At 49.8% G+C, this 115,343-nt stretch carries 104 protein-coding genes; 71 read left to right on the top strand and 33 right to left on the bottom strand.

Going from position 1 to position 115,343, the window contains the following annotated elements; genetic code table 11:
* Nucleotides 1-215: 215 nt before the first annotated feature.
* From malT to BZG25_RS08970, 7 genes are all read left to right on the top strand, one after another.
* On the top strand, nt 216-2,924 hold the full coding sequence (gene malT / locus BZG25_RS09000) for an HTH-type transcriptional regulator MalT (RefSeq protein WP_077638908.1): 2,709 nt from the start codon (nt 216-218) through the stop codon (nt 2,922-2,924).
* 191 nt (nt 2,925-3,115) lie between these two features.
* A complete protein-coding gene (gene pulA, locus BZG25_RS08995) occupies nt 3,116-5,992 on the top strand; it encodes a pullulanase-type alpha-1,6-glucosidase (RefSeq protein WP_241828685.1) in 2,877 nt (958 codons plus the stop codon).
* Nucleotides 5,993-6,093: 101 nt separating this feature from the next.
* A complete protein-coding gene (locus BZG25_RS08990) occupies nt 6,094-7,023 on the top strand; it encodes a DUF368 domain-containing protein (RefSeq protein WP_077638926.1) in 930 nt (309 codons plus the stop codon).
* The gene (locus BZG25_RS08985) at nt 7,024-7,506 is read left to right on the top strand and encodes a hypothetical protein (protein ID WP_131826108.1); all 483 of its coding nucleotides are present in this window, start codon (nt 7,024-7,026) and stop codon (nt 7,504-7,506) included.
* A complete protein-coding gene (locus tag BZG25_RS08980) occupies nt 7,503-8,090 on the top strand; it encodes an SCO family protein (protein WP_077638905.1) in 588 nt (195 codons plus the stop codon). Before BZG25_RS08985 ends, BZG25_RS08980 begins: the two co-directional genes overlap by 4 nt.
* Nucleotides 8,091-8,092: 2 nt before the next feature.
* Complete coding sequence (locus tag BZG25_RS08975) at nt 8,093-8,569, top strand: copper chaperone PCu(A)C (protein ID WP_077638904.1); 477 nt, start codon at nt 8,093-8,095, stop codon at nt 8,567-8,569.
* A gap of 175 nt (nt 8,570-8,744) precedes the next feature.
* Nucleotides 8,745-8,990, top strand: a complete 246-nt coding sequence (locus tag BZG25_RS08970) for an Lpp/OprI family alanine-zipper lipoprotein (protein ID WP_046075907.1) — start codon at nt 8,745-8,747, stop codon at nt 8,988-8,990.
* 93 nt (nt 8,991-9,083) lie between these two features.
* On the opposite strand, the gene BZG25_RS08965 is transcribed toward BZG25_RS08970, so the two are convergent.
* Nucleotides 9,084-10,130 carry a L,D-transpeptidase family protein gene (locus tag BZG25_RS08965; RefSeq protein WP_077638925.1) on the bottom strand — a complete coding sequence of 349 codons (1,047 nt, stop codon included), beginning with the start codon at nt 10,128-10,130 and terminating at the stop codon, nt 9,084-9,086.
* 13 nt (nt 10,131-10,143) lie between these two features.
* Nucleotides 10,144-10,572, bottom strand: coding sequence for a hypothetical protein (locus BZG25_RS08960; RefSeq protein WP_077638903.1), 429 nt, complete (start codon nt 10,570-10,572; stop codon nt 10,144-10,146).
* Nucleotides 10,573-10,990: 418 nt separating this feature from the next.
* Here BZG25_RS08960 and BZG25_RS08955 point away from each other — a divergent pair, with 418 nt between their 5' ends.
* Nucleotides 10,991-11,644, top strand: coding sequence for a hypothetical protein (locus tag BZG25_RS08955; protein WP_077638902.1), 654 nt, complete (start codon nt 10,991-10,993; stop codon nt 11,642-11,644).
* Here BZG25_RS08955 and BZG25_RS08950 read toward each other — a convergent pair.
* Entirely contained in the window at nt 11,641-13,338 is a 1,698-nt protein-coding gene (locus BZG25_RS08950) for an SgrR family transcriptional regulator (RefSeq protein ID WP_077638901.1), read from the bottom strand. The two genes, BZG25_RS08955 and BZG25_RS08950, sit on opposite strands and share 4 nt — an antisense overlap.
* A gap of 208 nt (nt 13,339-13,546) precedes the next feature.
* On the opposite strand from BZG25_RS08950, the gene BZG25_RS08945 reads away from it, so the two are divergent.
* Nucleotides 13,547-14,065: a hypothetical protein gene (locus tag BZG25_RS08945; protein ID WP_077638900.1), complete on the top strand. Its 519-nt coding sequence runs from the start codon at nt 13,547-13,549 to the stop codon at nt 14,063-14,065.
* A 7-nt stretch (nt 14,066-14,072) separates the two neighbouring features.
* Here BZG25_RS08945 and BZG25_RS08940 read toward each other — a convergent pair whose 3' ends face one another.
* The 3 genes from BZG25_RS08940 to BZG25_RS08930 all read right to left on the bottom strand — a co-directional run bounded on the left by BZG25_RS08940 (nt 14,073) and on the right by BZG25_RS08930 (nt 15,995).
* On the bottom strand, nt 14,073-15,020 hold the full coding sequence (locus BZG25_RS08940; RefSeq protein WP_131826107.1) for a hypothetical protein: 948 nt from the start codon (nt 15,018-15,020) through the stop codon (nt 14,073-14,075).
* A gap of 208 nt (nt 15,021-15,228) precedes the next feature.
* Entirely contained in the window at nt 15,229-15,441 is a 213-nt protein-coding gene (locus BZG25_RS08935; protein ID WP_077579323.1) for a DUF3820 family protein, read from the bottom strand.
* A gap of 14 nt (nt 15,442-15,455) precedes the next feature.
* Nucleotides 15,456-15,995 (bottom strand): NUDIX hydrolase, encoded by a 540-nt coding sequence (locus BZG25_RS08930; RefSeq protein ID WP_077638898.1) that lies wholly within the window; start codon nt 15,993-15,995, stop codon nt 15,456-15,458.
* Nucleotides 15,996-16,167: 172 nt separating this feature from the next.
* Here BZG25_RS08930 and BZG25_RS08925 point away from each other — a divergent pair, with 172 nt between their 5' ends.
* The 3 genes from BZG25_RS08925 to BZG25_RS08915 all read left to right on the top strand — a co-directional run bounded on the left by BZG25_RS08925 (nt 16,168) and on the right by BZG25_RS08915 (nt 18,394).
* Nucleotides 16,168-17,319, top strand: coding sequence for an HD-GYP domain-containing protein (locus BZG25_RS08925; protein ID WP_077638897.1), 1,152 nt, complete (start codon nt 16,168-16,170; stop codon nt 17,317-17,319).
* Nucleotides 17,320-17,395: 76 nt separating this feature from the next.
* Nucleotides 17,396-17,827 carry a DUF3010 family protein gene (locus BZG25_RS08920; protein WP_046075914.1) on the top strand — a complete coding sequence of 144 codons (432 nt, stop codon included), beginning with the start codon at nt 17,396-17,398 and terminating at the stop codon, nt 17,825-17,827.
* 42 nt (nt 17,828-17,869) lie between these two features.
* Entirely contained in the window at nt 17,870-18,394 is a 525-nt protein-coding gene (locus BZG25_RS08915) for a methylated-DNA--[protein]-cysteine S-methyltransferase (RefSeq protein ID WP_077579320.1), read from the top strand.
* A gap of 7 nt (nt 18,395-18,401) precedes the next feature.
* On the opposite strand, the gene BZG25_RS08910 is transcribed toward BZG25_RS08915, so the two are convergent.
* Nucleotides 18,402-18,830 (bottom strand): GNAT family N-acetyltransferase, encoded by a 429-nt coding sequence (locus BZG25_RS08910; protein ID WP_077579319.1) that lies wholly within the window; start codon nt 18,828-18,830, stop codon nt 18,402-18,404.
* Between the two features lie 102 nt (nt 18,831-18,932).
* Nucleotides 18,933-19,649: a sortase-associated OmpA-like protein PdsO gene (gene pdsO, locus BZG25_RS08905; protein ID WP_241828683.1), complete on the bottom strand. Its 717-nt coding sequence runs from the start codon at nt 19,647-19,649 to the stop codon at nt 18,933-18,935.
* A 201-nt stretch (nt 19,650-19,850) separates the two neighbouring features.
* On the opposite strand from pdsO, the gene pdsR reads away from it, so the two are divergent.
* The 4 genes from pdsR to BZG25_RS08885 all read left to right on the top strand — a co-directional run bounded on the left by pdsR (nt 19,851) and on the right by BZG25_RS08885 (nt 23,849).
* On the top strand, nt 19,851-20,549 hold the full coding sequence (gene pdsR / locus BZG25_RS08900) for a proteobacterial dedicated sortase system response regulator (protein WP_077607234.1): 699 nt from the start codon (nt 19,851-19,853) through the stop codon (nt 20,547-20,549).
* Complete coding sequence (gene pdsS, locus BZG25_RS08895; protein ID WP_077638896.1) at nt 20,546-22,771, top strand: proteobacterial dedicated sortase system histidine kinase; 2,226 nt, start codon at nt 20,546-20,548, stop codon at nt 22,769-22,771. The genes pdsR and pdsS overlap by 4 nt, the downstream gene beginning before the upstream one ends.
* Nucleotides 22,772-22,882: 111 nt before the next feature.
* A complete protein-coding gene (locus BZG25_RS08890; protein WP_077638895.1) occupies nt 22,883-23,551 on the top strand; it encodes a glutathione S-transferase family protein in 669 nt (222 codons plus the stop codon).
* Nucleotides 23,552-23,642: 91 nt separating this feature from the next.
* Nucleotides 23,643-23,849, top strand: coding sequence for a DUF1289 domain-containing protein (locus tag BZG25_RS08885; protein WP_077638894.1), 207 nt, complete (start codon nt 23,643-23,645; stop codon nt 23,847-23,849).
* Here BZG25_RS08885 and BZG25_RS08880 read toward each other — a convergent pair.
* A complete protein-coding gene (locus BZG25_RS08880; RefSeq protein WP_241828681.1) occupies nt 23,817-24,149 on the bottom strand; it encodes an XRE family transcriptional regulator in 333 nt (110 codons plus the stop codon). The genes BZG25_RS08885 and BZG25_RS08880 overlap by 33 nt on opposite strands.
* 194 nt (nt 24,150-24,343) lie before the next feature.
* Here BZG25_RS08880 and BZG25_RS08875 point away from each other — a divergent pair, with 194 nt between their 5' ends.
* The 3 genes from BZG25_RS08875 (at nt 24,344) to BZG25_RS08865 (ending at nt 28,758) form a co-directional block, all read left to right on the top strand.
* The gene (locus tag BZG25_RS08875; RefSeq protein ID WP_077638893.1) at nt 24,344-24,577 is read left to right on the top strand and encodes a DUF3283 family protein; all 234 of its coding nucleotides are present in this window, start codon (nt 24,344-24,346) and stop codon (nt 24,575-24,577) included.
* A gap of 504 nt (nt 24,578-25,081) precedes the next feature.
* Nucleotides 25,082-26,992: a methyl-accepting chemotaxis protein gene (locus BZG25_RS08870; RefSeq protein ID WP_077638892.1), complete on the top strand. Its 1,911-nt coding sequence runs from the start codon at nt 25,082-25,084 to the stop codon at nt 26,990-26,992.
* 98 nt (nt 26,993-27,090) lie between these two features.
* Nucleotides 27,091-28,758 (top strand): pyridoxal-dependent decarboxylase, encoded by a 1,668-nt coding sequence (locus BZG25_RS08865; protein ID WP_077638891.1) that lies wholly within the window; start codon nt 27,091-27,093, stop codon nt 28,756-28,758.
* Here the strand turns inward: BZG25_RS08865 and BZG25_RS08860 are convergent, their stop codons facing one another.
* Complete coding sequence (locus BZG25_RS08860; protein ID WP_077638890.1) at nt 28,759-30,219, bottom strand: TrkH family potassium uptake protein; 1,461 nt, start codon at nt 30,217-30,219, stop codon at nt 28,759-28,761.
* A 235-nt stretch (nt 30,220-30,454) separates the two neighbouring features.
* Nucleotides 30,455-32,257, bottom strand: coding sequence for a DEAD/DEAH box helicase (locus BZG25_RS08855; RefSeq protein WP_077638889.1), 1,803 nt, complete (start codon nt 32,255-32,257; stop codon nt 30,455-30,457).
* A 351-nt stretch (nt 32,258-32,608) separates the two neighbouring features.
* On the opposite strand from BZG25_RS08855, the gene BZG25_RS08850 reads away from it, so the two are divergent.
* The 3 genes from BZG25_RS08850 to BZG25_RS08840 all read left to right on the top strand — a co-directional run bounded on the left by BZG25_RS08850 (nt 32,609) and on the right by BZG25_RS08840 (nt 36,516).
* Nucleotides 32,609-34,591, top strand: coding sequence for an exoribonuclease II (locus BZG25_RS08850; protein ID WP_077638888.1), 1,983 nt, complete (start codon nt 32,609-32,611; stop codon nt 34,589-34,591).
* A gap of 216 nt (nt 34,592-34,807) precedes the next feature.
* Entirely contained in the window at nt 34,808-36,037 is a 1,230-nt protein-coding gene (locus BZG25_RS08845; protein ID WP_046075926.1) for a diguanylate cyclase, read from the top strand.
* Nucleotides 36,034-36,516, top strand: coding sequence for a C40 family peptidase (locus BZG25_RS08840; RefSeq protein WP_077579311.1), 483 nt, complete (start codon nt 36,034-36,036; stop codon nt 36,514-36,516). Before BZG25_RS08845 ends, BZG25_RS08840 begins: the two co-directional genes overlap by 4 nt.
* Here the strand turns inward: BZG25_RS08840 and BZG25_RS08835 are convergent.
* Entirely contained in the window at nt 36,507-37,103 is a 597-nt protein-coding gene (locus BZG25_RS08835; protein WP_077638887.1) for a DNA-3-methyladenine glycosylase I, read from the bottom strand. The genes BZG25_RS08840 and BZG25_RS08835 overlap by 10 nt on opposite strands.
* Before the next feature lie 194 nt (nt 37,104-37,297).
* Here BZG25_RS08835 and folM point away from each other — a divergent pair, with 194 nt between their 5' ends.
* From folM to BZG25_RS08770, 13 genes are all read left to right on the top strand, one after another.
* Nucleotides 37,298-37,996, top strand: coding sequence for a dihydromonapterin reductase (gene folM, locus BZG25_RS08830; protein WP_046075929.1), 699 nt, complete (start codon nt 37,298-37,300; stop codon nt 37,994-37,996).
* 21 nt (nt 37,997-38,017) lie between these two features.
* Entirely contained in the window at nt 38,018-38,383 is a 366-nt protein-coding gene (gene folX, locus BZG25_RS08825; RefSeq protein ID WP_046075930.1) for a dihydroneopterin triphosphate 2'-epimerase, read from the top strand.
* A gap of 111 nt (nt 38,384-38,494) precedes the next feature.
* Nucleotides 38,495-39,034 (top strand): cytochrome b, encoded by a 540-nt coding sequence (locus BZG25_RS08820; protein ID WP_046075931.1) that lies wholly within the window; start codon nt 38,495-38,497, stop codon nt 39,032-39,034.
* Complete coding sequence (locus tag BZG25_RS08815; RefSeq protein ID WP_046075932.1) at nt 39,031-39,600, top strand: YceI family protein; 570 nt, start codon at nt 39,031-39,033, stop codon at nt 39,598-39,600. The genes BZG25_RS08820 and BZG25_RS08815 overlap by 4 nt, the downstream gene beginning before the upstream one ends.
* Nucleotides 39,601-39,701: 101 nt before the next feature.
* Nucleotides 39,702-40,409: an HAD family phosphatase gene (locus BZG25_RS08810; RefSeq protein ID WP_158010254.1), complete on the top strand. Its 708-nt coding sequence runs from the start codon at nt 39,702-39,704 to the stop codon at nt 40,407-40,409.
* 172 nt (nt 40,410-40,581) lie between these two features.
* Nucleotides 40,582-41,484, top strand: coding sequence for a metal ABC transporter substrate-binding protein (locus BZG25_RS08805; RefSeq protein WP_077638885.1), 903 nt, complete (start codon nt 40,582-40,584; stop codon nt 41,482-41,484).
* Nucleotides 41,471-42,352 (top strand): ATP-binding cassette domain-containing protein, encoded by an 882-nt coding sequence (locus tag BZG25_RS08800; RefSeq protein WP_077638884.1) that lies wholly within the window; start codon nt 41,471-41,473, stop codon nt 42,350-42,352. Before BZG25_RS08805 ends, BZG25_RS08800 begins: the two co-directional genes overlap by 14 nt.
* Nucleotides 42,349-43,194, top strand: coding sequence for a metal ABC transporter permease (locus BZG25_RS08795; RefSeq protein ID WP_077638883.1), 846 nt, complete (start codon nt 42,349-42,351; stop codon nt 43,192-43,194). The genes BZG25_RS08800 and BZG25_RS08795 overlap by 4 nt, the downstream gene beginning before the upstream one ends.
* Entirely contained in the window at nt 43,191-44,072 is an 882-nt protein-coding gene (locus BZG25_RS08790) for a metal ABC transporter permease (protein WP_077638882.1), read from the top strand. The genes BZG25_RS08795 and BZG25_RS08790 overlap by 4 nt, the downstream gene beginning before the upstream one ends.
* 243 nt (nt 44,073-44,315) lie before the next feature.
* Complete coding sequence (locus tag BZG25_RS08785) at nt 44,316-44,717, top strand: hypothetical protein (protein ID WP_131826106.1); 402 nt, start codon at nt 44,316-44,318, stop codon at nt 44,715-44,717.
* Nucleotides 44,718-44,826: 109 nt separating this feature from the next.
* Nucleotides 44,827-45,387 (top strand): hypothetical protein, encoded by a 561-nt coding sequence (locus BZG25_RS08780; RefSeq protein WP_077638880.1) that lies wholly within the window; start codon nt 44,827-44,829, stop codon nt 45,385-45,387.
* A gap of 219 nt (nt 45,388-45,606) precedes the next feature.
* On the top strand, nt 45,607-51,513 hold the full coding sequence (locus tag BZG25_RS08775) for a DUF4011 domain-containing protein (protein ID WP_108744020.1): 5,907 nt from the start codon (nt 45,607-45,609) through the stop codon (nt 51,511-51,513).
* Between the two features lie 15 nt (nt 51,514-51,528).
* Complete coding sequence (locus BZG25_RS08770) at nt 51,529-51,783, top strand: JAB domain-containing protein (RefSeq protein ID WP_077638878.1); 255 nt, start codon at nt 51,529-51,531, stop codon at nt 51,781-51,783.
* Here the strand turns inward: BZG25_RS08770 and BZG25_RS08765 are convergent.
* From BZG25_RS08765 to BZG25_RS08755, 3 genes are all read right to left on the bottom strand, one after another.
* Complete coding sequence (locus BZG25_RS08765; protein ID WP_077638877.1) at nt 51,727-52,626, bottom strand: LysR family transcriptional regulator; 900 nt, start codon at nt 52,624-52,626, stop codon at nt 51,727-51,729. The two genes, BZG25_RS08770 and BZG25_RS08765, sit on opposite strands and share 57 nt — an antisense overlap.
* 98 nt (nt 52,627-52,724) lie before the next feature.
* Complete coding sequence (locus BZG25_RS08760) at nt 52,725-53,972, bottom strand: type II toxin-antitoxin system HipA family toxin (RefSeq protein ID WP_077638876.1); 1,248 nt, start codon at nt 53,970-53,972, stop codon at nt 52,725-52,727.
* A gap of 12 nt (nt 53,973-53,984) precedes the next feature.
* Nucleotides 53,985-54,248: a helix-turn-helix domain-containing protein gene (locus tag BZG25_RS08755; RefSeq protein ID WP_051503382.1), complete on the bottom strand. Its 264-nt coding sequence runs from the start codon at nt 54,246-54,248 to the stop codon at nt 53,985-53,987.
* A 416-nt stretch (nt 54,249-54,664) separates the two neighbouring features.
* Between BZG25_RS08755 and BZG25_RS08750 the strand changes: the two genes are divergently transcribed.
* From BZG25_RS08750 to pcp, 4 genes are all read left to right on the top strand, one after another.
* Nucleotides 54,665-55,096, top strand: a complete 432-nt coding sequence (locus BZG25_RS08750) for a CidA/LrgA family protein (RefSeq protein ID WP_077638875.1) — start codon at nt 54,665-54,667, stop codon at nt 55,094-55,096.
* Nucleotides 55,097-55,102: 6 nt separating this feature from the next.
* Nucleotides 55,103-55,810 carry an LrgB family protein gene (locus BZG25_RS08745; protein WP_077579365.1) on the top strand — a complete coding sequence of 236 codons (708 nt, stop codon included), beginning with the start codon at nt 55,103-55,105 and terminating at the stop codon, nt 55,808-55,810.
* A 120-nt stretch (nt 55,811-55,930) separates the two neighbouring features.
* On the top strand, nt 55,931-57,070 hold the full coding sequence (gene msrB, locus BZG25_RS08740) for a peptide-methionine (R)-S-oxide reductase MsrB (protein WP_077638874.1): 1,140 nt from the start codon (nt 55,931-55,933) through the stop codon (nt 57,068-57,070).
* A gap of 74 nt (nt 57,071-57,144) precedes the next feature.
* The gene (gene pcp, locus BZG25_RS08735; protein ID WP_077638873.1) at nt 57,145-57,789 is read left to right on the top strand and encodes a pyroglutamyl-peptidase I; all 645 of its coding nucleotides are present in this window, start codon (nt 57,145-57,147) and stop codon (nt 57,787-57,789) included.
* A 79-nt stretch (nt 57,790-57,868) separates the two neighbouring features.
* On the opposite strand, the gene BZG25_RS08730 is transcribed toward pcp, so the two are convergent.
* The 3 genes from BZG25_RS08730 to BZG25_RS08720 all read right to left on the bottom strand — a co-directional run bounded on the left by BZG25_RS08730 (nt 57,869) and on the right by BZG25_RS08720 (nt 59,819).
* Nucleotides 57,869-58,600, bottom strand: a complete 732-nt coding sequence (locus BZG25_RS08730) for a glutamine amidotransferase-related protein (protein ID WP_077638872.1) — start codon at nt 58,598-58,600, stop codon at nt 57,869-57,871.
* A 65-nt stretch (nt 58,601-58,665) separates the two neighbouring features.
* Nucleotides 58,666-59,397, bottom strand: a complete 732-nt coding sequence (locus tag BZG25_RS08725) for a lipoyl protein ligase domain-containing protein (protein ID WP_077638871.1) — start codon at nt 59,395-59,397, stop codon at nt 58,666-58,668.
* Between the two features lie 38 nt (nt 59,398-59,435).
* Entirely contained in the window at nt 59,436-59,819 is a 384-nt protein-coding gene (locus tag BZG25_RS08720) for a cytochrome b562 (protein WP_077638870.1), read from the bottom strand.
* A gap of 165 nt (nt 59,820-59,984) precedes the next feature.
* Here BZG25_RS08720 and BZG25_RS08715 point away from each other — a divergent pair, with 165 nt between their 5' ends.
* Nucleotides 59,985-60,752, top strand: coding sequence for a siderophore-interacting protein (locus BZG25_RS08715; RefSeq protein ID WP_077579364.1), 768 nt, complete (start codon nt 59,985-59,987; stop codon nt 60,750-60,752).
* 107 nt (nt 60,753-60,859) lie between these two features.
* On the opposite strand, the gene BZG25_RS08710 is transcribed toward BZG25_RS08715, so the two are convergent.
* From BZG25_RS08710 to ppiC, 6 genes are all read right to left on the bottom strand, one after another.
* The gene (locus tag BZG25_RS08710) at nt 60,860-63,019 is read right to left on the bottom strand and encodes a S9 family peptidase (RefSeq protein WP_077638869.1); all 2,160 of its coding nucleotides are present in this window, start codon (nt 63,017-63,019) and stop codon (nt 60,860-60,862) included.
* Nucleotides 63,020-63,223: 204 nt separating this feature from the next.
* Entirely contained in the window at nt 63,224-63,982 is a 759-nt protein-coding gene (locus tag BZG25_RS08705; RefSeq protein ID WP_077638868.1) for a DUF3307 domain-containing protein, read from the bottom strand.
* Nucleotides 63,979-64,626 carry a hypothetical protein gene (locus BZG25_RS08700; RefSeq protein ID WP_077638867.1) on the bottom strand — a complete coding sequence of 216 codons (648 nt, stop codon included), beginning with the start codon at nt 64,624-64,626 and terminating at the stop codon, nt 63,979-63,981. Before BZG25_RS08700 ends, BZG25_RS08705 begins: the two co-directional genes overlap by 4 nt.
* Nucleotides 64,627-64,737: 111 nt before the next feature.
* Nucleotides 64,738-66,087 (bottom strand): alpha-amylase family protein, encoded by a 1,350-nt coding sequence (locus tag BZG25_RS08695; RefSeq protein WP_077638866.1) that lies wholly within the window; start codon nt 66,085-66,087, stop codon nt 64,738-64,740.
* Between the two features lie 222 nt (nt 66,088-66,309).
* Nucleotides 66,310-67,473 (bottom strand): GGDEF domain-containing protein, encoded by a 1,164-nt coding sequence (locus tag BZG25_RS08690; RefSeq protein ID WP_077638865.1) that lies wholly within the window; start codon nt 67,471-67,473, stop codon nt 66,310-66,312.
* Between the two features lie 157 nt (nt 67,474-67,630).
* Complete coding sequence (gene ppiC / locus BZG25_RS08685; RefSeq protein ID WP_046075958.1) at nt 67,631-67,912, bottom strand: peptidylprolyl isomerase PpiC; 282 nt, start codon at nt 67,910-67,912, stop codon at nt 67,631-67,633.
* A gap of 596 nt (nt 67,913-68,508) precedes the next feature.
* Here ppiC and dctP point away from each other — a divergent pair.
* From dctP to BZG25_RS08665, 4 genes are read left to right on the top strand one after another with little or no spacing between them, the layout of a single operon-like run.
* Entirely contained in the window at nt 68,509-69,534 is a 1,026-nt protein-coding gene (gene dctP, locus BZG25_RS08680; protein WP_197075773.1) for a TRAP transporter substrate-binding protein DctP, read from the top strand.
* A 56-nt stretch (nt 69,535-69,590) separates the two neighbouring features.
* Complete coding sequence (locus tag BZG25_RS08675; protein WP_046075960.1) at nt 69,591-70,166, top strand: TRAP transporter small permease; 576 nt, start codon at nt 69,591-69,593, stop codon at nt 70,164-70,166.
* Between the two features lie 16 nt (nt 70,167-70,182).
* The gene (locus tag BZG25_RS08670; protein WP_077638864.1) at nt 70,183-71,466 is read left to right on the top strand and encodes a TRAP transporter large permease; all 1,284 of its coding nucleotides are present in this window, start codon (nt 70,183-70,185) and stop codon (nt 71,464-71,466) included.
* Nucleotides 71,467-71,487: 21 nt separating this feature from the next.
* Entirely contained in the window at nt 71,488-71,928 is a 441-nt protein-coding gene (locus BZG25_RS08665; RefSeq protein ID WP_046075962.1) for a universal stress protein, read from the top strand.
* Nucleotides 71,929-72,032: 104 nt separating this feature from the next.
* Here BZG25_RS08665 and nhaD read toward each other — a convergent pair whose 3' ends face one another.
* Nucleotides 72,033-73,463, bottom strand: a complete 1,431-nt coding sequence (gene nhaD, locus BZG25_RS08660) for a sodium:proton antiporter NhaD (protein ID WP_077638863.1) — start codon at nt 73,461-73,463, stop codon at nt 72,033-72,035.
* Between the two features lie 506 nt (nt 73,464-73,969).
* Here nhaD and BZG25_RS08655 point away from each other — a divergent pair.
* The 4 genes from BZG25_RS08655 to BZG25_RS08640 all read left to right on the top strand — a co-directional run bounded on the left by BZG25_RS08655 (nt 73,970) and on the right by BZG25_RS08640 (nt 77,704).
* Complete coding sequence (locus BZG25_RS08655; protein WP_046075964.1) at nt 73,970-74,938, top strand: ABC transporter substrate binding protein; 969 nt, start codon at nt 73,970-73,972, stop codon at nt 74,936-74,938.
* Between the two features lie 24 nt (nt 74,939-74,962).
* Nucleotides 74,963-75,874, top strand: coding sequence for an ABC transporter permease (locus BZG25_RS08650; RefSeq protein ID WP_046075965.1), 912 nt, complete (start codon nt 74,963-74,965; stop codon nt 75,872-75,874).
* Complete coding sequence (locus BZG25_RS08645; protein ID WP_077638862.1) at nt 75,871-76,665, top strand: ABC transporter ATP-binding protein; 795 nt, start codon at nt 75,871-75,873, stop codon at nt 76,663-76,665. The genes BZG25_RS08650 and BZG25_RS08645 overlap by 4 nt, the downstream gene beginning before the upstream one ends.
* 136 nt (nt 76,666-76,801) lie before the next feature.
* Nucleotides 76,802-77,704 (top strand): EamA family transporter, encoded by a 903-nt coding sequence (locus BZG25_RS08640; protein WP_077579283.1) that lies wholly within the window; start codon nt 76,802-76,804, stop codon nt 77,702-77,704.
* Here BZG25_RS08640 and viaA read toward each other — a convergent pair.
* From viaA to BZG25_RS08625, 3 genes are all read right to left on the bottom strand, one after another.
* The gene (gene viaA / locus BZG25_RS08635) at nt 77,688-79,166 is read right to left on the bottom strand and encodes an ATPase RavA stimulator ViaA (protein WP_077607050.1); all 1,479 of its coding nucleotides are present in this window, start codon (nt 79,164-79,166) and stop codon (nt 77,688-77,690) included. The genes BZG25_RS08640 and viaA overlap by 17 nt on opposite strands.
* Entirely contained in the window at nt 79,153-80,820 is a 1,668-nt protein-coding gene (locus tag BZG25_RS08630; RefSeq protein ID WP_046075969.1) for an AAA family ATPase, read from the bottom strand. Before BZG25_RS08630 ends, viaA begins: the two co-directional genes overlap by 14 nt.
* A 249-nt stretch (nt 80,821-81,069) precedes the next feature.
* Entirely contained in the window at nt 81,070-81,900 is an 831-nt protein-coding gene (locus BZG25_RS08625) for a rhodanese-like domain-containing protein (RefSeq protein ID WP_077638861.1), read from the bottom strand.
* Between the two features lie 138 nt (nt 81,901-82,038).
* Between BZG25_RS08625 and BZG25_RS08620 the strand changes: the two genes are divergently transcribed.
* Complete coding sequence (locus BZG25_RS08620; protein ID WP_052708152.1) at nt 82,039-83,022, top strand: lipid A deacylase LpxR family protein; 984 nt, start codon at nt 82,039-82,041, stop codon at nt 83,020-83,022.
* Nucleotides 83,023-83,045: 23 nt separating this feature from the next.
* On the opposite strand, the gene BZG25_RS08615 is transcribed toward BZG25_RS08620, so the two are convergent.
* Complete coding sequence (locus BZG25_RS08615; RefSeq protein WP_046075971.1) at nt 83,046-83,915, bottom strand: DMT family transporter; 870 nt, start codon at nt 83,913-83,915, stop codon at nt 83,046-83,048.
* A gap of 159 nt (nt 83,916-84,074) precedes the next feature.
* On the opposite strand from BZG25_RS08615, the gene BZG25_RS08610 reads away from it, so the two are divergent.
* The 5 genes from BZG25_RS08610 (at nt 84,075) to BZG25_RS08590 (ending at nt 89,810) form a co-directional block, all read left to right on the top strand.
* Complete coding sequence (locus tag BZG25_RS08610; protein WP_077638860.1) at nt 84,075-84,614, top strand: isochorismatase family protein; 540 nt, start codon at nt 84,075-84,077, stop codon at nt 84,612-84,614.
* A gap of 168 nt (nt 84,615-84,782) precedes the next feature.
* The gene (locus BZG25_RS08605; RefSeq protein WP_077579279.1) at nt 84,783-85,778 is read left to right on the top strand and encodes an ABC transporter substrate-binding protein; all 996 of its coding nucleotides are present in this window, start codon (nt 84,783-84,785) and stop codon (nt 85,776-85,778) included.
* A gap of 67 nt (nt 85,779-85,845) precedes the next feature.
* The gene (locus BZG25_RS08600) at nt 85,846-86,742 is read left to right on the top strand and encodes a proline/glycine betaine ABC transporter permease (protein ID WP_046075974.1); all 897 of its coding nucleotides are present in this window, start codon (nt 85,846-85,848) and stop codon (nt 86,740-86,742) included.
* Nucleotides 86,735-87,973 carry a glycine betaine/L-proline ABC transporter ATP-binding protein gene (locus BZG25_RS08595; RefSeq protein ID WP_077638859.1) on the top strand — a complete coding sequence of 413 codons (1,239 nt, stop codon included), beginning with the start codon at nt 86,735-86,737 and terminating at the stop codon, nt 87,971-87,973. Before BZG25_RS08600 ends, BZG25_RS08595 begins: the two co-directional genes overlap by 8 nt.
* A 238-nt stretch (nt 87,974-88,211) precedes the next feature.
* Complete coding sequence (locus tag BZG25_RS08590) at nt 88,212-89,810, top strand: methyl-accepting chemotaxis protein (RefSeq protein ID WP_077579276.1); 1,599 nt, start codon at nt 88,212-88,214, stop codon at nt 89,808-89,810.
* Between the two features lie 68 nt (nt 89,811-89,878).
* Here the strand turns inward: BZG25_RS08590 and metC are convergent, their stop codons facing one another.
* On the bottom strand, nt 89,879-91,072 hold the full coding sequence (metC, locus tag BZG25_RS08585; RefSeq protein WP_077638858.1) for a cystathionine beta-lyase: 1,194 nt from the start codon (nt 91,070-91,072) through the stop codon (nt 89,879-89,881).
* Nucleotides 91,073-91,335: 263 nt separating this feature from the next.
* Between metC and BZG25_RS16055 the strand changes: the two genes are divergently transcribed.
* The gene (locus tag BZG25_RS16055) at nt 91,336-91,509 is read left to right on the top strand and encodes a hypothetical protein (protein WP_167369758.1); all 174 of its coding nucleotides are present in this window, start codon (nt 91,336-91,338) and stop codon (nt 91,507-91,509) included.
* 313 nt (nt 91,510-91,822) lie between these two features.
* On the opposite strand, the gene BZG25_RS08580 is transcribed toward BZG25_RS16055, so the two are convergent.
* Both BZG25_RS08580 and BZG25_RS08575 read right to left on the bottom strand, forming a co-directional pair.
* Nucleotides 91,823-92,293, bottom strand: a complete 471-nt coding sequence (locus BZG25_RS08580; protein WP_369795717.1) for an NfeD family protein — start codon at nt 92,291-92,293, stop codon at nt 91,823-91,825.
* Between the two features lie 15 nt (nt 92,294-92,308).
* Nucleotides 92,309-93,259: a slipin family protein gene (locus tag BZG25_RS08575; RefSeq protein ID WP_046075979.1), complete on the bottom strand. Its 951-nt coding sequence runs from the start codon at nt 93,257-93,259 to the stop codon at nt 92,309-92,311.
* 581 nt (nt 93,260-93,840) lie between these two features.
* On the opposite strand from BZG25_RS08575, the gene BZG25_RS08570 reads away from it, so the two are divergent.
* The 11 genes from BZG25_RS08570 to BZG25_RS08515 all read left to right on the top strand — a co-directional run bounded on the left by BZG25_RS08570 (nt 93,841) and on the right by BZG25_RS08515 (nt 106,322).
* On the top strand, nt 93,841-94,047 hold the full coding sequence (locus BZG25_RS08570; protein ID WP_025744354.1) for a cold-shock protein: 207 nt from the start codon (nt 93,841-93,843) through the stop codon (nt 94,045-94,047).
* 185 nt (nt 94,048-94,232) lie between these two features.
* Nucleotides 94,233-95,228 (top strand): bacteriohemerythrin, encoded by a 996-nt coding sequence (locus tag BZG25_RS08565; RefSeq protein WP_046075980.1) that lies wholly within the window; start codon nt 94,233-94,235, stop codon nt 95,226-95,228.
* Nucleotides 95,229-95,507: 279 nt separating this feature from the next.
* The gene (gene ectA / locus BZG25_RS08555) at nt 95,508-96,065 is read left to right on the top strand and encodes a diaminobutyrate acetyltransferase (RefSeq protein WP_046075982.1); all 558 of its coding nucleotides are present in this window, start codon (nt 95,508-95,510) and stop codon (nt 96,063-96,065) included.
* Between the two features lie 11 nt (nt 96,066-96,076).
* Complete coding sequence (gene ectB, locus BZG25_RS08550; RefSeq protein WP_077638856.1) at nt 96,077-97,354, top strand: diaminobutyrate--2-oxoglutarate transaminase; 1,278 nt, start codon at nt 96,077-96,079, stop codon at nt 97,352-97,354.
* A gap of 50 nt (nt 97,355-97,404) precedes the next feature.
* The gene (locus BZG25_RS08545; protein WP_046075984.1) at nt 97,405-97,794 is read left to right on the top strand and encodes an ectoine synthase; all 390 of its coding nucleotides are present in this window, start codon (nt 97,405-97,407) and stop codon (nt 97,792-97,794) included.
* Between the two features lie 77 nt (nt 97,795-97,871).
* The gene (locus BZG25_RS08540) at nt 97,872-99,299 is read left to right on the top strand and encodes an aspartate kinase (protein ID WP_046075985.1); all 1,428 of its coding nucleotides are present in this window, start codon (nt 97,872-97,874) and stop codon (nt 99,297-99,299) included.
* Between the two features lie 179 nt (nt 99,300-99,478).
* The gene (locus BZG25_RS08535) at nt 99,479-100,111 is read left to right on the top strand and encodes a LysE family translocator (protein ID WP_077638855.1); all 633 of its coding nucleotides are present in this window, start codon (nt 99,479-99,481) and stop codon (nt 100,109-100,111) included.
* 158 nt (nt 100,112-100,269) lie between these two features.
* The gene (locus tag BZG25_RS08530; protein ID WP_077638854.1) at nt 100,270-101,532 is read left to right on the top strand and encodes a diguanylate cyclase; all 1,263 of its coding nucleotides are present in this window, start codon (nt 100,270-100,272) and stop codon (nt 101,530-101,532) included.
* Nucleotides 101,533-101,564: 32 nt separating this feature from the next.
* Entirely contained in the window at nt 101,565-103,094 is a 1,530-nt protein-coding gene (locus BZG25_RS08525; RefSeq protein WP_077638853.1) for a bifunctional GNAT family N-acetyltransferase/carbon-nitrogen hydrolase family protein, read from the top strand.
* A 145-nt stretch (nt 103,095-103,239) separates the two neighbouring features.
* Nucleotides 103,240-105,468, top strand: coding sequence for a methyl-accepting chemotaxis protein (locus BZG25_RS08520; RefSeq protein WP_077638852.1), 2,229 nt, complete (start codon nt 103,240-103,242; stop codon nt 105,466-105,468).
* 134 nt (nt 105,469-105,602) lie between these two features.
* A complete protein-coding gene (locus BZG25_RS08515) occupies nt 105,603-106,322 on the top strand; it encodes a YebC/PmpR family DNA-binding transcriptional regulator (RefSeq protein ID WP_046075989.1) in 720 nt (239 codons plus the stop codon).
* Between the two features lie 34 nt (nt 106,323-106,356).
* Here the strand turns inward: BZG25_RS08515 and BZG25_RS08510 are convergent, their stop codons facing one another.
* Complete coding sequence (locus tag BZG25_RS08510; RefSeq protein WP_052708154.1) at nt 106,357-106,992, bottom strand: TetR/AcrR family transcriptional regulator; 636 nt, start codon at nt 106,990-106,992, stop codon at nt 106,357-106,359.
* Between the two features lie 188 nt (nt 106,993-107,180).
* Between BZG25_RS08510 and BZG25_RS08505 the strand changes: the two genes are divergently transcribed.
* The 5 genes from BZG25_RS08505 to BZG25_RS08485 form a co-directional block, all read left to right on the top strand.
* Nucleotides 107,181-107,918 carry a transporter substrate-binding domain-containing protein gene (locus tag BZG25_RS08505; protein WP_131825380.1) on the top strand — a complete coding sequence of 246 codons (738 nt, stop codon included), beginning with the start codon at nt 107,181-107,183 and terminating at the stop codon, nt 107,916-107,918.
* 97 nt (nt 107,919-108,015) lie between these two features.
* A complete protein-coding gene (locus BZG25_RS08500) occupies nt 108,016-108,516 on the top strand; it encodes a hypothetical protein (RefSeq protein WP_046075991.1) in 501 nt (166 codons plus the stop codon).
* Nucleotides 108,517-108,635: 119 nt separating this feature from the next.
* A complete protein-coding gene (locus BZG25_RS08495) occupies nt 108,636-109,487 on the top strand; it encodes a lipase family protein (RefSeq protein WP_077638851.1) in 852 nt (283 codons plus the stop codon).
* Between the two features lie 187 nt (nt 109,488-109,674).
* The gene (locus BZG25_RS08490) at nt 109,675-111,546 is read left to right on the top strand and encodes a PhoX family phosphatase (RefSeq protein WP_371326852.1); all 1,872 of its coding nucleotides are present in this window, start codon (nt 109,675-109,677) and stop codon (nt 111,544-111,546) included.
* A 254-nt stretch (nt 111,547-111,800) separates the two neighbouring features.
* On the top strand, nt 111,801-115,343 hold a 3,543-nt coding region (locus BZG25_RS08485), incomplete at its 3' end, for an S-layer family protein (protein WP_198535212.1).

The raw sequence follows: 115,343 nt of genomic DNA, 5'->3' as shown, positions 1-115,343 counted from the left end.
GATGGATGTGTATCTCAATCATTAAAAAGGCCACCAATATGACGTTTAAGTGATATAAATCACAATTAAAAGGCGTAGCTGCACTAAATTGGGGCATCCGTTAAGAGATCAGGGATAGATCATAGTTTGTGCGTTTGAAGTTACATACACTGCAATCAGGATAGAGGTGCGCACCAAAAAGGTCGCACCGCATTTGCAGTGAAGGACAGTGTCTTATGTGGATCCCATCAAAGCTGACTCGGCCTGGACGGCTTTATAACGCGATATTACGCCCGCGTGTGCTCGATATTTTACAACAAGCCCCTCACTATAAGCTGGTGCTGTTTCGCTCTCCGGCCGGATATGGCAAAACCACCATGGCTGCACAATGGCTCGCGGATCAATCCAATGTCGGCTGGTTTAGCATTGATGATAGTGATAACGACAGCTTTCGCTACATTAACTACTTACTGCAAGCGCTGCACCACGCTACCCAAGAGGGCTGCGCCAACACGATAAAGCTGGCGGAAAAACGCCAATTCTCATCACTTCGTGCGCTCTTGTCTGATGTCTTTGCTGAACTGGCAGGGTTTCATGCCACTAGCTATTTGGTGTTGGATGACTATCAGCTCATTGATAACGAGGAGATTCATGAGGCGATGCGCTTTTTCATTAAGCACATGCCAGATAATCTCACTTTGGTGGTCACCTCACGCGCCAACCCTCCACTGGGCACCGCGAATTTGCGCGTACGCGACTTGATGATTGAGATCGGCAACGAGCTTCTCGCGTTCGATAACGAAGAAACGACGCGCTTTTTTAATCAACGTGTCGACGATGGCGTGGATGAATCCACGGCGAACGCATTATGCAACTACGTTGAAGGTTGGCCGTCAGCCTTGCAGCTCATTGCGATTCAAGCGCAGCACCAAAAGCGTACCCTGATGCAAAGCGCCGCGTCTTACGCTGGTTTTAACCATGCCCACCTTTGGGAATATTTGGCCGAAGAAGTGTTTGATTTGCTTGATGCTGAAACACGTCAGTTTCTCATGAAAGTCTCCGTACTAGAGATGTTTAATGACGAGTTGGTTTTCGCACTCACTGAACGCGAAGATGCATTGAATATGCTCGAGTCACTGAATCGCTATGGTTTGTTTATCTATGCGCTGGAGGGGGATAACAATTGGTTCCGGTTTCACCATTTATTCGCGGAGTTTTTGGCCCACGAGCGCCAAGCCAGGATCCCCCACCAGCAACAGCCCTTGCATAGACAAGCCGCACTGGCATGGTTGAAGTTACAATCTCCCCATCAAGCGTTGCGTCATGCACGCTACGCCAAAGACGATGCATTGTTGGCCGATATACTCAATCAGCACGGCTGGCGTATGTTTAATCGTGGTGAATTGTCGACACTAGAAGCCGCGATTATCAAGCTCAGTGATGAGCTTTTATACCAATACCCCAATTTGAGCTTACTGCGTGCTTGGTTAGCGCAAAGTCAGCACAGGTATCATGAAGTTGGCGAACTTTTAGCCAGTGCAGAAAAAGCCTATCAAACCCGACAAATCCCACTTGATATCGATTACCAAGGCAATGCCAATGCGTTGCTCGCCCAAGTGGCCATTAACGCGAATAATCCTGAGCAGGCGATGCAGCTGGCAGAAAAAGCGCTCGAGCAACTCGATAGCGCCAATTACCGAGGACGTATTGTCGCGACTTCCGTGGTTGGCGAGGTAAATCATGTGCTCGGCGAACTGGATCGCGCTTTATCCATGATGCAACAAACGGAAAAGTTAGCGCGCCAGCATCAGGTATATCACCAAGCGCTGTGGGCCATTTTACAGCAAAGTGAAATTCTCCTGGCACAAGGCTATGTGCAAGCCGCGTTTGAGTTGCTCGACAGCGCCGATCAGCTCATTGAAGATCAGCAATTGCACCAAGTTCCTTTACATGAATTTGCTCTACGGCTTCGCGCCCAAATACTCTGGTGTTGGAACCGTCTGGATGAAGCTGAAGCCTGTGCGTATAAGGGGCTACAGGTTTTGGAAAACCAACCGCCAAGCAAGCATTTGCATAGTTACTCTATGCTCGCGCGCGTGGCTGTTAGTCGCGGTGAGTTAGATAAAGCGGCCAAAAGCATTGAGCGCATAGAGCACCTTCTTCGAGAATCAGTTTATCATGTTGATTGGACCGCTAACGCGTCACTCTCGCTATTGCTCTATTGGCACGCCAAAAACGAACTGACCAATATGGATGAGTGGTTACATCAAGCCGTTCGCCCCGCGACCGCCTGCAACCACTTTAGCCAGCTTCAGTGGCGAAACATTGCCCGTGCGCATCTGCATTTGGGTCAGTATGACCAAGCACGTCAAGCGATTGATTTTCTGCGCCGCGAAGCGAACAGAGCCAATTTGGTGACCGATAAAAACCGCAATTTGATTGTTGAAGCCGTCCTTGCCAGCAAAGAACAAGAGACAGAATACGCCAAAAGCCTCTTGCAAGATGCGCTGATCCTCACCAATCAAACCGGCATGATGGGTAACTTTTTGATTGAGGGCGAGGCGCTCTCCCCGCTCCTGCATGCGTTAATTGAACAACACGCACTCGGCGCCCTCGAACGCCACCGCGCGCAACAACTCCTCAAGGAAATTGCGAGCCATCAACGCTCTCGTTCAACGCACTTTGATGAAGCCTTTGTCGAAAAGTTGGTCAACCACCCTAACGTGCCAGAGCTCGTGCGAACCAGCTCATTGACACAACGCGAGTGGCAAGTGCTCGGCTTAATTTATTCAGGCTTCAGTAACGAGCAAATCGCCCATGAATTGGATGTCGCGGGAACAACGATCAAAACCCATATTCGTAATTTATATCAAAAGCTCAATATCGCTAACCGCAAAGAAGCGGTCGTCACCGCCGAAAACCTTTTACAACTTATGGGGAATTAGTCAACCCTGTCTACGCCCTCAGGCTTTTCTTGGGGGCGTAGAGGCCTCGCGCTCTCCCCCTACCTTTCGTGATACTTTGCTGAATTTCATCATCTTTTCTGTAATGACACGCTGAATTTTAACCCGATCACGCATGGTAGATGCCCTCCTTGAGTAAGCTGCGCTCAGTATTGATAAATGAGGAAAGATCAATGAAGCGCACTCACTTTTTGCAACCACTCGGCACACCGGTCGCCGTTGCAGCTACCATAGCGTTAGCGGGTTGCAAAATCGAAAACGACCCCAATTTGCCCCCTAGAGACGCGGGCACCAGCGATGCCAGTGTGCTATTTGCTGACGCCGATACCCTGCTCACCCATCAAACTAACGCCACCTCGCTCACCTTGTATTACTCCGCTGATGGCACGATGCGCTATAACCCGGACACGCAGCAAGTGGAAAACGCCACTGCGAGTGTCGAATCCACCCTTACCACGAGCGATAATTGGCAGACATCGTTTCCCCATTTGCAAGGTAACGTCAAAGGGTTCTATTTTGACTTTGTTAGCGCCAACATTGCCCTGAAGCAATGGCTTAAAGGACAGCTTCTCGCCATCGCCAAAGACGGTGATACCGTACTAACCGCAACCGATGTGCAGCCGGCGCGGGCGCTTGATGCCTTGTATGCCGAACACGCCGAAAAACTTACCCTTGGTGCCATCCCTGACGCGGGACACACTGAATTTCGTATATGGGCTCCCACCGCACAGCAAGTCTCGCTAGTGCCCTATCAATCGACGAGCGAACAAAACGCGCCAAAGCAGCGCCAAACGCCAATTAAAATGGACTTCGACACCAACTCAGGAAGCTGGCATGTTGCCACCACGGCGCTGAATCATGGCGACTATTACCGCTATCAACTATCGGTTTATCACCCCACCACGCATCGTATCGAGCGTCTCGAAGTCACTGACCCTTACTCACATAGCTTATCGACCAACTCCAGCTATTCGCAGGTGGTGGATCTAAATGCGCCCGCGCTTAAACCCAGTGGCTGGGATACGCTGAGTGCACCTCACTCGCAGCAAAACCCTGCCAACAGTGTGATTTATGAGGCGCACGTGCGTGATTTTTCCGCACTCGATCAATCCACACCAGACAATCTACGCGGTAAGTATCTGGCTTTTACCCAAAATAGCACCGCCCCGGTCAATCACTTAAAAGCGCTTTCTCAATCCGGCGTCACCCACTTACACCTGCTCCCCGTGTTTGATATTGCCTCCATCAACGAAGACACGGCGCAACGTATCGATTTAACCGACCGTTTCTCCACGCTATGTGACAAAGCACCTTCGCTGAAAGAGACGCCAAGGCTGGCGAGTGAGTGCGACAACAACCAAACCATCCAAGCGGCCTTGACGGATTTAGCCACCCAAGACAGTGCGGATACCCCCTATGTGCAAACCGTGATGGCGGCGATGCGTCAGTACGACAGCTTTAACTGGGGTTACGATCCTTTCCATTACACCGTGCCCGAAGGCAGTTATGCGACCGAGCCTGAAGGCACCGCGCGTATCCTCGAGTTTCGTAAAATGATCATGGCAATTAAACAGAATATCGGCATGAATGTGGTAATGGACGTGGTCTACAACCACACCCACCAAGCAGGCTTAGGGCCCTATTCTGTGCTGGATAAAGTCGTGCCTTGGTATTATCAGCGCCTTAACCCCGTCACTGGAGACGTTGAACAATCCACTTGCTGCTCAAACACCGCGCCTGAGCATCGCATGTTTGCCAAACTGATCGATGACTCGATTGCCACCTGGGTGAAAGACTACAAAATAGATGCCTTCCGTTGGGATTTGATGGGTCATCATCCGCTGGCCCAGATCGAGCACACACTTGCCGTTGCCCGCGCCATCAACCCAGATGTGTATTTCTATGGTGAAGGTTGGAACTTCGGTGAAGTCGCCAACGATCGCCAGTTTGTCCAAGCCACCCAAGCAAACCTTGCAGGCACTGGCATTGGCTCGTTTTCTGACCGACTTCGGGATGCGGTTCGTGGCGGCGGTCCATTCGATGGTGGCGAGTCTCTACGCAAAAACCAAGGCTTTGGCAATGGTCAGTGGGTCGCGCCCAATGATTTACAACAGCAAATCAGCGGGGAAAGAGCCAGTGCCCTGCATAATGCCGATCTAGTTCGTTTGGGCATGGCGGGTAACTTAAAAGATTTTCAGTTACAGATTGCCAATGGGGATACGGTCCGAGGCGACCAGGTCGATTACAACGGTCAACCGGCTGGTTACGCGCAAGATGCATGGGAAGTTCAAAACTATGTCTCCAAACACGACAACCAAACCCTGTGGGATAACAATCAATACAAATTCCCTTATGCCATGCCGCTCGCAACACGCGTTCGCGCCCAAGCCGTGTCACTCTCAACGGCACTGCTGGGACAAGGGATGCCTTTTATTCACATGGGCAGCGAACTGCTTCGTTCAAAATCCATGCAGCGTGACTCCTACGACTCAGGCGATTGGTATAACCGCGTCGACTTTACCCAACAAACCACGCAGTGGGATCAAGGGCTGCCGCGTGAAGATAAAGACGGCGACAACTGGCCAACGATTAAAACCGTGATTGCCAACCACAACAGCGAGGCCAAACCAACACCGCAGGCAATCAGCAACATGGACAGTTACTTTAATGAGCTGGTGGCGCTGCGCACTTCATCTGGGCTATTCCACTTAGGCCAAGGCAGTGTGATCAACCAACGTGTCAGCTTTCACAACACGGGCGCCTCACAAATCCCCGGGCTGATTGTGATACAGCTTGATAACAGTGGCAGTCTGCACGACAGCTCGATTGATGCGACGCGTGACGGGATTATCGTCGCGATCAATGCCTCGGGCACGACGGTCAATGACTTTGCCAACATCGACGCCACCGGCTATCAACTTCACAGCTTGCAAGCTAATGCGGGCAACCGCTCGATAGCGTATAACCAACGGGCGGCTCAAGTAACCAACGGCAAACTCACCGTACCCGCTTGGTCCGTCGCCGTATTCGAGAAACCTCATCAACCTTAACTATTATATGGGGGAGTGCAGCTCCCCCTTATAATTCCCCCTACCCCACAGGATGAATGTCGGTATAATGCGCGTCTCAGCTTTTATCGATGAATGGCATTATGATCAAGAACCTGGTCTCAACTTACCTCAAAGGCATGGCGATGGGCGCTGCGGATGTGGTTCCTGGTGTCTCTGGCGGCACCATCGCATTTATTACTGGCATTTACACGCAGCTATTGGAGAGTATTCGGCGTATCACGCCGCGCCTTTTTGCACTATGGCGCAAGGAAGGCTTCAAGGCGGTCTGGCAACATGTTAACGGTACCTTTCTTTGTGTACTCTTAGCTGGCATTCTGACCAGCATTGCTGGTTTGGCAAAAGGGATCAGTTGGACCCTCACCCATCATCCGATCCCGCTCTGGTCGTTTTTCTTCGGCTTGATCATCGCCTCAGCGTTGCATATTGCCAAACAGTTGCCCGCCCCCAAGGTTCGGCCTAAAACGGTTCTCGCCGTACTATTAGGGATTGGGTTTGCCTACTGGATTACCATTGCTAACCCGCTGCAGCTCACCGCGGGTCCGCTCACCGTCTTTCTCGCCGGTGCCATCGCGATTTGCGCCATGATTTTGCCGGGGATCTCTGGCAGTTTTATCCTACTATTGCTGGGAATGTACAGCCCCATTCTGGATGCGGTTCACCAAGCGCAATTCGGCTTATTAGGATTGTTCGCTGTCGGCGCAGTAACGGGCTTACTGACGTTTTCTCACCTATTGTCCTGGCTGCTGCGCCGCTATTATGCACTGACGCTCGCGTTTCTCACCGGTCTGATGTTGGGCACATTGGGCAAAATTTGGCCTTGGAAACACACACTCACATGGCGTACAAATTCATCCGGTGAACAAGTCCCCCTCGTGCAAGATAACCTTTTACCCGGCGCCTACGAGGCAATCGTGGGACACTCGGCACAAGTTGGCTTGGCTATCGTTGCCATGATAGGTGGCTTTGTGCTGGTATTATTGCTGGAGCGTTTCTCGCCTGAGCAGGAATAGATGATGAATGAACCCTCCTCACGGCTCGCCGTGAGTCACCCCTTAATAATCACCGCCAGTATTGCGATGCTGGCAGTGATGGCTTTTTTTATCCCCTCGTGGCTGTCTGGCTTTTTCTCGACCGCCTCGAGTACAACTATCGCACCAGCCGCCTACTGCTCACTCAATCAGCAAACGTGCCAATACCAAGGTTATCAAGCGACCTTAGCTGACCCGCTTGTGCATCCATTACATGCCAATACCCTCACTGTGACCGCCCCCCAAGCGCTAAACACGGATACATTGCTCGTTAAGCTCAAAGGCGTCGAAATGAACATGGGTGAATATCGGCTGGTGCTTAAACAAACCGATAAACTGACTTATCAAGGGCAACTGATGCTGCCCGTTTGCACCGAAGACAGCATGACATGGGCAGGAACCATTACCCTAAATGCTGACGCAAACACGCTGTTCCCCATTAAAGTACGCATGGAGCGACTATGAGTAAGAAAGCTTGGCTTGTCGCCATTATTGCCGTTTGTTTTGGCTTAGGTGCCCGCGCGCTATTTGATAACTATCAAACGTCACAAAAGCAGGCTCAAGCAGGGGCATTACAATCACAAGGGCAACCGTTTAGTCTTTACAATACCGATGACCCACGTCCGCGCATTGTTTATTTCGGCTATACCCATTGTCCTGATGTTTGTCCCACTTCGCTCGCCGTGTTATCTGCCGCGTTAAAATCGCTCCCTGAGTCGACACGAAACGCGGTGGCGCCAATCTTTATCACCCTCGACCCAAAGCGTGATACAAGCGAAAAAGCGGCGGAGTACGCGCATTTTTTCCATCCGGCCATCACCGGTGTCAGTGGTTCTGAGGCGCAAATTGCGCAGCTGGCAAAACGCTACGGTGTGTTGTATCGCATCACCGAGCTGGAAGACTCCGCCATGGACTATGCCGTTGACCATAGCTCCTTTTTTTATTTTCTTTCACCGAACGGTGAACTCGTAGAGAAAGTCCCTCACACCTTAAACCCTGAAATGCTGATCGCAGCGATTGAACGGGTGACTGATCAAAATAAGGAATAACAATGACATCATTCAAATCTTTTGTTGCCGCTATCGCCTTTATGGTTGCACCATTCGTGCATGCCCATGGTGAGTTTTTTATTCATGATGCCTATGCGCGTGCCACTGCACCAGGCGCACCAAATAGCGCCGCTTTCATGGTTCTCGATAATCAAAGCAAGGTGCTAAAACGGGTAGTGAGTGCGAGCACGCCGGCAGCGAAACGGGTAGAGTTGCATGAGCATGCTATGGTGGATGGCATGATGGAAATGCGACAAATTGCGCAAATCCTGGTGCCTGAAGGCGAGCAAGTGACACTAAAGCCAGGTGGCCTACATGTAATGTTGTTTGATCTGGCTCAGCCACTCAAAGTAGGCGAGCACATTTCATTGACATTAAACACCGCGGACGGTCATTCACTCACCAAGCAGATCCCAGTGAAATCGGTCATGGCGGGCATGAAACATCACAACAAAGAGATGCACGCAAACCACGAATAAGCACAATATCGGATACCTCTTACCTCGCTAAGTGTTAACTCGGTCAAGCTCTGCTATTTAAGTAAAGGATTATCCAGCAAAAATGCGTTTAAGCGTCTAAGGTTGACAATAGTCGCGTGGATGCGTGACCCTAATGACGCGATTGCTATGACAAACAACAATAGCGAGGTTATTTATGAAAATCCGTCCAATGGCGCTAGCTGCCGTCGCATCGAGCATGCTGCTCGTCGGTTGTACCAGCAACACAGCGTTACAGCAAAGCGTTGATGATTTATCAGCGAAAGTCGATGCATTATCGAATGATGTATCTATGATGAAAAGCGACGTGAGCGATACCAAAGATACCTCTCAAATGGCATATGACGAAGCAAAACGTGCCAATAAGCGCATTGATAATATGGCGCAGTCTTACACGAAATAGCGTATCGATTTAAACACCGATTACTCGCTGAACAAACAATGAATAACGGCGCGCGATGCGCCGTTTTTTTATGCTGTGATCTTATCCGGACTTTTACCGCTCAGATCGCGTCATTTGCTTGGCATCTACCTCCACACGCTCTAGACGCTGCCAGGCTTTCAACTGTGCTGGGGTCAGTGTAGCGATCTCTGTCGGCACGCCTTCTTGGACAGATAACGCTGCCCGGTAGCGCCGAGGTGACAATTCCAGCCGCGCTAAAATCGCTAACACCTGAGGATCAGGCTCAACCGACAAACGCGCTTTGGTCTCTTTTTCATTTTTTGACAAAGGACGATGCGCCTCTACCATCACTCGCCCATCAGGCTCAACGCTTAGCTTCGCGGGTTGATTGATAATTCTAACCGGGGTGTGGACATCCACTTGCTCAAACAGCCATGCCACATCGTCAGGTCGAAGCCGGATACAGCCAGCACTGACTCGCAGCCCAATACCAAACGACTTGTTAGTGCCATGAATCAAATACTCACCGTTACCGAAGCCCAACCTTAGCGCATGCTCACCTAAGGGATTGTTTGGCCCTGCTGGCACCACATCAGGCAAAATGATGCCGCGCTGTTTTTTATATTCCTCACGAATGCTCTGCGGTGGCGTCCACGTCGGATGTTCGCGCTTTTGGCTAATATAGGTGTTCATTGTGGGGGTTTCGCGACCCACTCTACCGATCCCGATGGGAAATACATGAACATCACGTTGCGCGTCCGCCTTTTCTCCCGTTACCTTAGCCCTAGCCTCTGGTTCAGGAAAATAATACAGGCGTAATTCAGCAAGGTTGATCACTATCCCCAAGTGAGGTGGTGAGGGCAACAAGAGCTGGTTGGGTAAGCGCACCAGAGAGCCAGGCTCAGGCAAGTAGGGATCAATCCCTGGGTTGAGCGCTAAAAGCGCTAGAAACCCCATATCATAGTGTTTAGCAATGGCTTCTAAGTGCTCGCCCTCTTTGACGATGTGCGCCTCTGGATAGCCAACAAGTCGACTGCCGTCGGTGGGTAACGGATACGGGGTGGCAAATGCTGTCGGCACAGCTAACACCCAAAGTACCACACAGGCTAATAATCTCTGTATGGCACCTTTGCCTACCATCGGCCAAGAGAGGTTAGAAATAAACTCGTGCTCCAGCAGCGCCTTCAAACTCAATATCGCCTTCCTCCTCCCAATACCAAGTGGTGCCCGCTTCTGCAAATAGTTCCACATCACCCGTACCCACCGGAAGAGTAACACCGAGCCCGGCACGTGGTCCCCACTGATGCGTTGAATCATCTACCCACTGACCTCCGGCATAGACATACATAGGCGCATATTCCATTCGCCCGAGCCATTCACCCAAATTCCAAGTCCCATCGACGGCCACTCCCACCTTATCGATGCCAGCTTGAATTTTAAATTGGTTTTGCTTCAAGGTCACACCAGACATTGGCGAACCAAGGAAAACCCCCGCAGCAAGGCCATCAGCCGCGTAAGAAGAAACGGGAAATGAGGCAACAGCCAAACAGACTGCCGCACGAAGCCAAAGGTTAAAATTCATGGTATTCCGTTGTATTACTGTGATAAGCACATGGATTAAAGCAATTTTAGTGCCAAGGTTATAAAACCATAAAACAGGACTAGGTTTCCCTCTGAGCTAGGCAGGCAAAGCAAGAATAGGGTGATCACTCGCGTTCCGATGTGAACGCATCACCAAGCACCCACAGAAAGAGGCAATAATCTGCCAATACGGAAAGGTAAAAAGCGTACAAACCATGCCGCTTTAATCGGTCACAACATGACAACGATCGCCGCTCGCCCCGCCCATCGATGAGAAAGTGCGCACAAAGTAGCGTTTCTCCCTGATTTATTGGGCGATTTAAGTGATATACTGCATACTTTAGTCTGTGCGCCTTTATGAGTATGCGTGACAAGGCAGCATCCGCTTTCAAGACGTTTTTGGTAGGAGTAACGGGTTTTTGTTAGATGATCTGGTCTCGCTGGCACTGCGCCAGTTTCAGCAAGATTGTGTCAAATTGTGCGAGCATCACTATCCCACAGTCCACAATCGGGGAATGCGTGATCCCCACATGGGCAAAGCACTCGCACGTCGACTCATGCGGGTTCTCGAAGCGCATGATAAACCCGCAACGTTTAATTTGCTCGACGATACCCGACCACATAGCCAAACCGTCTATCAGCTACAACTTGACGGCAGCGCGATATACATACTGGCCCACCGCCTACTCAGTGGTAATAACGCCTGTCGTGATGCCTTGGTGCGTGACGTTGCTTGGCTACTGAATCATGGCATCACAAACCCTGCCGAGCCTGGGCGTGTCATTGTGGTCAGTGACCACTGGATTGATCGCACCAACGCCAGTAAGGCTGTTCCTTCTTGGTGGTTGGGACACCAACCTATCCACGCAGACGCCTATCGCGCGCAAGGAATACGCTTGACCAGCGCAACGTCGAGCCTGGCTGAGACCATCGCGCCCTTGGGTTTAACCGAGGGGCGATATCGTATCTTTCACCCTTTGTTTCGCAAAAAAGATGGCTTACCCCTGCACAAATACCTTTTGCTCACCGCCACCTTTCCGCTCGGTGTTGAAGAGGATAATCGCAGTCTTTAATGTGGTTTGTGCCACACGGCTTTGAAATCAAACCAACCCACCGCATTCGATGCCACATCTTGGAGATCTGGCGTCGCCATGACACCCATCCAAATATGAAACAAGGGCACCATTTGATGCTCAACCAGGCGACGGGCTAAGTGCTCAGCACAGCTATCGTCTTGCGTCTCTCGCCAGCGCTGAGTATGACGTTCAATGGTCTCGAGCATGGTATCTGTGCAGGCACTCAATACCAGATCATGCGTCCCTAGCCAGTTAAATAACCCCGCCTGCCCGCGTTCACCAAAGCTCATCGCCCCTAACCAGATGTCGATTTTGCGTCCATATTGACCACTAAAGTAGTCGGCGGATGACAATGCCAAGGTTTTCACTTGAATACCATCCTCAAGTAAGTGCGCGTGTATTGCCTTGGCGATAAGCGGGTATAAAGGATGATCGGATAAATACGCCACGGTCAGTGACGTTGGTGACGGAGCAACTGGCGACATGGACGAAAGACCATGATGCATCCAACCTGGCATCAGTCCATACGCATTGAACAATCGGTACTCACCCATGCCACAATGCGCCAAACGTGGCAGTAATTGCAGCGATGACAGCTTTGCATGCAGGTATTCACGCCATGCGGGTTGCTTCGCTAATCCATCGCGACAATTCAACAACAGGTAACCAGCCCCCTGATCCATTTCTAACTTTTGACTCAGCGTGGTTTGATGGCTTGCTAATCTCTCCGGCGTCAGTGAGGTGCTGGGAGTGAGATAGCACATTGCGGCCTCATCAAACACCATAATCTGAATTTCATCGGTCAGGGCACGATAACCAAAATAATCATCAAATGCCTCGAGCACTAAGCGGTGTGGCTGTTTCTCTACCACGCGATAAGGACCTGTCCCAATAGGTTGATAACCAAGGGATTGACTTGGATGGCGCTCAGCAGGACGAATGAACGCTTCTGGCAAGGTAAGCGCATGATCAAACCTTGAGTCGGGAGACGAAAGATGTACATCAATCATTCGCGGGCCCGGCGAGTCAACACGCGAAAGATGAGCAAAAAAACGCCGCGTAGAAAGCGCCGATAGGCTCGCTATCACATCCTGCTCGCGCATTGGCTGACCATCATGGAAGCGGACACCAGGACGAAGGTAAAATCGCCAATGTGTCGGCGACAACGCTTCCCAATGATGGGCTAAATCCGGTGTCACAATACGTTCACTACCACGATAGCGCACCAAACCATTAAAAATTTGACCGACCAAGTGCTGCTCTGAGCGACGCAAAGGTTCGCGCGGATCCAGCGTCTCAAGCTGACGGTAATAGGGCAGGCGAACAATTTGCCGCCCATTTTGCGTACTCGGTCCCATTTGTTTTTGAATTAAGGCGGCGAGCTTGGTGGAGTCATGATCAAGGCACGCCAAGGCTTGATCCATTTTGCCCTGCGCCAACCAATGTGCTGCCTGCTCTTCTCGCAGTGCCATTTCACTTCGTAAAAACGCTAAACGAGAGAGCTTGCCCCGCCCCACGGAAGGCTGCCACGTTAACCATCCTTGCTCTTCTAACTTACTGAGCACCATTCGCGCATTACGCCGCGTACAGACCAAAATATCCGCCACAGCTTGTAGCGTTGTATCGGTGTTTTCGCCATTGAAATGATGATAAAGGCGGGAGAACTGAGCACGAAGTCGCTGACCTGACATAAAAGAGGAACCCAACAATCACAAAAACCAGTGGAAGTATTTCCTATTTTACGCAGAACAAGGCATAGCGTCTGCTCATATCTTGATCACACGCACTCAGGCTGTGATCTCTGGCAGGCAATAATCACCGGCTTTCACGAGCAGACGTTTGTTATTCCGTCTGACTCAGTTATGATGCCTCTCTTTGTCGATAATGAGTAGGGTGTTTATGATCGCGTCGGCTATTATTTCCCATTTTGATATCAAACAACGCTGGATGGCTTGCCACGTAAAAAAAGCGCAATTCCCAACCAAGGAAAGCCTTGCGGGTTTTGATATCTATCATGCCGCTGCTCATCCCCCACACCCTTTTGACAAACCTGACGCACCAACTCATCAGCCACTCACTCTCTATTGGGTCGACAATCACCCACTGATGATTCAGTATGCCAAGCTTCAGGCGCAACAGTGGCCAGAGTCAGATCGTGCCAATATGCTCGCTTACTTTGCCCAGCTTGCGCTTGAAGATGGTGTTGAAATCGCTGACGCCACGGTGTCGCTCTGTATCGGCACCCAAAACGGGGAAACCTGCGCCGCCGCCATGCGGGTCGATACGGTGTTAGACGGTCAAGCAGTCAGTGGTATTTATGATGTCGTCACCCCTGATGAGAACGCACAAGCACAACTTCTCTATGCGCTCACTCAGGAGGAGAACGGCGATGACAGGCTGTGGGTCATCGCCCGCTAGTGAATGATTAAACGCACGATAAACAGGCTTTGGGAACCTCACCACTGGCAATAAAGTGCAAGAAAGCGGCTTTATCGAGCACAACAGCCCCCTCCGACTCTGCTTTTTCCATCATGGCGTTGCTGGCAAAATCACCGAAACATAATACATCAACGGCTTCACTCGCGTGATCGTTCACTGTCATCCCATTTTGTAACGTCATCTCAGACAGTGCGCTTTCTTCTTCGTTAGGAAAACCCAGAAAGCTCACTTTAAACCAACCATGTTTGGGGACAGGGAGCTTGACACCCTCTTGAATATCGTGAGTTTGAGTCGACATTTCTTCTCGGATATCGTGTGTTTGAGTCGGCATTTCTTCACGGCTATCGTCAAATAACTCAGTGTTTGGGATAACCTCATCACTCCACTCTACCGCCGCCGTATCAGACGATGTCTCTGCCACAGTCCAAGTCATATTGCGAAACTCAGGCATTCCCCGGCAAAAGCGCAACGTGTTATCTCTGGCTAATACTGGCATCTCCGCAGGAAAAGTAAGATGCATTGAACCATCGGCATTGACACTGACTTCAATATCCTTGCCCATCCAACCAGGCAAGCCATTGGTCGCCTCAGGTTGCGTATTACTTGCACCATGAGTCGTCTCTTTAACAGTTTGTTTGAGTTGTTGAATCGCGGCTTTCCATCCCCACTTATGAGCTTGTCGTCCCATATAAACCCCAAAACCGACCGCACACATTGCAACCGTCGTTAGTAAGGTCATCAATATTTCTTGAGCTTCATTTGGGCCAAAAACATACAAGACCGAAATGAGCAACATATAGCCAAAGCCAAGGATCCGGCTCAGTTGGCTATACTTTCTGTCAAGTAATTGCCAAACAAATAAGAAAGGGAACATGAGGATCCCTGCAATCAGAAGCCCGCTAGGTGCGGTGTTAGAATGTATGTTAATACTCATGGTGGGCGTCTCTGCGATAAATAATAATGTTGGTATGCTAAGCGCGCGAAACACGATACGGATTCACGCTCAAGGCGCGCGTAAAAATACGCTATTGCCCAGAAAAATGCGACAAATATGTCTCAGATTGTCGACCAGAGTCCAGAGATGACCCACTCACACGGCGCACGAGGTATCTGTAACTCGCTGCACACTAGCCATCCAATAATTAGTTCTTGAGAGGGCGAACCACTTCCTCAAGCCCTTCCACTTTCAGTGCCAGGCACAGCTTCATCAACTCCCCTAATTCGCCTTTCGGAAACTCGGCTTTGTTTTGGAACCACAACAGATATTCCTCTGGCAGATCAATCAACACGCGCCCAGCGTATTTGCCGAATGGCATGGGCATTGTGGCTAATTTCATAAGCTGTTGTTTATCCATCAATGCATCCCGTTTTAGGCTGTCGCATGTCGCTGTTCAAGACGTTGACTTGCAATCATTTCAAGCAACATGGTTTCACGTATCAACGATTGCCCGGCTTTGGCACTGTTCGCCATCACTGCTTTGTTATGCGCAATCGCATGATTAAGGCTCACCCACACAGGTCGCATACCATTATTGATTTCATAATGCTCAAAGGTCGGAGTACCGAGATCTCGATCAACGCGGCAGTAGAAGCAGTATGACAACATATGCATCACATCCGCACCATCTCGGTACCAAGGGCGGTACTCTTCAAAACAGCCAAATGGAGTGATATCACGGATCTGTCGTGCGCCCGTCTCTTCTTGCAGCTCACGGATCATGGCTTGCTCTGGGGTTTCGCCCGCATCCACACCGCCACCGGGGAGCGAATAATCATCATAACGTGCGGTATACATCAGCAAAATCTCATCGCCATCTAAGGCAATCGCGCGTGCTGCGTCGCGCTTAATGACGGATTTATTTTGCAGCGGCAGCACCCGCTCATCCGTATATTTGGCTATGATTTCCATTACTACTCAGATAGTCAAAAAACAAGCGCGGGAGTATAGCACAACCAAACAAGAGAGCAGAAAGGCGCTAACGGGTGCACAAAAATGAAATATGTCTCGCACCCGATACCTTAAGCCGCCCAAAAATCATTAGTATTGTTAGTGATAAACACACAAGGTAGGACTGGGTACGATGCTGCAGAAAATTAGTATCCACAAGCTGACAATCGGGATGTACGTGGAACAAATAGAAACTGCCCAGTCACCCACCCGGATGACCAAACCTGGCTATGTTCGCCGTCCCGAGACAATCCAAAAACTAAAACAATGTGGTGTTAACTATGTTTGGGTAGATGCTGATCAGATCCTAGATATCAATGAAATCCAGTACAAAGGCGCACTCTATCAAGGTAAGTATGCGTCAACCGGCGCGGATATCGACAAAGCACGCGCGCTCATCGATTCGTCGAAGCAACAACTGAGTCGCTTGTTAAATGACATTTATGCCAATAAAGCCATTGATGTCGCGCCCCTTGAGGCATTGGGCAGTGACATTGTCGACAACATTTTTGAACGTCAGCACGCCATTGCTTGGATCAGTGGCATTCGTGATAAAAGTGCTTACCTGATGGAGCATTCTCTCAACGTGGCCTTTTTGTTGGTGAGTTTTGGCAGGCATCTAGGGTTTGATCACGCGACCTTGCAAGAGCTCGCCGTCGGTGGGCTGGTGCATGATATTGGTAAAGTGCTAGTTGCCGACGAAGTGCTCAATAAACCGGGAAAACTGACCGCTGAAGAGTTCGACCACATGAAACTCCACCAAGTATTTTCTCAGCCGGTACTGGATAGTATCCCTGACTTATCACAAATTGCTCGCGATGTGAGTTTAATGCATCACGAAAAACTGGATGGCACTGGTTACCCAAACGGGCTAAAAGGCGAAGCGTTACATACCATTGGCCGCATGAGTGGCATTGTCGATATTTACGATGCACTGACCGCGGATCGTTGTTACAAACGAGCGATGTCACCGTCTGAAGCCTTTAAGATCATGATGGGACTCACGCCGTTTCATTTGGATCCCAATTTATTGCGCGCCTTTATTCAGTGTATTGGCTTTTACCCCGTTGGCTCCCTCGTTGAGTTAGCGGATGGACGCGTTGGCTTGGTATGGCAAGAAAACCTCGACGACTTGACTCGCCCTGTGGTCAAGTTGTTTTATTCAGTCCGCAGTCACCGGTTTCGTGAAGTGGAGTATATTGATCTCGCTAAGCGCCATGATTTGCGTATCGCCCGCGCCACCAGCGAGACAGCCCTTGATATCAATGTCGATGCATTTCGTTAATCCTGTGACGAGGCGAGGGCTTTTGCGTATACTGCCCTCCCTCAGTGACAATGCCTTTTAAGAAAGAGAGAGAAAAATGAGAGTTTGCGCGGTTGATTTAAAAGCTAACGAAGCGAATGTTGTGTTACTCGACAGTGACAACGATTTGTTTTCGGTACCTGAGTGTCGAGCCAAGAAAATCACGCTGCCCTCGCCAGAAGCGCAAGAGAGCATTCAACATTTCCATCGTACCATGAGCAAGCTCATCGAAGATTATCAGGTGGATAAAATCATTATTCGCGAACGCCAAACCAAAGGGAAGTTCGCGGGTAGTAGTGCCGGCTTTAAAATGGAGGCCGCCCTACAACTGATCGAGGGTGTTGACGCCGAAGTCTTCTCCTCCAGCGTGATGAAACAAACGCTAAAACGTCATCCCATCGATGTAAACTTAAAAGAGCTAGGCTTGAAGCAATTTCAGGAAAATGCCTTTCTAACCGCGTGCGCCTATTGTAATAAAGACAAAAAATAACAGTAATAAAGACAAAAAAAACGCGTCGAACACGGAGGTACCATGAGCAAGAAAATCTACTCTTCCCCGCTAGGGCCATTAACACTGCAGGCCAATAGCCAGGGATTAACGGCTCTGTATCTCCCTAACCGCGCACCTAATCACCTTGTTCAAGACAGTTCGCAAGACAGCGTCGCCATTCTCGATCTTGCCTGCCATCAACTGGATGAGTACTTTGCAGGTACGCGACAGACATTCTCGGTGCCACTTGCACCGCAGGGAACGGCCTTTCAACAGCGCGTTTGGCAGGCGCTTCAATCCATTCCCTTTGGTGAAACGGCCAGTTACCAAGCCATCTCTCATCTTATCGGTAACCCAAAAGCCAACCAAGCCGTGGGCAGTGCGAATGGCAAGAATCCGATTTCGATTATTGTCCCCTGTCACCGGATTATTGGCCGTCAAGGTCAGTTGGTCGGCTATGGGGGTGGTTTAACCGCCAAACGCACCTTGTTGATTTGGGAGGCCACAGGTAAGTGGCCCGATTACGTCTCCAATGCGCTGACCAGCACAGATCCAGCGCTGCCTTAGTCTCCACTCAGGCGGCAAGCGGTTTGGTCAGCCGTTCCGGGGTCAGATGAAAACCACAATGGATATAAAAGCTTTGTGCGTCATCTTTTTGGTAGCTTGGGACCACTTCAATGTGATCACATCCTTTTGCTATCAGCGCCTGCTCGGCAGCATTAAGCAGTTGGCGTCCCAACGTCATATCGCGGAATGGCTCGTCGACAATAATGGTACTAATACGACCCACGTGGCCTGACAAACCTAATTGTGGGATCACTTGACAGACCACCACACCCGCCACCAAACCGCAAAGCTCGGCCACGCTCACTGACACCAAGTCCTGATTAAGTAGATGCTTGATGTGCCGGTGCATCTGACGTTTGTCTATCTCATCTGACTGGCAATGGGCGCAGAGTTGGCTAATGGTTTCTATATCTTTATCAGTGGCTTGTCTTATCATTGTCGCCTTCCTTGTTTGGGTTTCCCCACCCGCAGACCGCCGTTCAATCTGCCGGTGAGGTTTTATGAGTTATCACGTCGCAACACTCGCACGTATTAGTGACTAACGCTGGGCGGTTTGCGTCCCCGACATACGGCTTACTGTTACGCGGCGGTCAAAGAAAAAGCCCTCATTCCCCGCTTGGCTATCCAATGGCTGACTGTCTCCATACGCCACCGTGTTGAGCTGACGCGGATCGACGCCCACGGACACAAGGTAATCTTTTACGGCCTGCACACGACGTTCCGATAGCGCTTGGTTATAGCCTTGACGTCCTCTTGGATCGGCATAGCCTGCGAGTTGCCATTGAGCGTTTGGCATTTGTTGAATAAATCCTGCGAGCTCATCAAGCTGGATCATAAAGTGCGGCTCAATATCAGCCGAGCTCGTGCGAAATTGAATATTCATCGCCAGCGTAAGGTCTTCCACCTGATTCTGCGCACTGCGTAACCGCGCAAGTTCAAGCTGCGCTTCATTATATTTTTGGCTGATGCGACTCAATGATTGATTCTCATCCCGGATAGTTTGAATCGTTTCATCCTGCTCGGTGGCCAAATTTTCATAGCTGGCATTTTGCCCCATCACGGTACCAATAATGGCCCCTGCCACCGCGCCGACAGGGCCCGCCACCACCGCTCCCGCGATAGCGCCGCTTCCCATCCCGATCAACTCGGGTTGTTTATTACGTTCAACCTTACTGGCGGCCATCCCTTGTGGCGTGGCAACGGCGAACATTGAAACGGCAAATACAGAGTGAATCAGTTGTTTTTTAATATCCATCTTATCCTCGCTTACGATGAATCGTGCTGTTTGATATGGCGTTATTACAGCAAGCACTTAAGGCATTTTGCGGGAGTAAAAATGGCAATCTGGCGATCAATAATGGCAAAAAAATGGCAATTTACGTTTCATACGCGAACAGGGTTTTCTCTGCACACAGTTTGGGTATAGTCATCACAACGTAAGTAAGAAGACAGAGTTATGAAACACATCGCGATAGTGGAAGATGAAGCGGCGATCCGAGAAAACTACGCCGATGTTATCCGCCGCCAGGGTTACCAAGTCCATACCTACCAAGACCGGCCCAGCGCGCAAGCGGCCTTTGAGCGGCAATTGCCCGATCTAGCAATCATTGATATTGGCTTAGGCAGTGAAATCGATGGTGGTTTTGCTCTTTGCCAATCCCTCCGCGCCGTGTCGGCGACGGTGCCAATTATATTCCTCACCGCCCGCGACAGTGATATTGATACCGTGGTTGGTTTGCGGATGGGCGCGGATGACTATCTCACTAAAGATGTTTCCCTCCCACACCTCATGGCACGTATCGCCGCATTATTCCGGCGCTCTGATCTTTTGGCACAAACCCCCTCAAAAGAAGATAAGCGTCTCCAATGTGGTCCTCTTTACCTCGATCTTGATCGTATGCAGGTCTATTGGCATGATCAACTGATTGATCTCACCGTGACCGAATTTTGGATGGTGCACGCCCTCGTCAAACGACCCGGGCATGTTAAAAGTCGTCAAGCACTCATGGATGAAGCACATGCTGTGGTGGATGACAGCACCATTACCTCACACATTAAACGAATTCGTAAGAAATTCATGGTCGTTGATGAACAGTTTGATTGCATCAGTACCGTTTATGGCATGGGCTACCGTTGGGATGAGGCACCCGAATGATCGCGAAGTTACACTTGCTTGCCCAACAATTATGGCAACACATCGCGGGTATCCGTACCAAGATTGTGGTGCTATCGAGCTTTTTGCTCCTATTGCCCTACCTGGGTTATCAATATGTGTGGGAGATGGAAAACGTCTTACGACAGGGACAAGAGCAGACTTTGATGGGTACCGCGCGCGCTTTCGCCATGGGGATGAACGACAGGCCCAGCTTGTTTTCCTATCGAGACATCCCCTCTCAACTCAACCCAGGAAAAGATCTGCACGCGTTTCGCCTCAATCATCCAATCACCTTGGACGGTGACTTAGGCGACTGGCAGCGCGACCGCCACCATCAACGCCACTATCAGCGTGATGGGCTTATTTTTAACCAAGGTCCCTACCACAGCGACCAATTGGCATTATCTGTGCTCACTGGGAGTAATGGAGATGCCGTATACTTTGGCATCACAGTGACCGATGCCAGTCCTACCCCAGCACAGCGTACCGGCGATATCACCAGCCAAGATCACATGATCTTGGCGCTCACTTCCCGCCAAGGTGCCTTTTATCGTGTTGCGCTCAGCCAAGACAGTAACAGCAATAATGCTCACATCCGTCACCTGACCAGTGGACTACCCACGTTAGCTGACAAGACCTCGACAGAAGGCCCGGCTCAGCCCCTACCTATTGCTGCAAAATGGCAACAGACAGACAAAGGTTACAGCATTGAGGTGAAACTCCCGGCAAATTGGGTCGGCCAGCAGCTGGCTCTCGCCTACTATGATCGCGGCAATGGTTTCGAGCGGCCACTCAACGCTATTATTGGCAGTGCTTCAACGCGCGCTCCCACCTCATTAGGCAGCTTTATGATGCCCTCTGCGGCTATCCAATCTCTGATTGAGCGAATGAATAACGACGCCTCGCGGGTTTGGGTAGTCGACAAACACAGTCGCGTGCTCGCCAAAGACGGCGATATTCAAACCTCCAATGGCGTTTGGCAGCCTCAGTCACCCTCAGACCAAACAGAGGGGTTGATCCCCTGGATAACCGACACACTACTGCGCCCCTGGTATGACCGCTTGCTCGTGACGCCACCCGATCACTTTGTCGACGCCATGCAACAAGCATCCATCTACCAAGGGGTGCAAGCACAGCAAGCATTACAAGGGCGGCCTTACGCAGGCTGGCGCAGCTCAGACGACAATCAAGCAATGATTTTATCGGCCGCTTATCCCATCTGGCTTAACGACCGTGTCGCCGGTGCAGTGATCGTCGAAGAGACGACCAATGGCATTCGCAGCTTACGTAATGAAGCGTTAGAAACCCTGTTTTCAGTCATGCTGGCGGTTATATGTACCGGCGTGCTTTTACTGCTCTTGTTTGGATCGCATATCGCTAAGCGTTTACGTCGCCTCCAGCACGAGGCCGATCATGCAATCGATAGCCAAGGCCGGGTCACCGGGCATATCACCACCACACATAGCCATGATGAAATTGGTCGACTGTCACGCACCATGGCCGATATGGTCAGCCGAATTGCCGGGTATAATCACTACTTGGAGGCCATGAGCTCACGGTTATCCCACGAGCTACGCACACCGATTGCCGTGGTGCGCTCCTCGCTTGAGAACATGGCCTACACCCAGGAAACCCCCGAGCAACTGACCTATATTAACCGCGCGCAAGACGGTGTTCACCGCTTAGCGGGCATTTTATCGACGTTAACCGAGGCCACACGCCTAGAACAGAGCTTTGATAACGCCGATAAAGAGATGGTGGATCTCAATGCCCTACTTGAAGGCTGTACCCAAGGCTACCAATTCGCTTATCCAGATAAGGCCTTTACCTTAAGCCTTCCCCACCACACGGTAAACGTGTTAGGTGTCCCTGATTATCTGGCACAGTTACTCGATAAGCTTATCGCCAATGCGGTGGAGTTTGACAACGGCGCCGCCCCCATCGCCTTATCGCTGTCACAAAATGCGCATCAGGTCGCGATGACCGTCAGCAATAGCGGCCCATTGCTTCCCGAGCATATGCGCGAGCAATTGTTTAACTCTATGGTCAGTGTCCGCCCTGAAGGTCACGGCGCGGATAAACCGCACCTTGGCTTAGGGCTGTATATCGCACGGTTGATCGCTGACTTTCATCAAGCCGATCTTGTCGCTGACAACCGGCCACAACAAGATGGAGTGACACTGTCACTTATTTGGCCCAATACACAGTTAATGACACACTGATTGATCTCAACCCTATTGGCCCCAATACTGACTAATAGTGCCCGACACTGATAAGGGCCCGCACTTTTCATGGGGTCACACATAACGTGACGCCCCGAGCAAGGAGCCAATATGATTGAATTTTATTCTGCCGCGACACCCAACGGCCAAAAAGTTGCGATTGCACTAGAAGAGATGGGGCTGGATTATCAACTACACAGCGTTGATTTGATGGCAAATGAGCAAAAACAGCCTGACTTCTTAGCCATCAACCCCAACGGTCGCATTCCCGCGATTGTCGATAAAGCCAATGGCGACTTTCCGGTGTTTGAGTCCGGGGCGATTTTACTCTATCTCGCAGAAAAAACGGGGCAATTCTTACCCAGCGAGCCCAAGGCACGCTCACAAGCCATTCAGTGGCTGATGTTTCAAATGGGGGGCGTAGGGCCAATGATGGGGCAAGCCAATGTCTTCTATCGTTATTTTCCTGAAAAAATCCCCGCCGCCATTGAGCGCTATCAAAAAGAAGGCCGCCGCCTGCTTGAAGTGGTGGATAAGCAACTGCAACAGCATCCTTACTTGGCAGGGGATAGCTATACCATTGCCGATATGGCGACCTGGCCATGGGCAAGGATTCACGAATGGAGTGGCGTTGATGTCAGCGGATTAGACGCACTCAGCGCGTGGCTCGATAAACTTGCTGCGCGCCCTGCTTGTCAAAAAGCCTTACTCACCCCCGCGCCCAAAGAGGCAACGGACGACGAACGTGCCGAACAAGTACGTGGCATGGTGACGCGATAGCAAAATCGCTATACTAAATCGTGATCTTAGGTACCAGACAGGCAGCGTATCCCGCGGCCTGTCTGTCATTTATTTGTGTTGAGGAGCTCGCGTGTTAACACCTTGCATTGGTCATTGTCGACGTGAAGACGATATTTGCGTCGGCTGCAAACGTACACTTGATGAAATTGTCCGCTGGGGAAAAATGACCGACGATGAGCGCGAATCCATTATGGCGCAACTCCCCAAACGGCCCGAGCCTACCTCTGCCGTTCCCTCTTATCGGTCACGAAACTCGTTCAAGCGCCGCACTGGCTGAAGGCGCAAGCGGCTTACGATACTCAATGATCACCGTGCTTCCTTCATAATGCACGGCTTCAATCGCCCCATCGACAATCACTTTACTGGTGACGAGCACGTCTTGATCAACCTGTTCACGATTGCGCAAGCTCGGTATGACCTTGTTCGGCTCCACCCCCATTGCTTGGCAAAACGCAAACACAAACCGACTATCGAGCACGGCGTCACCATGAATGCACCGAGAGAAGCTAAGGTGACTGATCTCAAGCTTTTTTGCCATTTCTATCTGGGTAATCCGAGCTTTAGCTTTATAAGACATCCATGTTTCGTACAAAGCCTGTCTGTCTTGGTCATTAAAGGTCATCACGGTTTCCACTGGCTATCATTTAAAAGCATCCAGCCTAGCAATCCTGTTACCTATAATGTCAGCACGGGGTAAACGGCGAGTAAATCTTGCTGGAATCGTGCGGCTCGGTTAGGATCCGAGAGCCCTGATCAGATAAGAGATGTGCTATGGACGTCAACTTGGCGAATCTACCTGCCGACGAGAAACAAAAAATTGAACTCGATAAACAAGCTGCCTACGCCGTATGGAAGGTAGTCAATAACCAAGCCCCACAAAGCCTTTACCAGCAAGAAGCCAGCGCCTTAGTCGGCTGGCAACGCGAGGTGTATCTCGCCAGTGTAGAAAAATACCGTGCGCAACCTGACGCTTTTATCATCCCTGAGGCCCCTCCCTCCGAATAAGGTTTCACCAGCACCCTCACACTGGTGCTGGAACCTGTCAGTCAGCGTACGCCACACGGTTTTTATCGCCGAGCGCATCGCGCCATCCCTTCAGGCGTCTCAACGCCTTGCCACTGTTTGGTTTTATCTCACTTGCTGCGGATAAATGCTTAAAATAAGGCGCTTAGGTCAGTAAGCATCTTACACGCGCGTTTAAAATCCGAACGCCTGTCTTTTTTTTCTAACAATACCTTCATTAAAAGCGCGCTAAAATGTCATACATTTTTCACCCCCTCACCTAGCAAAAAATGAACACTCGCCCTATTGTTATTCTTATCAAGAATTCTTTCTTATTTGGCAGATAGACGCCATATAAACTAATTTCTAATAAACGTTGGCTGGGTGACTCCTTGGTGGGCAACACAAAAATCCGCACAAAAAAGCGGACATAACACGCTCATCAAGCACAGGAAGCACCCTTACTTTTTAGACAGGCAAACTCGCGCTCAGTAAGGGGTAATCGCTATGACCTTAGGGTTTAAATCTCGCATTATTTGGGGGGTAGGACTGCTCGTCACACTCTCACTCGTGATCCTCGGCTCAATTAACGCACTGTCGCTGCGTGACAGAATGGTTGAAGCCTTGGTCACCCAAACTCAAAATAAACTCGATCATCATGTCATCGAGTTAGAGCAGCTGGTGCAGTCTCAGCTCACTGCGGTAGAGCAAGGTGCCGGCCACTTCTCAACCGATCTCACCGGTCAGGAGAATGTGGCGCAAGTGCGAATGCTGGCAGATACCGCCGGTATTGCTAATGTCATCATGACCTATGAAAGCGGCGATTCGTACATGTCAAACCACAATGGCAATGGCGTGACCACCAGCGAATATAACTTCCGCAATCGAGATTGGTATCGCACGGTTAAATCCGACCAGGCCATTCACTTGACGAACATTTACACGGACAAGGTCACCGGTGGAAAAGTGATCAGTGCCGTTGCGCCTGTGTTTGAAAACGGCCAGTTTATCGGGGCACTCCTCGGTGATATTCCGTTAGAAGATGTCATCACTCAAGTCAGTGACATGCGCTTTGCAGGGGGCGCGGCTACACTAGCGGATCAAAACGCGGTGTTTTTCGCGAGTGATGATCCTAATGATATCGGCAAGACCCCCTCGCAGGTAAGCGCGAACTTTGCACAGATGGAAAGCATGTTCCGCAGTAGCGAGCAAGGTCATCTTACTTTCCCCTATTTAGGCATTCAATTTGATGGCTATTTCCAACGGGTCAACTTAACCGAAGACAGGTATTGGACCCTGATGGTCTTTGTTGACCAAAAAACCGCCCTGGCCGGGGTTCGCGATGCACAAATCGATTCTGTCGGAACAGGCGTGATACTGCTCATCGTCAGTCTTGGCGCGATTTATGCGATTATTCAATTTTCATATCGCCCCTTACTCAAACTCAAAGAAGCGGTGCTGGATCTGTCGCGTGGCGAAGGGGATCTCACCGCTCGTCTCGATGTGAACGGCAATGATGATTTGGCGCAAATCAGTGACGGCTTCAACCGCTTTGTCGAAAATCTACAAAGCATGATGTTGAGCGTCGCCGAGTCCAGCCAAGCCATTTCAGCCAATATTAGCCAGCTTTCGCAAACCACCAGCGAAAATGAGTCCGTATTGGATGCTCACTCAGCTGAAACCGAGCAAGTGGTTACTGCCATCACTCAAATGAGTGAAAGCGCGAGAAACATTGCAGAAAATGTTTCCCAATCGAACAGTATCACTGCCTCGGCAAGTAAGGAGGCAAGTCAATCACTTAAAGTGGTCGACAATGCGGTGATCACGGTCAGTGCCTTAGTGGATGAGGTGGAAGAAATGTCGGGGCGGATCACTAGCATGAACAAAGATGCGAATCGAATTAGTGACGTGCTGACAGTAATTGGCGAAATTTCTGAACAAACTAATTTGCTGGCATTGAATGCCGCCATTGAAGCAGCGCGCGCTGGCGAACAAGGACGAGGCTTTGCGGTCGTCGCCGATGAAGTGCGTGCGTTAGCCGCTCGCACACAAAGCAGCACCACGGAAATTTCCGAAATGCTTACCGCGTTACTCGATGGCACTTCGAGTGTGGTCGAGGCCATGGAGAAGACCAAAGAGCAGTGTCAGACCACCGCAGACAAAACCTCGGAAGTGTCTAACAGCTTGACCATCATGAGTTCGTCTGTCACCGAAATCGACGATGTGAGCACCCAAATTGCGACAGCGACTGAACAGCAAAGCTCTGTCGCTGAAGAGCTCAGTAAAAACATGCTGTCGATTCGCGATATGGTGAATAAGCTGGTAGACAGTGGCAATCAAACCACGGCGGCCACTCAATCCCTCACCCATTCAAATGAGGAGCTGGATCGCATGGTGCATAACTTTAAATTGCAGTAAATCGCCAAGGCCAGACCGCGACGCGAGTGAGTATGGCTGACGTTCACTGAATCAGGTAGCGAGACGCTGCCTGATCCCCATTGGGGAGGATTGTTTTTATGTCTTGTTCCTTACCAACACACGCCTTAACCGCGACGTTTACACAACAATACCAAACCATTCGTCAGCACTTTTTCAATCGAGACCCTGATCGTTGGCCCGTCTATCGGACGCCAGAACTGGCTCATTGGTTGGAGAACGGCATGCATCCTGCGGTGGCCGACGCTGCGCATCCATTTAGTCAACAAACGCATGTTCCCGAACGAAGTGATATTAGCGCCAAGACACTGCCTAACCTAGCACTGCAAGCCGCCACCTACTCCAAAGATTGGACATCGCCCCGTGCCGTGGAAAACGTGATCACGGCGCCGTGTGACCCCGCGATACATGGGGCATTACTGGCGACGATGGCTAATCCCAACTTGGTGTATAGCGAATACGCGGGGATGTCAGTTGAACTAGAAAAAACACTCGTACGTCAAGTCGCAAACTTGATTGGCTATGATCCTGACCAGGCAACCGGGATCTTTACCCAAGGCGGGACGTTCGGCAACTTATACGGCTATTTAATGGGGCTAAGAAAGCAGTTCCCGCTATCAGGCCAGCGGGGGTTCCAAGGACAAGACTTCCGCATGATTAACTCGCTGGCTGGCCATTATTCCAATATGACCAACCTCGGCTTACTGGGCACAGATATCCCCAACCAAGTCCTGCGTATTAAAGTGGATGCCAACAACCGGCTTGACTTGGATGACTTTGCCTATTCGCTCAATCATTGTTTAGCAGAAAAGATGCCGGTGCCCACCATCTTGCTGACCTTTGGTACCACAGACACGTTCGCCATTGACGACATTGAACGCGTCTATCAAATCACAACACGCGCCTGTGAGCGTTTCAACACGTCGGTTAGGCCACACATTCACGTCGATGCGGCCGTGGGCTGGCCATTAGTGATGTTCAACGACTATGATTTTGCCGCCAACCCGATAGGGATCAACGTGGCGACACGGAATAAACTGCAAGCATTAATACCCCGTATTCGCGGGCTACGCTTTGCCGACTCCATCACTATCGATTTTCAAAAGTGGGGGTTTGTACCCTATACCGCCAGCTTGGTGATGTTCAAACAGAAAACGGACATGGAACATCTTAAGCAAGATCCGCATTACTTTTCTTATTTTGAAACCAGCAAAACGCAGCAAACGCATTTGCAGTCAACAATAGAGTGCTCGCGTGGTGCAGCAGGCGCCTATGGGAGTTATTGCGCCCTCAATATGTTGGGCAAACGTGGTTATCAGACCATGATTGCGCACAGCCTGCAAAATGCCGAGTATTTAAAAGCCCACCTAGGCGCCCTCCCCCATTGCAAGATCGTTGCTGGTGATAACCTGGGCCCTACGGTGGCATTTCGCCTCTATCAACCTTCCCCTACACTGGATGTAAATGTCATGTTCCAGCAAGAACAAACCTTGCATCAAGTCGGGGCGCGCATTGACAGCATTACCCAACATAGCCTGTTTCACCGTCAGCACTTTCTCGAGCGGCAAGGTAAAACGCTGCAAACCAACTGGGTCGAGTCCATTGCACACACGGAGTTTGACCCCAATGGCCAATGCCTATTTATTCCTGGTGAAAAAGCGGTATTTTTAAACCCTTACACGCGCTACACACACATTGATGAGTTTGTGGCTTCACTATGCCCCGAGCACGCAGAGCAATTGGTTTAGTTACCAACGCCAAAAGTGCGGCATAAACAACGCCAGCACGGTGAAGTACTCCAAACGACCGAGGATCATGGCAATGTTTAGGATCCAGATCCCTGTGTCTGTCACAGGCTGGAAGTTACTCCCGACTTCACCAAACCCTGGCCCAAGCACATTGATACAAGCGACTACGGCGGTAAATGCGGACCAGAAATCAAGCCCTGTCATCATCATCAATAGGGTAAACACACCTGTGGTCAGCGCTGCTAGCGACATAAACGCCATTACCGCTTGGGTCACATCGTTCGAGACCACCTTATCTTGATAACGGATGGGGATGATCGCGGAGGGGTGTACCAATTGATGCAATTGGCGACGAATGATTTTAAAGGTAACAATATCGCGAATAATTTTATTGCCGCCCGCCGTTGAGCCTGAGCACCCGCCAAGATAGGCACAAAACACCAGGAATAAGGCGGTTGCCGCTGGCCACGAGCTTAGATCCGCTGCCCCAAACCCTGTACTGGTAATGAATGAAACCACATGAAACGCTGCAAAGCTCAGTGACATCCAGAGCGATTCGTAACGGGCTTCACCATAAAGGTAAAAGCCCAGTACCAGAGATAAGCAGGCCACTACAATCAAAAACACGCGTGACTCTTCATCATCGATATACAGCTTTAAACCGCGCCAACCGATACGGAAAATGCGAAAATGTAAACCAAAGTTGATCGCCCCCAACAGCATAAAAACATTAGAAATCATTAAGATAAGGTGGCTTTGAAAGTGCCACATGCTGGCATCGTGGGTGGAGAATCCTCCCGTTGAGACGGTAGAAAAGCTATGTGCGATCGCATCGTACGCGCTCATCCCGGCCATATAATAGGCCAGCGCACATGCGATGGTGATCACCACATATACCCCCCACAAATAGTGGGCTGTTTTTGAAATGCGGGGGGAGAGTTTTTCGTCTTTGATTGGTCCAGGTGTTTCCGCTTTTAATAGCCGCATGCCACCCACATTGAGCATCGGCAATACCGCAACCACGAAGATCACCACGCCAAGGCCCCCCATCCATTGTAAAAACTGGCGGTAGAGCAAGAACGAAGCAGGCATAGTGTCCAGGCCACTCAAAATGGTGGCACCCGCCGTACTCAAGGCACTGATCGACTCAAAGGTGGCATCGGTAAAATTGACCCCAGTGACCAGCTCGATCGGAATACCGCCAAGCAACCCCACCAGTATCCAGGTCAGCGTCGAAAATAGTAGAGCATCGCGAAAAGTGACCTGATTGAGTTTGCTTTGCCGAAAAAGCCACGAGATGACCAATGATGAAATCATCATTAGCAAGGAAGGGTAAAAGAAATCGGTTGAGACACCATCGCGGAAAATAAAAAGCGATAAGAGTCCAAAAACAAATTGGACAACACCCATCCATAAAATAGGCATGCCCAGAAGACGCAGGGTATTTTTAAAGTTAATCATGACAGAGGCAACTCATCATTAACACGCTCGTGGTTTATCGATCCATCGCCACCACGCGTAGCGACAAACAGTGGCGTGACGCTTATCACCTCACCGCTTAACTATATCGGTCTTGTTCCAGAATGTCATGGTGGATTAAAGACCTCATATCTACGTCGTTAATACCCTGCATACAAGGCATTACATCGCAGACACGTTATAAAAAAGCCGGGCATCACTGCCCGGCTTCCTACTTTTACTGTGCTTGACGACGTTCGCCGCGCGCAGAGCCACCACGACGCTCGTTGCCGCGGTCACGATTGAAACGACGTTCGCCACGGCCACGTTCATTGCGGCCACGACCACCGCCATTGCGGTCACCACCGCGACGCTCGCGCATGATTTGACCTTCAACACGCTGTGCATTGGTCTCTTTTTGACGAATACGCAGTTTTTGCAATTGTGCAAACACGTCTTTCGGCATGGTTTTAGGCAGCTGTACAAACGTGTGTGCCGGTGCCAGTTTAATCGCGCCAATGTTTTGCTTGTTTAAGCCAAGCTCATTGGCAATTGCGCCGACGATATCTTTAACTTGTACACCTTGCTCACGACCCACGTCCAACTGATAAGTATCCCAATCAGCCGGATTAGTATCACGACGGTCAGTACCATTTTGACGATCGTCACGACGACGTTCACGGCGTTGTTTCTCACGCTCCATCGCTGCAATCATCGGGTCTGGGCCTTTGTAGAACAATGGACGCTTGCCTTGCTGGCGTTGCAGCAACATCGCCGCCAAAGTGGTTGCATCCACGTCAATATCGTTTTGCAGTTGCTCAATCAGCTCAACGAAAGGTGCCATGGCATCGCCATCTTTCTTCTCAGCCAACTCGCCCGCTAGCTGAGCGACACGCGCTTCCGCCACTTTATCGCGGTTTGGAAGCTGAATTTCTTCCATTTTGGTCTGCGTGACACGCTCAACCGTGCGTAGCATGCGCATTTGGTTAGGACGCACCAACAGAATCGCTTTACCGGCACGGCCTGCACGCCCCGTACGACCAATACGGTGAATGTACGATTCGGCATCAAACGGAATGTCGTAGTTAAACACATGAGTGATACGCGGCACATCAAGGCCACGTGCCACGACGTCGGTCGCGACCAAAATATCAATCACACCACGCTTTAAGTGATCAACCGTGCGCTCACGCAGTGACTGTGGGATGTCCCCATGCAATGCCGCGGCTTTAAAACCACGCGCTGATAACCAGTCGGCAAGGCGCTCAGTATCTTGACGGGTACGCACAAACACGATTGAAGCGTCGGTATCTTGCGTTTCTAGCAGACGGCTCATGGCTTCGTCTTTTTCAACGCCTTTAACCACCCAGAACTGCTGCTCAACTTTTTCAACGGTGCGATTACTTCCCGCCACATCAACACGCGCCGGTTCACGCAAGAAGCGGTCAACAATTTGTTTAACGATAGGAGGCATGGTTGCCGAGAACAGGATACGCTGTGCACTCTCAGGCGCTTGCTCCATGATCCAGGTAACATCGTCCACAAAGCCCATTTTGAGCATTTCATCCGCTTCGTCGAGGATAAAGGTATGCACTTCGTCAAGCTTCAAGCGATCGCGGTTGATCAAATCTTTCACACGCCCTGGTGTGCCCACCACGATGTGCGCGCCGCTTTTTAGCGCTTTCATTTGGTCAACAATCGATGCACCACCATAGATCTCAAGCACTTTGAGGCCTTTGATGTTCTGTGCCAGCGTCTTCATTTCCGCCGCGACTTGGATAGCAAGCTCACGCGTCGGAGCCATAATAATAGCTTGTGGTTTACGCTGGCTTAGATCGACTTTGTTCAGTAGTGGCAGCGAAAATGCAGCGGTTTTACCTGTACCGGTTTGTGCTTTACCAAGTGCGTCACGGCCTTCAAGAAGGACAGGGATGGAAGCGGCTTGAATTGGTGTCGGTGTTTCAAAGCCCATTGAGTCAAGCGCAGACAAAAGGGTGTCGGCCAGATCTAACTGGCGAAATTTGGTTACAGATTCTTGCATTGGGATCCCAATCTATAGAGTGTAGCGAAACGGGGCCCCTCAAGCGTTCTGCTCAACCATGCAACACTGTCTTTCATGCAGTGACAGTCACCAGCGCCATGGGCCTCGGTCATTAAGGATGTGCATTCTGCGCTATTTACACCAAAAAAGCCAGAAAAAGTTGAACAAGTTCACAAAATTTGCGGCGTGTGGGCAGGTTTATAGCAATTTGTTCACAGAGGCATCGAAATCCGTAGGTATTCCCCGCACTTTCCATGCATTTAAGTCAGGTCACAGGATTTTAGTGCCACGGGTTGGTTTTGAAACAGTGAATCCGTATAGTGTGGCGATCCGTTTATCGAGACCCGAGTTATGTTTCAAGACAATCCCCTGCTAGCACAGCTAAAGCAACAGATCCAAGAAACCTTGCCCAAAAAAGAAGGCCAGGTAAAAGCCACCGAAAAAGGCTTCGGCTTCCTCGAAGTTGATGACAAAACCAGCCTTTTCATTCCGCCTCCTTATATGAAGAAAGTGCTTCACGGTGATCGAGTAGAAGCCTTTGTTCGCACCGAGAAAGACCGCGAAGTGGCTGAGCCGGATACGCTGGTAGAAGCCAGCTTAGATCGCTTTATTGGCCGTGTGCAGTGGATCCGTAATCGCTTAAACGTCGTCCCCGATCACCCGCAAATGAAAGATGCTCTGCGCGCTAAAACGCAGCGTGGCTTGTCGCAAGACAACCTGAAAGAAGGTGACTGGGTCGTGGCGTCCCTCATCCGCCACCCACTGAAAGGCGATGACAACTTTATGTGCCAGGTCAGTGAAAAAATCACCGATGCGGACGATAAAATTGCCCCTTGGTGGGTCACGCTGGCCAAACACAACTTGCCCAACCAAGAACCAGCGCCAAAAGATGCGTGGCCATTGTTGGAGCAAGGGCTAGAGCGTCGCGACCTGACTGATTTACCGTTTGTGACCATCGACAGCGAATCCACCAAAGACATGGATGATGCTCTGTATGTAAAAGCTAACCCGCAAGGTGGCTTCACCATGACAGTGGCTATCGCCGATCCAACAGCATACATCGATGCCGATGAGGCGCTTGATCAAGTCGCTCGTGACCGTGGGTTCACTATTTACTTGCCTGGGCGCAACATCCCAATGCTGCCTCGTGATCTCAGTGATGACTTATGTTCACTGCGTGCAAACGAAAAGCGCCCAGCACTATGCTGCACCTTTAATATAGATGCTGATGGCACCATTGCCGACGATGCTGAATTCTTCTCCGCTTGGATCCAATCACACGGTCAGCTTGCTTACGATAAAGTCTCTGATTACATCGAACTCGGTGAACAAGCGCAGTGGCAGCCAGAGAGCAGCGACATTGCGGATCAAATCCATCAATTACATCAATTTGCGCTAGCCCGTATTCAGTGGCGTGAGACGCATGCCGTCACCTTCCCCGACCGTCCTGACTACCGCTTTGAACTCAGCGAAGATAACGATGTGATTGCTATCCACACCGATCAGCGTCGTATCGCTAACCGTATCGTGGAAGAGTCAATGATCAGCGCCAACATCTGCGCGGGTCGAAAGCTTCGTGACGCATTCGGGTTTGGTATCTTTAACACACACGCCGGCTTTAACAGTGAAAAACTCGACGACGTGGTCGAGCTAGTAAAAGCGCATGACGGCGAGGCGGACAGCGAAAGCCTAGCCACCGTCGAAGGCTTCAGTGCGCTCCGTCGCTGGCTAAACAGCCTAGATACCACCTATCTCGATAATCGCTTACGCCGTTTCCAAGCATACAGCGAGATTGGCCATGAGCCAGCGCCACACTACGCGATGGGCCTAGATGTCTACGCCACGTGGACATCACCTATCCGTAAATACGGCGATATGATTAACCACCGTTTGCTCAAAGCGATTATTCGCGGCGAAACAGAGGCCAATGCCCCTGCCGATACCGTGGGTGAAGAGCTTGCCGGCCACCGTAAACATCACCGTATGGCTGAGCGTGATGTCGCTGACTGGCTATACACCCGCTTGCTCAAGCCAGAAGTTGAAGCGCAAACCCGCTATACCGCTGAGATTTTTGACATCAACCGGGCCGGAATGCGTGTACGCTTGCTGGAAAACGGCGCGCCTGCCTTTATTCCATCATCGCTGATCATCGATAACAAAAGCCGGATTGCCTGCGATAAAGAAACAGGCACAGTCACTATCGACGGTAACGTTGAGTTCAAGCTCGGTGATAGCCTAGAAGTGGTGATTGCCGATATTAAAGAGACAACGCGCTCGATTGTGGCCAAGCCGACCCAGGTATTTACCCTGCCTGAGGGGTCACAGAGCGAATAAACGTGTTCTCGCTCTAACCACGCACATCATGCGAAACGTCAGCAGAAAGCCAAGCCATCGCTTGGCTTTCTTTTTGCCCCCAAAATGATAATCTAATCATTAAATTAAAGAGACTCGCTAGACCATTGCTGTTATCACATTCTGAGCGTCAGGCCATCCCCTAACAAGCGATCCGTGGTAAGTTAATGGTGTTACCTCAACCCAATAAGAGGTTTCATGGGATTTTTGCGTTCATCCGTGGTCCGTATGGGGACGCCCATTGTTTTACTGCTGCTGCTTGCCGTGAGCTATCAACCCTTGATTGCTGCGCTAGCCCCCTATTACAACTTAATTTACGCAGCGCCGTATTTTCTGTTATTCACCGCACTACTTTTAAGCCACTTATTCAAAAGCGCCCGTGTCGGTATGATGGTCGTGATCTTATTGGTGGGATACACAGTGATCCTTACGCGGCTGCAATCGCCACTCAATCACGGCACAACCTACATGGAGTACTTGCTGCTCACCGTCGCCCTTCCGATTAACTTGCTGTATATGATCATCGTGCGCGATCAAAAACTCACCTCTCGGTTTGGTCTGTTCTTTTTCCTCGCGATTGGTATGGAAATTGGTTGGTGCGGCCTTTTGGTGCAGCAATTCGGTGAACTCTCCACCTATCTCCATCAGCATCCGGTATTAGTCAGAGTGACCGCCGTTAGTCCCATGCCGCTGCTGCTGATCGTGTTGCTCTCGATTTTGGTCTGTGTCAGCACCATTCGACTGTTGCGCAAAAATAGCATTGAAGATCATGCCGCCTTCGTCAGTGTATTATGCGGTGTCACGACCTTGGTGTTTTTTAATGTGCCTTTCATCTCTTCGCTGATATTTTCATTGGCCGGCGTGTTATTGATTGCCAACCAAGTCTCGCTAAGCCACCAACTGGCATTCATTGATGGGCTTACCGAAATTGCGGGGCGTCGCGCACTTGAAGACGAGCTCAAACACCTAGGCAGACAATACACGCTCGCCATGCTGGATGTGGATCACTTTAAGCAATTCAATGATAAATACGGTCACGAAACCGGCGATGATGTTCTTAAGCTCGTTGCCAAACATATGGCACATTGTGAAGGAGGCGCCAGTGCCTTTCGCTACGGCGGTGAAGAATTCACCCTGCTATTCAAAGGAAAAACCACCGAGCACTGCTTGCCGTTTCTCGACGCCCTACGTGAGGACATCGCCAACTACCCTTTGATACTGCGTGATGAATCTCGTCCTCATGATGACAAGCAAGGCCGACAAAAGCGTGGACGCGCAAGCGAACAAAAGCCCGTTAATATTACTGTCAGTATTGGCTTTGCCGATGCCTCACAAGCCGACACGCCCGATGAGGTATTGCAGTTAGCGGATAAAGCCTTGTACAAAGCCAAAGAAGCAGGGCGCAACTGCATTAAGGGCAGCGTATGAAACATGTTTTAGTGATACCTTTTTTAGCCTTGATGTTAGCAGGCTGTGTCACGCAGCGTGACGCGGCAACAACATCTGATATGCCTAGTTCGGACAGGACGATTAGCGATCAAGCGCTAGACCAAGCACTTACCCAACTTTATCGTCAGTGGCAAGGCACCCCCTATCGGTGGGGAGGCACCACGCGGCAAGGTATTGATTGTTCCGCTTACACCCAACACGTGTATCAATCAGCGCTCGCTACCCCACTACCGCGCACCACCCACGGCCAAGCAAAAACCGGCTATGCCATTGATTATCAATCCGCACGCCAAGGGGATCTGGTGTTTTTTCATATTCGCCCCGGCCTTCGTCATGTGGGCATCTTTCTGGGTGGACAGCGTTTTATGCATGCTTCCGCCTCAAAGGGCGTGACAGTGTCACGGCTAGATAACCCTTATTGGCAAGCGCGCTTCTGGCAATTCCGTCGTTATTTCTGAGGCGAGGCTTTTACCGAGTCAGCCAGTTCGCAACAGGGTTGATACCGCGGACACGTGACGACATGATCATTGACCATGCCGAGCGCTTGCATCAGCGAATAACAAATCGTCTCACCCACAAATTTAAAGCCGCGCTTTTTCAAAAAACGGCTCATGGCGCGGGACTCGTCCGTCGCGGTAGCGACATCGGCATCCGATTGGTGATGGTTTACAATGGGCACGCCGCCGGTAAACTGCCAAAGGGCTTTAGCCAATGAACCGTACTCCTCCACCAGCGTCACCGCCGCCTTGGCATTGGTAAATACAGAGGCCACCTTCAAACGATTACGGACAATTTCATGGTTGGCCATGATCTCAGCGATATTCGGTTCGGCCACGTTCGCGAGTTGGTAAAAGTCGAAATCGAAGAAAGCCGCGCGATAAGCCGCACGCTTTTGTAAGATGAGGCGCCAACTCAACCCAGCTTGAGCGCCCTCTAAACAAATGAATTCAAAAATCAGCTGATCATCAAATGTCGGCACACCCCACTCGCTATCGTGGTATGCCCGCTCAGCTTCACTGTGTTGTGCCCATTGGCAAATGTCCATCTTTTCCCTCACCCTTGTCATACAATCGTTGCGCAGCCGTTTTGTTGCTTGTGGCACGAAATCAGCGGCTTAACCTTGCAAAAGCTATCGTTTCGCTGAATATCACGCTATCTTTGATCGCGATAAGTTCATGAAACGTAATAAAACCGTTACTCCCTGTTGTTGATGACATCCATAAACAGAAAGGAAAACGCGTGACAAAAAAGCATCTCTTGATCACTGGCGCCGGGCAGCGTATCGGCTACGCACTTGCCTGTCACTTTCTTCACCAAGGTCATCAGGTGACCCTATCTTATCGCACCGAACGGCCTCAAGTGGCTGACTTACGTGCACGCGGCGCACACTGTCTCCAAGCCGACTTTTCCTCTGATGAGGGCGTTTACGCATTTATCGAGTCGCTCGATGCGATGCATCCGACCTTCGATACCGTAATACACAACGCATCGTCGTGGGACAGTGAAACGCAAAGCCAAGATATTGCCACGTTATTCGATAATATGATGCAAATTCACGCCAAAACGCCTTACCTCATTAACATGGCCGCGTCACGCTGGATGCAGCAGGGCGATATTATTCACCTTACCGACTATGTCGCGCAAAAGGGCAGCGCTAAGCATACCGCCTACGCAACCAGCAAAGCGGCGCTAGAAAACCTGACGCTCTCCTTCGCGCAAAAGCTTGCGCCACATATTAAGGTGAACAGCATTTCACCTGCGCTAATCATGTTCAACGAAGGCGATGATGACGCCTATCGTGACAAAGCTCGCCGTAAATCGATTTTAGGCACTGTACCGGGTGAACAAGAGGTAGTGAATGCCTGCGAATTTATTCTCGCCAGTCAACATATGACCGGCCAATCTATCAAGCTGGATGGCGGACGCCATCTCATTTAATTTTGTGACCAGGGAAAGATTATGAACGACGCTGTCATTAAAGTAACCAACCTGCGCCTGCGTACTTACATTGGTTTTAATCCCGACGAGCAAGAGAAAAAACAAGATGTAGTGATCAATGTTGAGATCCACTATCCCGGCCACAAAGCCTGTGAAGAAGACAACGTAGATGATGCACTCAACTATAAAGTGATCACGAAAGCGATTATCGATTACGTCGAAAATGGCCGTTTTTTATTGCTGGAGAAGCTTGTGGCAGGCGTGCTAGACATTGCACGTGACCATCACTGGGTGCGCTATGCGCAAGTCACCATTGATAAGCCTCACGCACTTCGCTTCGCTGATTCCGTCTCTCTGAGCTTGAGCTGGACCGCCGACGAGTCCTAACCCAGTCAAGAGTTCGTTAGAATTATTCGAACATCTTGTTCAAGGGGAAACGGTTCTGAATTACCATTCACCCTATATACTGTGTTGGCATAGTGAAAAGGAGCAGCAACGATGACAACGAAAACGGGCTACGATCTGATAATGCGTACGCTACACTGGCTATCAACCATTGTGATCATTGGTCTTTTCGCTGTTGGGCTTTGGATGGTCGATCTCAGTTATTACAGCAGCTGGTATCAGACGGCGCCGCATTGGCACAAATCCATTGGGTTATTGCTCGCCCTTGCCACCTTGTTTAGGCTCGTGTGGAAAGCGACACACACCATGCCTGCTGTCGAGGGCAAAGCGTGGGAGCGTAAAGCGGCAACGGCTGGGCATCATACAATCTATCTGTTGCTAATCACTTTGTTTGTCTCCGGTTATCTGATCTCAACATCAGATGGGCGAGGGATAGATGTCTTCACTTGGTTTACCGTGCCAAGCGCCGGTGAGCTTTTCCCCAACCAGTCAGATATTGCTGGGGATGTACACTACTACGTTGCCATTACCTTGATTGTATTGGCCGCTGGCCATGCAGTCATGGCACTTAAACACCACTTTATTGATAAAGACAATACGTTACGGAAGATGATCGGAGGAAACTCGAAATGAAAAAACTCATGTTAGCCATGGGAATGAGCGCCGCGACACTCTTATCTGGGCCTGCACTCGCAGACACTTATATGATTGACACCAAGGGCGCACACGCCTCGGTCAACTTCAAAGTGCCACACCTAGGTTACAGCTTTATCAAAGGTCGCTTTAATCAGTTCGACGGCCAGTTTGAATTCGACCCAGACAACATTGGCGCATCCAGTGTCTCTGTCACTATTGATACAACCAGTGTCGATTCTAACCACGCCGAGCGTGATAAGCACATTCGTAGCGGTGACTTCCTGGATGTGGGCGAATATGGCCAAGCATCCTTTGAAAGCACCAAGGTAACCGACAACGGTGACGGCTCGATGACCATCGCAGGCGATCTGACCTTGCATGGCCAAACCAAGCCGATTGAAATCGACGCAGAACTGGTTGGCCACGGTGAAGATCCATGGGGCAACTACCGCGCAGGCTTTATGGGTAACACCCGTCTTGAGCTCGAAGACTTCGGTATTCCTACCATGGGCCCTGCCACCTACGTTGATATGGAGCTTCACGTAGAAGGTATCCGTCAGTAATCGGCCTTCAGTCGATATCATGATTAAGCCTCGTATCGTCCGAGGCTTTTTTGTCGCAAACTGAAACCCAATCGTCATAGTTGTTGTCTAGGATGGACGGCATGAAAAACAATCAGCAATTGGCTATGACTGCACCTATCAACATCGCATTTTTTGATCTCGACGAAACCCTGATCGCCACCGATACCAAACAAGCGTGGCTGGATTATTTATACCAACAAGGGCACGCGTCGAGTGATCGAGTCGCTCAAGAGCAGCAAGCCTATATCGACTTTAAAAAGGGTCGAATTAACCTTGAACAATATATGCACGTTCAGCTTACCCCACTCAAAGGCCGCTCAACCCAAACGGTCGATGATTGGGCCACGGACTTTATCGATAGGTTCGTCGCCCCAGTGGTGGTTCCGCAAGCGTTAGAACGCATTGAATGGCATCGCAACCGTGGCGACCACTGCGTGCTGGTTTCTAATACCGCCGCACATTTAGCAAGACCGATTGGCGCATTACTCAAACTCGACACTGTGATCGCAATTGAGCTCGAAACCATTAACGGTGTTTATACGGGCAGTATTTCTCATTGTGTACGTGATTTTCGTGGTAAGCATGACTATATGCAGGCATGGCTCTCTGACCGCCACGACACCGTAGGTCACACCTACGGCTACAGTGATTCGCACTGGGATGTGCCGCTTCTCGAACAAGTTGATAATGCGTTTGCAGTGAACCCCGATCCACACTTAAGTCTGCACGCACAAAAGAAAGATTGGACCATCATGGAGTGGGCGAGACACGATACCATTCGCGATTAATCTGTCATGCACCTTACGTGCAAATACACAAATGCAATCTCTCACGGGCGCTATCGGCGTCCTTTTTGACAATACCTACTTGAGAATGATTATCATAACCGTTATCTTTAACTTATGATCGGCTGGCGGCACCGCGCCGTAGTCACACGCATCGTTAAAGAGATAAAGGCTTATGAAGAAGAACATCATCGTTATCGTCGCGCTCTTGCTCTCTCCACTGGCGCACGCCGACCAATTAAAACACGCGGACAAGTTAAAAGTGGTGACCAGCTTTACCATTCTCGCTGATATGGCCGCTAACGTAGCGGGTGAGCATGCCGAGGTGGTGTCACTTACTAAACCCGGTGCTGAGATCCACAACTACCAGCCCACCCCGGGGGATATTCTGCGTGCGCAAGGTGCGGATGTGGTGATGTGGAACGGATTAGGCTTAGAGCGTTGGTTCGAACGTTTTTTCCAGCACATCGATAAAGTGCCGAATGTGATCTTATCTGAGGGCGTGGAGCCGATTGTGATTGCCTCGGGCCCGTATCGCGGCAAACCCAATCCGCACGCGTGGATGTCGCCCTCTGATGCAATGCGATACGTTGATAATATCGAGCAAGCCCTGATTAAGTACGATCCCGCCAATCAAACGCACTACCAAGCCAATGCCAAAGCCTACAAGGCACAAATTCAAGCCGTGTTCGCGCGTGCGCAAGACGCACTATCCGCTGTCCCCGAATCCCAGCGTTGGCTAGTAAGCAGCGAAGGCGCTTTCTCTTATCTGGCGCGTGATTTAAACCTCAACGAAGCCTATTTATGGCCGATTAACGCTGAGCGTCAGGGCACACCGCAACAAGTGCGCGCGCTGATTGATACCGTACGAGAACACCAAGTGCGTGCTGTCTTCTCTGAAAGTACCGTGTCCGATGCGCCCGCTAAACAAGTCGCCGCGGAAACCGACGCGCACTATGGCGGCATTTTATATGTCGATTCGCTCAGTCAAGCTGACGGACCCGTGCCTGACTATCTATCCTTACTGACAGTTACCACAGAAACCGTCTTAGCAGGGTTGCGCCATGACGCACTATGATTTAACCGACGACACGCCCAGTGTGTTAGATGTCAACGAGGTACGTGTCGTCTATCGAAACGGCCTGTGTGCGCTTGAGCACGCCAGTTTCTCGCTGCCAGCGCAAACCATCACTGCCTTGGTGGGTGCTAATGGCAGCGGCAAATCCACCTTATTTAAAGCCATCATGGGGTTTGTGAATCCCGGCAGTGGCAGCATTGCGGTCAACGGTACTCCCATTAAGCAAGCGCAAAAAGCAGGCTTGGTCGCTTATGTCCCTCAATCCGAAGAGATCGACTGGTCGTTCCCGGTGTTAGTGGAAGATGTAGTAATGATGGGTCGCTACGGCAAGATGTCATTTATGCGCCGCCCCAAAGCGGCGGATCATCAAGCGGTGGATGAGGCCTTGGCCCGGGTTGATATGAGTGCATTTCGCCAGCGCCAAATTGGCGAACTGTCCGGCGGACAGAAAAAACGTGTTTTTCTCGCCCGCGCCTTGGCTCAGCACAGCCCGCTGATTTTACTGGATGAGCCCTTTACTGGCGTAGATGTTACCAGTGAAGAGTCAATTATGCGTTTGCTGCTCGAGCTCAAAGACGAAGGCAAAACCATTTTAATTGCCACCCATAACCTTGGCACCGTGCCCGACTTTTGCGATCGCACCGTGTTGGTCAATCGCGCGGTGGTGGCAGGCGGACGCACCGAACATGTGTTTACCACCGAGAACCTCAGTGCCATTTTTGGCGGCAAACTGCGCCAGTATGTGATGCCCAGCGATCAGCTCCACCAAGACGCCGATCCGCGCGAGCTATCGGTGATTTCCGACGACGAGCGGCCCTTGGTGGTATACGGCAAGCGCGAACAAAGCGCGCAGGAGCAGCGCGAATGAGCTTACTCGATCCCCTCACCTATCAATACATGCAAAAAGCATTGCTGGTCACCACCTTGATTGGCGGCGTGTGCGGCTTGCTCTCCGCCTTTTTGATGCTCAAAGGCTGGTCGCTGATGGGCGATGCCCTCTCCCATGCGATTGTACCGGGCGTTGCCGGCGCTTACATGCTAGGCCTGCCCTTTTCGCTCGGCGCCTTTGTTGCCGGCGGCATGGCCGCGAGCGTGATGCTGTTTTTGCACCAACGCAGTCACATCAAACAAGATGCGATCATCGGTTTGATCTTCTCAAGCTTTTTCGCCTTCGGGCTCTTTCTGGTCTCGATTTCGCCCGTCGCGGTCGATATTCAACAAATTATGCTGGGTAATTTGCTCGCCATTGCCCCACTCGATGCGGTGCAAATGCTGATCATTGCCTTGGTGAGCCTCACCGTACTGGCGGTGAAATGGCGTGATTTTATGCTGACCTTTTTCGATGAAAGCCACGCCCGCTGCATTGGTTTACCTGTAGTGGGACTCAAAGTGCTGTTTTTTGCGCTGCTCAGCGCCTGCACCATGGCGGCACTTAAAAGTGTCGGTGCCTTTTTGGTGATTTGCTTGGTGATCGCCCCCGGCGCCACCGCCTATTTATTGAGTGATCGCTTTGGGCCCGTGTTGGTGCTAAGCGGTATCATCGGCACATTCACCTCACTGTTTGGGGTGTACATCAGCTATTTCGCCAACCTTAACGCCGGCGCACTGATTGTGCTGGCCCAAGTGGGACTCTTCCTAGCCGCCTTTGTGTTTGGCCCTAAACACGGTTTACTCGCGCGGCGCGCCAAACGTCAGGAGGCACTGCAATGAATCCGTATCAACTGACCTTTATGCAAGATGCACTGCTCATGGCGATTCTGGTGGCACTGCCCTGCGCGCTGCTTTCTTGCTATTTAGTATTAAAAGGCTGGTCGTTAATTGGCGATGCGGTGGCTCACGCGGTGCTGCCGGGGTTGGTGTTGGCAAACTTGTTTGGCCTGCCGCTGATTGTTGGCGCCTTTGCCGCCGGCTCCGCATGCGCCACCAGTGTGCATTGGCTCAAACAAAATAGCCGTGTGAAAGAAGACACCTTGCTGGGGATTGTGTTTTCTGGCTTTTTCGCGCTGGGGCTGATTTTGCAAGGCCAGTTCCCGTCTGATTTGCACCTTGACCATATTCTGTTTGGTAACCTGTTGGGAATTAACCACCAACAGCTGCTTACCGCCGCCATTACCGGCTTAGTCGTGCTCGCGCTCGTGCTGCTTAAAGGGCGAGATTTAATGCTGCTATCGTTCGACCCCGCGCAAGCCAGCGTGCTCGGGCTCCCCGTACAAAAGCTTCACTGGCTCCTGCTCTCAGTGATGATTGCCACCATTGTGGCGGGGTTACATGCCGTGGGGATCATCTTAGTGGTGGCGATGTTGATTGCACCAGGCGTCACCGCCTTTATGCTCAGCAAACAATTTAGCCGCATGCTATGGATTGCCTGTGCCATCGCTTTAGTCACCGCCGTGGGCGGCGTCACTCTGTCGTTTTACCTCGACAGCGCACCCGGCCCAACCATTGTACTGCTGCTCACCGGCTGCTTTGTGGTGACCTTTGCGTGGCAGCAATATCAAATCCACCGCAACCAACAACGCCCACAGCCGACGCAGCAAGCAACAAAAGCAACGCGCCCATCCACCACCCATTCAGCGCAATCGCACTGATCGGCACCGACGGACACAGCGGCATCCCAGAATCAGCAGTGCGCGAGACAGAGCTCGCTCCTATCGCGCACTCCGCCCCAACCAAACCGATTCGCCTTGTATTCTAACCAACTTCTTGTACCCACCTCACAAAACATGGCTTACCTAACACTTTGGACAATAGCGTACGAAAACCAAAACAGGCCTTGATACACTAATCCCAAATCTACCAACTCAATGGCGTGTTAGGTGCCGGCATCAGCAATGAGCGAAGTGGAAAAGTTTCATGAGTTAGCTAAAGACGCGGGAAATCGTCTGCGAGCACATACACTTTCGGTTTCATCCGGTGCCACCGGTGTGTTTTTCTTTGCTCTCACTAGTACTCAGGCAGATTCGCTCTCTCACTTAGAAAAGTGGATGCTTGCAACCGCGTTGGTAGGTTTCGTCCTAACTGTAGCTATTTGCCTTTATGAGTTGAGAGTTGATGCGCAGCGTTTCTTTGCCTTAGCTACAGAGCTTGAAAAACCCCAAGCTGAGAGATCGTGGAATAATAACGAGAACTATAAACGAAAGCGCTACTGGCTTGTTCATCCCTCATATATAACTTTGACAATATCAATTATTGTGACGTGTGCTTACCTAATACTAAGTATTGTTAGCAATTAACAAACAAAGGCAATGGGATATGATTTCTTTGTTGTGCTCAGAAACTGAAAATATGTTCCTGTTTGTGGGTGTTAAATTTCGCCAGCTAGCCCTAAGGAGATTTTAAGTTATGGAGTTTGAGGACATACTCCTACTAGCTACCCTGGTCGTTGCAGCTTATATCTGGATAATTACCCAAATTAAGAAGAAGAAAAAGGGACGGGTTTACGCTGAAAAGAATGCGGAATTACAGGAAAAGCGCTTGCGGGAGATGCAGAAGCCGCTCCCGAAACACATGCAAAGAGCATTGTCTCGGTTTAAAGCTGAATACCAGGAGAACCCTGGGGCGTTTGAATCGATGCATGAATTTTCACCACTTGCTTGTTTTGGGTACAAAGTAGGCAAAACGAATGGGCTGCCTGAGCGTCTACGGCGCGAGATCATCTACTTTACTTGGTACGCAGAGATCCCGTCAATTGTGCCTCTCCAATATGCCCTAGAGTGGGGGGAGCCTGGTACCAGTAAAAGGTTTTCTAAGATTCAAAGCCATTTGTCTATGCTTGCAAATCAGAGACGCTCGCGAAGAGGTTATGAGGTTGCCGTCTCTCACTGGGACTCGGATGTAAATTGGTTTCGTGAAAATCACTCAGACTTGGCTTATGAGTATAGTCAGTTCGGATTCAAAAGTTAGCAAGGTGGTCAGCTGGACAGCCAATTAGCTATGCTCTATTGTCGCTCTCCACTACTGGCATTGACAGCAGGCAAATACGTATAGAACGATGATTTAGCCATTACGATAAATGATTCGAAGTAATATAATGAATGCCTAATGGACAACACAATCATAGCACATGCATACCATGCATAAACAAACCCAGCGTGTATATTCAAATTCGCAGCCGGAGGACACGTGACTTTATCCATCCATGCCGAGGTAGCTCCAACGTTTTCTTTGGCAGCACAACAGAATGCATATCCATTGCTAAAACGGGTATTAGTTACCTGCCCAGAAGATGCTGGAAATACTGTTGCGAAGCACGTCAGGGAGATTCGCGTTAAGCTGATATGTGAGCCGCAATTTGTTGAACCTGAGGAATGGTTAATTGATCGTCTTGAATCGGGTCAATCGATTAAGCTCCAAGATCGGCCGTTAAAACCCCATTACGACAAGCTTGCGGGGCTCACTGAAGAAGTGGTTGTCCGATTGATGTTCTCAGTTTCATATGTCGACGCTGCGGGCACTACTCAGGAGCTCTGTACTAATCATCAAGTTAATGTCCTACCTGCTGATTACTGGGGCGGAGAGTCTAGACAGGCCGAGCTATTGGCCGCTTTTGTGCAACCAAATATATATACCGTCGAGTCAATCACCAGCTGTGTTGCACAAAGTTTAAGAAGTACTGGGCGGAATAGTGCGATAGATGGCTATCAGTCAAATACGCGAGAGCGCCCGTTCCTTTTTGGTTCAGCTCTCTGGTCGACTCTATTCAATGAAAGGCTAATGTACCTGTCACCTCCAAATGGATGGGCAAAGTTGGGGCAACGAATCCGCCCTGCTGCAGATATTCTCGAACACAAAACGGCCGCATGTCTCGATACCTCAGTGCTTTTTGCCAGTTGCTTGGAAAATATGGGGCTAAACCCTGTGATAGCACTCACCAAAAGCCATGCTTTCGCTGGCTTTTGGTTAATAGACGAATGCTTCCCAATTCTTACGAACGATGACCCTATCGATCTACGAAAACGCATGGATACCTCAGATATTGTGATGTTTGAGACCACGCTAATCACAAACGATACTCCGGTTACCTTCAAGCAGGCTATTGAACGTGCGAAGACGTTACTCGAAGAAGATCACGAGTCTGAGTTCGTGATGCTGATCGACATAAAGCAGGCACGGGCGAGACGGGTTAAGCCAATCGGAGTGGTTGAGGAAAAAACAAATGCGGATACACGATTGGGTGAAAACGGCCATTCCTCTACGACACTAGGTATAGATGCAGCGCCTGCTCTACCACCTGTCCGGACTGATGAGCGCGTGATTGAGGATGCACCGCACACCCGTGTCGATACGTGGCAACGTAAGCTGTTGGATCTTACCAAGCGAAACCCACTTCTTAACGTCAAAAGCTCTGCATTAAAGCTCTTTTGCCCTGACCTGGCGAGCCTTGAAGACATGCTAGCCGCTGACCAGATCTTTAGCTTTATTTCAGCCGAGGAGACTCCTTTGGTTGATAAAGCACGAAGTGCTGAGGTATTTCGCCTGAGTACAGGAGCCGACCTTCACCGCGAATTTGCACTTCAACAGCTGAACAACAAAAAGCTAATCATCAATGACACAGTTAAACGCAAAGACGCAAAACTAGTTGATTTACTCCGCAAAGCTAAAAACGATCTCGAAGAAGGCGGCAGCAATACCCTTTTTCTTGCAATCGGCATGCTGCGCTGGAAAGAGGTTCCTGAAAGCGACAAATCGTTCCGTGCTCCATTGATCTTGTTGCCAGTTAAGCTGGAGCGTCGTAGCGCCCAAGCTCCCGTAAAAATGCGTCAATTACCGGACGAGGAGCCTATATTTAACCTCACGCTCATCGAGATGCTGCAGATAGATTACGACATTAATCTTGATCGTCTGCGCCATGAACTCCCTGAAGATGAATCTGGGGTAGACGTTGAAGAGGTTTGGAACATTGTTCGCGCTGCAATCAAAGAGCAGCCTGGATTCATTGTGGTCGAGGAAATTGTTCTCGGCTCTTTCTCGTTTGCAAAATATTTGATGTGGAAGGATCTCAAAGAGCGAACTGAGCTCCTGAAGCAAAGCCCCTTTGTAAAACATTTAGTTGACAACCCGGCTGATGCTTACCAGCAACAAGGAGCCTTCATCAAGCTTGATCAAGTAGATGAAAAGATTAGACCTGAATCCTTCTACGCTCCTTTTAATTGTGACGCATCTCAAATGGTCGCTGTAGATGCTTCCACATATCCACAGGACTTCGTATTGGAGGGACCACCCGGAACTGGTAAATCGGAGACGATAGCGAATCTCATTTGTCACAATATTGCTGTAGGGCGGAAGGTACTTTTCGTCGCCGAGAAAATGGCAGCACTGCAAGTTGTATATCGTAGGATGGAGAAAGCTGGACTCGCACACTTGTGCCTGGAACTACACTCCAATAAAGCAAACAAAAAATCTGTTTTGGATCAGTTGGGGGCAGCTTGGTCTCATCGTGAATCTGCAGTTCAGACCGACTGGATAAGCAAAGCACAGAAGCTCGAAGAGGTTCGTGAGGGTCTAAACAAATACGTAGCTGAACTCCATCGTCAGCATGCACTTGGCCTTTCCGCACGTGATGCCATGGCGCGCGCTATTCGTTTTGAGCACGAGCATCCGTTGAGACTCGCTTGGAGCGACGAGTTATCACAAGCGCCTGTTAAAACTGAAGCGGATCTTGAGCCCTATTTAAAAACCGCGAGCGAGTTGGGGATTGCTTTTGGGGAAATTGAAGACCTTGATCCGAATATCTTCGCCTCAATATCTCACGTAGAGTTTTCTAATCAGTGGCAAGCCGAAGTAATTTCTCTTGCGAAACGGATAGAGATTGCAGCCGAGCGATCACGTTCAAGTGCCGATACGTTGCTCTCGGCAATCGGTTTACAAACCGATTCTCTCTCGACGCGTACTGTCTCTCAGTTATCGAGCCTCAGTGCACTTTGCGACTTGGTGATGACGGGAGAAGTCGATTTCGCACTTCAGAATGGCGGCCCAGCACGTATAAAAGCATTGAGTGACAGTGTTGCATTGCACCGTCAATTACATGAGAAGGTTGCGTCGTTCGGGTATAACCTCAAATGGCAAATGCTCGAAGAGTGTGATTGGGAACAATGGATTAGTCGTCGAAATGAGGCTACTGGTTTTTTTGGGTTCATTAAACGTTTTAGCCTGCGCAAAACCATCAGATCCGCCGGGCTGGACAAAGTTGATGACCTATCGGTACTTGAGTCTGGGATCGAGGCCAGGGAAATACTCAAGAAATTAAAGTCCGTTTCGTCTAATATCGGCAGCACATCTGCTTGGCCGGGAATCGATGCCGATGCGAATAAACTGACCAACACACTCGACAAGGGCGAAACAGCGCTCACTCTCTTTAGAAGGCTTGTTGGCGCCTTTTCTGACCCTATCGATGCGGCTAGTGTACTCAGGAAACAGCTGGTGGATGGGCGAGATTTCTTATCAGAGAGTTCTAAGATCGTAACCGCGTCACGTAGTTTGGATGAAGACAGCCAGGCGCTAGCGTCGTTGATCAGCGACGCAGAAAAGTTAAATGTCACCGTCAATACCGATCATGAGCTCATCAAGCTTGGTGCCGACTTCCGGTCAATTAGAGAGCAAGGTCAGCGCTTGAATCGCTGGTGTCGATGGTTGGCCATGAAGAGAAAAGCATCGCTTTATGAACTCGAACCGCTGTCGACTGCGCTCGAAAATCGAGTAATTTTACCGAAAGACTGCGAAAACAATGCCATGACTGCCTTGTGTGTCTGGTTGGCACCCAAGCTTATTGATCAAAGCCCATACCTCGTTCAGTTCGCGGGAGCGTCTCATGAGTCGACGATTGAGCGATTCAGGGAGCTTGATGCCGATGTATCTAAAACAACCGCTGAATTCATTTTCGCAAAAACAGCCGGCAATGTACCTGATCGCAATGCATCAAACACACCTCCCGAGTACGGTGTGTTGGCGCGGGAGCTTACGAAAAAATCGCGGCACAAGCCTGTCAGAGCTCTAGTCAACGAAATGGGTAGTACCCTAACTGACTTGGTGCCTTGCTTTATGATGTCGCCACTATCAGTGGCTCAATTCTTACCCGCTGATTTTGCACTCTTTGATCTAGTCGTATTCGATGAAGCATCTCAAATCACGACATGGGACGCTGTAGGTGCAATTGCCCGTGGAAAGAATGTGGTGGTTGTAGGAGACCCTAAGCAGATGCCTCCTAGCAATACATTCGGGCGCAAGGAAGAAGAGGACTCCGACGAAGGCGACCTGGAATCCATATTGGACCAAGCTCTTGCGGCACGTTTACCCCATATCCGTTTAACAGGCCACTACCGCAGCCGTCATGAGACGTTAATTGCGTTTTCGAACTCTCACTATTATGAGAATCAACTAACCACTTTTCCCTCAGCAGAAACGAAACAAAGTGCTGTGTGTCTGCATCGTGTAAACGGTGTCTACGCTAAAGGACGTGGACAAACCAACTCAATTGAGGCACAGGCGATCGTGAGGGAGGTTGTGCGTCGTTTAGAACGTATGCTTAACGACGAACAGCCTACAAAATCGATGGGTATCGTCACAATTAACTCTCAGCAGCAGCGACTAATCGAGGATCTCCTAGACGAAGCGCGACGCGGAAACCCGAGCTTGGAGTGCTTCTTTACGGCGACTGATTCGTTTGATCCAGTTTTTGTGAAGAACCTCGAATCCGTGCAAGGTGACGAGCGAGATATCATTGTTCTTTCATTGACTTATGGACCAACGGAGCCGGGTGGCCGCACCATGAGCATGAACTTCGGGCCACTCAATAAACAAGGTGGTGAACGTCGCTTGAACGTCGCAATAACGCGAGCTACAACCGAAGTATTGGTCTTCTCAAGTTTCGATTCGTCCATGGTGGATTTATCGAGAACACAGGCGACGGCGGTTGAACACCTCAAAAACTATCTGGAGTTCGCAGAACGTGGTCCCGTCGCGCTAGCCGAATTTAGCTTCGCAAACTATGGGGTTGATCAGTTCGACTCCGATTTTGAGCAGGCAGTGGCCATACATCTCCGTGCGAATGGTTGGAAAGTTCAGACCCAAGTCGGCGTATCAAAATTTCGTGTCGACCTTGGAATCATCCACCCAGATAAACCAGGCGAGTATCTTGCTGGTATTGAGTGTGATGGTGCGACCTATCATAGCTCACCATCTGCCAGAGACCGCGATCGTGTTCGTCAGATAATTCTTGAGAACTTGGGTTGGCGGATCCTCCGATTATGGTCAACGAATTACTTCCAGGACCCGGAATATGTAATGAAAAAGCTTCATGAAAATCTTGAAGCTCTCCTAATAGCAGATCGAGAGCAAGATCAAACATCGGCCGAAGGAGATACTAGCGACTCAGAGGTGTTAGAGGCAGACACTTTGGTCAATGAATCCAAAACCGAGACAGAATCAGAGCAGGTTGAAACTCACACAGTGGCGGGAATCACACCTTCTTTTCCAGTCGAACGAGATCAAGAAGCGGCAGGAGATCGTGGTAATGAATACGCGGAGGCCCTGCCACAGCTCGAGGATGCCTTGGCTGACCTACCCTGTTATGACAAAGATCGTTATTTTCAGGCAGAGCATCGAATGAATCTAAGTCATCTAGCTAAATCGATATTGGAACGAAAAAATGGCATTACATTACATGAGCTGACGCTCGACATCGCGCATAAACATGGGCTGAATCGAAGTTCCCGCAAACAAAGGCAGCACCTACGTGATGTCATCAAAGATTGGGCAGGTTTCTGGCGCGAAGGAGAAGAACGCACAACAGTATGGCTTTCTCCAAATGACGTTAGCGATGAGATTCCATGGCGAGGATTGTTCGCGTTCGGCGTGGAACGTGATTGGAAGGAACTCTGTTATCAAGAGCAATTAGGTGTTGCTCGCGCAGCACTAACCGCCCAGCCTAACGATCCTATCGATTGGTTGTTCCGCGAGTTTCAGATAGCTCGCCGTCACAGTTCAACAGCGACAATATTCCAGAAATGGGTAGATAGAATTGAATCTGGCTGATGGCCTTGTAAGCGTATAGACTGGCTTATTCAGTTCGATATCTTGTCCTTTGGCACCATTGGCGCTGCGCCTAACTATCCACGTGAAGTAGCGAAGGCGGCACTGAGTGCCAATGCAGCAGCCGTTATCTTTGTGAACAACCACCGTTCGAGGATTGCCAAGACATCACAGGCAAATCGCCATATCACTAACAAGTTTATCAAAGCACTGAGTCTATCGATGCACCTCTGTCGACTGACACAACTGCATCCAAGCCTCGGCGGTGCGTGAGACATAACGCTCGCCGTGCCAGACTAACCCCAGTTGCCATTCAATCGCTGGGCTTATCGGTTTCACTAGCAATAACTCACTGTCTTCCAAGCTGGCGTTGAGGCGCTGGCATAAGGGCGCGGGTAAAAACGCCACCCCAGCACCACTTTTCACCAAGGCGGCTAAAAAATCCCACTGACTGCTACGCGCGGCAATGGTGGGCTGATAACCATGCTCTTCACAGCGGGCAATAATCCGATCGCTTAGAGTAAATTCAGCGCTATACAGATAAAACGGCTCGTCTTTAACAGCCTGCCATGTCAGGCTTTTTTGCGCACGCCACGCGGCTTGGTTAGGCAGCACTGCATAAATGGGGTGAGTTTGTAAGGGTAAGCTTTGCAAGCACTCGGGCTGGGTGTCGGTGAGCATGGTGATTGCCACATCAATCTCGCCATTGATCAGCGCTTGTTCGGTGCGCCGCCCACCGTATTCGACAATACTGAGCGCCACGTTTGGGTAGCGTTGTCGGTACTCACGCAACACGTTGGCATACAGCGGCCCTATCATCGGCGGCATCCCCAATCTAAGCTGGCCGCGCGCCAGTTGGTTGAGATCGTCGAGCTCGGTATTTAGCTGCTCGAACTCGGCAATAATACTCTGCGCGCGCTGATACATCACCTCACCAGCATCGGTTAACCAAAACCGCCTTCCCTCTCGGTGCAACAACGGCTGACCCACATCTTGCTCAAGGTTACGCACCATTTTACTGATTGTCGGTTGCGTCACATGCAACGACGCCGATGCGGCAGTAAAGCTCTGCTTTTCCACCAAGGCAATAAAATAGCGCAACGCACGAATATCCATAAACGGCCCTTAAAAGCTAATCGTTAATCATGCCATTTTGGCATAGTTGATGGCGAAAAAAGCAGAGGAACTGGCACTTGTTACCATGCGTCACTAGGTTACACTTTCGGTAGCATGAAGCAGTCTCTCATTAAGTCTCGCTCACCGCGTTTGATACCCGCTTCTTTTGCCAAGCTCTCCCACTTTGACACGGCTTGGGCGACTTGATGATAAATCTTGTCAGCTGTTTTCACATCGAGTTGAAAGTACTCTGCCACCTCAAACGCTAGGTCAATATCTAAAGCGTTACCTTTGTCGTCAATATTTAAGTGCAGACCGTGGGCATGTTGTGTTGAATTGATGTCGTAGGCGGGTGACAGTCGCCAACCTGTCGTGTCAAAAATAAAGCCATGATTACGTAGGTGATCGTCACTATTGGCAACCATGATATTAAACAGCATACGTCTCCAAAGCTGTGCCAAGTCCGCCCGCGTATTAGAACCATTCTGGATAAGAAATTCCGCTAACTCTAAGTAGCTCGCTCCATCATCATTGCCATCGAAATATTCAAGCTGTGTCATTGCTGACGTAAATTGCAGTCTCCTGCCGTCATCGGTACGATCAAATCGCTTAGTCAGGAAAATATGGTGGTCTGAACCAATGGCCTGCACTTTACATTCAGCCATATTGATCCCAGAGTCCAAGGCCATTTGGTACACCAAGTATTCCCACAGGCCAATATCATAATCGTCATACCGACTTGGAAACTTTGCCAGCCATAAAGTACCATCGACATCTCTTACAGAAGCTTTCGGCCTAGCTCCGCCCAACGATGACCCTGGTGAGATAAGCATATTCAACCATTTGAGGTAGTCAGGATTATCAAAGTCGGGTTTGTCCTCGATGCCTTGCGCTGCACATTCTAGCTCCGCGAGTGAAGTCATAGCTGGAGCCGCCAGATCGTCATTGTCGTCAAGAAAATTGCCACCATGCTCGGTGCAAAACCTTAAAGCGCCCATTCTAAAAGAGTCATGAACACCGAGGAGATAGTCGGTTTCGTACAATGTGTTCGCTCTACGTCCCTCAATGCGGGCTATAACAGCCTCTCGACGTTGCATCAGCAAGCGCCCCCATCGATCAGGGCAAGAATCCAAGAATATCTTGAAGTTTTTGTCATCTTCAGCGTGCTGCTCGCCACTATATAAATGAAGGCAAGGGTCGATTTGAGAAGCATACTTAGATTTAAGCCAGGTCTTGTCATAGCAAAAGCTGAAATGCTCTTTACCACGGATTCGCGATGCTCTCAGTGTCCCAATAAACAAGGGCGGCTCAGTTTCAATCCAATCAGCGTAGACAAAGATTTCCATTCGTTTGATGCCCTATCGTCTCGTTTTCAACAACTCGATATCTTGCAGTTTCCTACCAAGTTCATCATCGAGCGCGACTTTACCTAGATCGTCTAACAAACCTAGTACGGCGAGCACATTAACATAATGGCCTAACGACACTGTCGGATCGCCTTTTGTGATTTTTCGTAGCGTTGGTTTCGAGATCCCTGTGCGCTGATGCATTCTATCTTGACTGATCCCTCGACGTTTCATCGCCAATAAGATGTTTTCACCCAATTGATGCAATATTTTCATCTGCCGCGGGAACACGGTGGCACCGCGCTTGGGCGGCGATTCCTTATCACACTTCACCATAATGAAATTAAAACTAGATAAAAACTCAGTATATGAAATCATAGTTTCACATTAAAAAGAAATCAAAGACAATCTGCTAAGACTCGATTTTGTCAAAGACAACATGACGGACTGCCCATAAAAATGAAACTATAAATTATTTTTAAGGAGTTATATGAAAACATAGTTTCACTTTTATTGCCAGGCATGTATGACGAAAAACTGATTCCTCACGGGACTGGGTCGTCGCTAACGCAGATTTATCGCTCAACAAATCATGCCATTTTGGCATAGTTTAAATAAAAAAAAGTCACTTTATTCACTCTCTGCCAAGACGTAAACTATGAGCCATCTCACAGATTCTTGGCATGCTTTCGATGCAATTGATTAAAAACGCCTTACTTACCTTACTGCAAGTCTTTGTCTTAGCAGGCATTTGGTTTTTATCTGATTGGTTGGTCACGACCTTTGCTATTCCACTACCGGCCAACCTCACCGGTATGTTGCTGTTGTTAGGTGCATTAATGTTGAAAATTGTCCGTGCCGATTGGTTACGTCGCGGTGCAGCGTGGCTGTTAGCGGAGATGTTGCTGTTTTTTGTGCCGGCGGTAGTGGCGGTGGTCAACTACCAAGATTTATTGCTGCAAGAAGGCGGTAAGATCATGGTTGTACTGATTTTAAGTACCGCGATGGTGATTGCGTCAACCGCTTGGGTGGTCGATAAGGTGTATCGTTTTGAGGTTAAAATGGCGCGCCGCCGCATTAACCACCACCACACACACCACCCTGATCTAAAACCGGAGTGCTAAGCCATGATGTCTTTACCTGCTTGGCTTCACGCCTCGTTATTAAGCGTTACCTGCTTTTTAATGACCCTTGGCTTTTATTACATGAGCAAATGGCTGTATCGCCGTCATCCTTCAATTCTGGTAATGCCATTGCTGCTCGCGCCCTTGCTGATTGTGGCAGTGGTGGTTGGGTTTAATATCCCGTATCAAGACTACATGGCGCAATCGTACTGGCTGCTGTGGCTGCTGGGCCCGGCGACTGTAGCGTTTGCGATCCCCGTGTATGATAACCGCGCGCTCATCCGCCGCCATTGGTTGTCGCTATCGATAGGCGTCACAGTGTCTGTGCTGGTCGCCATTACCAGTACCGTGGTGCTAGCGCGGGTGTTTGAACTGTCTGAGCTGCTACAACGCAGTTTGGCGATGCGTTCAATCACCACACCGTTTGCTGTCGAAGCCACCAAAGCGATTGGCGGGCAAAGCGATCTCACCGCGCTGTTTGTGGTTCTCACTGGGGTGATAGGCATGGCGATTGGTGAAAGTATTCTGACCGTGATTGCGATTCGCTCGCGCTTAGGACGCGGCGCAAGTTTGGGGGCGTCGGCACACGGAGCGGGCACCGCTAAAGCCTATCAGATCGGCCATGCCGAAGGGGTGGTGTCGAGTGTGGTGATGATGATTGCCGGCATGGTCACTGTGTTGCTTGCGCCTATATTGGGTCAGCTGCTTTGGTAGGTGATCGCTAAGGGCTTTTCTGCGCTACGTTATCTGTAACAACAGAAAAGTGGGAGAGGATGAAAGTTTCTGCTTGGCGCGCAGGTCTTTATCCTCACCAATCCTAATAACGAGGCGATCATGAAACAGCACAAATCAATGTGGCGCGCTATCGCGTTCACAGCGTTCAGTTTGCTATCGATAGCAAGTTATGCGGCGGTAAAAGACACTGCCACCACGTCACAAGGCTACCAAAAGGCGACTCTTGCCGGCGGCTGCTTTTGGTGTACGGAAGCTGATCTTGAAAAACTCGACGGCGTGATTGATGTGGTATCTGGCTACTCAGGCGGTGAGCTTGAAAATCCCACCTACAAAGAGGTTTCGTCCGGCACCAGTGGCCACATTGAGGTGATTGATGTCACCTATGATCCAAAAGTCGTGGATTACGAACAGGTGCTCGATCAGTTTTTCCGTCATATCGACCCCACCGATGACCAAGGCTCGTTCGTTGACCGTGGCCCGCAATATCGTCCCGCGATCTTTTATCGCTCTGAAACACAAAAGCAAATTGCCGCGGATTTTATGGCGGAAATTGAAGCGTTAGGCGTGTTCAAAAAGCCGCTGAAAACCGAGCTGATCCCGTTCGAGAAATTCTGGCCAGCAGAAAGCTATCATCAGGATTACTACAGAAACCACAGTGTGCGTTACAGCTACTACCGCTATGCATCAGGGCGCGACCAGTATCTGGACGAGATTTTTGGTGACGATCGCAAAGACAATCCCGTCACCTTGCGAGAAATGATTGATGCGCAAAAAGCGAAAGAGATGACAGCAACGAACACCCGATACTCGCGCCCCTCGGATGAAAAAATTCGCGCGATGTTGTCAGATATTGAATACGAAGTCACGCAAGAAGACGGTACCGAACCCGCGTTCCGCAACCCGTATTGGGACAACAAGCAAGCCGGAATTTATGTAGATATTGTTTCGGGTGAGCCGCTGTTTTCCTCTACCCATAAATACAAATCCGGGACCGGCTGGCCGAGCTTCACACAGCCCATCAATGAGCAGTATGTGGTTACCAAGCCGGATAACTCCCTGTTCTACACGCGCACCGAGGTCCGTAGCAAGGTTGCCGATTCGCACCTTGGCCATGTGTTTGAAGATGGCCCCGCCCCCACCGGCTTGCGCTATTGCATGAACTCAGCCGCGATGCGCTTTGTGCCGGTCGATAAAATGGCCGAGGCGGGTTATGAGGATTATCTTTATCTGTTTGAATAACGCAACCAGTGCGTGATTGGCTTGTAAACCTGCGGTAGAGTAAAGCTCTACCGCTTTTTTACGCGAGGCATTGGATGCACACGATATTGATCACTGGATTTGAACCGTTCGGCGGCGAGAGTGACAACCCGTCTTGGCAAGTGGCAAAAGCATTAGAAGGCTGGCAGCCTAATGAGGAGTGCATCGTTAAAGCCGTGCGGCTGCCCTGCACCTTTGACGACAGCTTATCGACGTTACACAGCGCGTTGGAATCGCTCAGTCCGGTGATGGTGATTGCTCTTGGCCAAGCCGGTGGTCGCGCTGAGATAAGCTTGGAGAAGGTAGCGATCAATTATCAGGACGCGCCTATTCCCGACAACGCTGGTAAGCAGCCACATGGCACGCCGGTGGTGTCATCTGGGCCCAATGCCTATTTCTCTACCTTGCCGCTCAACCGTTTAGTGAACGCGTTAAACGAAGCGCATCACCCTGCCAGTATTTCTTATACCGCAGGCACCTTTGTGTGTAATCACGTGTTTTATGGCTTGATGCATGCGCTGGCTCATCATACTGAGGTACGCGCCGGCTTTATCCATATTCCCTACAGCCCAGCACAAGCGTGTAAGCATAGCGCCCCGAGCATGCCAGTGGGTGATGTGGTGGCGGCGATGAAGATAGCCATTGAGTTGAGTTTATTGGATGACGATGTCACCACCGTATGTGAAGGCATGTTGCACTAACGCAAGATAGATGGCGCTCGGACGATAGCGCCTCGAAGACGGAGCACAGTTGCGATTACCGTGCTCCTAACCCAGTCGCTTAAAACAGCCATTCAGTGACGAGATCGTTGTCGGTTAGCACGCTATCGAGAAAGGCAAACAAGTGCGCATTCATCGTTGCCGTATCAAAGGCGCGAATGGAGGCAGGGTCTTGAATAAAGCGCTTGTTAGCGGCCTCGCTCTCTGGATAGGCGGCGTGCAGTAAGCCTTCAACCGCCAGCGGCGTCAATTCAAGATGGCATTGAAAGCCATACACCCGTGGTCCGTACTTCACGATCTGGCGCGGACAGCCTTCGCTGCTCGCCAGTACACGACTATTTGGTGTCAGCCCCGGCATATCATTGTGCCAATGGCCCACAATTTCTTGCGGCGCGAAGTGTGGAATGTGCTCGTCGATATGGCCATCTTCGCTTAACTGGATGGGGAAGTAGCCAATCTCGGGCTCAGGACTTTTCTGATACGGTGCGCCCAAGGCTTCACCAATCAGTTGCGCGCCGAGACAAATCCCTAATACCGCACTGCCTTGCTCGATACACTGCTTAATCAGCGCTTGCTCGCGCTGGCTATCAAAGTGCGGGCATTCAGATTGTGGCGTATCTGGACTTTGCGGCCCGCCGAGGACCACCAGCAGATCAATGCCTTCACCACTTTCTGGCAACGGCTCGCCCCGATACAAATGACTGGTGGTCACATGATAGGCACGCTCGTCACACCAATCTAAAATGGCACCTGGGCCTTCAAACGCCTCGTGAATAACAAGATGGACGCGCATTCCTCACTCCTTGGGATTTGTTTTACGCACGATTGCGGCTAAGCATACTATATTGAGCGTCGGCCTCAAGCCTTGCCAACCTCGAGTGGCGGGCGCGCCACAAACGCTTGAGTCAGCAACTGAAATAGCTGTTCGGTTGTCGGCAATTCATCTAGGTGCGCAGCTAATGGGGTATGTACCTCGGCCTCAATGCGATCGGCGTGACCACAAAGCTGATTACACAGCGATACAGGGGCAACAATATGTTGGCAATCCGCATCAATCAGCAAACACGCTTGCGCCAGCATCACCGTTTGTTTAGCATCGCCCGCGCCTAAACGCAGGATACGCTGGGCAGTTCCCACCACTTTTTTGCCAGAAATATTGAGGTTGTAGTCACCATCACAATACGAACCGGGCGTGTCGCCCACCGTCGTTGCAATGCCTAACTGATGGAAAAAAGACTGTAAAATGGTGCAAAAATACTGGTAAGCCGTCTGGATATGATAAGGCGTGTTAGCCGGCCACACCGTCAGATAAGACACGTTAATCACCCCTGGCAGTTGCGGCACCGGCGCCCCGCCTGTTTGGCGGTTATGTACTTGCCAACCTAACGCTGATAACGCGCGGCGTAATTCAGGGGTTTGTGGCCATTTTTGGCCCGCCGGCAGTACCAAGGTTTGCGCATCTGGCTGCCAAAGCAGTAATGCCTCGTTGAGTTCGCCCTGCTCTATCCGGCGGATCAGCACCTGCTCTTTCTCAAATGCAGACGCCACCGACAGCGAGGGATAACGCAAAATCGTTTTTTGAGTCGCCATCGTGCACTCGCTATCGTTATATTCCTATTATTCGGCTATTAACCGAACAAACGCTGCCAAATGCTTGGGTTGCGTTTGTCGTGGTACTCTTCACGCAAGGCATCGATTTGGCGCATCCCTTGTTTTGCTTGGTCGAGATCGCCTTCACTCAGTGCCGTATCAATCTTATCCAAGGTCACCGCCAATTTATCGAACCCTTCCATAAAGATATCCGCTTTTTCCGGTGGGTAGCTACCTGCTTTGGCTTTCGCGACCAAGGTTTCTAGTTTCGCAACCGGCGCTTGCATGGCTTCGATACTTTGTGCGCTCGCCGCCTCTTTAAAGGTCATTTTCATTTCTTTCATGATCGGCTTGAGCTCAGAGGCTGAGACGTTCAACGACAGCAGCACCGCCACCGCACCCGTGAGTATGACTTTCTTCATTTTTGCTCCATCTAATTGTTTTTTAGTAATAATATTGTGCCGTCATCTTACCCATTTCTCACGGTCTTGCCCAGCGAAGAAGCGTAAACCAATGTAAAGCACTTACACATTCCATATCCTGATGGTATGATAGTTGTAAATGATAATGATTTTAAGTTAGATAATATGAAACAGCCAAACTATCACCTCACTCACGTTATCGATACCCAAACCGTCACACCTAATATGCAACGCTTGACCTTACAAAGCGACGCCTTCGCGGGCTTCCCAGCGGAGTGTGAAGGCGGCTATATCAAGCTGCTGTTTGATAAAGCGGGAAGCACAGATCTGAGCGGATTAGCAGAAGGCGAGCGCCCTGTGATGCGCACTTATACCATTCGCCGCTTTATGCCTAGCCAGCAGCAAATTGAAGTGGATATGGTTCGCCATCAAATCGAGCAAGCCGACTGTGGCTTTGCCGCGCGCTGGGCACTGAATGCCCAAGTGGGTGATACCATTAACATTGCCGGCCCTGGGACGATTGCGCCGATTAATCAAGATGCGGATTGGTTCTTTATGGTTGCCGATATGACCGCGTTGCCCGCGCTATCAGCCAAGATCAAAACCTTGCCTCGCGATGCCAAAGGCTATGCGGTGGTTCAGCTCGATGCCGAGGAAGATGCCCAACCACTCGACGCTCCCGCTGGCATGGAGATTATTTGGCTAACCACACCGACATTGGCCGAAACGGTAAAAGCACAGCCTTGGTTAGCAGGGCAAGTGTCCGTGTGGTGTGCCTGTGAATTTGAAAGTATGCGCGCGCTGCGCCAATATTTCCGAAATGACCATGACGTCGAGCGTGAGTTTATCTACATCAGCAGCTATTGGAAAAATGGCGTGACCGAAGAAGGCCACAAAGTGATCAAGCGCGAAGATGCGGAGAACAATCAGTAAACCTGATCACTTTTTACCTGCAGTGAGCGTGCTTATCGCGTCTCATCCCGCATAAAAAAAGCGCCGATAGAGGCGCTTTTTTCGATCTTCAACGTTTAGTCGTCAACTTAGTTACCCTGCTTGTCGAGCAAGTCGAAGAAGAAAGCATATTCCAATGCATCTTCTTTGATGCGCTTAAAGCGCCCCGATGCGCCGCCGTGGCCGGCTTCCATGTCGGTTTTAAACACTAGCGTATGGTTGTCAGTTTTAAACTCACGTAGTTTCGCGACCCATTTCATTGGTTCAAAGTACTGCACTTGTGAGTCATGCAGGCCTGTGGTGACCAACAAGTTGGGATAATCTTGCGCGGTGACGTTGTCATATGGTGAATAGCTGAGCATGTACTCATAGTAGGTTCTGTCATTCGGGTTGCCCCACTCGTCATACTCGTTGGTGGTCAGTGGAATCGACTCATCCAACATGGTGGTGACGATATCCACGAACGGCACATGCGCGGCCACTCCTAGATACAACTCTGGTGCTTGGTTGATGATCGCTCCCATTAACAAGCCACCTGCTGAGCCGCCGACGGCAAACACCTTGTCTTTATCGCCATAGCCTTGCGCAGTCAGCGCTTTGGTCACATCAATAAAGTCGTTAAAGGTATTCTTTTTGGTAAGCTTTTTACCATCGTCATACCAAGGACGCCCTAGCATTTCAGAGCCACGAATATGGGCAATAGCAAAGACAAAACCGCGATCTAGCAGGCTTAAACGCGTGGTAGAGAACATGGGCTCCATAGTAGCGCCGTATGAACCGTAGCCGTATTGATAGAGCGGATTAGTGCCGTCTTTTTTGAAACGGTCTTTACGGTACACCAAAGACACAGGCACTTGCGCGCCATCGCGTGCGGTGATCATCACCCGCTCGGATTGGTAGTTGTCTGGGTTGAAATCGCCCAGCACTTGGTTTTGTTTGAGCATTTCACGCTCGCCCGACGCCAAGTCAAACTCGTAATACGTGCCCGGTGTGGTTAAGCTGGTGTAATACACACGCACCGCAGAATTGTCCATTTCCGCATTGCCGGTCAGGTAAGACGCATAGGCCGAGTCATTAAACGTAAGCTGATATTCCTCCCCAGTGGTAAGGTTTCGCACCGTGGTACGCGGCAAGCCATTTTCGCGCTGCTCGTAGACCAAGTGGTTATCAAATAGCGTAAAATCAACCAACTGCACCTTATCGTTTGGTGCGATTACATCTTGCCATTGGCTGCGATCGTCACGCTCACTTTGGTGTACCTTCATCAAGCGGAAGTTGACTGCTTGGTAGTTGGTATAGATGTAATACCACTCGCCACGCTTCGCTACTTCATATTCGATGCCAGTTTCTCGCGGATAAAACACTTCGGCGGTGGCATTTGGATCATTGGCATCCACGAGCGATACGCCGCTGGTTTCAGTGCTAGCGTGCCAAATAAAGATTTGCTCACCGTCTTTGCTTTTGCTCAATCCGGTGTAGTAGCTGGTATCCGTTTCTTCGTAAATTAACGCATCAGCGGATTGCGGGGTGCCTAAACGGTGGCGATACACCTGATACCCCAGCAAGGTTTGCGGATCTTTTTTGATGTAGTAGAAGGCTTGGTTGTCGTTCTGCCACACAATACTGCTCGAGGCGCCTTCAATCTTATCATCGAGATACTCACCGGTGGTGAGGTCTTTGACTTGAATGGTATAAACGCGGCGGCTAAGGGTATCTTCCCCATAGGCCAATAAGTTTTCGTTTGGGCTGACGCTCAGTTGGCCAATGCTGTAAAACTCATGCCCTTTCGCGAGCGCATTGACATCCAAAATTACCGTTTTGTCGGTGCCGGCAAAGTCTTTCGCACGCACGTAAGTGCGATATTCATTATCGCCTTCCACTTCGCTGGAATAGAAATAACTGCCTTTTTTGACCGGGACCGAGGCATCGTCTTTGACGATACGCCCCTTGATTTCATCGAATAGTTTGGCCTGCATTGGCTCAGTGTGCGCGAGCACCTGATCGGCATAGGCGTTTTCTTGATTAAGATGGGCGATCACGTCAGGATCTTGGCGTGCATCATCACGCATCCAATAGTAGTTATCCACGCGCGTGTCGCCGTGAATCGTCATTTCATGAGGGATTTTTTTCGCGACAGGCGCACTCAGTTCGCCTGGGCTGGAAGCTTTCACGTGTGACTCTCCTTGAAAACTGCACCCTGAGAGCAAAGATACCGCCAGTGCTCCGGTGAGTAAAATGTGTCGGGACATACTTTTCCTTCAGGTTTATTTAGCCATAACAGTAATTTAACAAACAAGCATCCTATTACTGACCTGAGGGTATTAAGCAAGTTCCAATAAACAATATTCTTTTTATCGTTCGCCAAACGATTGACTGACGCATCGTTTCTTAATACCAGTCCGTATTATAAGCCTAAAACAGCTAATTCTTATCTTTTAGCCATAAAAGGCTAATTATAGCAAAGTGAGGCTTTGTGTGATCACAACGCCCACTAATGTCGTGATCACTACCGACAATAACGAACCAATTAAAACGTATTCGGTTAGGCTGCGATCGGCAGAACGCGTCAGCTCACCAAAGCGGAAAATCGACTTGGCTGCCAGCACAAAACCGACAGCGGTATAGCTGCCAAGCAAGGTAAAAGTCAGGATCAGAATACGCTCTAAATAGCCAATCAACGCCCCCGCAGCCACGAGGCCATGATAATTGTGTTGATGATCAGAGGGTGAGTCCAACGTGACCGTAAAGCGCCGTAACACGTGACCAATCAATACTGATGTCGGCTTTAAGATCAATAAATAGCCTGTGCCAATTACGACGATCTGGCTAAACAGAGGCATCTCGGTCAGTCCAACCCAAGGTGGCTGCGCCACAAAACTCAGGGCAATTAGCCCTAGTACCAAAAGCTGTATGCCTTGGCTCACCGTGAAACGGGCCAGTGATGACTGCGCGACGAGTTGGCCATCAAACACTGCCACCACACACTTGGTGATCATGCCAACCACCAATACACCCAATAGCGGCGAAACGTGCTGGGTCCAAAACACCGCAGGCACCAGTAAACATAAACCGTAGAGGAGCGGTGCAACCACCCAATCCAGTATTCGTGCGCGTGGTGTCGATTTCGCCCACCAATTCGCAGGCTGTAGATAGAAGTCATAAATAAGGTGGGTCAGTAACAAGGGAACCAGCAAAGAAAGGAAGGCCATCATACTTGCGCCTCCACAGCTTGCTGAAACTCGGCCAACAATGCCTCGATAAGCCCCCAGCCCACCGCTTTAAGGGACTTACTCACGGTTGCATTCGCGACCCCAAGTGCGGCCGCTAACTCGCCATACGCGAGTGGCTGATCGCGCGTTAATAAAGGCAGCATCATTTCGCATTGACGAGACGTCGCATCGCTAAGCTGCCGGTCAAGATAACGGATCAGCAGCGCAAACTTTTCTTCAAGATCGGCATTGTCGCAGAAAAAGGCCAGCCGCTGGTTTTTCATTGCTTTTAAGCCACGACCAGATAGCACAAACGCTTGTCCCATTGACTCTGACACCGCCTCACGCAAATCCGCTTGCTCGGCAATCGCAAAGCTGATGCGACAATCAAACGGTTTTCCCAGTGCTTTGATGGCGACACGATACATCACGACATAGTGAAGCGCGCTCGCCACATCATGGATCACAGATTGAAACTCATCACCGCGTATAATGCTGTGCTGATTGGCGCAATGCGCTTGTGAAATATGGGCTTGTATGGTTTTGATTTGCGCCAGTACTCGCTCATACTCATCTCGATTTAAGGCGGTTGAATCCACCAGATCGCCACTGATCACCGCAATGGGTGCCTTGCTTTCTGTCGCCATTATTCATCCTTGTTAACCAACCCCGCCAAATTTAGCCTTTTTTGGCAAAAAATACAAATTTACCCATAAATGGCAAAAAAATAAGCGAGGCGGCATCATGCGACCTCGTCGTTATGCCGGCACGAGCATCATCGCCGACTGGGCTGCAACATCAATTCGCTGCCCACTCGAGGCCGTGATACCCGTGAGCATATCGCGCCAATCATTTTCCAGCGTCACTGAGAGTGATTGCGGCTCCAGGGATTTATTTAACACCAATATGCCTGCCTCTCCCCGTTGAATCACCAACCAGTCATCGGTCGCCTCCAAGACACGCATGGGCTCACCATGGGTCAAATTATGGAAGGCGATCATTTGCACCATCTTTGGATCGTGCCACGCGTTTAACCACCGTGGTTGGCCGTTCACTCCTTTGATGCCACTGGTATCAAGATCGGTATAAATCAGGGGCACGCCACCATCACGCCCCAAGATATACGCGTAAGCAAGCCACTCGCTCGCTTCGTCCATCACCAAATCCAAGAAAACATCATTGTTGGGAATGTCATGGGTAATGGCAAAAGTGATTGCACGCCCTTTCGATAAGGCTTGCCCGAAGCAATAAGGGTCAATCAATGATTTAAGGCTGCCCTGGTTGGAAAAAACATGGTAGAGCGTTGAGAAAAGCGGAAAATCGTAAGCGCCCAAACACGTCTGTTGTAAATAGGGAGCAAGAAACAATTCATACTCTGCTTTGCTCGCGCCACCGTCGGTGATGATTTCTCCAAAAATATGCGCATCATGGGTGATGTCATCGGTCCATACGCGCTTGAGGTGCTCTAGTGTCATGTGCTTAGCCGCATCAATCCGAAACCCTTTTACGCCAATGGCTTTTAACGCCTTAAGATAGGCGCGTTGCTGCGCTATCACATGATCACATACACGCAGTGTTGGCAATCCCGGATCGCTCGCCCCGCCGCTAATACGCCCGTTTTGTACTTGCCACCGATCTTTCCAATCTTGTATCCCAAATGCGTCGACGAAGTCATGCTCAGTAAAGAGTGGCTCGGATAAATCACCAAACAAGGTCAGTGTGCGATAGTGGTCTTCGTGCGCGTGATAGGCCGCCCTCACCGCTTGGCTGGGATAATTTAAGTCGCTGCGAACATGCGCTTCATTGGCCATATGATTGAAGACCACATCGACGTAAGTAAGCACACCAACACGGTTTAACGCTTCAACCATTACTTTAAAGTCCGTGGTGTTACCGAGTGCATTTTCAATCACACGATAGTCTTGAGGTTGATATCTCAGCCACCAGCGTTCGTCTTGCGCACTTTTCATCGGGGGAGACACGAGCACCGAGCCATACCCTAGCGCCCTGATCTCCGCGGCACGTTGGGCAACGTCCGCATACTTCCAATCAAAAGCATGTAAGATAACGTTGGCTCCTGATGATTGGGGATCTTGCAAGCCGTTCATGTCTTTCTCCTCATCGCGTTCGCGCATCGAGTGTGTTGCCGTTATGGGGCCTATTCAATAAGTCAAAATTATAAGCGCTATACGCATACCGCCCTCCTCCTTTGGCCACTTGTATGAGGATGATAAGCAAGGCGTAGTCAGTGTTTCGCGGAGGATTAAGAAACCCTCGTTGGCCTATATAACGGATGCCAAAACAGTGAGGGACGAAATAGGTTTGGCTCTTCAAGCTGGTTCGTAACCAGCTTTGCTCAAGGAATGGCGTGTAGGGGGGTACTCTTTAAATGTGTTTTTCCCTTCATGCTTGGCACAATAAAGGGCATCATCCGCTTGCGCCAACAAGCAATCAATATCGAGCACCTCGGTGGTGGTCGTCACTCCAATGCTGGCAGACAAGCTCATTTCAAGCGTTGAGCCACTGTTCTGAATAGCATTCAGCAACTCTGCAGACAACTGTTGCGCATTAGCACTGTCACAGTAAGGCAGCACGACTGCGAACTCCTCTCCCCCCAAACGTCCAACAACACCTTGGTCATCAATAACTTGTTCGAAAACGCTAGCACAATGGATCAGTACTTTATCGCCAACCGAGTGGCCGAATGAGTCGTTGATGGCTTTAAAATCATCCAAGTCAATCATCAACACACTGATTGGAAAAGCGGCGGTATCAACACGTCGTTTCGCTCTTGCCAAAAAGGCGCGGCGATTAAACAGCCCCGTTAAGCTATCTCGAGTCGCTTCGCGGTGGAGTTTCTCGTGCACGCGCTCCAGCTTATAAAGAAAGATAATCAGGGTATTGATCACGCTATAGGCGATGCCCGACAAAATCAGCCCTGCTTGTAACAGCGAGGTGCCCAGCAGTTGCGTAAATAGATCAGGATAGAGATGTGCAAATGTCGCCCTGCCTACATAGGCAACACTGAATCCACCCATCACCATGATGAGCCAATGCTTTAAACGCTGGCCCCCTGTGTTCGTACTACTCGCGATAGTTTGTGTCATCAGCCCTAACTGCAAACTGACGATCAAGCTCGCGTAAACCACACGACTCCCGATGTCATCAAGGTATGACGACATCGATACAACAGACAGAATAACAGGTAGCACCAACTGCCAACGCGGTACGTCGCGCGCAAAAATTTGCCCCAACGCCCAGTGGCTGAACGAAAATGCCACCATCACACAGGCATTGTAAAAAACGATCCCTAAATAAGGGTGAAGGTGAGGACGGGCAAACAAGAATAGGTTGCTAAAGCCATGAATAAAAAGCGAGAGTGCCCATCCGTTAATCCCTGGTTCTTTGCGGTTTTGTACTAATAGAAAACCCGCTAGCAGCCATTGGATTGCAGTCAGAGTAATGAGCAGTGTCGGTGCATCGAGTTTAAACATCAGAGATACGTTAATTAGGGCGTGCTTTAACTTTACCACTTAATCCGTGGCCGTTTACCGCCAATCAATGTGCGCGGCTTCAATTTCTGGCGGTTAATCTTTATGACAGTTTCAGCGTCCTCGCGCCGATGCTATCCATAGATCGTGAGCGATAGGATTAGTTGCGATACAAGACCTTGATAATGTGCCAGCCGAATTTGGTTTTTATCGGCCCAAGCGGGCGCAATAACTCACCACTGAATACGGCTTTATCGAAAGGGGGTGCCATGTCACCGCGACGAAATTCGCCTAAATCCCCGCCTCGCTTACCCGAGGGGCATTGCGAGTACTTCTTCGCGAGCGTTTGGAAGTTTGCACCTTTTTTAAGCTGATCAAGCAAAGAGGTTGCTTGCGACTTATCGTTCACCAGTATGTGAAGGGCTGCTGCTTTCTTGGCCATCGGGATGCCTCATGAAATTAAAGCCGCTCAGTATACCGGATTTCTTTAACTGAATAACAAGAATGGTGCGTCGACCAGCGACCAGCGCCGAAGCGCGCGAAGGGAGTCTAAGCAATGATGTCGGCGAGTATGACGATTAGCGCGAAAAATAAGCACAGATTCCTTAGAGGTGGAAGCATAAACTAGAAAAAAGCGTCTTCCCCCAGCCTTTTTAATGCCAGCTCTATTGAGTTTGCTCATGCTCAATCACGTTTGATTTCTATCCGTCGCTATTGCAACAACCCCCCTAAAACGCTGATTTGATCGCATTTTGATGCAAAAGAACACGTTATGGAGTACCGCGTTTATCGTCATAAAAAGTATCAAAAAGAGATCTAAATCACACTGCTGGCACGTTGATATTCATCTGACTTTAATATTTACACCTCTGATGGTTAAGCTGTCTGTATTATCTGCTATTTGTTTAGAAACATCGGCAGATGCTTTTACGGGTATAGGAGAGACAGGCACTTGCTGCCACCTCACTCGATGAGAAACCGATCTCAATCACACTCTCGTTAACCACGAGTGAAAGCTAATCCACATATCGGAGGGACATGATGTCCATTTACAGCCACCTTAAGCAATTGACTGCAATTTCATGCGTTGCCGCCGCGTTAGGCTTCTCAGCCATGGCCAATGCCGACACTTGGCGTTATGCCCACGAGGAGTACGAAGGTGACGTGCAAGACGTCTATGCACATAAGTTCAAAGAATATATTGAGGAGAACTCTGAGCACACACTGCAAATTTATCGTTTCGGTGAACTCGGTGAATCCGACGACATCATGGAACAAACGCAGGCAGGTATCCTTCAGTTTGTAAACCAATCACCTGGCTTTACCGGTTCGTTGATCCCAGAAGCACAAATCTTTTTTATCCCTTACCTGATGCCGACGGATATGGAAACCGTGATTGAATTCTTTCGTCAGAGTAAAGCGGTGAATGAAGACTTCCCCGAGCTGTATGAAGAGCAAGGCCTTGAGCTGCTCAAAATGTATCCTGAAGGCGAAATGGTGATGACGGCGGACGAGCCTGTGACTGAGCCTGCCGATCTTCAAGGTAAGAAAATTCGCGTCATGACTAACCCACTGCTTTCATCAACGTATGAAGCCTTTGGTGCGACGCCAACGCCATTGCCATGGGGTGAAGTATACGGCGCACTTCAAACCAATATGATTCAAGGTCAAGAAAACCCGATTTTCTGGATTGAGTCAGGCGGTTTGTACGAAGTGTCACCTAACCTGATCTTTACGCACCACGGCTGGTTTACCACCGCCTCAATGGCAAATAAAGACTTCTTTGACGGCTTGTCATCCGACGAGCAAGCGATGATCCGCGATGCCGCTGACTATGCGTTTAACGAAACGGTTGAACACATCCGCGGCTTGGCTGAAAAATCGCTCGAGAAAATCAAATCATCGAGTGATGAAGTCACTGTGACACGCCTGACTGATGAGCAAATTGAGAAGTTTAAAGCACGTGCGCCACAGGTAGAGGAAACCTTCTACGAAATGACCGGTGAAAGCGGTAAAGCACTTCTTAACCAGTTTAAGAAAGACTTGGACGCTGTTACTAACTAGTCGCTAATCACTCAGGCACCGTGTCATGCGGTGCCTGTTTACCCGAGGAATACGTAATGACCGATTCCGACTCTCTCACGTACCACTCCGAGCTTCCCGGCCTCCTTGGCAAACTGGATACCCTGATTTGTAAAATCGAGTCCTTTATGTTGGCCGCAGGTGTGCTTCTAATGGCCCTTAATACCTGTGTCAATGTCATTGCTCGCTTTGGCTTTGGGCAGGGCTTGTTTTTTTCTGGCGAAATCAATCGCATTTTAATTGTTTTAATCACCTTTGCAGGGATTGGCTACGCGGCGCGTCATGGTCGCCACATCCGTATGTCTGCCCTGTATGACACCCTGCCTTTCAAAGGTAGAAAAATTTTAATGACAAGCATTGCGCTGATCACAGGCCTTATCATGCTGGTGTTGGCGTATTTTTCTTATCAATATATTGTCTCCGTTTATGACCGCGGTCGTATCTTGCCAGCACTTGGCTTCGAGATTTGGTGGATTTATATCTGGGTACCACTCGGCTTTATCGTCACCGGCATTCAGTACTGGTTGACTGTCTATAAAAATCTCACCTCGCCCGATGTTTACCTCTCCGCTGGCGTCCTCGATGGTTACGCTGAGACAGAAAGTGAAGTTTAAATAGGCACCTACCACTATGGCCATGACGTTAATGCTCATCATGATTGTCTTGCTCGTGCTTGGCTTTCCAATGATGGTCCCTTTGATTGCTGCCGCGCTAACCGGTTTTTACATGATGTTTGGCGGCGTTGATCAAATGGATACTTTTATTCAGCAAGTGCTGGGAGGGATCCGTCCTGCCTCACTGATTGCTGTTCCTATGTTTATTCTCGCCGCCGATATTATGACGCGGGGGCAATCTGCTAACCGCTTGATTGATATGGTCATGACCTTTATTGGTCATATCCGCGGTGGGTTGGCGATCAGTACCGCCACCTCTTGTACTCTGTTTGGTGCCGTGTCTGGCTCAACGCAGGCAACCGTCGTTGCGGTTGGCTCGGCATTGCGTCCAAAGCTGCTTCGCGCAGGCTACAGCGACTCTTTTTCGCTCGCGTTGATCATCAACTCCAGTGATATCGCCTTTTTGATCCCACCCAGCATCGGGATGATCATTTACGGGGTGATCTCAGAAACCTCCATTGCCGAGCTATTTATTGCCGGGATTGGTCCTGGGTTAATGATTCTGACCTTTTTCTCGCTCTACTGCTTGTATTACGCCACTGTCCACAAAGTGCCGACAGAGCCTAAAGCGAGCTGGAGTGAACGGATTACCGCTACACGAAAAGCGTTATGGCCACTGATGTTCCCACTGATTATCGTGGGCGGGATTTATGGCGGCGTCTTTAGTCCCACAGAAGCGGCCGCGGTGTGTGTGCTTTATGCGATGATCTTGGAATTTGGTGTCTTTCGTTCACTAAGCAGCAAAGATGTGTTCACGATCGCGCGTTCAACCGGCTTAATTACCGCTGTGGTCTTTATTCTTGTCGGTGTCGGGAATGGCTTCTCTTGGATCATTTCTTTTGCGCAAATTCCGCAAACCATTCTCGAGGCAGTGGGGATAAGTGAAATGGGCCCGATGGGCGTATTGGCCTCCATTTCAATTGCCTTTTTTGTCGCCTGTATGTTCGTTGACCCGATTGTGGTTATCTTGGTGCTCACGCCTATATTTGCACCTGCGATAGAAGCCACTAGTCTTGATCCTGTACACGTCGGGATTGTGATCACCTTGCAAGTGGCGATCGGCTCAGCAACGCCTCCGTTTGGCTGTGATATTTTCACCGCTATTGCGATTTTCAAAAAACCCTATTGGGAAGTTATCCGTGGAACGGGGCCATTTATTGCAATGCTGCTTCTGTCAGCGGCGTTACTGGTGATGTTCCCTCAGATTGCGTTATTCCTGCGTGATATTGCGTTTGGGTAACTAAACAACAGGAGTGATTGGATGTTTAAACGAATACTGGTTGCCGTCGATGGCTCATATTCTGCGTTAAATGCGTTAGATAAAGCGATTGAGTTGCAACAACTCACCCATGCTGAGCTCTACTTATTGTGTGTGTTTAAACATCACAGTTTGTTTGAGGCATCACTATCGATGGTTCGCCCCGATCGGTTGCAGATCCCAGACCAGACCCTGAGCGAATACGCCCGCAACATTGTTGAGCAAGCCAAACAACATGCAGTCGAAAACGGTGGCGAGAGTGTGCGCGGATTTGTCAAAGGCGGGCGCCCTTCCAAAACCATCATCAAGTTTGCGAAAAGCAAAGAGGTGGATTTGATTGTGATGGGCGCGCATGGCACCCACTCAGACAAAGACGGTATGTTTCTCGGCAGTGTCTCCCATCGTGTGGCAGGGCGGGCACATTGTCCCACTATGGTGGTTTAATCACCCGTGATGGCGTTTTCCGCGTTGTAACGCACTCTCATCACAACAAGAAAAAGGCCAGTATCGAAAGATGCTGGCCTTTTTTATCACTGTTTGCAGCGCTTTTATTGTAGGTGGAAATAATGACTATTTAGTACCAGATGAACACCGATAGAGGCAAGGTAACCGAGCATGATCACCGGTGCCCATTTTAGGTGGCCAAAAAAGGTGTATTTGCCGTGAGCTTGTCCCATCAAGGCCACCCCGGCCGCTGAGCCTAACGACAACAAGCTCCCACCAACACCCGCCGTTAACGTCACCAATAGCCAGTTACCGTGGGACATCTCAGGGCTCATGGTTAATACCGCAAACATGACCGGAATGTTATCCACCACCGCAGATAAAATCCCAACCAGTGTATTCGCCCAAATAGGATTCCACTCGAGATACATAACATTCGAGACGAGCGATAAATAACCAATCAAGCTAAGGCCGCCAACACACATCACGACCCCATAGAAGAAAAGCAAGGTGTCCCACTCGGCATGGGAAATGCGGCGGAAGACATCAAAAGGCACCACTGACCCCAGTCGACGTAATGCCGCTTCGTCATTCTTCGCCTCAGCGATAGCACGTTTACGCGCTAACGAGCGCGGCAGTGTGCGGCGCAGATAAAAACCAAAGAACTGCAGGTAAGCCAAACCCATCATCATCCCCATCACCGGCGGGAAATGGATAAAGCCATGGAAAGCAACCGCCGTGGCGATAGTGAGCAAGAACAAGACCATGATGCGGCGAGCGCCGCGTTTGAGCTCGACATGCTCTTGCATCACATCCGGTTGTGTACGTGGGATAAATAGCGACATGATAAAGGCGGGGATCATGTAATTGACCACAGACGGAATAAACAAGGCCCCAAATTCGGCAAAGGTCACTTTACCCGCCTGCCACACCATCAAGGTGGTGATGTCGCCAAAGGGACTAAATGCACCGCCGGCGTTTGCCGCCACAACAATGTTGATACAAGCCAGATTAATAAACCGAGGGTTATCACCGCCAATTTTTAGCACAATGGTACACATTAACAGCGCAGTGGTAAGGTTATCCGCCACTGGCGAGATAAAGAAAGATAGGATCCCAGTAATCCAAAACAGGCTTCTCAAATCGTAGCCTTTACTCAAAATCCACGCTTTCAAGCCATCGAATAAACGCCGTTCTTCCATCGCCGAGATATAGGTCATGGCCACCAACAAGAACAGCAATAGCTCGGCGTACTCCAACAGATTGTGCTCCAGCGCGGCATGCGCCGGTGCCATATTGCCCCATTGAGAGTAAGCAAAACCAATGAGCAGCCAAATCAAGCCAGCCGCCAGCAAAACAGGCTTCGATTTTCGCAAGTGAAGCTTTTCTTCTAGCATCACTAAGCTGTAAGCAACCGCAAAGATTGCCAAAGACGCATAGCCCACCCAAGACTGAGTTAAATCCAGTCCTTCTCCTGTCGTAGCGGCAAAAGCCGTTGGCGATACCATTGCCAACGCCGCAACCAAACGCTTCATCCTTGAGCCTCCAAATTTTGTTTCCTTACTTCTGATATGACAATTACGTCGTGTTAATCAGCCTGTTTCCGACTGTTTATTGACCGACCACCCGCCATAGAGACAAATCGCGTCGCCTCGGCGTGGTGACACATTTCTCACCATTAAAAGACAGTTTAAAAAGCGTGCTCTGTGGCAATCGTGCAATGTATCAATTGTTTATTTTGCACGGATAGGTCACCGCAGAACAAAAGCGAACATAATATTAACAAATATGGCGTTAACGTCTATTACTAAGCACGTTTCAACCGTAAAAAAGAGGTGACATGGGTTACTGTCAAGATTAATAATATCAACTTACTAGTTGGTAATCGCTGTCATAGTCAGCAAAAATCGACTAGATTTAAATAAAAAGTGAATGATTTTAGTCATCCTCATTGAAAAAACCAAAAAATAACACTTACACAACATCGCAAACGCATCATTGCTATCTTGCTGGGATGCATAGTTCGAAGAAGGGAGTCACTATGAAAGCACCTAAACTCGCGGCCATCGTCTGCGCGGCTGCGCTGTCAGTGGGAACGACCACCTCCGCCCTGGCTGAAACGGCGCGTGTCGCCGTCTCTCAGATTGTGGAGCACCCGGCACTTGACGCCGCCCGCAATGGTCTATTGGATGGGCTAATTGCCAAGGGTTATACCCAGGGCGAGAATCTCGATTTTAAATATCAAACTGCACAAGGTAACCCCGCTATTGCGGTACAAATCGCTCGCCAGTATGTCGGCGAACAACCGGATGTACTTGTCGGGATTGCGACGCCCTCTGCACAAGCACTCGCGGCCGCTACCCGTGATGTGCCAGTGATTTTCACCGCCGTAACCGACCCTGTCGGCGCTAAGCTGGTCAAAAACATGGATGCCCCGAGCGGCAATGTGACAGGCCTGTCTGATCTTTCCCCTGTGGCCCAACACGTCGCACTGGCCAAAGAACTTTTACCCAACCTTTCCTCTATTGGCGTGGTGTACAACCCGGGCGAAGCAAACGCAGTAACCTTAGTCGAACTTCTCAAAGAAGCGGCGCAACAGCATGGGATTAAAGTGGTCGAAGGGACAGCACTAAAAAGTGCCGACGTCCAGTCTGCCGCACAAGTCGTTGCGACACAGTCTGATGTGATTTATGCCCCAACAGACAATACAGTCGCCAGTGCCATTGACGGCTTAGTGGCAGCGGCCAATTCAGCCGGCAAACCCGTCATCGGCGGCTCCACCTCTTATACCCCTAATGGTGCCGTGGTGGCATTAGGCTTTGATTACTACTCGGTTGGCGTACAAACCGCAGATTATGTTGCCGCAGTGCTGGAAGGCAAACCGATTTCATCATTGCCAGCTAAAGTGGCGGAAGGGTCAGACCTTGCTGTCAATCGCGCAGCGGCTAAGAAACTCGGCCTCGAGGTGCCTGCGTCTATCTTAGATCGCGCCTCACGCATCGTAGACTAGTTTGTATCAGTCTTGGAGTAGTAAATGACTGCAATTGCGTTCTTCGGCACCTTAGAGGTTGGGCTGATCTATGGCTTGGTCGCTCTCGGGGTCTATCTGACATTCCGTGTTTTGGATTTTCCTGATCTGACCGTTGACGGCAGCTTCCCAATGGGTGCTGCCGTCGCAGCAACCATGATCGTCGCTGGCTATAACCCATGGCTAGCGACGGCAGTGGCTATTTTGGCCGGGGGGATCACTGGGCTCGTCACCGCTTTTTTGACCGTAAAATGCGGCATCCTCAATTTACTCTCGAGTATTTTGACCATGATTGCCGCTTTCTCTATCAACATCCGTATCATGGGGCGCCCCAATATCGCTTTGCTCGGGGAAGAAACCATCCTCACCCCGTTCGAATCACTCGGGATTGCCCCAGCCTATCTTCGCCCCTTAGTGGTGGGCGTATTAGTGATTATTAGTGGCCTCCTCGTCATCCGCTTATTGGCCAGTGACTTCGGTCTTGGGCTACGTGCCACCGGGGTCAACGCACGGATGGTGAAAGCCCAAGGTGGGAGTACCGCGATGTATACCTACTTTGGTCTTGCGCTATCCAACGCCTTTGTCGGCTTTGCGGGGGCACTATTTGCGCAAACCAATAGCTTTGCGGATGTAACCTCTGGCGTCGGCACCATTGTGGTGGGGCTCGCCGCGGTGATATTGGGACAAACGCTCATCCCTGGGCGTAAAGTCTGGGTAGCCGTTATCGCGGTGATTTTAGGCTCTATCCTCTATCGTCTCGCCGTCGCATTCGCGCTGTCGAGTGGCATGTTTGGCTTGCAAGCCTCTGATCTCAACTTGGTGACCGCGGTACTGGTTGCCGTTGCGCTCATTGCGCCTAAAATGCGCCAGCAATATCAAAAGTCAAAACGTGCGAAACAGGCGGAGGTGTCAGGATGATCTCGCTTAACAACATTCAAGTCACCTTTAATCCTGGGACCGTGCTGGAGAACCGCGCGTTACGAGGCGTTAATCTCACGATTCCTGAAAAAGAGTTCGTCACCATCATTGGCTCCAATGGCGCGGGGAAGTCGACCTTGTTGGGTGCAGTGACAGGTGAAACCCCGATGATTGGTGGTCAGGTCATGATTGACGACATCGATGTGACGAAAAAAGCCGTTCACCAACGAGCCACCCTCGCCGCTCGGGTGTTTCAAGATCCACTCGCGGGTACGTGTGCCTCGTTAACCATTGAGGAAAACTTAGCCCTAGCCTATCGGCGTGGAAAAGGCCGGGGCTGGACACGTGCGCTTGGCAGTAAACGGCGTCAATTATTCCAAGAGCGCATTGCGATTTTGGGGTTAGGGTTAGAAGATAGGCTCGGTGACAGCATCGGCCTGCTTTCAGGAGGCCAACGCCAGGCGGTAAGTTTGGTCATGGCAACACTGTCAGACAGTAAGCTCTTACTGCTTGATGAACACACCGCAGCGCTGGATCCACGTATGGCCGCATTCGTGATTGATTTGACCAAAACCATCGTCAATGAGTTTAACCTCACGGCGATGATGGTCACTCACTCAATGAAAGATGCCTTGGCCTGTGGCGATCGCACCGTGATGTTACACCAAGGCAATATTGTTCTCGATGTGCACGGTGATGAACGCAAAAATATGGATGTCCCGCATCTGCTGGAAATGTTCAATAAAGTCCGTGGCGAAACCCTTGCCGACGACAGTTTGCTGCTCAGCTGACTCAGCCTTTCACATCAAGGAAAACAGACGGCGCTTATTTTCGAATAAGCGCCCAATTTTCTATTCTTATTGCCAGATTTTTCGTGATAGCCAGTATTCCATGCTAGGGTAGCGGTATCTTAGTAAGGGACTGACTATGAACATCCAAAGCGTTCTGCTCGCTTTATTGGTCGTACTGATCTGGGGCGTCAACTTTTCCGTCATTAAAGTTGGGCTGGAAACCTTGCCACCCATTTTGTTCTCAGGGTTACGGTTTTTTATCGTCGCCTTGCCGGCGGTATTTTTTATTCCGCGTCCTAAGGTAAAACTGTGGCAACTATTCGCCGTGGGACTGAGCCTAGGCGTCATTAAATTTAGTTTGCTGTTTATTGCCATGCAAGACGATGCATCAGCCGGCATCGCTTCCCTACTTTTACAGTCACAGGTCATTTTTACTATCGGGCTAAGCGCTCTGGTGCTTAAAGAGCATGTTACCGTGCCGCAACGCATCGGACTTATCGTGGCTTTTTCCGGGTTTGGGCTATTTTTTGTTGCCTCTACGGGAAGCGCGACACTCACGGGCGTGGCGATGATTGTTGCCGCTGGCTTTTTCTGGGCAGTCGCCAACATGGTGATGAAACAAATGCCAGGCGTTAACCTGATGCATTTTATGGTTTGGGTGAGCTTAATCCCACCGCTACCACTGTTTGCCCTCTCGTATTGGTTTGAGACCCACCAGCCTATTGCCTTGTTGCAAGCCACACCGTTATCAGGTTGGGTCTCTGTTGCCTACGTGGGTTACTTGTCGACGTTAGTTGCATTCGCTATCTGGGGGTGGTTGCTCAACCAGCACACCTCAGCCTCGGTCACCCCGTTTGCGCTATTGATCCCAATTGTCGGTATGGCGGCAGCGTCAATCGGGTTGGGAGAAACCTTATCGATGATTGAGTGGGTTGGCGCGGCCTTGATTGTCTCTGGCTTGAGCCTGTCTGTGTTGGGTCGGCGCATTGGTCGCTGGTTGGGACTAAAAGCGCGTGCCAGACCTACTTCTGCGCTGTAAATGATTTGCCCGGCCACCACTGACTCAGCAGCCTGCCACCGAGTGACGGCTGATACCGCCAACAGTGATCAAACATGGCCATTAGGCTGGGGTTGCCATATTTGGACAAGCTAACGGCATGAAAGCGATTGTGGTTGGCTTTCAGTGCCTCAACCTTGTTGATCATCGCATCCGATTGCTTAGGCGCGATAAAGTCTGACACGACCACCAGATCGGCGTTTTGATAGCGATCGCTTTCCATCAGGTTGAGCGCTTTATCAATGACTGGCGTCATATCTGTGCCGCCATGAAAACGGTAGGAGAGAAAGCTCATCGCCTCTTGCAAACCGCGCTCACCGGTTAACTCGTAGCTAATATGGTCCGTGGAAAAGAGCATCACGTAACAGTCTCGGTGCTCAGTGGCGGCAATCCGCATCAACACATACGCGAGGGCTTTAGCACACTGCTCTGGAAAACCGCTCATGGAGCCAGAGGCATCCACCGCAATGATAAACGGCCCTTTCTTTTTTTCAGGCATAGATTGACTAGGCGCGTGCGTCTCCACTTTTTTACGACGGTAGGCCTTACCAGAAAACTGATAATTGAGGAGCTGTTTGTCTACCAGTTGCTTGTAAAACACCACTTCAAGCGCCGGATCCGCGAGCAACACGGCTTCATTGGGCAACAAGCGATCAACCCGATCACTTTGGCAAATCCCCGTGATATCGTCCGGCACATCCACCTGACGCTCTGGTTTGGTTTTCAGTGTTTCAGTGGGCTGTTGGCTTGGCCCAGAAAGATTCACCTGATTGGCCATGCGCCCGAGTTGTTCCGCGATTGCCTGAAGCTCTGGATTTTTCTCTAGAAAAGCAATAAACCGTTTAAGCAAGGTGACGTCTTGCTGAGAAAGAGAGCTCGCCGCCATATCCCACAGCCGCCCCACTTTGCTGATATCGCCCGACTGGTCAACACCATCCATTTGCTGATAGGTTGAAATCCGGCGGTACAAATCTTCCAAGAGCTTTTGTTTTTGCGCCTCAACACTGTCGGACTGATTTTTTTGTATTTCGGCTTTTAAATGCGCGTGCCATTTATTGCAAAAGTACGACTGAAACATGGGATCGGCGTGCTGAGCTTGATGGGCGGCGAGCTTTTCCGCCTGCGGATAGAACGAAGAAACCGATTTTAATTGGCTCAGTAAAGTATCAATCTCTTTTTCAAACGCGCGCGCGGTTTTTTCGGTGGCCTGCTCGTAGTATTGAATTTCTTGCTTCAAGGAAGCTGACAGCCCTTGCTGCACCAGCTTGCGTTTCGTTTGCCCTCGCCAGCGCTGAAGCTGTTTTTTTACGGCTCGCTTAATCGCTGGGCTTCGTTCCGTCAACACGAGTAACTGGGGGTGAGACATCAACTCTGTCATCGCCGCATCCAGTAACCCAGACTCCGCGAGCATCAACCCCATGTTCAAGCTCTCAGCACTCAGCATGGCTTGCTCCTGAGAAGAACTCACCTAAGCGCGCTAAACGATTAACTTGACGCTCTAGGTTATCAATCTGCGTTTTTACCTCATGTTCCACATCCACCAAACTCGCTGATGCGATTTCCAGCAGATCCGGTTGCGCAAATAAATGCGGTAATCCGGCATTGAGTTGACTGCGCGCGCGACGAATTAAAAACTGCGCGTGCTGCAATTGTTCAAGCGCATGATCGGTTTGTTGCTTCCAATCTGCTAGCTGCGATTCGCTCGGATCGTTAACCCCCACCAAAGCCATAGGTACAGGTCGATTAGCGATATCTTTAATGACCAAGGCGTGCTGCGCATCCCACTCTAACGTGAGCCGGCACAGATGATTGTTTTTATTCACATAGCCATACAAGTCTGTGCTGCCTGTTTTCAACTTTTTCTCAATGTCGGCCGCATCGAGATACACCCAGCGACTGTCACCTTTTTCTTGCTCTGAAACCGATGGGTTGGCCCGAAGTAGGACAAAACGAACCAAATCTCGACTTTGGTTGACCGTGAAGCGAGGCGACTGACTCACGTCAATCATTGCTTTGCGCGTGAGTCCAGCGGTGGCCGTATCTTGTCGATAGGTCAGCGCCTCAGCCGTATCTTGTTCAATCTCTTCTAATGCCACTTTGACGTCATCGATCAAGGCGAGTACTTCTTGTTGATCGAACAGCACTTCTTTGGCAAATGCCTGCATTACCGTTTGCACCACATCGCGCGATTCTGGGCTATGCCATAGGCAGTCTTCCAGTAACAATAAGTCCAGTGGCGCGACTTCGTCACGACCATTGAAAAAAGCGGCCGCTTTTAGCAAACGCACTGCCTTTTTCCACCGGCGATCCGACACGTAAAGCTCACTTGGGTCGAATTGTGATTGCTCACTGCCGGCATTTTCTACCCGTTGTTTTAGGGTGTAGAGTTTTTCGAATATCGCATCAGGCAGATCCAGTGTGGGAATAATGGTCTGCCAATGCTGATATTCTTGATGGCTAATTTTCAACTTATCGGCCACCGTTGCCTCATCCTGGCTGGGCTCGGTAAGCATCAGTTTGAAGTTTTTCTTCTCTTGGATCCGATTGACGAACACTCGTAGCAACATGCGATCGTACAAGGCATCGAGCCCACTGTCCGGCTCGGGTAATTCGTTGGACGCTGTCACCAATAAACGCATAGGAACAGGATAAACATGCTCGCCATTTTTAAAGGTGCGTTCGTTGACCACGGTCAGCAAGGTATTGAGGATAGCCGGCCCTGCTTTCCATATTTCGTCCAAGAAGACAACGTCGGCGTTAGGCAAATAGCCATCGGTCAAGCGTACATATTTGCCCTCATCTTTCAGCGCCTGAATCGAGAGCGGGCCAAATACTTCTTCCGGCGTGGAAAACCGGGTCATCAAATACTCAAAAAACTGGCTGTTATCAAACGCCTCGATCAATCGTTTAGCGATATAACTTTTCGCAATCCCGGGTGGGCCAAGTAAGAAGATACTTTCACCGGCAAGCGCGGCCAACAGACACATCTTGATGGTATGTTCGCGCTCGTACACCCCACTGGAAAGCGCATTGATGAGGCTGGCTATACGCTCAGGTAGCAAAGCACGTTGACTGACGGTGGCAAGATTTTGAGACAAGTGATACTCCGATTTTTATCGCTATACAGGGTATTTTTGTGCTTGATAACCACGAAGCGCTTGTTGATTAATCATGGCAAGCCAAGCGCTATTTGCCATTAACCAGCTGACCAACTGCACAAAAAACACGCTATTATGTAAACCAATATTAATTAATGTATCGATATATCATTAGCGCACTTGTCAGATAGTGACATAGATCACTCTCAAGTCAATCTTGCGACACCCCCTCTTGTCATTGCTTGATAATTAACCTGCTTTCACTACGGGCCAGTGTGAGTGGCCACCCCACTCAGTCCATGACCCATCGTAAACCGCCACAGGGTAGGCGAAGTAGTGCTCAGCCACAGCGGCCAAAATGCACGCGGTAACCCCCGAGCCACAACTTACTACGTTAACCCGCGTATCACTTAAGTGGGGTAACACGGTCGATCGCGCTTCACGCTCACTGATCACAAAGCCTCGTGGGTCGGTCAACGTGGCAAAGGGAAGATTCGTGGCGCCAGGCATATGACCACTACGAATCCCCTCTCTCGGTTCAGGGGCGTCGCCATAAAAGCGTGTTTCAGGACGAACATCAATCACATTCATCACGGCGAGTTTGTCTGCCAAGGTGGCACCATCCATGTAGCGGTACGGTTTAAACTGCGTCTGATAGGTCGCTTCGACACGTGGCTGCGGCGGGGTATTATCAATCAGCCCTTCTGAGGCCATCCATGCAGGTAACCCACCATCCAGGATAAACACATTTTGATGCCCCATCACTTTACACATCCACCAAGCACGCGCCGCTGAAAACAATCCTTGGGTGTCATACACTACTAAGGTATCTTGCGACGCAATGCCTAATGCGCCCATATGCTGGGCGAAGCACTCTTCATCAGGCAACATATGGGGTAGGCTAGACGTGGGGTCTTTGATACGACTGTCGAAGTCAAAAAAAACGGCCCCCGGAATCCGACGTTGTTGCCACTCTTGAACGCTATCCCTCGACACATCAGGCATAAACCAACTGGCGTCGACAGGGATCACGGTATCGAGGCGCTGAGCCAGCCATTCGGCGGTTACAAACACTGACATTTTGACGGTTCCTTTTCATCGTTGATTGACGGCTTACCACTCTTTCACAAGATATTGACCTTTCTCATCTGGTGTCAGCCTGCGTTTTTACTCATACTGAGAGCCTCGCATTGAAGATGCAACTAAATGAGGATGTGAATGACACCGTCTCGCGTGATCAGTGGCACTATTTTACTGTTTCCCACTTTGCTACTCGCGCCTAGCACGGCCTTGGCGGCTGGCTTTGGGTTAACGATTGAAAACGACAGCCCATTAGGGGTCGACAACCAATACACCAGTGGTGTTTATGCGCATTGGCATGCGGATTGGTCAGATGATCTCACTCGTGCGTCTGTCACGCCTATTCGTTGGTTTGCCGAGCAACTTCCGCTCAACGAGTCGGCAAGGCAAGGCTGGAGTGTGGATATTGGGCAAATGATGTGGACGCCCAATGATATTACCTATACCACACCTCAACCCGAGGAACGCCCTTATGCAGGGTTGATATTTATCGAGCCCGGTATCTACCAGCAGACGCCAGAACGGGTCGATAAGTGGTCATTGATGCTTGGTATGGTTGGTCCCGCGTCACAAACGGAAGAAGGGCAGTCTTATGTGCATGATGTCATTGACTCTCCCGATCCTAAAGGCTGGGACTATCAAGTGGAAAATACCCCAGTGGCACAGCTTGCCTATGAGCGGCACCAGCTTTTACACCGTAGCGAGCATCAAGAATGGGGAGTGACTGGACGTGCGGATATTGGCAACTTCCGTAGTGAGCTGTCAGCAGGCCTTAGCTACCGAGTGGGGCTGGATCTCGCCAACACGTATGGAGGAATCAGTTATGAGCCCGGCCGGCACCTCGATAGCCGCTTATTTGAGGCCAGTGAACAAGGTGCCTTCTTGTATACGGCTATCCAAGGTCGCTACCGTGCCAATGACATCACCATCAATGGCGATAAGCCGCCAGAAAATGCAGACATCGATATGACGCATTGGCAAGCCAGTGCCGCAGCTGGGGTAGCGTTTTATCAACCTCGCTGGGGCACGGATATCAGTGTCGTACTGCATACCAAAGATTATGAACAAGCGATCGATAACACCTACAGTTACGTGTCTTGGACCGTGCACTATCGCTATTAGCGATAGTGTCATTCCCTTTTCCATTATCTTGAGGGAGCCGCCGCCGTTTTCGCACTGCGCGGTAGCGCCAATTTATCGGAGAATTTCATCCACAACAAAGACGCGAGAATCATCGCAATACCCAACCATTGCAGCGGTTGTAGCGTCTCATCAATCCAAAGTACCCCCAGGGTCACGGCCGTAAGCGGATTGAGGAACATGATGATCGACTGACGATTGGGCCCCAGCACGGTAATTGAGCGAATGTAAGCCCAATAGCCAACGGCGGTATTCAGTACGATTATCCACGCTAGACCTGGTAAAGCGTCAAGTGTTGGCGCTTGCGGCGGCCCAGCCAAGCCCCATGCAAACGGCACGAGCATCACACCACCAAGAACCAACTGCCATGCGGTCAAACCAAAAATATCTTTCGCTTCCCATCGCTTCATCCACAATGTTGACTGCGCGACAAAGAAGGTTGCTAATAGCATTGCGCCCGCTCCCACCCAATCGATGTCTGTGGATGGATTCAGCAACAATCCCACTCCCAATAGCCCGAGTAGTGCCAAGCTAAGCAGCTTAGGCTCTGGCCGTTTTCCTTCGGTTAACCACTGCAACAGCATCAGAACGAGCGGTAAGGTGGCTCCTAACGTCCCCGCCACCGCGCCCGGTAGTCGATATGCCGCGATAAATAGCAGTAAAAAGAAAGCAGCAATATTGAAAAAGCTCACTGCGAGCATTCTCGGCAAACTCAAGGGTAAACCACGGCGACTGATCAACAGCATTAAGATCCCTGCAGGCAGCGCCCGCCAGACCGCCATCCAGTAAGGGGAAAGATCCCCCAAGTACAATGCAACCGCCGAATAAGTACTTCCCCAAAAAATGGGGGCGAGAATCGCGATGAAATAATGCATAACCTGTCTCCATTTATCTTTATGTGAAGATAGATTAGCCGACACATTGATCAACATCAAGTATCTTTATTGAAAGATAAATAGTTGAGGGCGAACTTCGCCAGCGCAATGAAGTGGAGCTGCTATGCTTATTTATTGGTAAAACAGGGGGATACTAGAATGATTAATACCGAAAATGCCGTCGTTTTGTTGATTGATATACAAGGTAAGCTGGCGCAAAAAGTGGTGGGTAGCGAGGAATTACACCAAAAAGTGGCCCAATTAGTGCGCGGTTGCGAACACTTCGATGTGCCTGTCGTTTGGGTAGAACAACTGCCTGAAAAGCTTGGTGCAACAACGTCGGCGCTCGCCGACCTGATGCCAAACAACACGCCCATTGCCAAACACACCTTTAGTGCCTTTGCCGAGCCTCGTGTAGCGCAGACATTGCGTTCACTGAACCGTAAACAGGTAATTCTTTGCGGCATTGAAACACATATTTGTGTGTATCAAACCGCCTGTGATCTGCTTCGCCATCACTACCATGTGCATCTTGTCACGGACGGGATGTCATCCTGTCACCCTGCACACCATCAAAGTGGCATCGCAATGATGCAGCAGCATGGTGCTTGGATCACCGTGGTCGAAGCCTTGTTGTTTGAGTGGCAACAACACGCAGGGGGGCCGGACTTTAAAGCGTTTTTGTCACTCATCAAGTAAGCACTCAGTAGATCTCTAATGATTGATATCACGTAGTGGTGGTCACAATGAGCAAATTTCGGATTTGCAAAACGGTAAAGTGAGACTTATGCCTCATTTTGCCTCCTAACAATTTAATTAGTGGTCTAATATTATTTGGGACGCATGTTTGAAAAGGAAAGGAAGCATATGTACAAACGACTACTCTCAGCCGCTATCCTGTCGCTATCGGCATTACCGGCCAGCGCAGACGACCACCACTGTGGCAAAGTCACTATCGCCGATATGAATTGGAACTCTGCTAGCCTGATTGCCAACATCGATCAGTTTATTTTAGAGCATGGCTACGGCTGCGATGCCGAGCTTGTCCCTGGTGATACCATGCCAACGGGCACCTCGATGATTGAAAAAGGTGAACCCGACATTGCCCCTGAGTTTTGGAGTAACTCGATGCGTGAAGGCCTGCAGCGCGGTATCGACGAGGGTCGAGTTCGCTACGCCGGTAGTGCATTTGTTGAAGGCGGCGAAGAAGGATTTTGGGTTCCACGCTACATGGTCGAAAAACATCCTGAATTGAAGACCATTTCAGGGATCAAAGCGAACGCTGATTTGTTTCCCCATCCAGAAGATGCCTCCAAATCCGCTTTTTATGGCTGCCCCGCGGGCTGGAACTGCCAAATTACCTCAGAAAACCAGTTTGAAGCTTTAGAGTTGGCTGACAGCGGCTTCGAAATTGTCGATCCGGGCTCTGGTGCAGGCCTTGCAGGTTCAATCGCCAAAGCCTACGAACGAGAAGAAGCGTGGTTTGGCTATTATTGGGCACCCACTGCTGTGTTGGGCAAATATGACATGGTAAAAGTGGACTTTGAGACAGGAACAGACGTACAGCACTACAAGGACTGTATTACCTCGAACGATTGTATGAACCCGCAAGCAACCATGTATCCGGCGGCTGACGTTGATACCGTGGTAACAGAACGCTTTGCCACTCGCGCCCCCGAAGCGCTGACTTACTTGAAAGAGCGTGGTTTCACCAACGATCAAATGAATGGCTTACTCGCCTGGATGGAAGAAAACCAGGCCGATGGGGAATACGCGATGACCAACTTCCTCATCAATCATGAAGATATTTGGACCCAGTGGGTACCCAGTGACGTCGCTGAAAAAGTAAAAGACGCCCTGTAACGTTGAAACAGCCAGCGCAGAGCTGCCGCTGCGCTGGCTCTCCTTAAGCAGTATAGGAACAATAACAATGGCTGATTCATGGCTAACGGAAGTGCCAGAAATGAGCAGGCGTGATCTGCTCGCTATTCGACAAACACTCGACGGCGCGTATCGCGACTTCTCCCGCGAATATGGTGAAGGTATTGAAGCCTTCTTTGACCCCCTCCTCCACTTTCTCGTTTGGTTCGAAGACTTACTCCTCGCCACACCTTGGTGGCTGGTGATTGCCGTACTTGCCGGTATTGCATACCTCGCCAGTCGCTCTTGGAAGCTCCCCACGGCTGTGGTTGTTTCCTTCACCCTGATTGCCTATTTGGGTATGTGGGAAGATACCATGAGCACCATGAGTATCATTTTGGTGTGTACACTGGTCGCTATTGGCGTGGGTGTGCCGATAGGCATTGCCATGTCCAAGTCCAATCGTACCCAAGCCGTGGTCACGCCGTTACTGGATATTATGCAAACCATGCCCGCCTTCGTGTATCTCATCCCAGTGGTGATGTTGCTGGGTATTGGCAAGATTCCCGGGGTGATCGCGGTGGTTATCTATGCGATTCCTCCGGTGATTCGTTTGACAAACCTGGGGATCCGGTTAGTAGACAAAGATGTGTTAGAGGCAGCTACAGCCTACGGCGCCAATGGTTTTCAGCGTTTATTCCAGATCCAGCTCCCCCTAGCAATGCCAACCATTATGGCAGGCATTAACCAAACCATTATGATGGCACTGGCGATGGTGGTCATTGCCTCGATGATTGGTGTTTCGGGCCTTGGACAGCCTGTACTTAAATCGATTACTAACCAATACTTTACCTTGGGCCTTCTCAATGGTCTCGCCATTGTGGTGATTGCGATTATTTTCGATCGTGTGTCTCAAAGCTACGCCAAACGTTCCCAGCAGCATCTCAAAGGAGGCGATCATGACTAAGCCAGTCCAGGACACCTTAATTGAGATCCAAGGCCTATATAAAGTGTTTGGCGACCACCCGCAAAAGGTAATGCCTGCGGTCAAAGCAGGAAAAAGTAAAGATGCCTTATTACAAGAAACAGGGCATACCATTGGACTCAGTGATATTAATCTATCCATTCGCCGCGGTGAGGTCTTTGTGATCATGGGCCTGTCGGGCTCTGGAAAATCGACCTTAATTCGTCATTTCAATCGCTTGATTGATCCCACCGAGGGTGAAATCCGCGTCGAAGGCACCGATATCATGAAGCACTCGCAAAAAGAGTTGCAGGCGTTTCGACGCCATAAGATGTCCATGGTGTTTCAACGTTTTGGCCTACTCCCGCACCGTACAGTGAGAGAAAATGTTGGGTTTGGTTTGCGAATCCAAGGAGAGGGAAAAGCGCAACGCGATCAAAAAGCGGAACAATGGTTGTCCACTGTGGGTCTTGACGGCTACGCCGATCAATATCCGGCGCAACTATCTGGTGGACAACAACAACGTGTCGGCCTTGCACGCGCCCTCTGCACGGATGCAGAAATTTTACTGATGGACGAAGCATTTTCTGCCCTTGACCCCCTCATTCGCAGCGAGATGCAAGACCAGCTGATTGAATTACAGGAAAAATTACACAAAACCATCATTTTTATCACTCACGATCTGGACGAGGCATTGAGGCTAGGTGACCGTATTGCCATTTTACGTGATGGTAAGCTCGTACAAGTCGGAGAGCCTGTCGATATATTGCTCCAACCGGCCGATGACTATGTCGAGGCTTTCGTGAAAGACGTTAACCGTGCTCGCGCATTAACGGTCGAAACCGTGATGCAGCCACAAATCTGTCGTATCAGTGCCAACACGATTGGCGATGCGATTCAGCAGATGCGTCAGCAAAAGGCCAACTATGGCTATTACATCACAGAAGAAGGCTATCAAGGCACCCTGAGTCAAAAAAACCTCAGTGACAAAGATCCAAGCGGTGATATCGAGGCAAGTCTTCTCGAAGACGTGCCTGCCATTGAGCAAGACTCGTTATTGGAAACCGTCATCCCAGATACGTTGGAGTCAAAATGGCCGCTACCCGTCTTTGATAATCAAGGCGAGCTAATTGGGCACCTCTCACGGCAAACAGTGGCCAGTATTCTCAGTGAAAGTGGCCACAAACACGCAGGCGCACCTGACGACAAAGACTCAACGAAAAAAGCCAGTTAGCCAATAACGCACTCTCGCTGACTGTGAACGCGTCCCGCTCAGGCGGGGCGCTTTTTTGTTGTCGCACTTTTCTGCACCATTTTTCAGCCTCGTCACTGACGCTATCCGCGTCATGTTCATAAAAATGAACAGTGATTTCACTCGCAAATCACATTACTGAGACACCTGTCATTCTACTGAAACAGTGGCTCCTTAAGCTGCGGCGCATATTTAGATTAGGCAGTTGACAGGAAGTACCATGAGCGTAAGACAGCGGTTATTGATCGCCTTCACCCTCTTTATCGCCTCGACCATCGGACTCGGTAGTCTCGCACTTTGGATATCGGCTCGCTCCGCGGATGCCTCAGCCGAATATGTAAATCATCAACTTCCCGAAGTATGGGCGCTTTTAGCTCTTGAGCGTGATCACCGCGACCTCGTCAATCTGTCGCAAAAAATCAAAGCACAAGTCTTATTCTGGAACGAGATCACCCCTGAGTTTGAAAAGCTTCAACAACGCTATCAACAGAGCTGGCAAGCGTTGTCACAGTATCCGTCTTTGTCGGACTGGCGTGCCGAACAGCTAGAAGGTAAAAAGAAGTTCGACCAATACCTCACCAAGCTTGCTAAAACGGTCGACAGTAAAAGCTTTTACGATGCCGGGCGTCTCGTGGACTTTGATCTCTACCCTGCCGTTGACCCCATGTTAGCGGCCATCAACGAAAAGCTGACCGAGCGTCAAGATAACGCGAAAAACTCTGCCGGCGCGCTTATTACCTTTTTGCACCAGCAATCGAACATCGTCTATGTCGGTTGTGGGATCACACTATTGCTGGCCTTAGTGCTGATGACTTGGCTACGAAAAACCGTGGTGGTGCGCCTGGATCATATTGCCACATCCCTGACGGATATCGATAAGCGCTCCGATCTCTCCGTGCGTTTATTCGATAAGTATCAGGATGAAGTCAGTGCCGTCGCTCGGGCATCTAATAACCTGCTCGATAAGTTCAGTCACTTTGTCACCGATATACAATCGCGGACATCAGCGCTTGATCAACAGTCAGATACCTTAGACCAACAAAGCACGCAAGTGGCGACGATTAACGAGCAAACACGGCAAAACGTTAACGATGTCGCGCAATCCCTGACCGTTATGGAAAGCGCAACCACAGAAATCGCCAACGCCATTCATGATACCCGTGAGTACATCGGCAAAGTCTCTCAGGACAATGATGAAATTCAAACGCAAATGAGTGCGACAGAAGCCTCAATTGCCCATAGCGTCAAGGTGGTGGAAAACGTGTCGAGTACCATGGCAACCTTGAAACAAACCAGTAACCAAATTGCCGGCGTCATGGATGTGATTGAGGGCATTGCAGAGCAAACTAATTTGCTGGCCCTCAATGCCGCGATTGAAGCGGCACGCGCTGGTGAGCATGGGCGAGGCTTTGCCGTCGTCGCTGATGAAGTGAGAAGTTTGTCTCAACGCACAGCACAATCAACTGGCGATATTCGAAACTGGATCAATGACTTACTCGGCCAAGTTGATACCGCCAATAATCTACTAACGGAAACACAGTCAGCCAGTGCCGACAATCAGCAAGCCAGTGTCCGACTGCAGGGCTATTTAGGCGAGATGCATACCACTTTCCAAGGGCTTGAACAACTCAGCGCGGAAGTTGAAGCAGCCCTGGGCTCTCAGCATAAAGAAATTGCTCACCTCACCCAGCAGCGTCGCGCGCTCAAACAAGGTAGCCAATCACTCACCGAGGCAATCGATACCACCAGTAATGTCAGTGGTCAGTTAAGCCACCAATCCAGCGCGTTGACGCAATTAACTGACCAATTTCAAACCTAATAGCTTGATGTGATAAGGGCGCTTCTCGGCGTATCGAGGACGCCCCTTTTTCACAGGAGCTATGTGGCTTAGACATTATTAATGCGTGCGAAACCGGCCGCCAGATCGGCAATCAGATCGTCAACGTCCTCTAATCCAATATGTAGCCTGACGAGTGTGCCGGAAAAATCCACCTTACCCACAGGCCGGATGCGATTGAGTTGCTCTGGCTGATTGGCCAACAACAACGACTCAAAGCCGCCCCATGAGTAAGCCATACTGAAATGCTGCAAATGATCACAGAAAGCGTCCAATTGCGCATCAGACAAACGCTGATCAAACACAAACGAAAAGAGCCCATTGCTGCCTGTAAAATCTCGCGCGAAATAGCGGTGCCCAGGACAATCTGCAAATGCAGGATGGAGCACACTGGCTACTTCGGTTTGCTCGTTCAGCCAATTGGCTACCTGTAACGCATTATCCTGATGCTGGGCAAGGCGTACATCCAAGGTTCTCAATCCGCGAGCGGCTTGGTAAGCGGTATCAGGATCGACCGTTTGTCCCATTAAATAGGCGCGCTCGCGCAAGGTCGGCCAGCAGCGCGCATTGGCAACAGCGGTACCTATCATATTATCCGAATGACCAATAATATACTTGGTCCCAGATTGGATCGAAATATCCACGCCTTGCGTTAACGGTTGATACAAGCGACCTGCTGCCCACGTGTTATCCATCATGATAATCGCATCTGGCGCTCTTTCTCTTACCGCTTGAACGATTGCCGGCGTATCGTGCACTTCCATGGTGTAAGAACCTGGTGACTCTAGAAACACAACGCGTGTATTTGGCGTAATACGTTGACCAATCTCCGCGCCCTCGAGAGGATCAAAATACTCGGCCGACACCTGCATATCGGCGAGAATTTTCTGACAAAAATCTTGAGTCGGCTCATACGCTGATCCTGAGACCAAAATGTGGTCACCTGCTTTTACAAACGCGAGAATACTGTTTGCGATGGCCGCCGCACCACAGGGAAAGAGTGCACACCCCGTTCCTTGCTCAAGCTCGGTCATGGCATCTTGAAGCGCAAAATGGGTAGTGGTTCCGCGTCTGCCATAGAACAAGGTTTGCTGGTGACGGTTGGCAATCGCGTGCTTTTTCTCGGCTAACGTATCAAAAACAATTGAAGAGGCGCGCTGTACGACTGGGTTGACCCCACCAAGGGTATAGGCTTTACGGCGTCCGGCATGTATTAGCTGCGTACGACTGTGTTTCTTTTCCATCGTTCACTTCACTCATCCTAGATTGACTGACTAATAGCCTACGGATTTACATAAAGGCAGTAAAGACATTTAGATGGCCAAATAAAATTTTATGACATCGATTTGGCTATATGTCATAGCGCTCAGCACTAACTCGTTCAGCCTATTGATACCCGTGTTGACTATTGTTTACAGTACTAAGTAGATCACAATTTCACCATTCTCTCCTAGCACTACCATAAAAACGTATATACATTGTATATCTAAAAGATAGGCGCATTAGCATGGCGAAAAAAGAAAAAACAAAGAAAGATAGCCAGTTACTGATAAGAATCAATAGTGAGCAACGGGATGCATTCTTAGAGGCCTGTGACGAACTGGATACGTCCGCAGCACGGGAAATACGCCGATTTATTAAACAGTTTTTAAAAGACCACGAAACGAATAAATCATCGTGATCACACTTGGGGTGGACATGCCGGCCCCGTCCACAGCATTGAAGCTGTATTGCAGTGGCAAACGCTTCGGCAAATCATCATTAAGGAGAGAAACCATGGCAAAAGCGTCAAAAAAAGATTTGAAAAAATCGATTAAGAAAGCAAAAGCGAAAGTTGCAAAACAGGAAACCAAGCTGAAGAAGCTCAAAAAGCAACTAAAAAAAGCCTAAATCACAGGCTGATACGCAATAAAAAAGCTCGGCATTGCGACCGAGCTTTTTATTTTTCATGCCATCAACGTCTATTTGTCATGACGAGATACTGAGAGTGTCTCTTACTCCGGCAATATGGGCTCGACCGTAAATCGTCCAACATCAACACCCACGACCTTGACCTGTTCGCCAGCCAGCAATGTACAATCACCGGCGGCCGAGCTGAGTCGCAGTTGCCAAGTGACACCTGAGTATTTAATCGTCGAAGGCTGCTCTCGGCTCAACGGCTCACTGAGCGTCAATATCAACCCGATAAAATCACTATGACGATTATCCGGACGTCGTCCGCCGCGTTGTAGCTGTTTAAGTGGGCGCCACAGCATGGCAGTTAACAAGCCTGCACCGATCCCAGTACTGCTAAATAACGCCGTAACGGTTTCTGGCACAACACCGACCATCGCCAACAGTCCCACTAAAATGGCAGCAACACCGGTTGCTAATAAAACAATGGTCGATAAGCCAAGCAGCCACACTTCGACGGCTAACAGTAACAAGCCCACAATCACGGTTAATTCTGCGAGGTAGATACTCACACTAAACATCCTGTTTTACGCTTTGCTCTTATTGAGTGTATCAATAATTGTCATCGCTTCTGCAACCACATTCGCTGCACCCGTTCCAGAATCAGGTAACAGTACGACTGAGGACTCTTTGGCAATCGCCTGTTTCGCCTTGATCGCTTTTTCTGCCAGCTCCAACTGGATGGCTTTTTGGCCTTCCTCTGTTATTGCTCGTGTCCCTACGATTTCAAGTGCTTCGGCTTGCGCCTCGGCAACCGCGATAATGGCTTGCGCCTCACCTTCCGCTTGCAAGATTTGCTCAGATTTCTCTGCTTCCGCCGCTAAGACTCGGGCCTGCTTTTGACCTTCAGCAACGTTGATATCCGATTGGCGCGCCCCTTCTGACTCAAGAATAACCGCACGCTTCTCTCGTTCAGCCTTCATTTGACGTTCCATGGCATCGAGAACAGAGCGAGGTGGATCGATATCCTTGATTTCGTAACGCAGCACCTGAACGCCCCATGGCTGAGCGGCCTCATTGATGGCAGAGACAATCGCGGTGTTTAAGCTTTCGCGCTCTTCAAACGTTTTATCCAGCTCCATTTTACCCACTTCACTACGCATGGTAGTTTGCGCAAGCTGAGTCACGGAGTACACATAATCATCGACGCCATAGCACGCTTTATACGGATCCAATACCTTGATGTACAAGACACCGTCGACAACGAGCGAAATGTTATCTCGCGTGATCGCGGATTGACTGGGTACATCATATGCTTGTTCTTTTAATGTTCTGGTATAACCAATACGATCGATAAATGGCACGATGAAATTGAGACCCGCTTCCATCGTCTTGTAATACTTACCAAATCGCTCTACAACATAAGCCGTGTTTTGTGGCACAAACTTAATCGCACCGCGTAGTACCACGATCACTAAGACCGCCAGCACTACCCAGACGCCAATAAAACTCGACGTTTCTAAAAAAATCGTATCCATGGAGAAGCCCTATCACTGCGGGTCACAATCATGACTCGCATAAACAAACACAAACGCGCGCACACAAGTGTTTACGGCGTTACTCATCGCGTTTTATGATACGTTATTGTCAGCATAAAAAGACATCATCCAACGGTTAATTTGACACTCCTCGCAATCTAGATCGCTTTTCTATGAGGCTCTTTGCGTCGATACAACACAGTTATCAGGCCATGCTCTCATTTTCACAACAAGCTCACACAAAGTTGCCTCTTTCATCCGCAAAATAGATTTACCTCACTCTCTTTTGGGTGTATTCTCGATAATGTTCAACCGTGTTGGTTGACGAACTATTGGTCGTAGACACACCATGTTGCAACCAATGGTAAACTGACGCGCAAATAACGCGTGGTCCTGTTGAAGCTGCTTGGCAGCTTTGATAATCGGAAATTTATGCAGCAATTGAATATAGATACATCGAAACACCCTACCGCTAGGCTGGAAAGTTAGTTGTCCTGAAGATATTCGCTACATTTGCCCATAGAGTCGATTAACGGCACTCGCGTCACTGCAACACCTAGTTAATATATTCAGGAGACACCATGTCCAAAGCTAATGGTTCCGTTAAGTGGTTTAACGAAGAGAAAGGTTTCGGTTTTATCCAGCAAGAGAACGGTCCAGACGTATTCGTTCACTTCCGTGCTATCGTTGGTGAAGGCTTCCGCACACTAGCAGAAGGCCAACAGGTTGAGTTCGATATCGAGCAAGGTCAGAAAGGCCCACAGGCTGCGAACGTCGTTCGTCTGTAAGCCAAACCAAATTTAAGAGAAAGGCGCCCAGTTGGGCGCCTTTTTTGTCGCTATCATTTGTGCTTTAGTCTACCCCATCATTTTTTAAACGAAACCTCATCAAGGTCGCATTCCTTTCACACTCGCTATAGACGCTCTTGCCACCATCCACTAGGCTGAAAACATAGACATTGTCAGGAGGACGTATGCTATCTCCGTGTTTAATTGTTGACGATCATGAAATGATTCGTGACACCATTGGATTGATGGCCCAAGCACTTGGTATTAAGTCGGTGATCACGGCCGCAGATGGTGCCGAAGCGATATCAAAGGCGTACCATGAAGAGCCCAATCTGATCATTACCGACTTACAAATGGATCCCATTGACGGGTTGGAAATGTTACGCCTCATGCGAAGCGGCCGCTATCATTTGCGTCATGACACGCCCATTATCATTTTAACCGCTAACGCATCTCAGGCAGTGATCAGCGAGTGCATTCGCTATGACGTCGATGCTTTTATGGTTAAACCGGTGAAAAAACAAGATCTAGAAAACCGTGTCAAGCAGCTCTCTAAACAGACCAAAGCTAAAAAGCCCCCCAAATTTTACTTTGAGATGTATCAGTCAGACCCCGCCAAATCAACGGATTTTGAGCATAACGGGGCCATCGTCTTTACCGAAGAAGAGCAGCAGAAAATAGAAGGCATCAACGAGCCACAAGGCGAAGCGCAACCTGGCCTGACGTCAAAAGAGCCATCCATGCCCTCACCCAAGGGAGAGTCGAAAGATCGAAAATTCATTCGATGGCAAGAAAAGTATACAGTGGGGGATCCATCATTGGATGAGAGTAACAAGCAACTGCTCTCTATCATCAACGATACGTATGAGGCCATTGCCTATCACCATGAGGACGAGACTAAGACGGATTTTGAGGCCCTCGCGCAACGCTTTCGTGACTATATCGACACTCACTTTCAGCTAGAGGAAGATATTCTCGAAGCACGCGCCTACCCCAAATACAAAGAGCATGCTGCGATTCATCAACGCCTCGCCCGGCAAGCGCAATATGTGCTGCTACAGTGCCAAGCCGACCCAGAGCTATACCGCTCTGAATTCTTTAAGTTTTTGCGTTATTGGTGGATTCACCATGTCGTTCGTGAAGATACTCAGTATCGCGATTTTTTACTGCAAGGTCCTTAATACGTGAGAGTGTACCTACATTGTCTTCCAAGACGGCCTTTCTAGGGCCGTCAGGCATACCTTCAGCCCATCCCCTCGATGTGGGAACCTGCCCACACCTTTAGGCCAGTAAATGTTACTCCTCAAAACACTTACTTTCACAAAAAATTTAACAATAAATAAATTCATATATTTCATAAACTTAATTATATATAACAAGTCCAACAGTAAAATCTGGGGTTGATAAACCAAATTCATCGCCTATTATATAAAACGAATTCGTTAGAGCACAAAACAATTATGTGGCGATCAAAAACGACAGACACGGCAGTACTTGAATCCAAGGTACGTGACCGTAAACAGACCCAGACCAACACGAAGTTTGTGTTTCGTAAGCCAGCCATCAAGGATGGCGGCAACATCTATCGATTAATCACGCAGTGCCCACCGTTGGATGTGAACTCCGCTTATTGCAACTTCCTACAGGCGACACACTTTAAAGAGACCTGTGTCGTTGCAGAGCGAGAGGGTGATGTACAAGGCTTTATCTCGGGCTACATTCGCCCTGAGCAGCCAGACACCTTTTTTGTCTGGCAAGTTGCAGTGTCACCCAAAGCACGTGGTGAAGGGCTTGCCCTCTCGATGATCGAAGCGCTGATGGCACGTAAAGTCTCAAGCAATATTCGCTTCATTGAAACCACAATCACAGAAGACAACGCCGGATCTTGGGCGCTGTTTAAAAAGGTAGACCGCCTCTACGGTACAGGTGGTCAGCGCTCCGTGTTCCTCGACGAACAGGAGCATTTCAACGGTGAACATGACACCGAATACCTTTTCCGAATTCCACTCAAAAAATAACAGGATGAGTTATGGATATCTTTAAATCGCAGGAGTCAAATGTTCAATGTTACGCCAACAACTTCCCCGTTGTGTTTGAAAGCGCTAAGGGTTGCTGGATCACGGGCGTAGACGGCAAGCGCTACCTCGATTTTCTTGCTGGCGCCGGCTCGCTCAACTACGGGCATAACAACCCAACGTTGAAAAAAGCACTGATCGAGTACATCGAGAAAGATGGCATTACACACGGCCTGGATATGTACACAGGTGCAAAAGCACGCTTTCTCGAAGTATTTAAAGAGCACATCTTGGCACCGCGTGAGTTGGACTATAAGTTCCAATTCACTGGCCCAACAGGCACCAACGCAGTTGAAGCGGCAATGAAGCTTGCTCGTAAAGTAACAGGCCGCGCAAATATTGTGTCTTTCACCAACGGCTTCCACGGCTGTACATATGGTGCATTGGCAGTGACGGGTAATCATCATCACCGCGGTGGTGGCGGCATCCCTGTCAACAACGCTGTGACACGTCTTCCGTATGATGGCTATGCAGACGTTGATGGTTTAACTTTGTTCGAAACCATGCTGAATGACGCATCAAGTGGTCTAACAGGCGGTGATAAACCTGCTGCCGTGCTTCTTGAAGTCGTCCAAGGCGAAGGTGGCCTAAACGCAGCCTCTAATGAGTGGTTGCAGCGCCTGCAAGACATTTGTAAGGCACACGATATCTTGATGATCGTAGATGACATCCAGGCTGGTTGTGGCCGTACGGGTACGTTCTTCAGCTTTGAGCCGTCAGGCATTAAGCCCGATATTGTGACGCTGTCCAAATCAATTGGTGGTTATGGCCTGCCAATGGCTGTGGTCCTACTAAAACCTGAGCTGGATCAATGGGCACCGGGTGAGCACAACGGTACATTCCGTGGTAACAACCACGCGTTTGTGACTGCCGCGGAAGCGATTGACACATACTGGCGTGATGATCAATTCCAAACGCATATTCAAGAACGTGCCGATCAATTGAACAAAGTGTTGCAAGAGATGCTTAACAAGCACGGTGATCTTTTTGAGACCATCAAAGGCCGCGGTTTGATGCAAGGCATTGCGTGCCAAAATGGTGATATTTCAGATGAGATCTCCAGCCTGTGTTTTGACAATGGCATGATTATCGAGACCGCGGGTCCAGATGATGAAGTCATCAAATTCTTCTCGCCACTGACAGTCAGTGAAGCAGAGATGGAAAAAGGCCTGCAGATCTTCGTTAAGTCTGTTGAGCAGTATAAAAAACAGAAGATCAAGAAAGCATCGTAATCGCGAAGACGGCGATCCCCGCTTAACGAAGAGACGTTGAAGGAATAAACATGATTGTTCGTACATTAGAAGAATGCCAGAAAACTGAACGCCGTGTGGTGGCTGAAAACTGGGAAAGCGTACGCATGCTGCTACGCGATGATAATATGGGATTTTCTTTCCATATTACCACCATCTATGCCAACACTGACACGCACATTCACTACCAGAACCACTTAGAGTCTGTGTATTGTATGTCGGGTGAAGGTGAAATTGAAACCACGGATGACGGCAAGGTTTATCCTATTAAACCTGGCACACTGTATATCCTAGACAAACATGACGAACACCAGCTTCGTGCTAACAAAGGTGTTGATATGGTCATGGCCTGTGTGTTCAACCCACCTATTACTGGGCAGGAAACGCACGATGAGAACGGTGTTTATCCATTAGTCGATTAACCGTCATGGGGCAGCCGGATGCTGCCCCTGTAAACCCAATCGACTCCCTAATTCATAAAAGCCCACAAGGAGCTCACATGAATCATACCGTTGAAAAGATCGGCGGTACGTCGATGTCAGCCTACGACGCTGTCATGGATAATATCTTTTTGTACCCGTCAAACCCGTACAACCGCATTTTTGTCGTTTCTGCTTACGCTGGCATCACGGATGCATTGCTGGAGTGTAAGCGTTCGGGTAAGCCCGGCATTTATCGCCTTCTCGCGGCAAATAACCCTAAATGGCGTGATGCGATGGACGAGTTAGAGCAACGTATGCTGCTCATTAACAGCAATATGTTCCCCGATCCTGTATACCGTGAGCGTGCTGATAACTTTATCCGCCAACGCATGGAAAAAGCACATAGCTGTATCGAAGGTATACTCGAAACCTGTAACTATGGGCAGTTTTCTCTGGAAAGCTATCTACCACAAATTCGTGAGTTCCTCTCCTCTATCGGCGAGGCGCACAGTGCGCACAACTCAACGCTACTGCTCGAAAGTGTGGGAATTAACTCACGATTTGTTGACCTCTCTGGTTGGGATAACCCCGATGAAGGCAAAGGCGACCTCAACACGGTGATCGCCAATGCTATGGAAGACATTGACTTCAGTACTGAGCTGCCCATCGTTACCGGCTACGTCTATTGTGATGAAGGTCTGATGAAGACCTATGACCGTGGTTACAGTGAAATGACATTCAGCCGGATTGCCGTGTTAACCAAAGCAAGTAGCGCGGTGATCCACAAAGAATATCACCTAAGCAGTGCCGACCCTCGCATTGTAGGTCCAGAGCGTGTACAGCCAATGGGCCTCAGTAACTACGATGTGGCTGACCAGCTTGCTAACTTAGGGATGGAAGCCATCCACCCGAATGCAGCCTCTGGTATGCGCGCTGTGGGTATCGAATTGGTTGTGAAAAACACCTTCGAGCCTGAGCATGCGGGTACGGTGATCTCTCACAAATATCGTCCAAAAGACAAAGAGATCGAGATCATCGCCGGTCGAGATAAGGTGCTAGCTCTCCACATCTTTGACCAATCAATGGTTGGGCATGTTGATCAGGTCAGCTATGACGTGATGGAAATCATTCGCGAAGAGAACGTGCAGCTCATCAGTAAAGAGATGAATGCCAACTCAATCACCTACTACTTAGACGGCAAGACAGCCAGTCAAGATAAGGTGATTAATCGTGTTGAGAAGCTCTACCCGAAAGCGAAGATTACGGGTGAAATGGTCGCACTGATTTCTGTCATTGGTAGTCGTATCGACTCAAACCAAACCATGAGCAAGGGTATGCTGGCGTTGCTTGACGCAGAAATAAACCCTAAAGCAGCTCACTCATCGATGCGCGATGTGGACGTGCAATACGTAGTACTTGATAAGTTCTACCACGCGTCGATCTGCGCCCTACACGCTTGTTTTATCGAAGAGCCTACGCCTAAGCCAACCATTCGGGCCGCTTAAGACCCTGGTGCATATGACAAGCGAAAAACCATACCCCCTTACCTAAGGGGGTATGGTTTTATAAGCTAACCTAAACCCCCTCCTTGCGATTAAAAACCAACTTAATCACTTATCAATGTTGATAAAGTCTAACTAAACGGTAAAATTCCGCACTTTATCTTGATAGCTGTAGTGCCTTTATGATCGACCCCAATATGCTCCCCGTTTATTTAACCGCGGTTGTCGCACTTTTGCTGGTGCCCGGACCGGATATGTTGCTAATCGTGAGCGCAAGTCTCAGCTATGGCAGACGGGTTGGTATGGCCGCAAGTTTGGGTAATGCAACGTCAGGATTGATCCTTACCGTGTTAGCCGCAACCGGCGTATCGGCCATGATTGCGATGTCGCCAACGGCCTTAACCATTCTGCAATACGTGGGGGCAGCGTATTTACTCAAAATGAGTGTCGATACGTGGCGCGCCCGTCCAACAGACAGCGCCGAGCTCGCTCATCATCAAGGCATGGGCAAATACCTCTATAAACGCGCGGTCATGACCAACCTATTGAACCCAAAGGCGTTACTGTTTTTTGTGTTGTTTTTACCGCAGTTTATCTCGCATCAAATTCAAGCCTCGTCCAGCACGCAATTACTAACGCTTGGTCTTCTCCTCAACCTATTAGGGCTCGCGTTTAATCTGCTTTTAGTGGCAATAGTCGGCAAGCTTGGCAGTGCAATTCTCACCAATACCCGTGTCCAAATGTATCAGCATAAAATCATGGCATTGGTTTTTGCTGCACTCGCAGTCTGGCTTTTTACCCAACAGTCGTTGTAATCCATCCACTTAGCTGGGTAAAAAACCGACGAACCAGACGTTGAGCGATAAAAAGTCAGACAGTTGTCTGATATATTATACCGCTGTCAGTCGTATAACTGACTTTGGTTCGTTGGTGGCGTCTAACGCCCTTGCCTTTATCGGATGGATTCGGTCACGTGTTTAATCTTCACCTTCCCACACTGACTCTGGCTTACATCAGTGTGTTCTGGCTACTCACCATTGGCGTTTTGTTGATTGGGTGGCAGTTTAATCAGCACAAAGATATCAAGCTTTGGGGACTGGCTTGTCTGCTGATCTCAACGGGCACGTCGGTGTATAACATTGGCAATGTCACCGAAACGTCGGGGCTCGTCTGGATTGGCACCACAGCCGCGATCTGCTCTCATATTCTGGTGTGGTTAGGCACGCAATCCTTCGTGGGCACGTCCTCGTCGTGGCGGACGGCTTCGCTGGCAGCACTCTTGGGTGTAGGGGTTTATACACTGATTCTTGCCAATCATATTCCGCTTGCGCTCCGTATTACTTGGTACTGTGCGTTTTACGTGGCAATGCACCTTGCGGTTTTAAAACTCATTGTTGAGAGCCCAGAGAGAAAGCGGATAGGTTTTACTCTCTATGCGTCCGTGCTCTTCCTCTTACTGATACTTTATGGACTTCGTGCCTACTTCGCCTTTGACACACCGATGGAAAACACCGGCCTATCTCAACGTTATATCGCCGTGTATTACTTGATCTTAATGGCCGAGTTCGTCAAGTTTATGACCTTCATTTACCTTTGTTTTGAGCGACTGGAGTACACACTTTGTCAACTTGCGCTCCGTGACACTCTGACACAGCTTCCGAATCGACGCGCCTTTATGACGCAATCCGCACAGTGTCTCCTTTCTAACCAGCCGAATGCCCTTATCCTTGCTGATTTGGATAACTTCAAAAGTATTAATGATGTATATGGTCACCTTGCTGGCGATCAGGTATTGGTCGCTTTCAGCCAACACTTAGAACGGATCACCCAACAAGAAGGGGCGTTTTGCGCCAGAACGGGAGGTGAAGAATTTATTTTGCTACTCAGTGGCCAGTCTGTGCGTCGCGTACAAGAAATAGCGCTACAGCTGAAACGACAAATCGAGGCATGCCAGGTGACGACCGAACATGGCCATCACATCCAGTTTACGGTGAGTATCGGCGTCGGCATCAAGCGCCAAATACAATATGTTGCGATGAACCAGTTATTTGAGTGCGCAGATACGGCTTTATATGAAGCCAAGGCCCGCGGGCGAAACCGTGTAGAATTTGCGTTAACTGAACATCGTGATGCGCCCTCCAGTGTGTCACCAACATCCAACCAATCGCCCATCAGCCAAGAAACTGATAATCCTTCTCTGCCTAAACGTTATCTCGAGCGTCAATCTTTGTCATAATAGGCGTTCAGCCCGTAATAGGAGAACGTGTAATGGATGAGAACACCGCCACGCTACTGAATCTGCGTGTCATTGAAGTCAGCGACTATCAACCCTTAGCAGAGTTGATGGATCTCGTCTTCCCGGATGTCGGCGGTGCTTGGCCTAAGAGCACGATCATGCAACTGGTCACCGCTTTCCCGGATGGCCAGATATGCATTGAAGATAATGGAAAAATCGTCGCCGCCGCGTTAACGCTAAAAGTATCCTACAACCGCTTTTCACTGCCGCATACCTATGCCGACATTATCACGGATGACGGTGTGGTATTCCACGACGCAAAAGGGGATGCACTGTATGGCCTCGACGTGTTTGTACACCCTGATTATCGTGGCCATCGCCTTGGCCGTCGACTTTACGAAGCGAGAAAAGATCTGTGTCAGGCGCTGAACCTAAAAGCGATCCTCGCCGGCGGCCGTATACCTGGTTATCACAAACACAATGATGTTTCGGTGACGGATTATATTAATAAAGTCAGAAGAAAAGAGATTCACGACCCGATCCTTTCTTTCCAGCTATCTAATGACTTTGATGTTAAGCGTTTGATGAATCGCTATTTGCCCGAAGACGATAAGTCGGCGGGCTATGCCACACTGTTGGAGTGGGATAACTTCTTCTATGAAGAAGATGCATCCTCCGTGCATGATATTGAAAAAACCATCGTCCGCCTCGGGGTCGTGCAATGGCAGATGCGTCATGTGCTCTCAGTGGATGATCTTTTGAATCAGGCCGAATTCTTTGTCTCATCCTTAGCCAACTACCAGTCAGATTTCGCGCTCTTTCCCGAGTTTTTCTGTGCACCATTGATGGGGCTTGCACCTGATAAGCGCTCCGTCGAGGCAATTCGCTTTCTCAGTGAATTTACCCAGGCGATTAAGCAACGTTTTTCGCAATTGGCCGTCACCTACAACATCAATATTATCGCTGGCAGTATGCCCGTGTTGGAAAATGGCAAACTGTATAACGTCTCCTACTTAATGCACCGCGACGGTAGCATTGATGAGCAATACAAAATCCATATTACGCCGCACGAACAACGTGACTGGGTGATAGATGGCGGGGATACGGTCAAAGTCATTGAAACCGATGCGGGCCGGGTTGGTATTCTCACCTGCTATGACGCCGAGTTTCCTGAGTTGGGGCGTATTCTTGCAGAGCAAGGTGTACAGATCCTATTCGTGCCCTTTTGGACCGATACCAAGAACGGTTATTTACGCGTGCGCCTTTGTGCTCAAGCACGAGCGATTGAAAACGAGTGTTATGTCGCGATCGGCGGCAGCGTGGGCAACCTTCCTCGGGTAGATAATGTGGACATCCAGTACGCTGAGTCTGCGGTATTTTCACCCTCGGATGTCTATTTTCCGCACGATGCGACACTCGCGGAAGCCAATGCCAATACCGAGATGATGATTTTCGCAGACGTCGATTTGGACAAGCTCAAAATGCTGCATGAACGAGGTTCGGTAACGAACTTGAAACACCGTAGGCCCAAGCTCTATGCCAGCCATTTAAGCCAAGAGTAGCTTTAATACAGCCCTGCCGAATGCGGGGCTTTTATTCGTAAGCGGGAGACAAAAAGACTAGATTTCCATGCACTCTTGCCAAAAGCTTCTATCCTTACTCAATAAACTGCTTGTTTTTTAGCCAATGTGGCGTTGAGGTGAGATCATGAAGCTCAAATATAAAATGCTAGTCAGCTTACTGGGTGTGGGTTGCCTCCCCGCGTTAATCATTAGCTTGCTTTCTCTTCATACCGCCTCATCGTCACTCGAGCATCAAACGTTTAGTCAGCTTGAAGCGTTGAGAGAGGTAAAAAAATCAGCGGTCACACGCTATTTCCAAACCGCTGAAGGGCAGATAATTACCACCGCGGAAACCCCTTCCGTGTCCAACGCCATGGCCAGCATGATTGATGCCATGGACACACTTCCTTCTCGTACCGCCCAAACACGTTCACAACTGACCAGCTATTATCAGCGTCACCTCATTGACCCACTTGATGAGATCAGCACAGAATCACTCCCCAAGGCGAGAGATTTGGTGAACAACCTAACGCCACAAGTAGTGGCGCTACAACAAGCCTACTTAGTCGACAACCCTTATCCCATGGGAGAAAAAGGCGCATACCAAACCAGTGGCCAATTGCCTCAGTACGATCAAGCTCACCAAGCCATCCATCCCTATCTACGTGATGTTCAGGAAAAGTTTGGCTACTACGACATCTTTATGATCGAAGCAAGCCAAGGACACATCCTTTACTCCGCCTCCAAAGAACTTGATTTCGGCACGTCGCTAACAACAGGTCTGTTTAATACCTCTGGCCTGGCCGACGCTTTCCGTCAAGCGAAAACCTTAGCGGATGGCGATACCGTGATTATTGACTTTTCGCCCTACACAGCCTCGAACAACGCGCCGGCAGGGTTTATGGCATCGCCGATTTATCACAACGGTAGCGTGATTGGCGTGCTCGCCTATCAATTCCCGATAGATAAGCTCAGTGCCATTATGGCAGAGCGAGATGGACTGGGAAACACAGGCGAAACCTATCTCGTTGGCCCTGATAACTTGATGCGATCAGACTCCTTCTTAGATGCCGAGCATCGATCGGTCTTCGCCTCATTTATGCACCCCGCACAAGGTCGCGTTGAGACGCTTGCCGTTGAGCGTGCGATGCAAGGCGAAACAGGCATTGATGTCATTAACGATTACAACGGTAACCCCGTGCTCTCTGCCTACGCACCGCTAACCGTCAGTGGACTCAGCTGGGCAATCATTGCGGAAATGGACGTCAAAGAGGCGTTTGCAGCACTCAACGAACTACAAGGACTCATCGTCACCGTGTTGGTAATTGCGGTGGCCATGATCGCAGTCACTGCCATTCTGTTAACACGTTCGATTACCCGCCCGATAGGTGGCGAACCGGCTGAGATGGCCAAGATAGTACAAACGATTGCCGACGGCGATCTAAGAGTAAGCTTTGACGCTAGCCCCAACGCAACGGGGATCTATCGCTCCATGCGTGCGATGGCAACAAACCTCACCACCATGGTGTGCGATATTATTGGCGCCACTAACCAACAAGCAGCAGCGGCAGAGCAATTATCCTCCTCGAGCGTGCAAACACTCACTAACTTTGAAGCCCAAAACGCACGAACAGAACAAGTGGCGGCGGCAATGGAAGAAATGACGGCCACTGCCAATCAAATTTCCTCCAGCTCCGCCTCGACAGCCGATGCCACCGAAAAGGCGCGTTCACTTATCCATAGCGGAGACCAACAAGTGACCGAGTCTGTCGATGCGATGCAAGATCTTGTCACGCGTCTCAATCACGCCAAAGAAAAAACGGATGCGCTCGGGCAAAGCGCTGAGGATATCTCCAGCATATTGCAAACTATTGGCCAAATTGCTGATCAAACCAACCTGTTAGCATTGAACGCTGCCATCGAAGCGGCACGCGCGGGTGAGCAAGGTCGCGGCTTTGCCGTCGTCGCCGACGAGGTGCGAACGCTGTCGCAAAGCACGCAACAAGCCACAAGCGAAATCACACAGCTAATTGAAAACCTTCAGCACAATTCCAACACCACGACGCAGGCTATCTCAGAGAGTGCGACGACCGCCAACTATGTGTCGGAACGTGCAGAAGCAAGCTTATCATCGCTCAAACAAGCGGTGAACGCGGTGGACGAAATTGCAGACATGGCGATGCAAATGGCCAGTGCCTCAGAAGAGCAGTCTCTCGTGGCAACTGAAATCAATCAGAACTTAGAAGAAATTAACACCATGACCGGTGAAAACCGTCAAGCCATGGACCAAATCACTCAAGCCACACACAACCTCAGCAAGCTGTCTCATACACTAAAAGGTCACACGCAAAAATTTCAGTGCAAACAAGCTTAATTGAGCGGCATAACGTGCTCTGAGTACTAATCGCACTGACTTTGTTCAAGGTCAGTGCATTTACTGGTGTAAAGGATCACTCTCTTGGTAGAATCAACCCGTTTCTGCGTAAGCGTTATTAAGAGAGATTCCGAATGGGACGAAGTTTTGAAGTTCGTAAAGCGTCAATGGCGAAAACCCAGGGCGCGAAAATTAAGGTTTATTCAAAGTACGGTAAAGAGATTTACGTATGTGCTAAAAATGGCGGCTCGGATCCTGAGAGCAATCTATCACTGCGTCGTTTGATTGAGAAAGCGAAAAAAGATCAGGTGCCAGGTCATGTGATCGACAAAGCGCTTGATAAAGCCAATGGCACAGGTGGCGAAAACTATGAAGTGGCGCGTTATGAAGGCTTTGGGCCTGGCAGCTGCGCGGTGATTGTTGATTGCTTAACGGATAATAACAGCCGTACTTATATGGACGTACGCCAGTGCTTTGTGAAAAACGATGCGAAAATTGGCACGCCCGGTGCGGTGTCTCATATGTTTGAGCACCAAGCTGTTTTCCAGTTTAAAGGAGATGATGAGGAAGGCACGCTTGAAGCCTTGGTCATGGCTGATGTGGATGTGTCAGACATCGAAGCAGACGAGGGTATCATTACAATTTTTGCCCCTCACACAGAGTTTTTCAAAGTGAAAAATGCGCTAAGTGACTATCTTGGCGACACGCCGATTGATCTTGAAGAGATCACCTTTGTGCCTCAAATCGACACTCAGGTCAGCGGCGAGGATGTTGAACGTTTTGAAAAGTTCCTCGATATGCTTAACGACTGCGACGACGTCCAAAATGTCTACCACAACGCAGAGCTAATCTAAGCACAATAACTAAGCGCCATGTCATCATGGCGCCTTATCGCTCACCCAGTTGCGTGAGTAGCATTTGCGAAAATAACGCCCAGTTTTGACGAAATCTATCATCCCCCTGCAGTACATAACTTTGCAAACCAGCACCAAGGAAAAAGGCATCCACGACACGAATTGCCGTATCAATCTGATGCTGCGGAATCTTCCCCTGATAAAAATACTCAATCGCACGCGTGTATTCCGTTAAACCATGTTGAGAAAAGCGCTGAATAGCCACCCTAAACTGTTCATCAAATAAGGCTTGGGTTGTAAAGCTATACATCGCTTTCATCGCATAAGGCTCACATTGCATGGTGAGGTACAAGGTATCCCCTGTCACTTCGAGATAACTCTCAAAATCATCAAAATTTGCAGGCTCGGCCACGGCAAGAAACATAGAGATTAATTCATCAACCGCTGCATATTTGACGGCATCAAGATTGTCAAAATGATGATACAGCGCCCCTTTGCTGATTCCGGCTTTCTTCCCTAATTTTGTCGCCGTTAATGCAGCAAGCCCCTCATTTCCAACGATTTCTAGCGTTGTCGAAAGAATGTGTTGGCGCATAGCACGCGACGCAATTTCGTTTTTGTTCATCGTTTTTTGATCAAAAGTGAAAGTCCAGATGAAAAAATAAAACATACCGAATGTTCATTCAAATTTTTTCGGGCAAAATGTGACCGATAACCGAATGATTTCTCAACACGGAAGCGTCGGAAGAAAAAAGAGGATGAAAGTGGGTGTTGTAAAATAACAGAACAAGGCTCAAAGACAGGTTCAAACGCAATGGCTACAATGAATAGAGGCAGAACTGATAAGAGGTTAAGTAAGTGATGAAAAGAGTGTGGGCGTTGCTGTTAACACTAGCGGTTGCATGGCCGGTGAGCGCTAAGACCACGTATGTGGTTGGCGTACAGAGTTTTTCACAGTATTACCCGTATTCAGCCTACTCTAACCGTAACTATTCTGGCTTTAACCGAGAGCTGTTGGATATGTTTGCCAATGAATACCACTACCGTTTCGTCTACAAAGCGCTCCCCCTAAGACGCCTTTACCACCGCTTTGTCGAGGGCGCTGTCGATCTGAAATATCCAGACAGTCCAGATTGGAGCCCAGACATTAAAAAAAAGGTCAGTGTGACATACAGTGATCCTGTGGTGAGCTACACGGATGGCGTCATGGTTATTGACCAACACTATGGCCGGCCTTTGGATGAATTCCGTTTTCTCGGTGTGGTAGCCGGATTCACTCCCCACCCTTATCAATCACGTATCAGCGCCGGAAAAATACGTGTCGATGAAAGCTATCAATATGATTCGCTGTTAATGAAGGTAATCAGTGGTCGCGTTGATGGCGGCTACGCCAATATTGACGTCGCACAGTTTTATCTTGACCAAATGGGCCTCAAAAAAGGCTCGGTAAAGTTTGATGATACCCTCCCACATGTGAAAGGAACTCGTCACCTTTCAACAATTCACTATCCAAAACTGATTAAAGAATTTAACCAATTTTTAGCTGATAACCAAGCCAAGATTACTGAACTAAAAGCACGTTATGGGCTTGAGTGATTGAGGTTTATTTCTTCATTTCAGTCCACAGTGCTGTATACTCGACACGCCATTTCAGGCAGGATGATGCGGTTGAATCAGAGAGAGAAGAGTTGCTTTGCGTAATCAGCTTATCAGTTTAGATTTGTTTTATGCCATTGAGCACCTTATGCCCGGAAAGCGCACTGCCGCGTTATTCCGTCGGTCAATTAAACACCTCCCCGTAACCACTTTGGCGCTTACCCATTACGACTCCGCTGCAGGGCTTCAGCTCGCATTATTCCGTCATTGCCGTAACTATGTGGCTTTTACACAAGGCAAGCCCATTTCGCCTGATTTTGATTTCTCTGGTACCGCCGAGCAAATATTGGCTGCCGAATCAGTGATGAAAGCCTTTATTCGTGGCGCCTACTGGTGGGTGGAATATCATATGAGTCTGTATCGTGACGATTGGAGCCAAGAGCAGTCTCAACGTTGGTTAAAGGATTTACGTTTGCTGGTACAAGTCATTATCGGTGTCGGGAACTGTACCAATGCTGAATTTTTGATCACACACCGAGGCCCTATCCAAGCCCTGACTTACGATACACACCTCGAGCCTTTTCTCACCAATTATTAATCATCCAGGCACGCACCGAGATCCCAGTTTGTCTATTGATTGATCATCCCACACTGCTTTCGCTATTTCGTCACGTTTATTCGCTAGCCTAGGCCCATGACGATGACACAAGGTTCACCATGAAGCGATTAAAGCGGTATCAATACGAGCGGTATGCCATTTTATGCCGCGCCTCTTATCCTACCTTTTTTAATCACACGCAATACGGCTTCAGTCCGAATGGACGACGTGATATTTACGACCGCTGGGGGCGTTGTATTATTCGTGTACTCTGGCGAGATGATGACGATGTGGTGGTGGTATTTCGCGGCTCGCAAACCTTGTGGGACTGGCTAGTAAATTGTGCCTGTGGTCCTAAGCGTATTCGCATGGCAAACACTTATTGTTACGTACACTGGGGATTTCACTACTTACTGACACAAAAAAGTTTACCCTGGCAACAGCACAAGCGTCGTTACCAAGCTATGACCACGAGCCAGTTTGCTGATGTCGCACAAGCGGCGGATATGGCTTCCTTAGACGGCGATACGGTGCTCGATAAACTCTGCTCCGCCCTGTCGCCTTTGGTTCAGGCCAACAAAAAAGTCTCTTTTATTGGTCATTCGTCAGGCGGCGCGATGGCGGTTCTTGCCGCGGCGATGCTTCAACCACAAATGGGCAGTGCTATTAAACGCATCGTCACCTTTGGTCAGCCTGCCGCTGGTATGTGGCGTTTTAAGCGGCATTATCCCTTTCATACCAAAACTTATCGTATCTGTTGTGATGTCGACATCATTACCTTCTTACCCGGGATTCCATTTCTGTATTGGCATGTCGGTCGGCTTCTATGGCTACATGAGAACAAAATTTATACCGACACGTCATCACTGATTCGCGTGCTCAGGGTCTTATTTAGCTGGCTCGCACGCCCCATCGCGTATCATTACATGGATAAATACATCCGACGCAAAGATTACTTTGACCAACACTAATTGGCCTGTACCAACCAATACGTGATCTTGATACCAGCTTCCTTCACTGTCCCAAGACTGTCACCCAGCAGTCACCCCGTTTTCATATTGCCTCGCCACACTTTCGACCGGCTTTGCGATGCACTTTTTGGCGCATCGCTATCACCTAAATCATAAATACGATAACGAACAGAAAGGAATAATTGTCGTGAGCAAGCATATTGACCAACGTCCGCTGGACGCAGAACCCGAATTCAATCGCTTTATTGATGCCGCCGTAAGTCGTCGCCGCTTTTTACAAGGCGCGGGCGCCGCTAGTACGGTCGCTTTTTTTGCCGCTAACCCTGTTGCCAAAGCAGTGGCTGGCAGCATGAGCAAAAGTGAACTGATAGGCTTTGACGCAATCCCAACCTCAACCGCTGATACAGTCAAGGTGCCTGCTGGCTATAAGGCAGACGTACTGGTGTCTTGGGGCGATCCTATCTTTACTAATGCGCCTGCTTTTTCGCAACAAAACAATGCCGATGCGCAAGCTCAGCAGTTTGGCGACAACAACGATGGCATGACATTTTTCCCGCTCGCCAATGATCGCGCCCTGCTCGCGGTCAATAACGAGTATATCAACGATGAGTATTTGTTTACGCACGGTGGAGAAAACATCTCAGCCGATGATGCGCGCAAATCGCAAGCGGCGCATGGCGTCTCTTTGGTTGAACTCAAAAAAGTCGATGGTCGCTGGACAATCAATCCGCAAGGTCGCTTAAACCGTCGTATTACCGCTTATACAGAAATGGCAATGACAGGTCCCGCCGCCGGCCATTCACTGCTCAAAACCGCGGCTGATCCGTCGGGTAAATTGATCCTCGGCACTTTTAACAATTGTGCCAACGGCGAAACGCCTTGGGGCACCTATCTGACCTGTGAAGAAAACTTTAATGGCTATTTTGCTAGCGAAAAAACCGTCACCTTGGGCAAAACCTATCAGCGCTACGGCATCAGCGATACCGATTGGGGATACGATTGGTACAAGCACGACGAGCGCTTTGATGTCGCCAAGCACCCCAATGAGCCCCACCGCTTCGGCTGGGTGGTCGAAATTGACCCTATGGACCCCAATTCGACCCCGAAAAAGCGCAGTGCACTGGGTCGTTTTAAGCACGAAAATGCCGCACTAACGGTCAATGATGATGGGCATGTTGTCGTGTATATGGGCGATGATGAACGTGGCGAGCACCTATATAAATTTGTCTCTGAGGGAAAATACGATCCGAGTAAAGGTAGCGCTAATCGCGATTTGCTCGAGAACGGTACCTTATATGTCGCCAAATTTACCGGCAGCGACGACGAGCTCAAAGGTCAAGGGGAGTGGTTAGAGCTCACCTTTGGTAAAAATGGCCTGACCCCAGCAAATGGCTTTCCCGACCAAGCCAGCGTGCTCATTTTTGCCCGCGAAGCCGCGACGCAAGTGGGTGCAACCACCATGGATCGTCCTGAGTGGGTCGCCGTGCACGCCGACAACAAGCATGTCTTCTGCACCCTCACCAATAACAAGTACCGTGGCGTGAAAGACAGCCAACCATTAAATGCGGCCAACCCACGCACCAAAAACCCGTATGGCCATATTATTCGCTGGGCACCGACCCAAGGCGATCATACTCAGCCTACTTTTGAGTGGGACATTTTCGTGATGGCCGGCCATCCTGAAAAGCAATCTGGATTGATGGCGGGTACCGATAACATTAATAAAGACAACATGTTTAACAGCCCAGATGGTATCGGCTTTGATCGTGCCGGTCGTCTTTGGATTCAAACCGACGGTGATTACTCCAACGAGGGAGACTTCGCTGGCATGGGCAATAACCAAATGCTGTGTGCCGACACGCAAACGGGGGAAATTCGTCGCTTCCTTACCGGGCCAACATCGTGTGAGATCACGGGACTGACCTTTACCCCTGACTCACGCACTATGTTTGTGGGTGTACAACACCCAGGCGCCCATTTCCCTGCAGGCGGTGACGCCATTCCTCGCTCTTCGGTCATCATGATCACCAAAGAAGACGGTGGCGTAATCGGTACTTAACCCTTCATCGTCCAATGCTCTAAGCCTTACTTTGTTAAAACAGCCCAGCCCTTGCCAACGCAAGGGCTTTTTCTCTCCTTACCTCTCAATTGAGTCGCTCAATTTTTATACGCCACTGCCAACTATTAACTATATTTATAAAGGGAATATGTAACGATCGTGCACCAAACTGTGTCCAGCGCGTTGATAAAGTGACGTAATTGAATATAAATCAAAACGTTGGCGTGATGCAGTTGCCGAGGAGAGCCGACAGCATGGCGACAGAGACACAAGTCACCGAGACACAAGGAACGGTTGCTGCCGTTCAACCTGATGGCCAAGTGCGTCAGATAGAGGCAAATCAAACAGTTTCGACGGGAGAGCTCGTCACCGCGGTGGGCAACGAGCCTGCCTCAGTGCGCCTTGAGAATGGTGTCGATACCAACCTCGCCTTATCTGCCTTGCTTGTCGGCGAAGATGAAGACGATACGCTGGTACAAGATTTACCTGAGGATGTGCTTGAAATCATTGAAGCCATCCAACGCGGTGATGATCCCAATGCGATTGAAGATGCCGCCACCGCAGCCGGTGCGGCGGCTTCAGGTTCTGCGATCACGGCCATGGCAATCATTGAAGCGAACGGCCGTATTGGCGAGATCATTGCGGGTTTCCAAACTGAGGGCATTACCAACCCCGATGGTGGCATTACCGACGAACAGCTTTTTGCTCTAACCGCACTAAGATTGGCAAGTGCTGACGCCGTATTCCCTGCCGCAGATACCAATGAAGCGCCGAGCGCCGAATCGCTCACCTTCAGTACCGACGAAGATCAACCCCTGGTGCTGACGCCCAATCAAATACTGCAGCAAATCAACGATCCAGACGGCGATACCCTCACCATTGTTTCCATCACCAGTGGCAATCCAGATGTCGAAATCGACGAAGATGAGTCTGGTAATATCGTCATCACACCACCGCCCAATTTCAATGGCGATCTTGATCTCACAGTCATTGTTTCCGATGGCCAAGCAGAAACCCCGTCCGATATCACGGTCACCGTGAATCCCGTCAACGATGCTCCGACGCTGCAATTTTCTGCCATATCGGTCACTGAGGATGCGGTCGCGGCCGGCGATACCGTCGGCACTGTAACGGCGACGGATATAGAAGACGATGTCCTCACCCTATCGTTGACTGACGGTGGACAAAACTATGTCGAGTTGCAGGGTAATAATGTTGTTCTCACTCAGGCAGGCGTCGATGCAATCAATAACGATGCACTAGATATCGCCTCGCTGACATTTACAATCACCGCCTCAGACGGCGAAGCGAGCACCTCTCAAACCTTCACCTCAGCAGTGGAACGTATTGACGATCCCGCATCCATCACAGGTGATACCTCAGGCACGCTCTCGGAGGGGGAAATCGATGGCTCTGATGGAAGTTTGATAGCCAGAGACTCGGTTTCCGGTACCTTGTCGATCACCGATCCGGACGATAGCCCAACGTGGATCGATAGCACGCAATCCGGCCAGTATGGTGAGCTCGTCTTCACCAATGGCAACTGGACCTACACCGCAGACAGCGATGCTGTGCAATCTCTTAGCGAGGGTGATGCGGTTTCGGATAACTTCACTGTGACTGCATCAGACGGCAGCAGCCAAGTGATCGCGATAACTATCACAGGTACAAATGATGATCCTGTGATTAGCGGCCAAACCCTTGGCGATGTTGTCGAAGACAGCATTTTAGAAGCGACAGGATCTCTCAGTATTTCGGATGCAGATGGTAACAATGCGCCGAGCTTTTCCGATGGCAATGTGTCCGGTCAGTACGGTGAGTTATCACTGATGAATGGTACTTGGACTTATACGCTGGATAACAACAGCAGTCTTGTTCAAGGTTTAGACGCCGGCGATCAAGTGACGGACACCATCACCCTCACTGCAAGCGATAATACACAGCAAGATATTGTCATCACGATTACAGGGACCGACGATGCGCCAGAAGTGAGTGGTGAGTTTGTTGGCTCAGTCACCGAAGGTGACGAAGGCGATGCGGTCACTGCCACCGGCACCATTGCGATCAGTGATGTCGATAGTGGCGACACGCCAACCTTTGCCAATACCACAGCGTCTAGCACTTATGGCTCGTTGGAGCTAGTAGATGGTGCTTGGACCTACACCCTCGATCAATCTGCCGTGCAGAATTTAGATGCCGGTGATGAGGTGACCGACACCATCACCCTCACCGCAAGCGATAACACGCAACAAGATATTGTCATCACCATTACGGGGACCGACGATGCGCCAGAAGTGAGTGGTGAGTTTGTAGGTTCTGTCACCGAAGGTGACGTGGGCGATACCGCAGTAACTGCCACGGGAACCATCGCGATCAGTGATGTGGATGGCGACGATACGCCCACCTTCGCCAATACCACTGAGACGGGGACTTATGGTTCGATCGAGCTAGTAGACGGTGATTGGACGTATACGCTTGATCAAGACAGCGTGCAGGATTTAGATGCTGGCGATCAAGTGACCGACACCATTACTCTCACCGCCTCTGATGGCACCCAGCAAGCTATTGTCATCACCATTACTGGTAGTGAGGATACGCCAGAAGTGACTGGTAGCTTTATCGGTTCCGTGACCGAGGGCAATGTGGGCGATGCGCCTGTAACTGCAAGTGGCACACTTTCAATCAGTGACGTTGATGGCGACGATAATCCCACCTTTGCCAATACTACAGAGACCGGTACCTATGGCTCGCTAGAGCTGGTCAATGGAAGCTGGACTTACACCCTTGATCAGTCTGCGGTGCAGAATTTGGATGCCGGCGATCAAGTTACCGACACCATTACCCTGACAGCAAGCGATAACACCCAACAAGATATTGTCATCACCATTACCGGTAGCGAGGACCTACCTGAAGTCACCGGTGAGTTTATTGGTTCCGTGAACGAAGGCAACGAAGGTGATGCACCTGTCACTGCCACGGGCACCATTGCGATCAGTGATGTTGATGACGGCGATAATCCGACCTTTGCCGATGTTACACAGGCTGGCACTTACGGCTCTCTGGAGCTAGTAGATGGTGCTTGGACCTACACCCTCGATCAGAGCTCAGTGCAGGATTTAGATGCCGGTGATGAGGTGACAGACACCATCACCCTCACTGCAAGCGATAACACGCAACAAAATATTGTCATCACGATTACGGGGACAGAGGATGCCCCTGAAGTAAGTGGTGAGTTTGTAGGTTCTGTCACCGAAGGCAACGTGGGCGATGCCCCTGTCACTGCCACGGGTACCCTTGCGATCAGGGATGTTGATGACGGCGATAACCCGACCTTTGCGAATACTACTGAAGCGGGGACTTATGGCTCGCTAGACCTAGTTAACGGCAACTGGACCTACACCCTCGATCAGTCTGCCGTGCAGAATTTAGATGCCGGTGATGAGGTGACCGACACCATCACCCTCACCGCAAGCGATAACACACAACAAGATATTGTTATCACCATTACCGGCACCGATGACTTACCTGAAGTCACCGGTAGCTTTACCGGCTCAGTGACCGAAGGTGACGCGGGCGATACCGCGGTAACTGCCACGGGTACCATTGCGATCAGTGATGTGGATAGCGACGATAATCCCACCTTTGCCAATACTACAGAGACCGGTACCTATGGCTCGCTAGAGCTGGTCAACGGCAATTGGACTTACACCCTCGATCAGTCTGCCGTACAGAACTTGGATGCCGGTGATCAGGTGACCGACACCATCACCCTCACCGCAAGCGATAACACACAACAA

It is taken from the genome of Salinivibrio sp. ML198 (assembly GCF_001996015.1).
In the GTDB taxonomy this organism is placed as follows: Bacteria; Pseudomonadota; Gammaproteobacteria; order Enterobacterales; family Vibrionaceae; genus Salinivibrio; species Salinivibrio siamensis.
Note: the sequence above shows the minus strand (reverse complement) of the source record. Positions and strands in the feature narration are given on the sequence as shown.

Coding starts and splice junctions, on each gene's coding strand:
- BZG25_RS08855 (WP_077638889.1), bottom strand. CDS start 32,257: ATGCAAGAATCTGTAACCAAATTTCGCCAGTTAGATCTGGCCGACACC.
- BZG25_RS08670 (WP_077638864.1), top strand. CDS start 70,183: ATGGCCATGACGTTAATGCTCATCATGATTGTCTTGCTCGTGCTTGGC.
- BZG25_RS08725 (WP_077638871.1), bottom strand. CDS start 59,397: ATGGCGACTCAAAAAACGATTTTGCGTTATCCCTCGCTGTCGGTGGCG.
- BZG25_RS08655 (WP_046075964.1), top strand. CDS start 73,970: ATGAAAGCACCTAAACTCGCGGCCATCGTCTGCGCGGCTGCGCTGTCA.
- BZG25_RS08990 (WP_077638926.1), top strand. CDS start 6,094: ATGATCAAGAACCTGGTCTCAACTTACCTCAAAGGCATGGCGATGGGC.
- BZG25_RS08980 (WP_077638905.1), top strand. CDS start 7,503: ATGAGTAAGAAAGCTTGGCTTGTCGCCATTATTGCCGTTTGTTTTGGC.
- BZG25_RS08545 (WP_046075984.1), top strand. CDS start 97,405: ATGATTGTTCGTACATTAGAAGAATGCCAGAAAACTGAACGCCGTGTG.
- viaA (WP_077607050.1), bottom strand. CDS start 79,166: ATGCTGAGTGCTGAGAGCTTGAACATGGGGTTGATGCTCGCGGAGTCT.
- BZG25_RS08815 (WP_046075932.1), top strand. CDS start 39,031: ATGAAAAAACTCATGTTAGCCATGGGAATGAGCGCCGCGACACTCTTA.
- BZG25_RS08910 (WP_077579319.1), bottom strand. CDS start 18,830: ATGATAAGACAAGCCACTGATAAAGATATAGAAACCATTAGCCAACTC.
- BZG25_RS08950 (WP_077638901.1), bottom strand. CDS start 13,338: ATGTCAGGTCAGCGACTTCGTGCTCAGTTCTCCCGCCTTTATCATCAT.
- pdsS (WP_077638896.1), top strand. CDS start 20,546: ATGATCGCGAAGTTACACTTGCTTGCCCAACAATTATGGCAACACATC.
- BZG25_RS08590 (WP_077579276.1), top strand. CDS start 88,212: ATGAGCGTAAGACAGCGGTTATTGATCGCCTTCACCCTCTTTATCGCC.
- BZG25_RS08795 (WP_077638883.1), top strand. CDS start 42,349: ATGAGCTTACTCGATCCCCTCACCTATCAATACATGCAAAAAGCATTG.
- BZG25_RS08945 (WP_077638900.1), top strand. CDS start 13,547: ATGATCGCGTCGGCTATTATTTCCCATTTTGATATCAAACAACGCTGG.
- BZG25_RS08850 (WP_077638888.1), top strand. CDS start 32,609: ATGTTTCAAGACAATCCCCTGCTAGCACAGCTAAAGCAACAGATCCAA.
- BZG25_RS08820 (WP_046075931.1), top strand. CDS start 38,495: ATGACAACGAAAACGGGCTACGATCTGATAATGCGTACGCTACACTGG.
- BZG25_RS08985 (WP_131826108.1), top strand. CDS start 7,024: ATGATGAATGAACCCTCCTCACGGCTCGCCGTGAGTCACCCCTTAATA.
- BZG25_RS08840 (WP_077579311.1), top strand. CDS start 36,034: ATGAAACATGTTTTAGTGATACCTTTTTTAGCCTTGATGTTAGCAGGC.
- ectB (WP_077638856.1), top strand. CDS start 96,077: ATGGATATCTTTAAATCGCAGGAGTCAAATGTTCAATGTTACGCCAAC.
- BZG25_RS08935 (WP_077579323.1), bottom strand. CDS start 15,441: ATGGATAAACAACAGCTTATGAAATTAGCCACAATGCCCATGCCATTC.
- BZG25_RS08940 (WP_131826107.1), bottom strand. CDS start 15,020: ATGAGTATTAACATACATTCTAACACCGCACCTAGCGGGCTTCTGATT.
- BZG25_RS08615 (WP_046075971.1), bottom strand. CDS start 83,915: ATGCATTATTTCATCGCGATTCTCGCCCCCATTTTTTGGGGAAGTACT.
- BZG25_RS08565 (WP_046075980.1), top strand. CDS start 94,233: ATGCTATCTCCGTGTTTAATTGTTGACGATCATGAAATGATTCGTGAC.
- BZG25_RS08975 (WP_077638904.1), top strand. CDS start 8,093: ATGACATCATTCAAATCTTTTGTTGCCGCTATCGCCTTTATGGTTGCA.
- BZG25_RS08705 (WP_077638868.1), bottom strand. CDS start 63,982: ATGATGGCCTTCCTTTCTTTGCTGGTTCCCTTGTTACTGACCCACCTT.
- BZG25_RS08875 (WP_077638893.1), top strand. CDS start 24,344: ATGGACGTCAACTTGGCGAATCTACCTGCCGACGAGAAACAAAAAATT.
- msrB (WP_077638874.1), top strand. CDS start 55,931: ATGAAACAGCACAAATCAATGTGGCGCGCTATCGCGTTCACAGCGTTC.
- BZG25_RS08805 (WP_077638885.1), top strand. CDS start 40,582: ATGAAGAAGAACATCATCGTTATCGTCGCGCTCTTGCTCTCTCCACTG.
- BZG25_RS08665 (WP_046075962.1), top strand. CDS start 71,488: ATGTTTAAACGAATACTGGTTGCCGTCGATGGCTCATATTCTGCGTTA.
- BZG25_RS08645 (WP_077638862.1), top strand. CDS start 75,871: ATGATCTCGCTTAACAACATTCAAGTCACCTTTAATCCTGGGACCGTG.
- BZG25_RS08610 (WP_077638860.1), top strand. CDS start 84,075: ATGATTAATACCGAAAATGCCGTCGTTTTGTTGATTGATATACAAGGT.
- BZG25_RS08865 (WP_077638891.1), top strand. CDS start 27,091: ATGTCTTGTTCCTTACCAACACACGCCTTAACCGCGACGTTTACACAA.
- dctP (WP_197075773.1), top strand. CDS start 68,509: ATGATGTCCATTTACAGCCACCTTAAGCAATTGACTGCAATTTCATGC.
- BZG25_RS08620 (WP_052708152.1), top strand. CDS start 82,039: ATGACACCGTCTCGCGTGATCAGTGGCACTATTTTACTGTTTCCCACT.
- BZG25_RS08930 (WP_077638898.1), bottom strand. CDS start 15,995: ATGGAAATCATAGCCAAATATACGGATGAGCGGGTGCTGCCGCTGCAA.
- BZG25_RS08535 (WP_077638855.1), top strand. CDS start 99,479: ATGATCGACCCCAATATGCTCCCCGTTTATTTAACCGCGGTTGTCGCA.
- pulA (WP_241828685.1), top strand. CDS start 3,116: ATGAAGCGCACTCACTTTTTGCAACCACTCGGCACACCGGTCGCCGTT.
- BZG25_RS16055 (WP_167369758.1), top strand. CDS start 91,336: ATGGCGAAAAAAGAAAAAACAAAGAAAGATAGCCAGTTACTGATAAGA.
- pdsO (WP_241828683.1), bottom strand. CDS start 19,649: ATGGATATTAAAAAACAACTGATTCACTCTGTATTTGCCGTTTCAATG.
- ppiC (WP_046075958.1), bottom strand. CDS start 67,912: ATGGCCAAGAAAGCAGCAGCCCTTCACATACTGGTGAACGATAAGTCG.
- BZG25_RS08690 (WP_077638865.1), bottom strand. CDS start 67,473: ATGTTTAAACTCGATGCACCGACACTGCTCATTACTCTGACTGCAATC.
- BZG25_RS08600 (WP_046075974.1), top strand. CDS start 85,846: ATGGCTGATTCATGGCTAACGGAAGTGCCAGAAATGAGCAGGCGTGAT.
- BZG25_RS08755 (WP_051503382.1), bottom strand. CDS start 54,248: ATGAAAATATTGCATCAATTGGGTGAAAACATCTTATTGGCGATGAAA.
- BZG25_RS08625 (WP_077638861.1), bottom strand. CDS start 81,900: ATGTCAGTGTTTGTAACCGCCGAATGGCTGGCTCAGCGCCTCGATACC.
- BZG25_RS08715 (WP_077579364.1), top strand. CDS start 59,985: ATGAAACAGCCAAACTATCACCTCACTCACGTTATCGATACCCAAACC.
- BZG25_RS08845 (WP_046075926.1), top strand. CDS start 34,808: ATGGGATTTTTGCGTTCATCCGTGGTCCGTATGGGGACGCCCATTGTT.
- BZG25_RS08515 (WP_046075989.1), top strand. CDS start 105,603: ATGGGACGAAGTTTTGAAGTTCGTAAAGCGTCAATGGCGAAAACCCAG.
- BZG25_RS08785 (WP_131826106.1), top strand. CDS start 44,316: ATGAGCGAAGTGGAAAAGTTTCATGAGTTAGCTAAAGACGCGGGAAAT.
- BZG25_RS08575 (WP_046075979.1), bottom strand. CDS start 93,259: ATGGATACGATTTTTTTAGAAACGTCGAGTTTTATTGGCGTCTGGGTA.
- BZG25_RS08800 (WP_077638884.1), top strand. CDS start 41,471: ATGACGCACTATGATTTAACCGACGACACGCCCAGTGTGTTAGATGTC.
- BZG25_RS08675 (WP_046075960.1), top strand. CDS start 69,591: ATGACCGATTCCGACTCTCTCACGTACCACTCCGAGCTTCCCGGCCTC.
- BZG25_RS08970 (WP_046075907.1), top strand. CDS start 8,745: ATGAAAATCCGTCCAATGGCGCTAGCTGCCGTCGCATCGAGCATGCTG.
- BZG25_RS08520 (WP_077638852.1), top strand. CDS start 103,240: ATGAAGCTCAAATATAAAATGCTAGTCAGCTTACTGGGTGTGGGTTGC.
- BZG25_RS08925 (WP_077638897.1), top strand. CDS start 16,168: ATGCTGCAGAAAATTAGTATCCACAAGCTGACAATCGGGATGTACGTG.
- BZG25_RS08525 (WP_077638853.1), top strand. CDS start 101,565: ATGGATGAGAACACCGCCACGCTACTGAATCTGCGTGTCATTGAAGTC.
- BZG25_RS08640 (WP_077579283.1), top strand. CDS start 76,802: ATGAACATCCAAAGCGTTCTGCTCGCTTTATTGGTCGTACTGATCTGG.
- nhaD (WP_077638863.1), bottom strand. CDS start 73,463: ATGAAGCGTTTGGTTGCGGCGTTGGCAATGGTATCGCCAACGGCTTTT.
- BZG25_RS08510 (WP_052708154.1), bottom strand. CDS start 106,992: ATGTTTTATTTTTTCATCTGGACTTTCACTTTTGATCAAAAAACGATG.
- BZG25_RS08605 (WP_077579279.1), top strand. CDS start 84,783: ATGTACAAACGACTACTCTCAGCCGCTATCCTGTCGCTATCGGCATTA.
- BZG25_RS08570 (WP_025744354.1), top strand. CDS start 93,841: ATGTCCAAAGCTAATGGTTCCGTTAAGTGGTTTAACGAAGAGAAAGGT.
- folX (WP_046075930.1), top strand. CDS start 38,018: ATGAACGACGCTGTCATTAAAGTAACCAACCTGCGCCTGCGTACTTAC.
- BZG25_RS08920 (WP_046075914.1), top strand. CDS start 17,396: ATGAGAGTTTGCGCGGTTGATTTAAAAGCTAACGAAGCGAATGTTGTG.
- BZG25_RS08860 (WP_077638890.1), bottom strand. CDS start 30,219: ATGATTAACTTTAAAAATACCCTGCGTCTTCTGGGCATGCCTATTTTA.
- BZG25_RS08835 (WP_077638887.1), bottom strand. CDS start 37,103: ATGGACATTTGCCAATGGGCACAACACAGTGAAGCTGAGCGGGCATAC.
- BZG25_RS08760 (WP_077638876.1), bottom strand. CDS start 53,972: ATGGAAATCTTTGTCTACGCTGATTGGATTGAAACTGAGCCGCCCTTG.
- BZG25_RS08700 (WP_077638867.1), bottom strand. CDS start 64,626: ATGGCGACAGAAAGCAAGGCACCCATTGCGGTGATCAGTGGCGATCTG.
- ectA (WP_046075982.1), top strand. CDS start 95,508: ATGTGGCGATCAAAAACGACAGACACGGCAGTACTTGAATCCAAGGTA.
- BZG25_RS08720 (WP_077638870.1), bottom strand. CDS start 59,819: ATGAAGAAAGTCATACTCACGGGTGCGGTGGCGGTGCTGCTGTCGTTG.
- BZG25_RS08750 (WP_077638875.1), top strand. CDS start 54,665: ATGCAATTGATTAAAAACGCCTTACTTACCTTACTGCAAGTCTTTGTC.
- BZG25_RS08890 (WP_077638895.1), top strand. CDS start 22,883: ATGATTGAATTTTATTCTGCCGCGACACCCAACGGCCAAAAAGTTGCG.
- BZG25_RS08540 (WP_046075985.1), top strand. CDS start 97,872: ATGAATCATACCGTTGAAAAGATCGGCGGTACGTCGATGTCAGCCTAC.
- BZG25_RS08960 (WP_077638903.1), bottom strand. CDS start 10,572: ATGAATTTTAACCTTTGGCTTCGTGCGGCAGTCTGTTTGGCTGTTGCC.
- BZG25_RS08765 (WP_077638877.1), bottom strand. CDS start 52,626: ATGGATATTCGTGCGTTGCGCTATTTTATTGCCTTGGTGGAAAAGCAG.
- BZG25_RS08915 (WP_077579320.1), top strand. CDS start 17,870: ATGAGCAAGAAAATCTACTCTTCCCCGCTAGGGCCATTAACACTGCAG.
- BZG25_RS08650 (WP_046075965.1), top strand. CDS start 74,963: ATGACTGCAATTGCGTTCTTCGGCACCTTAGAGGTTGGGCTGATCTAT.
- pdsR (WP_077607234.1), top strand. CDS start 19,851: ATGAAACACATCGCGATAGTGGAAGATGAAGCGGCGATCCGAGAAAAC.
- BZG25_RS08695 (WP_077638866.1), bottom strand. CDS start 66,087: ATGAACGGCTTGCAAGATCCCCAATCATCAGGAGCCAACGTTATCTTA.
- BZG25_RS08870 (WP_077638892.1), top strand. CDS start 25,082: ATGACCTTAGGGTTTAAATCTCGCATTATTTGGGGGGTAGGACTGCTC.
- BZG25_RS08745 (WP_077579365.1), top strand. CDS start 55,103: ATGTCTTTACCTGCTTGGCTTCACGCCTCGTTATTAAGCGTTACCTGC.
- BZG25_RS08495 (WP_077638851.1), top strand. CDS start 108,636: ATGAAGCGATTAAAGCGGTATCAATACGAGCGGTATGCCATTTTATGC.
- BZG25_RS08880 (WP_241828681.1), bottom strand. CDS start 24,149: ATGTCTTATAAAGCTAAAGCTCGGATTACCCAGATAGAAATGGCAAAA.
- BZG25_RS08595 (WP_077638859.1), top strand. CDS start 86,735: ATGACTAAGCCAGTCCAGGACACCTTAATTGAGATCCAAGGCCTATAT.
- BZG25_RS08780 (WP_077638880.1), top strand. CDS start 44,827: ATGGAGTTTGAGGACATACTCCTACTAGCTACCCTGGTCGTTGCAGCT.
- pcp (WP_077638873.1), top strand. CDS start 57,145: ATGCACACGATATTGATCACTGGATTTGAACCGTTCGGCGGCGAGAGT.
- BZG25_RS08810 (WP_158010254.1), top strand. CDS start 39,702: ATGAAAAACAATCAGCAATTGGCTATGACTGCACCTATCAACATCGCA.
- BZG25_RS08965 (WP_077638925.1), bottom strand. CDS start 10,130: ATGGTAGGCAAAGGTGCCATACAGAGATTATTAGCCTGTGTGGTACTT.
- metC (WP_077638858.1), bottom strand. CDS start 91,072: ATGGAAAAGAAACACAGTCGTACGCAGCTAATACATGCCGGACGCCGT.
- BZG25_RS08730 (WP_077638872.1), bottom strand. CDS start 58,600: ATGCGCGTCCATCTTGTTATTCACGAGGCGTTTGAAGGCCCAGGTGCC.
- BZG25_RS08790 (WP_077638882.1), top strand. CDS start 43,191: ATGAATCCGTATCAACTGACCTTTATGCAAGATGCACTGCTCATGGCG.
- malT (WP_077638908.1), top strand. CDS start 216: ATGTGGATCCCATCAAAGCTGACTCGGCCTGGACGGCTTTATAACGCG.
- BZG25_RS08710 (WP_077638869.1), bottom strand. CDS start 63,019: ATGTCCCGACACATTTTACTCACCGGAGCACTGGCGGTATCTTTGCTC.